We start from the raw sequence: 115,343 nt of genomic DNA, 5'->3' as shown, positions 1-115,343 counted from the left end.
CCCGACCGTGGAATAGTGTTTCAGAATTATTCATTATTGCCTTGGTTAACGGTATATCAAAATATTTTTGAGGCGGTAGATGCAGCACTAAAGAATAAAACCAAAGAAGAGAAGAAAGAAATCACTGAAAAATATATTCAGATGGTAGGGCTGGCTACGCACCGTGAGAAGTTGCCTAAGCAAATTTCCGGCGGTATGAAGCAGCGGGTAGCCATAGCGCGGGCTTTTGCCATAAACCCCGATATGTTATTGCTGGATGAGCCCTTTGGGGCCCTGGATGCACTTACCAAAGGCTCTATGCATATTGAATTGTTAAAGCTCTGGAACCTGGAAAACCGCAGCAAAACAATTATGATGGTAACGCATGATATTGAAGAGGCAATTTTTCTTTCGGATAAAATTGTGGTTATGTCGGATGGTCCGGCAGCAACTATCCGGGAAATAGAGGAGGTGCACCTGCCGCGGCCCCGGAATAAAAAAGATATTGTGGGTATGCCCGAATATAAGATTATCCGGGAAAGGCTGCTCAGTTTACTGATGGATAAAGTTTCTATTGATGAAAAAGAGTTTTATAAGGGGCCCAAAGTAGAGGTAGCCTAATGCTTTTACTCTTGTTCCCAGTGTGGATGGTGTAATGGACGTTTACTTTTAGATACTTATTAGTATTTATTTTAAGTTTAAAATAAAAGTTTAAACCTGAGTAATTCTACTTAATTATTCCAGTGCTTCAGCGTGATTTTTGAGTAGTTAGGTGGTGAATTTAATTTCTGGTTCTTGTTTTCTTTATTTAAAGGAGCTGAAAAAGTATAGTATTTAGAAAGGTGGTGATTTAGAGAGATTTATTTTAGTAAAGTCCTTTCTGTTGAAATAAAAGCTTTAGGATCTAGTAAATAGTAGAAGAGTTACCTATGGTGTATCCACTTGGGTAGTAATAGTTTGTTTTTTCTCTTTACCTGTTAGCATATTTTGGTCAAGGCAAAGGGATTGTAGGGTTATTGGCCTGTAGGGTGAAAATATTGGTTTTAATATTTTTCACCTTACAGGCTTTTTTTATAAAAAATTTTCATGGAGGCTCAAAAAATGAAAGGCTTTTTATTGAAAATATAAATTTTATGAAAAAGTGGTTTAAAATTTAGGCTTAAAACGTATAAAAGAGTAATTTTACTCAAGTAGACATAAAAAATAAGGCCTGACTTAATATTTTGTATTCGTTTTGAAGTAAAGCCCCTCCAATTTTAGGGTGTTTTTATAAAATGTGGTAAAATTAGAAAGGACCCCTTGTTTTGAGTAAATAAAGTTTCAGGTAAAATATTCAAAATTGCTAAAGCCTAAAGTTATGAGCAGCTTAGTTACACCTCCGCAAAGAATTATTGTTGTTGGCAACGGAATGGTAGGATATAAATTCTGCGAAAAATTAGTTTCTAAAAATCAGTCTGGCGCTTTTGCTATTACTGTTTTTGGAGAAGAGCCGCGACCAGCCTACGACCGGGTTCATTTAAGTGCTTACTTTTCCGGAACTACGGCCGAGGAATTGACCATGGCACCCATTTCCTGGTATGAGCAAAATAACATAACGCTACATTTAGGCGAATTGGTTACGGATGTGGATCCGGTGGCTAAAACCATAACTACCCATAAAGGTGAGATTTTTGCCTACGATAAATTAGTATTAGCAACCGGTTCAGGAGCATTTGTGCCGCCTATTAATGGCGTAGAAAAAACAGGTGTATTTGTTTACCGGACTATTGAAGACCTGGAAGCTATGCTGGCCTATGCACCAAAAGCTAAAACAGCAGCGGTTATAGGAGGTGGTCTTTTAGGCCTGGAAGCTGCCAAAGCTGCCGTGGATATGGGCTTAGAAACCCACGTAATCGAATTTGCTCCCCGGTTAATGCCGCGGCAATTAGATGAGGCTGGATCCGAAACCTTAAAGAAAAAGCTGGAGAACCTGGGTATTAGCATTCACCTGAAAAAAAGTACAACTGCTATTCTGGGAGAAGAAGCCGTTAACAAAATGACCTTTGCCGATGGTTCAGAGCTGGAGGTGGATATGATTATTGTTTCGGCTGGTATTAAGCCACGCGACGAAGTAGCCCGTAAAGCTGGTTTAGCCGTTGGACCTAGAGGCGGTATTGAAGTAAACAATCAATTGCAGACATCTGATCCTGATATTTTTGCTGTTGGGGAATCTGCTTTGCACGAAGGCATGATTTACGGCTTAATTGCGCCGGGCTACGAAATGGCCGAAGTAGTGGTAACGAACTTAATAGGCGGCGAAAAATCCTTTACCGGTTTCGATATGTCTACTAAGCTGAAACTGATTGGGGTAGACGTAGCCAGCTTTGGCGATCCGTTCTGCACCGAAACCAAAGGTCATCCAATTGTATTCGAAGATAAAGTAAAAGGTATTTACAAGCGCATTAACGTTTCGGAAGATGGTAAATACTTATTAGGTGGTATTTTGGTAGGCGATGCTTCCAGTTACAACATGTTGCTGCAAACGGCTAAAAACAAAATCATATTACCGCCAAACCCTGAAGACCTGATTCTAGGTGCCCGGGGCGGCAGTGCCGAACCAGCTGGTGCTGGCGTAATGAGTTTACCGGAAGATGCGACTATCTGTTCCTGTGAAAACGTAACCAAAGGCACTATTTGCTCCAGCATTGTAAGCGATGAATTGTCCGATGTTGCCGGCATTAAAAAATGCACCAAAGCCGGTACTTCCTGCGGTGGCTGTGTGCCCATGTTAGGCGATTTATTAACAGCTACTTTAAAAGAACAAGGCAAAGACGTTAAAAAAGTACTGTGCGAGCACTTTTCTTACTCCCGCCAGGAGATTTTAGATATTGTAAAAATTAATAACATCCGTACTTACGATGAGTTATTAGATCAGTACGGCAAAGGCGATGGCTGCGAAGTTTGTAAACCAGCTGTAGCTTCTATACTGGCCAGCACCTGGAACGAGCTTATCCTTAAACAAGCTACTATTCAGGATACGAACGACCGCTATTTAGCCAACATCCAGAAAGGTGGTACTTATTCGGTTGTGCCACGTATTCCGGGTGGTGAAATTACCCCTGAGAAATTAATTGTAATCGGTCAGGTAGCCGCTAAGTATAGCTTATATACCAAGATTACGGGTGGTCAGCGTATTGATATGTTTGGTGCCCGGATAGATCAGTTACCGGATATCTGGGAAGAACTGGTAAATGCCGGTTTCGAAAGTGGGCACGCCTATGGCAAAAGCTTGCGTACCGTTAAGAGTTGCGTGGGTTCCACCTGGTGCCGCTACGGCTTACACGATTCAGTGGGCTTTGCTATTCAGGTAGAAGAACGCTACCGGGGCATCCGTTCTCCCCATAAATTAAAAGGTGGTGTATCAGGCTGCGTGCGCGAATGTGCCGAAGCTCAATCGAAAGACTTTGGTATTATTGCTACCGAAAAAGGCTGGAACTTATTTGTGTGCGGCAACGGGGGAGCTAAACCACAACATGCCATATTGTTCGCCACGGACCTGGATACAGAGACCTGCTTAAGATACCTGGATCGGTTCCTGATGTTCTACATCAAAACTGCGGAGCCGCTAAACCGAACCTCCACCTGGTTAAATAAAATGGAGGGCGGTATCGACTACCTGCGTCAGGTTATTATAGAAGATTCTTTAGGTATCTGCGAAGACCTGGAGCGCGAAATGGCTTTTATGATTGAGACCTATGCCTGCGAGTGGAAAGAAGTTGTAAATAACCCAGAATTACGCAAACGCTTCCAGCACTTTATTAACACGCCGGAGCCAGATCCAACCATCAAATTCCGCCAGGAGCGGGGCCAGGTTGTACCAGTAGTTAAATAAGAATAATACAAGATAAATGGAATTCTGGGCAGCTAAAACAGCTGCCCCAGGCTAACCCTTTCCTAAGTTTAAAAAAATCAACACTAAAGTCATGATACAAGCACAAAATTCCGACGCCAGCTTATCAGAGGTAACAACATGGTTTAAAGCCGCTGAAGTAAGTGCTTTTCCTGAAAATGGCGGTGCCTGCGTGAAATACCAGGATCAGCAAATTGCAGTATTTTATTTTGCCCGCCGCAATGAGTGGTATGCCTGCCAAAACATGTGCCCGCATAAGCAGCAAATGATATTAGCCCGCGGCATGGTAGGCGACCAGTGTGGCGAACCCAAAGTAGCCTGTCCTTACCATAAAAAGACTTTTTCACTTATTACCGGCGAAAACCTGAATGGCGAGTGCTACGAGATTCAGACCTACCCGGTAAAAGTAGAAAATGGTTTTGTTTACATCGGTATTAAAGAATAACCCTGTTGATTCAGATACAGCTGCATAATTAATAATTCATTCCAAAATCTTCTTTTTACAGCTTAATATTTCGGCCATGCAAGTAATAAAAGATACCAAAATTGGGAAAGCCACTAAAATCAAAATTTTTAGCTTTGGCAAACCTCATATGCGAACATTTCATACCACCTGGTTCGCTTTTTTCCTTTGTTTTTTCGGTTGGTTTGGTATTGCCCCCTTAATGCCAATTATCCGCGAAGAGTTTGCTCTTACTAAAGCTCAGATAGGTAATATTGTTATCTGCTCAGTTTCCATTACCATTTTTGCCCGCCTGCTGATAGGTTGGCTCTGCGATAAGTTCGGCCCCCGCATTACCTACACGTTTATCTTGCTCATTGGTTCGTTGCCGGTAATGCTGGTGGGGCTGAGCAATAGTTACGAAACCTTTATGTTGTTCCGGTTAGCCATTGGTATCATCGGCGCTTCTTTTGTGATTACCCAATTTCACACCTCCATGATGTTCGCACCAAATGTAGTCGGAACTGCCAATGCCACTACAGCCGGGTGGGGCAACATGGGTGGTGGGGCCACTCAGATCATTATGCCAATGATATTTGCCGGATTTGTCGGCTTGGGATTTGTAGAAACATCTGCCTGGCGCTTAGCTATGGTGGTACCGGGCGTGATGTTATTCCTGATGGGTTTAGCGTATTATTTCGTAACCACCGATACGCCGGAAGGTAACGTTACTGACCTGAAAAAAAATGACCCCGAATTCCGGATGAAAGCAGCCGAAGCAAAAGGTGCTTTCTGGAAAGCCTTAAAAGATATACGGGTATGGATGTTATTCCTAATCTACGGGGCTTGCTTCGGTATTGAAATCACCATCGATAACATTGCTGCTATTTACTACTTCGATAAGTTTAAGCTGAACCTGGAAACAGCTGGTTTAATTGCTGGATTGTTTGGTATGATGAATATTTTCGCCCGTACGCTTGGTGGTTACTTCGGTGATAAGGCCGGTATCCGGTACGGCTTAAAAGGACGGGTGTTATTTTTAGCTTTTGCCTTATTTATGGAAGGTATTGCGCTGATCTTATTCTCTCAAATGACTGTGTTGCCAATTGCTATTGCCTCCATGTTGTTCTTTAGCTTGTTTGTAAAAATGTCAGAAGGGGCAACTTACTCGGTCGTGCCGTTCATCAATAAAAAAGCTATCGGTACGGTTTCGGGTATTGTGGGAGCAGGTGGTAACGTAGGCGCCGTATTAGCGGGTTTCTTGTTAAAAGAAGAAACACTTACTTATAGCGATGCCTTATTCATTATTGGTTGCGTGGTAATAGCGGTTTCCTTTACTTCCTTTCTGGTGAAATTTAGCAAAGCCCATGAAGCGGAGGCGCAATCTGAAATGGATGCTTCTTTAGGGAATATCGCTGTAGCAGAAGGAGAATTGCAACCAGTTTTAGTGTCAGTTAAATAGGAGTTTGCGGCTAATGGGCTAGGCGATTCTAACTCGTTTACTTTCGCCTCGCCGGCTGGGCCTTACTTTTTGTCTTGACACAAAAAGGAAGCAAAAAAGTCAAGACCCTTCAAACTCGCTGACCACTCGAACAGTGAAGTGTCAATTTTTCCACCCGCCACTGCTTTTTAGTTTGCAATGTTTATGCATACCCTCCTTGATTAGGAGGGATAGAGGTGGTAGAAAAGTTATTGGACCCACATTCTTGAGATAAGTAAACAAGGTTCCTCCTGAATGGCAAAAAATACGGTCATTCCGAGCTTGTCGAGGAATCTATTAGATAGCTAATAAGACGATATGATTGAGATCCTTCGCCAGGCTCAGGATGACTAAAATAGAGCAGAAAAGTTTAAGCATGGAAAGCTTAAGCTGAAAGGCTAAAACAATCACAGATTACTCCTGGGTAAAACCAGAAACAGATTACAGAAGGAAATGAAAAAGAGTAGAGATAAAAGCTTTAAAACCACCTGTTCTTACTGCGGTGTTGGTTGCGGTATAGTAGTGCAGCAGGATGCAAAAGGTAAAATCCGGGTAGAAGGCGATCCGGAGCATCCTACCAACAAAGGCATGCTTTGCTCTAAAGGGTTAAACCTGCATTACGTTGCTTCTGATTATTCCGACAGATTATTATACCCTGAGATGCGGTGGGGTAAAAACCAGCCCCGGCAACGCGTAAGCTGGGATACGGCATTAGACCGCGCCGCCGCCGTTTTTAAATCATTAATAGCTAAGTATGGTCCTGATTCTGTTGGATTTTATATTTCCGGACAGTGTTTAACCGAAGAATATTACGTTGCCAATAAATTAGCAAAAGGCTTTATAGGCACCAATAACATCGATACCAACTCCCGTTTGTGCATGAGCTCGGCGGTAGTAGGTTATAAAATGGCTTTAGGCGAAGATGCGGTGCCGGCTTGTTACGATGATATTGAATTATCTGACTGTCTTTTGATTACGGGCGCTAACCCAGCCTGGTGCCATCCCATTATTTTCCGCCGGATTGAAAAGTACAAAGAAGAAAATCCGGATTACAAAATTATAGTCATTGATCCGCGCCGCACCCAGACCTGTGCCATTGCCGATTTGCACTTACAAATAAACCCCGGTACCGATATTGTTATTTACCACGCCATTGCCAAACACCTGATTGACAAGAATTTGATTGATGAGGCCTTTATCGCGAAACATACCGATGGTTTTGAAGCTTTCCGGGAATTTGTCAGCCAAACTTCTTTGGAGGAAGCAGCCGTTATTTGTGATGTATCAGTAGAAGATATTAAAAAAGCAGCCATTTACATTGGTCAGGCCAAAGGCTTTATGTCGATGTGGGCCATGGGTTTAAACCAAAGCGTAATTGGCGTTGATAAAAACTTATCCTTATTAAACTTATCGCTTATAACTGGTCAGATTGGCAAGCCAGGTTCCGGACCTTTCTCGCTCACCGGGCAGCCCAACGCAATGGGTGGACGCGAAGTGGGAGGTATGGCCAACCTGCTATCAGCGCACCGCGACCTGAATAACCCGGTGCACCGCCAGGAAGTAGCCGATTTTTGGGGCGTACCAAGTGTGCCGGCCCAGGTAGGTTTAACGGCTACGCAAATGTTTGAGGGGCTCCGGGACGATAAATTAAAAGCAGTTTGGATTATTTGTACTAATCCGCTGGTAAGCTTACCGGATGCCGGTATGGTAGAAGAAGCTTTGAAAAAAGCCCGATTTGTGGTAGTGCAGGACATTTCTAACCGCTCAGATACCTTACAGTACGCCGACTTAGTGTTGCCGGCTGCCGGCTGGTTAGAAAAAGAAGGTACCATGACCAACTCGGAGCGTCGGATTAGTCACTTAAATGCGGTATTAACGCCTCCCGGCGAAGCATTGCCGGATGTGGATATCCTGTGCCGGTTTGCCCAGAAAATGCAATATCCGGGCTTTGACTATACCAGCGTTGATGAAATTTACGAAGAGCATGCCCAGTTAACCAAAGGTACCAATATTGATGTGAGCGGCCTGAACTACGAAAAGTTGAGGGAGAAACGCAGTATTCAATGGCCGGTTCCCACTTTCGGACACGAAGGAACACCGCGTTTATTTGAAGATAAGAAGTTCTATACACCTAACCAGCGCGCGCAAATTTCTACGCCTGCCAGCTATGCTAATCAATCAGAGCCTTTAAACTCTGCGTTTCCATTGGTTTTAACTACCGGCCGCATCCGCGACCAGTGGCATACCATGACCAAAACCGGTAAGGTAAACAAGTTAAAGCAACACCTGAGTAAACCATTCCTGGAAATTAACCCGATTGATGCGGCTATTAGAGGCATCAATGACGGCGATACCGTAGAGATTGTCAGCGCACGAGGTAAGGTAACGGTAAATGCTGTTTTAACCACCGATATTAAAACCGGGGTTGTTTTTCTGCCGATGCACTGGGGTAAAATTCTGAATCGCAACTTTGGCCGGACCAACAACCTGACCAATACGCTGGTTGATCCAAAATCCAAAGAACCGGATTTTAAATTTTCGGCCGTACAGGTACAGAAATATGAAAAGCCATTTGATAAAATTGTAGTTATTGGAGCAGGTGCAGCGGCTTACCGTTTCATTAATACGTATCGCGAGAAAAACACCCGCGATGAAATTCATGTGTTTTCGCAGGAAGAATATCCTTTCTATAACCGGGTTTTGTTACCGGAATACCTGAATGGGCATCTAAATTGGGAACAACTAGAGAAATTTAAAGCCGGTGAGTTAGCCAAGCTGGATGTTTATCTACACAAAGCTACCGGCATCAAGACCATTAACCGCGAGAACAAAACCGTTACCGATACTAACAACCAAACGCATAGCTACGACAAATTAATTATAGCCACGGGGAGCCGGGCATTTATTCCGCGGGATGTACCGATGGAGTTGCCGGGTATATTTACCATGCGTAACCGGGGCGATGCCGACCGTTTAAAGCAATTCCTGAACTACGAAGGACATGTGGTTATAATTGGTGGTGGTTTATTAGGCCTGGAACTGGCTGCTTCGCTGCGCGAAATTGATATCAACGTCACCATTATTCAGCTGAACTCCCGCCTGATGGAACGCCAGCTGGATCAGATTTCCGGTGATTTAGTGCGGGAACACGTGGAAGAATTAGGAGTGAAAGCTTATTTCAACGATCAGGTACAAACCATTTTTCCAAATAAGAATGCACCAGGTTTAGTGGCTAATTTGAAAAGCGGTAAAACGCTGCCTTGTAATGCGGTGGTTTATGCGGTAGGGACCCGCCCCAATATGGAAATTGCCCTGGAAGCAAAATTAAATTGCGGTCGCGGCATTATGGTGAATGAATATTTACAGTCCAGCGACCCGGATATTTTTGCCATGGGCGAAGTAGCTGAATTTAACGGTATTGTGAATGGTATTACCATGGCCGCTGAAGCCCAGGCCGATGTAGCCGCCCGGTTCTTAGCCGGTGACCAAAGCAGTTATTACACCGGCTCTATCTTTATGAATATCCTGAAATTATCGGACCTGAACCTATGCTCGCTGGGTATGGTAAGTGCGCCCGATAACAACTCGGAATACGAAGAAGTCATTTTTACCGACAAAGCCAAGCGCTACTACAAGAAGTGTATTATTCACCAGGACCGGCTGGTAGGAGCTATTTTAATGGGCGATAAAAGCGAATTTGCGGAGTTTAAAACGCTTATTGAAAACAAACTGGAGTTATCCGACAAGCGTATGGAGTTGCTGCGTTCGGGCAAAGCGGCTGCTCCGGTTTTAGGCAAACTAGTTTGCTCCTGCAACAACGTAGGCGAGGGCAACTTAACCAATATGATAAAAGGCGGCTGCACCGAATTCCGGCAGTTGTGCCAGCAATCGGGTGCCGGCATGGGCTGTGGCAGCTGCAAACCAGAAGTGAAAGCCATCCTGGAGCAGAATCTAGAAAAAGAAGCCGTTACAGCCTAAGAATTTAACCACCCCAGCCCCTCCTAAAATAGGAGGGATGCTTTTTTGATTCTATAATTAGAAAAACAGAAAAGCAGCGGCGGGTGGAAGAAATGACACTTCACTGTTCGAGCGGTCAGCGAGTTTGAAGGGTCTTGACTTTTTTGCTTCCTTTTTGTGTCAAGACAAAAAGGAAGGCCCAGCCGGCGAGGCGAAAACCGGCAAACAGAAAAACAAAAGCTATTACCAATTACAAAAAAGCGGTTATGGAAAAGAACGATTTAGTACGGGTATTTTTGCGGGGAGGGGTGGTATCGCCCGGCGATATGAAGCGTATTCTGGAAACCGCCGAAGATTTTGGGAACGAGTTCATCCATTTTGGATCGCGGCAGGACTTATTGTTTCCGGTAAACATCAGAAGTAAAACCATTCTGGATCATACGTTTCAGGCCATTCGCACGGAGTATGATTTTGAAGGAAACAGCTTTCAGAACATCGTAAGCTCTTATGTAGCCGCAGATATTCTGCCCAGCACTAACTGGCTCCATTCCGATACCTATTTGTATATATTAGATGATTTTGAGCAATACCGTACCCAACTTAAAATAAATATTGCTGATCCCCGCCAAACTTTAGTGCCATTATTTACCGGTAATTTAAACTTTGTGGCCTCTAAGCAGGATAACTACTGGTACCTGTACCTAAGCCTGCCGGAGTACGGCGAAGAATTGGTTTGCTGGCCGGTTCTCATTTATACATTTGATGTGGTGCGCACCGTAAAAGCCTTGGAAGAAGTTTACCTGGCCCAGCCCAACTTGCCGGTACAGGAATTATACGAACAAACCAGTGCGAAAATAAAAGCCAATAACCGGCCGGTAGACGAAGAACTGGAGTTGCCCAAAATGCCTTTCCCTTCTTATGAAGGCATGAATAAAATGGCAGGCGATAAATATTGGTTAGGCTTATACTGGCGTAACAACTGCTATACCATAAAATTCCTGAAGGCGCTGTGCAATTTATGCGTGGAAACCAATATTGGTAAAATCAGCATTACGCCCTGGAAATCTTTTATTATAAAAGGGATTCAGGAAAAAGATAAAATAAAATACGAAAAGCTGCTGGGCAAGCACGGTATAAACATGCGCCATTCATCGCTGGAGTTAAACTGGCATTTACCGGTACTCGACGAAGAAGCTTTTCAGTTGAAACGGTACCTGGTAAGAACTTTCGATCAAAACGACATTAGTACCGAAGGATTAACTTTTGCGGTTAAAACGGTACCCATGGTATTATTTACATCTATTGTAATAGAAAAAAATCCGGTATCGCGTTACGCCGATAAGTACGACCTGCTGGACACCTACAATGTAATGTATTGCAAAGATTTTAACCCGAACAAGCGCGAATATATTTCTTATGCAAAGGATGTAATGAAGGAAGATTTAGCACCTTTGTTAATGGAGCTGAGTTGCCTGTATTACGAACAACTGAACTACGAGCCCGAAGTAAGGTATGCCAAACCCGCTGTAGAAACTAAACCAGTAAAGCCCATTTACCAGTGCAGCCAATGCTTAACCGTGTACGACGAAACTTACGGCGATGCCCTGGCCGGAATTGAACCGGGTGTGCCATTTGCTAATTTGCCGGAAACGTATACCTGCTCTTTGTGCGATGCTCCTAAACAGGAATATAAACCTGTAGCTAAAGCAGTAACCACGGCGGTAGCCTAGAAAATGCCTAAATTGGGAAGCTGATACCAAATTTTAGCGTAGCAATAACCGCTTATTTTTGTAAGTTAGGGCGTTTTTTCAGGATCTATGATTACGGTAGAACAAGCCACTAACTTAATTCAGCAGAATGTATTGTCTTTGCCTGTAGCCGAGGTTGCTTTATCCGAAGCTACCGGCAAAGTATTACGCGAACCCATATTTGCTGATCGTGATTTCCCGCCTTTTAACCGGGTGGCCATGGATGGCATCGCTATTCAATACGACACCTATAAACGGGGCGAAGATTTATTTCAGATTGAAGGAATTCAGTTAGCGGGTGCCGAGCCTTTAACCCTGCAACACGCCGATAACTGCCTGGAAGTAATGACCGGGGCCCGTTTGCCCTTTGGTACCGATACCGTGATCCGGTACGAAGACCTGAAAATAGTTGACCGCGGAGGGGTAAAATATGCCCGTATTCAGGAAGCCCCTAAAGCAGCGCTGCAAAATGTACACCGGCAAGGATCGGATAGAAGCGCCCAGGATTTATTAATCACAGAAGGTACTTTTTTAATGCCCGCCGAAATTGCCATAGCCGCTACCGTAGGTAAATTAACGCTAAAAGTTTCGGCTCCGCCTAAAGTAGCTATTATTTCTACCGGCGACGAATTGGTGGATATAACCGATAACCCGCTGCCGCACCAAATCCGCCGTTCGAATGCTTATATGTTGCAATCTGCTCTGCAGGTGCAAAATATTCCGGCCCAGCTATTCCATTTAATTGACGCTAAAGCGCTTATTGAGCACGAGTTGGGAAAGCTGTTAGCCGAGTTTGATGTATTGTTATTGAGTGGGGGCGTATCGAAAGGCAAGGCCGATTTTGTGCCGGATGCCTTAACTGCGTTGGGCGTGAAAAAATTATTTCACCAGGTAGCGCAAAAGCCGGGTAAGCCGTTTTGGTTTGGCCGCAAAGAAGTGGGGCCGGTAGTTTTTGCCTTGCCCGGCAATCCGGTTTCTACGTTTGTATGTTATTACCAGTTCGTGCAGCCCTGGTTACGGGAATGTTTAGGGGCTAAACCGGTCCTGAAGCAAAAAGCCATTCTAACCGAAGAAGTAATTTTCAAACCCAATTTGACTTACTTTTTGCCGGTTCAGGTTTCGGTGGGGTTAAGCGGCATGCTGCAGGCCAAACCTTTGCCAAATGGGGGTTCCGGCGATTTAGCCGCCTTGTTAGAAGCCGATGGGTTTCTGGAATTGCCGCAACAAGCTTCCGTGTTTTCGGCTGGGCAGGTTTTTTCGTTGCTTTATTTTAGGAGTTGAGTTCTAAAGGACCTTGTCTAGTATTACTTTGGTCTTGTATATTGGGTAGATAAGACTTTCAAGAGGAGCATATATTTACATCATAATTTAGTGTAATTTTATAATTCTTTCATTTAACTTTTGAACAAAGGTTTGTTTAATTGCTTTGTTCAAATCCCTCATATTTTTGAACTTAGCTACATTAATTTTTCTAAATACTTTGAGCTTAAAATCATCATCTAAAACGTTTGCTACATTTTTATTATACTTTTTAACTACACTATTAATTCTAAATTCAACATATTTTAGTTTATCTTGATTTTTGAGAATAGAAAAATAGCATTTGTAATCAAACCTTGATCTTAGCTCAGGTGATATAACTTTTTTAAAATCTTCTTTCGATATATTAGAAGTAAATATTATGATAAAACCATTAAGGTCTATTTCATGAGTTAAAGAGCTTGTCAATTTTCCGTTTTCTAGTACATCAAGAAAATAATTAAATAAAGTAGAATTTGATTTTTCAAATTCGTCTATTAAGATTACTCCCGTGTCAGACTTTTCAACTCGGATAAATATTTCACCATCTTCACTTCCAATGTATCCTCTTGGGCTTCCAATTAGTGAGTTAAGAGAATTATCACTGCTATAATTTCCAAAATTTATTTTAGCCATTTTGTTCTGGCCCTCTAGTGCTTTATGTATAGCTCGAGCAACTTCAGTTTTTCCTATTCCGGAATCACCCATTAAAAAGAGTGATAATATTTTATGCTCTCCAAGTTTATTAAAGACTCTAAAATTATCAACTTGAACTTTGAAATCATCTTTGAATTTATCATGTCCATATAGTGATTCATTAAAAGAATAGAAGAACGATTCTAATTGATCAGTTTTAAGGTCAATTATTCTTTTATGTTTTTTTCCTATTGATTTTTTATCAGTTTTTTGAAGTTCTTCTTTTTGTTGTGAATATTCCTCAAAAATTTTAAAGTTAGAAAAGCAAAATCTTAATTGTTCTTCAAAAAAGGATTTGTAGTTCTCGTCTGCAATGAAAACGAATTGATTATCAAATAAATTAATCAATCTTTCACTATGATATTGGTTGTTAATATTTGTTAGAGATGTAATATCTATAACTGTTTCAAATCCATAAACCTCTTCAATTAAGGCTTCATTTAAAATAAACTTTGTAATACTTAAAATCTCTTTATCTTGTGATGCATAGAAAGCTTTAAGTTCCCTGAATTGTGATGGGTTATAAAGTAGAAGTTCACTTTTACTAATCATTCTTTTTCGGTGTATTTATTATCTGAATGATTGATAAAATATCTATAAAATGATATTCCTTATTATCTTTTAAACTACTTACAAATGGATTGAAGGTATTTGATGCAATAGTATTTTCGTATTGACTATCTTGAATCTCATCATCTTCATTTTGATTCATTAGCTGTTGCCCATTTCCTATTTCTTGAAAGAACTCAAGAGAATTTTTAAGATCCCCAAGTTTAATTTTCCCTTTATACAATCCCACTAAGGAAACTTTTCCAATAAATAAATCATCAACGCTGTAAGAACTTTCAAATTCACTTTCAAAAGTGAGGGGAATTTTGATGAGTATATTCTCTTCGATACTTAAAACTTTTCCTTTGAGCTTATAGGCATAATCTTTAAACATTGAGTTGAAAAGATTATTCATATCAAATTCATTAGCTCCAGGCACCGTAAGTCCTTTAAAGGCGTTATTTGTGAATAATTTGACTAATCTTAATTCGGGTTCATTCTCTAAGGAAAGTGATACATTATCTATTCTTATTAATTCGCCTTCCTTTACATTTTCAAAGGTTTCAATTGTTATGGAGTTTTCAATAACATCGTTTAATATAACAGATTTTGTTGTTTTTACTTCGAACGTTTCAAGCACTTTTTGGGCAGAGCTTCCAGCTACCCTCCCTTTTCCTTCTCCCTCAACATTGAATAATTTAAAAAACTTATTTCCTATGTCGAACTTTGCTCCTAATTCAGCTGCTCCTTCTGTGTTTTTATTACTTTCTAATTCCTTATTTAATAAAATAATATTTCCCAACATCATTTTTATTTCATAGACTTTTGGGAAGTTAATATAGTATATGTTAAATATCATACTTAAGTAATTTTCTAAGGGATGTTAAAACAGCTTAAATAAGTGGAACTGGTCAAGTTAACGTAATGTTCTGAAGTTAAGGACTTATATTGAATATATCATTAATGAAAACAATCCAAATCCTTCTCCACCAATATTTTTAAACCCCTTTCAGTACCATTATCAATAAAGCCTTCAAATCCGTTTTGCTCGGAATTTACCCATTGGGCGGCAATACTTTCGGGTACCAGCACTGTTACCTGGGCCTGTTCAAAAGTGGCGGTTACAACTGGCGTGTTGGCTGAGAAAGCCAATACATAGCGTAATACTTGATCTTCTGAAGGGCCAAACTGGATGCGTTCTTCTATTTGGCCGGTTTGTTTAAATTGGGTTACTTCGGTTTCGGAAAGGCGTAAGCGGAGGCTGTTGCTTTGCACTCGTAGTTTCATGTGCTAAAGGGAATATTCGTGAAAGTGCAGAAGTTCTGCGGTTGTATTCGTAAATTTAATCCAAAATAGCGAAACAACAGATGGAACAGGAGAAAAGCTTTTCCCATTTAGATGCGGCTGGCAATCCGGCCATGGTAGATGTAAGTGCCAAGTCGGAAACCAAGCGTACGGCCTGGGCCAGGAGCATTGTGGTACTGGGCGAAGAGATCTTGCAGCACCTAACCAACGGCGATATCCATACCAAAAAAGGACCCGTGTTTCAGACAGCTATTATTGCCGGCACCATGGGCGCTAAAAAAACTTCCGATTTAATTCCGTTGTGCCACCCGCTGGGCCTGGAAAGTTGTAAGTTTAAGATTGAAGTAAACCAGGCGCAGGAAGTGGTAATTGATTGTACGGCCGTGATTACCGGGAAAACCGGGGTGGAAATGGAAGCGTTAACTGGGGCTACCGTAGCGGCTTTAACTATTTACGACATGTGCAAAGCTTTTTCGCACGACATTGTTATTAAAGAAACTAAATTAATGTCTAAAACCGGCGGCAAAAATGACTTCGAACGAAAATAAAAAAGCGCATCAAAAGCACGCCAAAATAGAGCGCCCCAACCTGGGCTACTTTGGCCGGACCGAATTGGCAATCTTGGGTACGCCCTGCGGCACCATTAAAAAGTTGGCTTATGCTATTACTGAGCAGTTAAGTCAGCGTTTAAAAATTGCCTATGTAGACGCCGACCACAAAAGTGCGGATGCCGAAGCCCAGAATGGGGCTGATGTAAATACCGCTTTAGCTCACGGTGCAGCCATAGAATATACCGATAAAATTACTTTTCAGCGGTACGATTACCGTTCCGGGTTTAACGAGTTTGAACAGAAAGCCTTGTTCCAGAAAGCGGATCTGGTACTGGTAAATTGCAATCATTTTCTGGCCAACGCCCAGATAATTGTGATTGATCCGGCTAAGCCGCTGGAGAAAAAGCTGGATAAGCTGACGAATGTGCAGTTAATTTTATTACAGGAAGGCGTAACCGAAGTACCAGCTTATTTAAAAGCTCATTTTCCAAATATGGAAAGTATTCCGGTGTTAAGCCTTTCGGATTCCGGGAATATTACTGCCTTTGTAGAAAGCTATTATAAAAAGAATATACCGCCTTTGAATGGTTTAGTGTTGGCCGGTGGCAAAAGTACCCGCATGCATCAAGACAAAGGTTTACTAAATTACCATGGGCAAGACCAGCGGACCCATGTACATGGTTTGCTAAGTGCTATTTGCGAGAAAGCTTTTGTATCTTGTAATGCAACCCAGAAAGAAGAACTGGAAGGTAAACTGCCATACTTAGAAGATAAATTTTTAGACCTCGGACCAAAGGGGGGCATTTTAACTGCGCTGCAAAGCAACCCTAATGCCGCCTGGTTGGCAGTAGCCTGTGATCTTCCTTTACTAAGTTCGGAAACGTTAGCCTATTTGGTGCAGCATCGTGATCCTTCTAAAATGGCAACTGCCTTTTATGATTCGGATGGTAAGTTTCCGGAACCATTGCTTACTATTTGGGAACCCCGCAGTTATGCCACTTTATTGCAGTTTTTAAGTTTGGGCTATTCCTGTCCACGCAAGGCTTTAATAAATTCAGATATTCAACTATTATCCATCCCCGACACCGACGAATTACGCAATGTGAATGATCCGGAAGCTTATGAGCAGGCCATAAAAGAACTCAAAAATATGTAATAATATTTTGCTTTGGCCACGGAAATAACAGCTTATGCTGTGGCCACGAAATGAAGAGCTTATGTTAGGGACAATGCATGGTTCAGGTAACCTAGGCCTGTCTTCCTGAATAATCGATTTTAGAATGAAATGCTTTTTACCTGTATATCCGGCAGGTTGAAGCATAAAGATAGAATAGGTTAAGGTTGTAATTTTATTCAGTAACTGTTGGTCTGGCTGGTTTAGGATTAAGCAGGAAATAATAAACCATACCACCCACCGCATAGGCCAATACATCCAGGTAGTCGCGGGTATATTTATCGGATAAAGCTGGTAAAAGCCCTTCGAAAATAACAGCAAAATAAATAACAGTAAATATAACCTGGGCTCCGTTGAGCCGGCGACGGCAAGACCGCGGGAATAAATTTTGCTGCAACCATAAAGCTAAGGTTAAAACAACGGGCAGGCAAAGCATATCGTTCAGGTAGGGCACCTGGTACTGGTTTAAGTTTAGCAGGGGGAGCAAGAACTTGTTAACCACGTACAGGCTAATAGCTACTATAAAAAATGGGTTCAGTAGTAATTTCATCAGCCAGCAATAAAAGCTAAAAGCCAAACAATAAATGTTACTATAGCAATAAAAGAATATTGTAGTGCCTGGATTATGCGTTTATAAAACACAACAATAACAGAGTCGGTTGGATGAATTTCAATAATATCTAAATCCAGCGTTTTCCGATCCTTTTTGTCGGCTTCCCGGGCAGCTGCTCTTTCCAGTTGTTCATTGCTTAAAAGGGTACCACAATGCTCACACGTATCGGTAAGTTGCTGGTCCCAATCAGACCACTGGCCGCAGTTGGGGCACTTTTTAGAAGATCTAAAGGTAGATGCCATAAGCAAACTAGAGTTTAAATCTTCCTGGTTATCTCTTCTGGAAGATTATTAAAAGTTGTGTTTCTATCAATCTGTTATTAGAAAGTACGGCCATTAGAACTGGTAAGTTCAAAATGGGTACTAAATGGGGGTTTAGAAAGAGGGAGTACATTAGCCGGCGGAATGGACTAAAGGTGGAAACCCCCTATTCTCTTGAGGAGGAAATGCTAAAAGGAATGGGTAAGGTAGAGAAAAGGAGAACAGCTAAATAGAGAAATAAAAAGTTAAAATATCTTTTTAGGGATGGGCAGCTACCCAAACAGCTCCGTCTTCAAATATTTCTTTTTTCCAGATTGGAACGACTTGTTTCAGGGTGTCAATAATAAATTCGCAGGCCTCGAAAGAAGCTTTACGATGTGGCGTTGAAACCGCAATTACTACCGCCGCGTCACCGATTTGCAGCGGCCCTTTGCGGTGTACTACTGCTACTTTCTGAATTGGCCATTTGGCTTTTGCCTGATCGGCAATTTCCTGCATTTTTTTAACGGCCATGGAGTCGTAGGCTTCAAAATCCAGTTGTACCACGGGCTTCGCCTGGGTTTGGTTCCGAACAGTACCTATAAATACATTAATGGCACCAGCTCCATCGGCTTGTACGGCTGCAATCACTTCCTGGGTATTGATAGGCGCTTCGGTAATGGTAACCATTTTATAGCTTTAATTTAAAATTTAGGATCTGATTTTTTAAGTGCTCAGATAAAGTAAGGAGGTTCCGATTATTACCCGCCACAAACCGGTGGAATCAAAGCTATTTCATCCTGCTCCGACAATACCTGTTCTGCCTGTGCATATTCATCATTAATGGCTATGAGTAAAGAATTTAAGTTTTGTAAAGCTGGATAATCTGCTTTTAACCGTTCCAGTAAATTATTAACGTCAGCGTTTTCGCCTAACTCATATTTTAACTTAGAGGAGCCAATTATTTCTTTTGTAATGCCAAACAAAGCTATTTTAACCTGCATATACTTTTGTTATAATTTAAATACAAGATATCAATTTTTATTGTAAATTGTGTAACAATAACAGCAGAAGCCTGAACTTTAGTTTCGGCGGCAAAGTTAAATTAGCATGGATATACCTAACAAAATAGTAGATAACCACGGCCGTACATTAGATTATGTACGTTTGGCAGTTACTGATAGGTGTAACCTGCGTTGCTTTTATTGCATGCCGGAAGAAGGCATTGATTACCTGCCTAAAAAACAGCTCCTGACTTACGAAGAAATGGAGCGTATGCTCCGGGTGCTGGCCCAGATGGGGATCAGCAAAGTGCGTATTACCGGTGGCGAACCTTTTCTGCGAAAAGATTTAATGGGCTTCCTGCACCGGGTGCATGCCATTGAGGGAATTAATGAAATTAACATAACCACCAATGGTGTTTTGACTGCTCCCCATATATCGGAATTAAAAGAATTGGGTATTAAGTCTATTAACCTGAGTTTAGATACGTTGGACCGGGAGCGCTTTTTTCGGATTACCCGCCGCGATGAACTAGATAAGGTAATGGATACTTTTCATGCGTTGCTGGCCCACGGCATTGGGGTAAAAATAAATGCGGTGGTTATGGAAGGTCAGAATACCGAAGATATTATTCCGCTGGCCCAATTAGCCAAAGATTACCCGGTCTCTGTTCGGTTTATTGAAGAAATGCCTTTTAATGGTGGTGGTAACAACCATCCTGTCCTTAACTGGGATTTTCTTAAAATTCTGGATGAATTGCAGTCCGCTTTTCCGGATATCCAGAAGGTAGCCGATGCCCCTCACGCCACTGCTAGGCATTTTGTGGTTCCGGGCCATGCCGGTAATATTGGTATTATTGCCGCTTATACCCGTACCTTCTGTGGTACCTGTAACCGCATCCGGGTAACGGCTCAGGGAGGGTTAAAAACCTGCTTGTATGGTTCTGATGTTTTAAATATCCGGGACCTGTTAAGAAATGGCGAAACAGATGAATCTTTAGCTCTTTCTTTATTACAGGCCTTTGGCAATCGCGCCAAAAATGGTTACGAAGCAGAAGAACAAAGCCAATTACTAATGCCTTCTTTTGCCTCCATGTCTACTATTGGTGGCTAGAACTTCTGATTATTTTAAGTTATTCTTTATTAGGTTCAGGTTGTTATTCAGGTGAATACTTAGTGTTTACTTTAAGATAAGTAGCCAGTAAAGACGTCTCTTTAGAAACCAGCCTTTTATAAAATTTTAAAGCTTCAATTCCTGAATAACCTGAACCTTAACTAATAGCGTTTAAGTTTTGTTTGTATTTTAGGAGAACAATAAGCCCCCATCAATATCGTAATTAGCTCCTGTAATAAAACTTGCTTCCTCGCTAACTAAAAAGGCAACTAAATCGGCTACTTCCGATGCAGTGCCTTCTCTTTTTAAAGGAGTTGCATTTGCCACATTTGTTCTTACTTCTGGTTTGGTAAATTTATCGTGAAAGGTAGTATCAATCAAACCCGGTGTAACGGCATTTACCCGAATGTTTTTAGGGCCTAATTCTTTCGCTAAGCCACGGGTGAAAGTAGAGATAGCACCTTTAGAGGAAGCATAGGCAACAGCACCCGCTCCGCCACCATCCCGGGCAGCCTGCGAGGAGAAATTCAAAATAGCACCGCCACTCGGCATAAAGGGAATAACATTTTTACAAGCCAGGAAAACAGATTTTAAATTCAAATTAATTACCTGATCCCAGAATTCCTCATCCATTTCCAGAAAAGGCTTACGGCCCACTATACCGCCAGCCACATTAATCAGAATATGAATTTCTTCTCCATAAGCTTCCTTGGTTTTAGCCACTAGTTGGGTAACATCTTCTGATTTAGTCATATCTGCTTGGACCAAAATAGCTTCACCACCCTGGCTTTTAATTTGCTCCAAGGTTTCTTCTGCTACCTCTTTGCCGTAACAATAGTTAATTACAACTTTGGCACCTTCACGTGCTAGTTTGTAAGAAACTTCCCGGCCTATATCGCGGCCGCCTCCGGTTACAATGGCTACTTTATCTTTTAATCGCATAAAAAGGTTGTATGTTATAAGTGGAAACGTATAAAATTAAAGTTTGTAGAATACTATCCTGTTGTAAAGGGTTTTTAATATAGTAATAATGCATTGGTTGCGTATCATTTGTTACTATAACACACCTGAAATCAAAAAGCTTTAATTTTAAGTTGAAATCAAAACTGGGAAAATAAAAAAGGACAGGCAAAGTACCTGTCCTTTTTTATTTAGTCTAATGGGAGTCTTATAATAAGTTGCTCATTAATCCGGGTAAAACACCCATAACAATGGTTAATATAGCCATAAATATCAAAGCGAAAGAAGCACTGCTGCCTACAACTACTCTTTCGCCACTTGGTTCGCGCATGTACATGGCAATCACTACCCGGAAATAATAGTAAATACCAACCATTGACATAAGAATAGCTACTATAATCAGCCAAAGTAAGTTTTGTTCTAAGGCGGCACTAAAAATAAATAATTTGCCAAAGAAACCACCAGTTAAAGGAATACCTGCTAACGAACACATTGCAATGGTCATAACGGCTGCCAGTAAAGGGTTGGTCCGACCCAGGCCATTGAAGGCATTATAAGAAATATCGTCGCGTTGATCAGAAACTAGTTTCAGGATGCCGAAAGCAGCAATGGTAGCTACTGAATAAGCTAAAGAATAAAAGAAAATAGCGTTTTCGGAACGGTCGTTGAAAGCAAGTAATGCAATCATTAAATACCCAGCGTGTGAAATACTGGAGTAAGCCATCATACGCTTAAAACTGTTTTGCGCAGCGGCACCAATGTTACCGATACCTAAGGTAATTACGGTCATGGCTACTAAGGTAGGGAACCAGATGTCGTAAGCACCAGCAAATGATACCGACATTAATTTGTAAAAACCAGCAAAGCCTGCGGTTTTAACAACAGTACTCATGAAAGCTGTGAAAAGGGTGGGCGTTCCTTCGTACACATCTGGTGTCCAGAAGTGAAAAGGAGCTGCTGATACCTTAAAGGAAATACCAATTAAGGTAAACAATAGACCCATGGCTAACAGCGGAGAAGTTAGAGCATCGCCGGAACCAGCTGTTGCCGCTGCGCTAATTTCAGTTATTTGGAAAGCGCCGGTAGCACCATATATTAACACTATACCGAAAAGTAAAATACCCGTGGCAAAAGAACCCATCAGGAAGTATTTCAGACCAGCTTCGTTCGAGCGTAAATTCTTTTTATCGCTTCCTGCCAGCACATACATACTGATTGATAAAATCTCGATCCCTACAAAAAGCATAATCAGATTTTCATAAGCTACCATCATAATGGCGCCAACCAGGGAGAATAATAAGATGGAGAAAAACTCAGCTAAGCTTTCGTTCTTTTCATCCACGTAGCGTTTGGCAAACGGAATAAGCAGAATGGTGGTTAAAACCACTACACCGGTAAAAGCCACGGCATAATTATCGATGGTTAGCATCCGCTCGAAGTAGGTAGTGGTGTTGCCCCAGTCGTAGAAATTAACGGCCAGTACTATCAGCAAAAATAAGAATACCAGTGGCAGTATCAGTTTATTGGATTTACGGAACCCAACAAACAGGTTCAGAATTCCAAAAGAGGTTAAGAGTATTATTGAATTCATTTCTTTATCTGATTTTCGAATTATCTTTTATCGGTTCACGAACATCAAGTATTCGAATTATCTGTTAATAATGCCTAATATGTGACCAACAGAAGGTTCGGTTAAGCTTAAGAAAGTATTTGGGTGTAACCCAATCCAGAAAACCATTATTACCAACGGAATCAAGACTGCTTTTTCAGTGCCGGTTAAATCTGCGAAAGTAGCTGTTACAGCGTTTTGCTCACCGAACATCACGCCCTGGAACATCCGCAACATGTAAACCGCACCCAAAATAATGGTTAAACCGGCCACTGCACCCATCCAGTTGTTGTATTGGTACACGCCCGATAGTAGTAAGAATTCGCCTACGAAACCATTTGTTAATGGCAGCGCTACAGTACCTAATAACAAAATTAAAAAGAAGATAGATAAAGCTGGCGTGGTTTGGGTAATACCACCTAAACCTGATATTTCGCGGGTGTTAGTGCGGCGTTGAATGATATCGATGATGAAGAATAAACCAACTACGTTAATACCGTGGCTCAACATCTGGATAATACCACCTTGCATACCGTGTTCATTTAAAGCAAAAATACCAGCAGCAATTAAACCCACGTGCGAAATAGAAGAGAAAGCTACTAAACGTTTCATGTCGTTCTGGCGGATAGCAATAATAGCACCGTAAACAATACCTATTATCGCCAAAACTATAACTAACTCATCCCATTGGCTAACACCTTGCGGTACTACCGGCAATAACCACCTAATAACACCATAGATACCCATCTTCAGCATGATACCGGAAAGTAACATGGTAGCCTGGGTTGGCGATTCGGTATATGTATCGGGTTGCCAGGTATGGAAAGGGAACACCGGCATTTTAATGGCGAAGGCAATAAACAAAAACCAGAAAATCCAGCTTTGGTCGGTCGTGTTTAAGCTTAACTGGTAAAAGGCATTAATATCGGAAGTATGCGTGCCCGGGGTTTGGAAATAAAGATATACAAAGCCCACCAGCATAAACAACGAACCAATAATGGTGTACAAGAAAAACTTGAATGTAATTGCAATACGACGTTCGCCGCCCCAAACACCAGCAATAAAGTAAATCGGAATTAAGGCAACTTCCCAGAAGAAGTAGAATAGAAACGCATCAAAGGAAGTAAATACACCAATCAAACCGGTTTGCATGAACAGGATTAAAGCGTAAAATACGTTTGGGTTTTTATAAGAATGCGGGAACGACGAAAGAATAATTAAAGGTATCAGGAAGGCCGTTAAGAAAACCAGCACCAGACTGATGCCGTCCATCCCAATTGAAAAATTAATACCAAAGTTTTCTATCCAGGTATGGTCAAAGGTAAACTGCCGGTAAGCATTGGGCTCGTATTGCACCATCGCGTACAAAGCCAGAACAAACTCAATAATTGCGGCTCCGAGGGCTGCTCGTTTGGCATTCTGACCTTTTATAAAGAGAATCAGTAAACCAGCTAATGCGGGCCAAAGGAGTAAATAAAGGGTAAGGTTAGACATATCTCAGTTATAACTTATCTGATAAAGAAGTTCAGGATTAGAATCAGGGCGATGCTAATAACCATCGCAAAAATATAGAAGCCAATGGCGCCAGTTTGTAAATAGCGCAGGTTGCGGCCACCCGCCAGGGTAACTTTGCCAAAACCGTTTACAATTGGATCGATAATGCCTTTCTCTACAAAGTGGTGTAAACCAGTTGAAAGCCACATTATCGGGTTCACAATAAGGGCGTTGTAAAGCTCATCGATGTAATATTTGTTGTAAACCAATTTGTGGAAGCCACCAGTTTCCGTTTTGTCATTAGCCGGAACAGTATTTTTGCTCACGTACATGACATAGGCAATAACAATGGCTACCACGGCTACGGCTACCGAAACTGCCATTAACATGTATTCCGTGTTGTGGTCTAAGTGCGCTTTTTCGAAAGCACTTGGTAAGGCTAAGCGTGAGAAACCTAAAACCGGCTCTAAAAAGTTAGATAAGATATGGTTTTCGCTGAATACTGCCGGTAAGCCCATGAATCCACCAATAGTAGATAAAATTGCCAGGATAATTAGTGGTAAAGTCATGCTAACCGGCGATTCGTGTAAGTGATGACGTTGTTCTTCGGTGCCCCGGAAGGTGCCAAAGAAAGTCAGGAACAACAGGCGGAACATGTAGAAAGCTGTCATGAAGGAGGTTAATAAACCAAAGGCCCACATGATTTTACTGTGTTCGTATACTTGGGCTAATAACTCGTCTTTGGAGAAGAAACCAGCAAATGGCGGAATACCCGAAATGGCTAATGTTCCTATTAAGAAGGTTAAGAAGGTAATTGGTAATTTCTTGCGTAATCCACCCATAAACCGGATGTCCTGCTCACCACTCATAGCATGGATAACACTACCAGCACCTAAGAACAATAAAGCTTTAAAGAATGCGTGCGTTAATACGTGGAACATGGATGAGGTATAAGCCATTACTCCCAAAGCCAGGAACATATAGCCTAACTGGCTCACGGTAGAGTAAGCCAGAACTTTCTTGATATCGTTTTGGGCTAGGCCAATAGTAGCGGCAAAAACGGCCGTAGCTAAACCAATAATGGCAATAAATTCTAATGAAGTAGGGGCTAAGGTATATAATACGTTGGAGCGGATAACCATATATATACCAGCGGTAACCATGGTTGCGGCGTGGATCAAGGCTGAAACTGGGGTAGGACCAGCCATCGCGTCAGGTAGCCAGGTGTATAGCGGCAACTGGGCACTTTTACCCATGGCACCCACAAACAATAACAAGGTAATAGCGATTATTACCGGTTGGTTTACTTCGTGTAATTGCGCTGCCTGCTGGAAAATATCGGCATAGGTAACGCTGCCGAAAGTCATGAACAACAAGAAGATACCTAATAAAAAGCCTAAGTCACCGATACGGTTAATGATGAAGGCCTTTTTAGCGGCGTTGTTATAAGGGGTAACTTTGTTCCAGAAACCAATCAGTAAGTAAGAGCACAAACCTACGCCTTCCCAGCCGACGAACATCATTACGTAGTTAGAGCCCATCACCAGCAGCAACATCGAGAAGATAAACAAATTCAGGAAGGCAAAGAATTTACCGAAGTTGATATCGTGGCTCATGTAGCCAGCGGAGTAAATATGGATAACAGAACCTACTCCGGTAACCAGCAACAGCATAATTAAGGAAAGTTGATCTATCTGGAAGGAGAACGGAATACGCAGGTTACCTACACTTATCCAGTCAAATAAATTAACTACGTAAGGCTGGCCATTAAAATTGGTGAACAGGTAAAGTGCCAGCGCAAAAGAGGCTAACACGGTGCCGCAGCCAATTAAGCCAGCTAAGCCTTTTGGTAATTTGCGGTTGCCAAGGCCATTAATTATGAATCCGATTAAAGGTAAAAGCGGAATAAGTAAGCAGAACAAGGCCATATCTGAGTTGATGACCGGAAGTAAGTTTGTTTGCATCCTTTAGTTTAGTTGTCAGTTTTAGTTGTTCGTTCTTAGCGATACAACTGTATATTTTAATTGATGAAAGTCCTGATGTTTAAAATTAATTATTACCACTTCAGGTTGCTCAGGATATTAATATCCGTAGAGCGCAGGTTGCGGTAAATCATTACAATTATAGCTAAGCCCACACACACTTCAGCGGCTGCTACGGCCATAATAAAAAATACAAAGACTTGTCCGTTGGCATCGGAGCGGTATGCCGAAAATGCGGTTAATAATAAATTAACTGCATTCAGCATTAATTCGATGCACATGAAAATAACAATGGCATTGCGGCGGGTGAGTACGCCAATAATACCAATTACAAATAAGGTGCTGCTAAAAAACAGATAGTACTGTAAAGGAATGGTTCTGATTACCTCAGGAATTTCGTTCATTTTATTTTAGCTATAGTAGCTGTTTATTATTGAATTTAGCTTGCGCAAAAGCGGCGCAATTTACCGCCATTTTGCTATTTACCCAAATAATGTGGCTTAATGCAAATACAAATGGCGACACGTTCTGTCGCCATTCAATACAAATTCTAGAAATGCCGTTGCTGCGTTTCCTTCTTACCCAACATAACCGCACCCACCATCGCGGATAAGAAAAGAACCGACACTAACTCAAACGGTAATAAATATTTGGTAAACAATAACTGCCCCAGGTTTTCTACCAGGCCAATCTGAGAATTGAAGTTTGCTGTATCTACGGCACCCAATTCAGCGTCTTTTAAAACAGCAATCATAATAACTAATAACAAACCTCCTGAAATTACCCCGGCTACTTTCATCAACGTTGATTTGTGCTGTGTTTCTTCTGTTTCCTGATTCAGGTTCAGGAACATAATTACGAACAGGAATAAAACCATAATAGCACCGGCATATACAATAATATTAACTGCTGCTACAAATTGGGCGTTCAATAAAATATAATGCCCCGATAAGGTAAAGAAAGTAAGGATAAGACAAAGCACGCTGTACACTGGGTTCTTAGAGAAAACCACACCTAGTGCAGCGAACAAGGTTAAAAAAGTCAGGAAGTAAAAAAGGTTACCAGTCATTTTCGTTAGTTAATTAGTTGATGGACAACATTCCACATTTAGATTTTCTGGGGAATGTTGCCTATCAACTGTGGACTAATATCTGTATTTGATGTTTTCTTTTGAATCAGCTCTTTCCAATGGTTCTACTAGGCGATCTTTGCCGTAGATAAACTCATCGCGCTCGAAACGAGGCGGTGCCGTTTTATCATTTTGCAGGAAAACTGCTTCTTTCGGACAAGCTTCTTCGCATAAGCCGCAGAAAATACAACGCAACATATTTATTTCGTAAGTCACGGCATATTTTTCTTCCCGGTACAGATGCTCTTCGCCTTTTTTGCGTTCGCCGGCTACCATTGTAATAGCTTCGGCCGGGCAGGCTACTGCGCATAAACCACAAGCCGTACAACGCTCACGACCCTGTTCATCGCGCCGTAACACGTGTAATCCCCGAAACTCACGACCAAACTCGCGTTTTTGTTCCGGATACAGGATGGTCGGCTTTTTCTTGAAAAAGTGACGCATGGTAATGGATAGCCCATTGAAGATAGCCGGAAGATACATCTTCTCGGTTACCGTCATCGGCTTTTGCTCCAATACTTTTTTTCTATTTGATAAGGATTCCATTTTCTCCTTTATAGTTAAATTTTTTAAAACACCAGGTGCCGCTTACCATCCGAAATGTTCAGATAATAAAATAGCAGTACCCGTTAAAATAATATTTATAATGGAAAGGGGAATCAGTCCTTTCCAACCCAAATTCAATAATTGGTCATAGCGGAAACGAGGTAACGTCCAGCGAACCCACATAAAGAAAAAGATAAATGCAAAGATCTTCAGGAAGAATACGCCAATACCCATAACCGTAATGATATTATGCGCTACTTTGGGATCACTCGAAAGTAAAGCACCAATTTCATTCTGGAACGGGAAATTAAAACCGCCGAAATACAGCGTACTCATTACCGCAGATACTACAATTATATTTACATATTCCGCAAATAAATACAAACCTAATTTCATCGAGCCATACTCTGTATGGTAACCACCCACTAATTCCGCTTCCGATTCAGGTAAGTCAAAAGGTGTTCGGTTGGTTTCCGCAAAAGCACAGGTTAAAAAGATGATGAAACCTAAAGGCTGATAAAAAATATTCCAGTTCATGCCGGAAATGCCAAATAAAGGTTCCGCTTGTTGTAAGGCAATTTCGCGTAACGATAAGGTTCCGGTCATCATCAGTACCGCAATAAGCGAAAGACCTAATGCTATTTCGTAGCTGATGTTCTGGGAAGCCGCCCGGATAGCTCCTAACAACGAAAACTTATTATTGGAAGCCCAGCCACCAATCATGATACCATACACACCTAAGGAAACCACCCCGAAAATGTATAACATACCAATGTTTACCTCAATGCCCTGGATGCGGATAGCACCAAATTCATCGGATAAAATAGTGTTACCAAAAGGTACTACCGCGCTGCTCATTAAGGCTGTTAACATAGCCAGGGACGGACCAGCAATAAATAACCATTTATTAGCAGTAGCCGGGATGAATTCTTCTTTAAAAAACAACTTTACGGCGTCGGCTAATGGCTGACCTAAACCCCATGGACCTACCCGGTTTGGGCCCGGACGATCTTGCAGGAAACCGGCAATACGGCGCTCGGCCCAGGTGCAGTAGGTGGCAATTAAAAGCGTAATACCAAAAATGGCAAGTATAATTAAGGCCTGTATGGCTAATGCTGGGATCTCCATGCTTCTTTAGAAAGGTCTCGGAATAATTTGTAATTCTTTGGTCGTACTTTCGGGTAAATCAGCAATCACTTGCGGATTAATAACCGGTAATTCGTAATGATTTGCAGAAATAACGGAGGCACGCGGTATATGACGTGGGCCATCAATCGTCCAATCAGCTACTTCTTTTTTCTCAAACCGACATTCGTTGCAGATAAAATCTACTAGTTCGCCGTATTCGTTTTTGCGACCTGTAACGCGTAATACATCCGAACCACGCATCCACAATACTACTTTACCGGCACATTTCGGACAATCGCGGTGTGCATCTACCGGTTTGGTAAACCACACGCGGTTTTTGAACCGGAATGTTTTATCGGTTAAAGCTCCTACCGGGCAAACATCAATTACATTACCAGAGAAGTCATTATCAATGGCATTCTCGATGTACGTGCCAATTTCAGCAGCATCGCCCCGGCCTAGTACCCCGTGCACTCGCTTATCCGTAATCTGGTCGGCGGTATAAACGCAGCGGTAGCACAAAATACAACGGTTCATGTGCAGCTGAATTAACGGACCAATGTCTTTCCGCTCGAACGTACGGCGCTCTTCTTCGAACCGTGTACCGGAAGTACCATGGGCGTAGGAGAAGTTTTGTAAATCGCACTCACCAGCCTGGTCGCAAACCGGGCAATCCAGCGGGTGGTTGATCAATAACATTTCCACTACGCCTTTGCGGGCTTCCATTACCTGAGGCGATAAGGTGTTTTCTACCACCATTCCATCCTGAACCGGCGTCACGCAAGATGCAACCAGTTTAGGCATCGGACGAGGATCTTTTGCAGAACCAGCAGTTACTTTCACCAGACAAGCGCGGCATTTACCACCGCTGCCTTTTAAGGGCGTATAGTAACACATGGCCGGCGGCACTACATTGCCACCAATTTTGCGGGCAGCATTCAGAATGGACGTTCCATCCGGAACTTCCACCTCAATACCGTCAAAAGTTATTTTAGCCATTCTAAATATTCCTTTATTTATTTTCGTCTCTTGAGACTACTTAAGTCAAACTAATTTAATTAAGCAAAAGCTAAATCTTCAGCTCCGCTGTAAACGGCACCCGGCGCCGTAGCTTTTTCCGGATGTTTCACGTGCCATTCAAACTCATGACGGAAATGACGTACGGCACTAGCTACCGGCCAGGCTGCTGCATCACCCAACGGGCAGATGGTATTTCCTTCAATTTGTTTCGACACATTTACTAATAAATCTATATCGTGCATATGGCCATGGCCGTGCTCAATGCGGTGAAGAATTTTCTCCATCCAGCCGGTTCCTTCACGGCAAGGGCTGCACTGTCCGCACGATTCGTGGTGATAGAACCGGGAAAAGTTCCAAGTGTTACGCACAATACAAGTGGTATCATCCATCACAATAAAACCACCCGAACCTAACATGGTACCGCTCACAAATCCACCTTCAGAAAGTGATTCATAAGTCATGACCCGTGGTGTACCTTCGGCTGTTTTCAAAAACAATTCACCTGGTAAAATCGGCACCGAAGAACCACCAGCTACAATAGCTTTAAATTTCCGGCCTTTCCAGATACCACCGCAATACTCGTCGGAGAACAAGAATTCTTCTACCGGTAAGCCTAATTCAATTTCGTAAACGCCCGGGTTGTTGATATGACCAGAAGCCGAAATTAATTTAGTACCGGTACTTCTACCAACCCCAATCTTTGCATATTCTTCACCGGTATTATTTACTATCCAGGGCACAGAAGCAATTGACTCTACGTTATTCACCACAGTAGGGCAGCCGTAAAGACCCCAAACCGCCGGGAAAGGAGGCTTGTTACGCGGGTTGCCGCGTTTACCTTCCAGTGATTCCAATAAAGCCGTTTCTTCACCGCAGATATAAGCGCCACCACCCGGGTGCACGTGTAAATCTAAAGAGTAACCAGAACCCAGAATGTTTTCGCCTAATAAACCGGCAGCATAACACTCGGCAATTGCTTTTTCTAATATGCGCAGCACGAACATTAATTCGCCACGGATATAGATATAGGAAGTACGCGCACCTAAAGCATAGCTGGAGGTAATCATACCTTCAATCAAAGCGTGCGGAATTTTCTCCATCAACACCCGGTCTTTGAAAGTGCCAGGTTCTGATTCGTCGGCGTTGCATACCAGGTAACGTGGTTTGCCTTCCGGCTTTGCCAAAAAGCTCCACTTCATACCAGTTGGGAAACCGGCACCACCCCGACCACGCAAACCAGACTTCTTCACTTCCTCCACCACTTCGTCGGGCGTCATGGTTTTCAGGGCTTTCTCTACACTCCGGTAACCACCCATTTTGCGGTAGGTTTCCAGTGTATTAATGCCTGGTACGTTTATATGTTCAGTTAATATTTTTAGTCCCATTGTTGTTTAGCCTTTCGCTAGTCGAATATCTTTCTACAATATTCTTTTTATATAATCCGCTGCCTTGTTCAGGTAGCAGAAACTAAATCTATTCTTTTCTTAAATCGTCCAGCAGTTGGTCCATTTTCTGCGGGTCCAGGTTCTCGTAATACTTCTCCCGGATTTGCAACATTGGGCCCATTCCGCAGGCAGCTAGGCACTCTACTGTTTTTAAGGTAAACATGCCGTCGGCACTGTTCTCGCCTACGTGGCAACCCAAACGGTTTTCTAAGTGCTCAATTAAATGGTCAGCTCCGCGCAACATGCAAGGGCCGGTGCGGCATACTTCCAGCACGTGTTTGCCAACCGGTTTCAAGTTGAACATGGTATAAAAAGACGAAACTTCGTATACCTCAATTGGCTGGATATCTAAAATCTCAGCTACTTTATCCTGTACCTGCGGGCTTACCCATCCGCCAAATTCGGCCTGGGCAATGTGCAGGATAGGAAGAATAGCTGACTTTTTCCGGTCTTCCGGATAATGTGAAATATATCTTCTGATTTCGGCCATGGCCTTTTCAGAAAATTGTACTTCGTTTTGTGTTTGTGTTCCTTCCATTTATTCTATAAGGAATTCCAGCCAAATGCTATTTAAGAGCCCTTGGCTGAATCTATTAGTTTTAAGCGTCTAATTCTCCAGCAATTACGTTCATGCTACTTAAAATTAAGATAGCATCTGATAATTGCGAGCCTACTACCATTTCAGGGTAAGCCTGGTAATATATAAAGCAAGGGCGACGGAAGTGTAAGCGGTAGGGCGTACGGCCACCATCACTCACTAAATAAAATCCTAACTCTCCGTTTCCACCTTCTACCGAATGATAAACTTCACCCACCGGTGCTTCAATCTCACCCATAATAATTTTAAAGTGATAGATTAAAGCTTCCATGTTTTTATACACGGCCTGCTTAGGCGGTAAAAAGTATTCCGGCGCATCGGCGTGGAATGGTCCTTCGGGTAAGTTTTCTAATGCTTGCTGAATAATGCGGAAGCTTTGCCAGATTTCTTCGTTACGAACCATAAACCGATCGTAGGTATCGCCGGTTGTACCTACCGGAACTTCAAAATCAAAATCTTGGTAAGAAGAATATGGATTCATTACGCGCACATCGTAATCTACGCCAGCTGCCCGCAAATTTGGTCCGGTAAAACCGTAGTTTAAAGCACGTTCTGCGGTCATCGGGCCAACCCCTTTTATCCGGTCCACAAATATGCGGTTGCGGGTAAACATCGATTCGAACTCTTTCATTACTTTCGGGAATCCGGCAATCCACTCGCGTAGCTTATGAATAGCAACCGGCGATAAATCGCGCTCTATGCCACCAATGCGACCCATATTAGTTGTTAAACGGGCACCACTGATTTCTTCGTAAATCTCGTAAATTTTTTCCCGCTCCTGAAATACGTATAAGAAACCGGTAAAAGCACCAGAATCCACACCCAGAATAGAATTACAAATTAAGTGGTCGGCAATACGCGCCAGTTCCATTACAATTACCCGGATGTAATCGGCCCGCTTCGGTGTTTTTACACCTAATAACTTTTCTACTGTCATCCACCAGCCCATGTTGTTAATAGGGGAGGAGCAGTAGTTCATGCGGTCGGTAAGCGGGGTAATCTGGTAGAACGGACGACGTTCTGCAATTTTTTCGAAAGCCCGGTGAATATAGCCGATTGTCGGAACACCCGAAACAATCTTCTCACCGTCCATCTGTAATATATTCTGGAAAATACCGTGCGTAGCCGGGTGCGTAGGCCCCAGGTTCAGCGTGGTAAGTTCACGTTCGTTTTCGTTATATTGAGCAGGCAGTGAATCCGGAATCCTATCTAATCCCTGATTTGTTTTCACTGTTTCCTCTGTTGTAAATTCTGCCATTTGTTTATAGTTGGTAGTTTTTAGTGTTTAGTTGTTAGTTTAGATATTTTGAAATATTTAAGCTAACACCTTCAACATTCAACTATTGGTTCTTTATTTGTTCAGCTATTCTTGTTTTTTTATCAATCACTAATAGCTAGCCTCTAATTACTATCGTCCAAAGAACACGTCTACTTTGTCTTCACGGGTGCCATCTTCCAATGGATATTCTTTCCGCATTGGGTGGTAGGTCATATCTTCCACATTTAAAATACGGATAAGATTTGGGTGACCTTCGAATTGAACACCATAAAAATCGAAAGTTTCACGTTCCATCCAGTTGGCAGTGGCGTAAAGATTCGTGGCGGTTGGTACCACCGGGTCTTCAATCGGGAAGAATATTTTAATGCGTAAGCGTACATTATGCACCAGGCTGTGCACATGGTAAATCACGCCCAGTTCCTGATCTTTATTTTCCGGATAATGAATGCCGCACAAAGAAGTGAGAAAATTCATTTTTAAGGTCGCATCGTTGTATAAATGCGTTAAAAGCGGAATAATTTGGTCGCGGGTAGTCGTAATGGTTAAAAGACCATACGGCTCGTGCGCATCAAAAATGGCCTCGCCAAACTTCGCGGTAATATTTTCTAAAACTTGTTCGTTGGTTAACCCTTGCTCGGCCATTAGTTATTTAATATTGTAAGAAGCTAATAGTTCCTGATACTCCGGTGAGTTCCGGCGACGTAACGATTCGTTTTTGGCTAATTCCTGTACCTGCATTAAACCATCTAGTACCTGCTCCGGACGAGGAGGGCAACCTGGAATATACACGTCAACCGGGATAATGCGGTCAATGCCTTGTAAAACACTATAGGTATCGAAAATACCACCAGAACAAGCACAAGCCCCCATGGCTAACACCCAACGTGGCTCAGCCATTTGTTCATAAACTTGTTTTACAATAGGAGCCATTTTCTTTGCAATCGTTCCCATTACCATTAACAAATCGGCCTGACGGGGCGAAAAGCTAGGGCGCTCGGAACCAAAGCGTGCAATATCGTAATGCGAACCCATGGTCGCCATAAATTCAATACCGCAGCAGGAAGTAGCAAAAGGCAATGGCCAAAGAGAATTACTACGGGCAATACCAACTACTTTTTCCAAAGAAGTAGCAAAGAAACCAGCTCCTTCTACGCCTTCCGGCGCATCTACCATTTTTATATCACTCATGTCTGTTTCTGTTTTAGCGTTTAAAATAGGAAATATCCTAAATCCTAAACACAATTATCAGCATAAAAGTTTTCCTGGATTTATAATAATCCAGACTATTCCCAGTTCAGGATACCCTTTTTAATCACGTAGTAAAAGCCTAACATCAGCATGGCCATGAATACGATCATTTGAATAAAACCGTCCATGCCCAAGCCCCGGAAATTTACAGCCCAAGGGTATAAGAAAATTACCTCAACATCAAAAAGTACAAAAAGAATAGCCGTCATGAAGTATTTGTAAGATACCGGCGTACGGGCATTTCCTACAGATTCTACTCCACATTCCCAGGCAGCATCTTTTACTTTAGAATGGCGTTTGGGGCCAATTAAGTGCGTAACTATAATGGCAAAAAGTACAAAGCCTAAAGCGGCGGCAAATTGTATTAATATAGGTAAATAATCGGATGGTAATTGCAGTCCTTCTGTTGTTTCCATTTTGTCTGCTAAATTTTAATATTTGGGGCGAAATTAGATATTATTTGAGTATAAACAAAAGATGTAAACCCACATCTTTTGGTTTAGATTAATTTAGATAAAATTTAAATAGGCACTTATCATATAACGAAAAAAGGTAAAAATTTATTTTTGTCATACTTAAAAGACTCAAAATTCTAAATTTTGTAATTCTCATGATACTTTGCGGCTCATAACGTTTTTTATTTTAATGGGTATGAAGGCATTGTTCCTTATTACCAAATTCCTCTATCTGAATAGTAGCATGGGCAATTTTGAATTTATGGAATAAGTCATCGTGGATGCCGGGAAGTAAGTTTTTTTGCTGCTTGTCTTTCACGACCACATGTGCTGTTAAAGAAGTATCGGTTGTACTCATTGCCCAGATATGCAAATCATGTACTTCGGCTACACCATGTAAATTCTCTAAATATTGCCTTACTTCCTTCACATTTACCGATTTGGGTACGCCATCCAAACTTAGACGCAACGATTCTTTAAATAAATTCCAAGTACTGGCCACAATTACCAGAATTATCAGGATACTTGTTATGGAGTCAACCCACAGCCAACCTGTATAAAAAATAACGATACCAGCTATTACTACTCCTAAGGAAACCAACGCATCAGCCGCCATGTGTAAATAGGCACCTTTTATGTTGATGTCATGGTTCTTTTCTTTTAGGAAAAGAAGAGCAGTAAACGTATTAATCAAAATCCCTACACCAGAAACAATTGCTATAGATTTTCCATTTAAGGCTTGAGCTTCGCCAAAACGAGAAATAGCTTCCCAACCAATTGCGCCCATAGCTATTAATAATATAATAGCATTAAATAGAGAGGCTAAGGTTGTTGATTTGCTGTAACCAAAGGTGTATTGGTTGTTTGGTTTTTTTTGAGATAGCTTGATGGCTGTAAGTGCCAGAGCCAGGCTAAATACATCACTTAAATTATGGCCTGCATCCGATAGCAACGCTAACGAATTATAGTACCAACCAGCTCCGGCTTCGGTTATAACATATAGTAGATTTAAGAAAATTCCTATAATAAAAGCTCTGGTTATATGTGCCGGAGGAGCATGATGATGGCAATGATTAGGTGAATGCACCATAAAAACAAATAGCTATTACCAAGTTAGCGGGGGTAAAGTACTGAAATTTATTTAGCTACTAATCTTCTATCAATTAAGGCTGTACCACATTTAGGACAAGTGCCCGGAAGGCTACTTTCACTGCCTGCACATTTCTGCGGGCAAAAATAATTTAAAGCCGTAGCCTGATTTTTATCAAATTTAGCTATTAAGCTTTGCCCTTTAATGTTTAAGTTAATAATTATGGCTGTGGGGGTTAACCCTTGTACTGGTAATTCAAAATGAGTATTAGCAACCGGTATTAAATTCTGTGAACCTAGGGTACGATCATTATCCCGTAAAATAGCCATGCCCGAAACACCGCGTAAAGGAATACTATGCTCGTGCATATCCAGCAGGTAAACAACATACTTGCCTCTATCTTCTACCAGTTCTATATGATAATCGCCTACAGATTTTACTGTGCCACCATGATGCGCTTTATGCGAATGAACGGGAGCACTTGCATGCGTTTGTCCTTTCTGCGCCATAGTAGTGCCAGCCAGTAAAAATAAAAAAGTTACTCCAACAACCCAACTCAGCCCCTTGATATTCATTTCCTTAGTTTTTATATATCTTATTCTTTTACGGAAATATCCTTGCCACGAATAAGTCGATTCCGAAATTTATCTAAAATAGATACAAATTCTAAGCCAGCTTTATAAGTTGTCAGGTTTCATAACTTTTATAGCCATGAAAGAATTAAAAATAATTGTTAAATAAGGGCATCCAACGAATTGCGCGAAGGGGTTGCCGCATGTTTGTATTCGCTGACAGAAATACCTGTTACTTTTTTAAACTGGTTGGAAAGGTGCTGAACACTGCTGTACTTTAGGTTAAAGGCTATTTCGCTTAACGTTAATTGCCCGTAGCTAAGCAGTTCTTTTACTTTCTCTATTTTAAGTTTAATAAAATATTTCTCTATAGTAATGTTTTCCTGGCGTGAGAAAATTTTACTTAGCTGCGGGTAAGGTATTCCTGTTTTCTCGGAAAGAAAGCTGGAAGTAGTAACAGGCTCGTAATTAGTTTGATAATGTTCTAAATAGTCGATTAAAATTGTTTTTATTTTTTCAGATACCTGCTTTTCCGGGTCGGCTATTAGTTCAAACCCTTCTTGCAATAAATCAGAATTTACTTGGTTGAAATTGGCATAATCTTTCGGTAAGGCAACAGTAGCCTCTCCTAAGGTAACCTGATTTACTTCTAATCCTGCCTTTTGCAAAACACGGGTTACGGTGCTGATACACCTGGGGCAAACCATGTTTTTTATATGAAGTACTTGTGTTGTTAAAGCCATCAGCAAAAAAAGGAAATAATAAGTTACGAATCGTTATCTAGGCCATTTCTGGGTTATTTTATTTACCAACGGAATTATACCTAAAACAGTAGTAGCCGATAATATAAAAATAACTAACATACACCAGAATAACCGGCTAAAAAAACCTTCCGTCATGCCAAATAAATAAACGATAAGGGCAGTTGAAATAAAAAAGCTGAGCATAAAAAGGACTATTAGGTTTCGCTGCAGCTCTTTTTTATTAAAATAGGTTTTGGGTGCAATTCTTCGTTTACCCATGGTCATAATTGTTGAGTAGTACTTTTAATTAAACGAAAGTATTAAAAAATATATAGATAGGAACAAAGCATTTTTTGTGAAACGCCTTACTTGCGTATTTCCTGACGGTACAAATTAACTAAACTATTGGGGTGTGCGTAAACTACCGGTAAGGCTAAAGTATAGTTGCTGCTTTAATCAGCATGAACTGAAAACAACAATAAATAAGACTATGAAAATACTATCTGAAAAAATAAAAACCATTGGCTTAGCTTTCCTGATAGGTGTATCAGTAAGTATGGGAGCCTGCAGTACAGGTACCAGTGAAGGGGAGGTTAGTGTTGAAGAAAGCGATGCGAAAGACAAAGATCCAACGGAACATAATGTTAATGGGAAAAGCTCAGCGCAAATAAGCACTGATACGGTGGATATGGATAATGCCTATGAACGAACTGATGGCGATAAGGGCGTCCATGATCGGGATAATGATGGCATGGCGGATAAAAAATAAATATAGATAAGAAAACAAAACATAAAAAAGGCCGGGCCGCTAGTTAATTAGCAGGCCCGGCCTTTTTTAGTATAAAGAATTATTTAAATATAAAGCCGTTCGGACCAATGGCGGTAGCAAACGAATCAATAGCTGTACCGTTGGTATTGTAACGGATAGCTTTACTGTCGGCCGTAAAAGAACCCGCAAGTGCACCATAAATAATATTAGTATTGGGATCAACCCCTAAACCATAAAAGTTACGATTAATAAAGGCAGTGGTAGGCAAAGAGGTAGCTGTAATATCTAACTGATATACTTTACCGGCAGCTTTATAATAGAATTTGTTTTTCTCTTTGTTACTGGTTAAACTATTAGGTGAGCCTGTTTTAGTTGCAAAAGGCAAGGTGGCTTCTACTGCGTTTGTGCTGGTATTAATCCGTGATAAACTGCCGGCGGTGCTGGCGGCTACATCAACTGACCAATCACTGTTATAAGCGGTTTTACCGCCTGCCAGCACCCATATTTTATTATTGGCGTCAACGGCCAGGCTATTAGGAGAATCACCTACGGTAATGGTTGTTTCAACGACATCAGTAGCGGTATTAATAACCGAAACGGTATTACTGTTAGAATTGGTAACATATAATTTATTATTTACTACTACTAAACGCTCCGGTAAAGCACCAACTTCTATGGTTTTAGTAACCGTATTGTTTGCTAAGTTTATTACACTTACCCGACCGTTGCCCGAAAAAGCTACCCATTCGGTTACATAGCCTTTATTATTAGCTACCGTAAAATAACGAGGCAATTTTAAACCTTCTATGCTGCCAACTGATTTAAAAGTGTTAGCATCGGTTATTTCAATTTTATTGCTGTTATTAACAACCACATAAGCTTTCTCATTGAAAATGGTCATAGACTGTACCACATCGCCGAGCGGACGATTATTTACAGAATAAAAAATGTCCGTTTCTGTAGCTTTGGAAGAAGGATTATAAAAGCTAATGGCACCATTACCTTTACCAAATGCCCCTTCGTTCACTACAAATACCCCTTTTTCATAGGAGCCCTTAGGGCCTTCGGTATTTTTTTCGCAACTGGTGAAAAGGAAAGTATTGGCTAATAAGAAACCTCCTAAAAGGATTCGGGTAAGAAAAGACTGTTTTTTCATGTTGAATTTATTGTATTTAATTAAAGGTAAAGCGCACACTCAGGCTGTAATTCCGCCCAGGCATTGCATAGTATTCATAAGTTTGGTAAGCTTGGTTGGCCACATTATTTACTTTGCCAACTACTTGTAGTTGGTATTTAGAAACCTGCCAGGTTTTACCAACAGCCATATTCAATAAGGTAAATGCAGGTAACCACCGCGTATTTGCGGGAGTAGTAAAGCGGTTGCTGTTAAAAATCAGGTTTGAAGAAGCAACCCAATTTCGATGTAAAAGAGAGGCATATACTTTAGCAGTATGCTTGGGCACATAAATTAATTGTTTCTGTAACGGCTCGCCGGTATCAAAGTAGCTTTTTTGTAGTTGGGCGCTGGTGTATCCATAGGTAGTACCTAAGGTCAGCCGCGCAACTGGTAATTTATAGGAGGCTTCCGTTGAAAACTCTACTCCATTTGTTTCTACTTTTTTAAGGTTAACCGGCGACCAGGCAGTACCCATAGGTCCGGCAATCCATTGAATATAATTATCTACTACTAAATGAAATAGGGTAACTTCAGACGTTACTTGTAATTGGTTAGTCTTTAGGGTATGCTGAAAACCGCTTTCATAATTCCAACTGTTTTCCGGTTTCAGGTTCTTGTTACCGGTAGGCCAAAACCGATCATTTAAAGTGGGTACCCGGTAACCCCGGCTTATATTACCTTTAAATATTAAAGCAGAAGCAGGGTTGCTTAGCAGGTAATAATTAAAACCTGCGGTAGGCGTAAGTGGAGGGTTAAAGCCTTGTACCAAGGCTTGTCGTACATTTAAGCTAAGCTGTAATCTGGGCTTCGGGTTATACCGGAGCCATCCAAATGCGGCCCCCCTATTTTCTGAAACAGGCTTGCCATATCCCGAAACCTCTCCGGAAAAATGTTGGAATTCGCTCCCGAATTTTAACGAAAGGTTGTGCTTTATATTTACGATGTGTTCGGCTTGTGCCTGGTACTGATTTATGGCAGTCAAGGAGTTGGTGTTGTCATCCTGGTAGTGCATAAAGTCACGGAAATAAGCTATTCGGAACGTACTTATACCCAACAAAGCAGCATGGTTCCACTCAGCCATAAGCCGAAGGTTTTCGTCGCGCCGGCGAGCATTACTATTTGCCTGCACCATGTTGGGTTGGCTTTGATTATTGTTGCCGGTAAACCAGCTTCTAATAGAGAAAGTATTAGTTTTATTCAATTTCAGGTGAATATCCTGGGTAAAGCCTTTTTGCTCGGTGGCAGCATTGGCCTGTTTTTCGGTTGGTTTAGAAGCTTTGGTAAAGTTTACAAACTCAAAATCGTTACGGGCCTGTTGCTGAAATAAACTGGTTTGAATGCTGATTTTTTGATTGCTGTAACCGCCGCCAATGTTGGTGAAGGTGTGGCCAAAAGAACCTACATCCTGCTGAGCTCTTAATTTCAAACCTTTATTCCAGATTATAGGAGAGGAGAGCAATATAGCCCCACCAATTGCTCCCGTCCCATAATTTGCCCCTGCCGAACCGTGTTGTACGGTTACTTGGGAAAATGCAGTTGCTGGAATAGTTGAAAAATCTGTTTGGCCTAAGGTAGGTTGGTTTATATTAAAGCCATGCCAAAGTACAGCAGTCTGGCTAGCCGAAGTACCCCGGAAGGCAGCGGTGGCCAGCATATTGTTTCCGTAGCTTTTTAAGTAAATGGGAGTTTGATACTGCAGGACTTCTCCTAAGTTGGAAGCATTATAAACTTTTAGAAAAAGGCTATCTATTTCTTGTAAGCGACTGCCGGCGGCGTAGCGTGCTACCGGGTGTCCCACAATTTCTACGGTACGGAGTTGTTTCCCGGCCAAAGAATCGGATTGGCTCCAGGCTATGTAACTGGTAAACCATAAAAATAAAAAGATAAAAAATTTTCTCCGACCCATTTTAACTAAAAAATGCCTTATTAGGCAAAACGAATGGATAAAAGGGAGCCTGGTAGTCTGGTGAGAATACTAAATCGCACGAGAATATTTGCTGCTTTTTACCCGAAAGCTTTAAATAATATAATAAGATGGCAGGTCTCCTGGCTTTCTTCGGTTGGTTTGGCCTTCCCATTCCGTTTGTTACAGAACAGTGGCGTTTAGGATAAACCAACTTTACAAGGAAGAATACAGTTGCGGGAACAGCTCAGGCTTTAACCTGATTCCCTTTTAAGATTTACTCTGCGGAGGCAAAGCAAACCACCAATCTTGCCGCAAAGGTAAGAAAGTTGTTTTAGTAAACAAATCCTTAGGTTTCCTTACAGATCGGGTGGTAATAAAGTGGAGTTGAATTATAAGAAAATAATTATGAAAGGAGCCATTATTAAATGACCTGTCGGGATGCTGATTCAGTCCTTGTTTTTTCCTGTTGCATGTTTTTTACGAGCCAATAAATAGCGCCGGTAGTTAGTAAAGAAAGGATGCCGCTTCCCCACCAAAGCGTGGTAAAACCCCAAAAAGCAATAATATTGGTACCTAAAAAAGGGCCCAGAATAAAGGCAGAAGAGTAGGCTAGGTTGTATAAGCCAATATATGCTCCCCGGTTTTGATCAGTTGATCGTTGAACCGGAATAGTTGCCATAAAAGGCATGGCTAGAATTTCTGAAAAGCTCAATATAGCCATGGATAAAATTAAAATTCCTGTTGCTTCTATCAGGTTCAGGATCATAAAAGAAACTCCTATCAAAAAAACTCCGGAAGCTATTAATTGCCATAGTTTAAAACGATTACCAGCCACATACACCACAATCATTTCCGACAAGAAAACAATCATTCCGTTCAATGCCAGCAGAAGACCAATGTTGGCTTCAGAAAGTTTATATACCTGCCGGTAATAGAGCGGTAATGTAGAAAGTAACTGAAAAAACACTAATGCATAAATGCCGCATAGTAAAGCAAATAAAAAAAACTTTGAATCCTGGTACGGAGATGGGGCTTTTACAAGAACCGCATGCGGTTGATTTTTCTCTGGCCGGTAACCTTGTTGGTGCCGGAAGTAAAAATAAAAGAAAAGTCCGGCGGCCAGACAAGTAATGCCGTCAGCCATGAAAAGCCATTGATAAGAAATAGTGGCAAGTAAACCTGCTAAAGCCGGACCAATAGAAAATCCCAGGTTCATGGCCATTCGGTTTAAAGAATAAGCGCGGGTTAGGTTTTCTGGTTTGGCATAATAAGCCACTGATGAAGAGTTTGCTGGTCGCAGGCACTCGCTTACCGTACTCACTAATAAGATGCCGGCTGCAAAAAGGGTATAATCCGTTACCTGAGCTAATACAAAAAACAAGAAACCGCTTATTATCAAACTCCAGAGTTGCACCTTAAAATGCCCTACCCGGTCTGTAAGCCAACCGCCTAAAAAGGCTCCGCCCATAGCACCCAAACCAAATAAACTAAGAACTATACCAGCTTGCTTTAAATTTAAGTGTAAGGCCTCGGTTAAATATACGCTTAAAAAAGGTATTACCATGGCACCACTGCGGTTTATCAGCATCATGGCGGCCAGCATCCAGGTAGGCTTTGATAAACCCCCAAATGCGTTGCGGTATAATTCAAAAAGGCGAGTCATTAACGGTTGCTTGGGCTGCAAAGGTATAAGAATATGACAGATGGGAAAATTAACTTGAATGTGATACAAGTGAGGCAAAGTAGATGAAGAGATCGTAAATTAATTGCCACCTGGTAAATGTATTTATTTAGCAATCAACCATCGTTTATAGTAATGCTTGTTTAAGCCAATCGGGCTATCTAATAAATAAGTTGGATAGGAAAACTTTAAATATTACCTATTAACACCGGCTTTTCTAAAAATTTCTTTAATATCATCCTGAATGGGCAAGGGTTTTAAGGGAGGAATATTGGAACCACCAGTATTACCAACTGGTATTTTCCCGGCAAAAGATTTTATACCACCCAAAAGCAGCCTCGGAATTTGCCCAAGTGTTTCCTTTATATTTTTGGTTTTAAATCCAAATATTAACATCAGCCCATGCACCTGGCTGTGTTCAACCGGATACGCCTGGCCAATTACATGAGCTCTCTCCAGATGGTTCCAGGCCTGGTATAGGTTTCCGGTTGCGTACTGTTTTCTATAGGCTTCGAGCTCCAATTGGTAGAAAGGCCTTAGGGTAGCGGGCATGGAAGTAGGCATTATTAATAATTTAGTTAGTAGTAAAGTTACTAATATAATTTATTTAGCTTTGGTTGTTGGGCCGCTGTTGCTTCTAATTTCAAACCTTTTGTTTATTCAGAATTTTAATAAGCTTGTATTTAAAACTAGAGCCATCAGCGGGCGGGTTAGGGACATTTTCTTTTCTTACTTTCAAATCATATATAAACCCTTCTTCATAATCAAACCCTTCAATTTCATTGTAAAAAAGGTCCCAATTCTGAGTTCCTATTTTTTTTCCATCCTGTACTAAGTAGCAGTTTAATACTCCTTCTCCCTGGCAGTTTTGTCTATAACTGTTTACCCGTAAGGTAACTTCCTTTGCAAAAATCTCCGAGGTTTCTTTTTTACAAGATAATAAAGCTCCAACAAGGCAAAACAAGAACAATAAATTTTTCATGATGTTTTTTTTATAATGACCCTGCTAATGAAGTTTTAGTTGCATGAGCTAGGTAAATAAAGTAAACCACTAGTTGCCTGTAGTATCAATTTTTATTTTGCCTGAATATCGGATGCAGATTGTTGAAATAAGTCCAGAAGGATTAGTAAAGGATGCCTGTAAGTATCAGTTTGAACTTAGTAATTACTTAGAATGTTAAAGGCTGTAGTTGATTAGTAAAACATAAGGAGCTTGTTTAAGCTGGTGTTGTTTTATTTTTGCTATTGAGAGTGTCTTCTATAAGTCTGACCATTCTTTTTGCCCAAGTTGTGGATGCTTCCAACCTGGCGGTATATATGTCCTTCAGCAGGAGGTATAGAGCAGCTAAACCAGATTGATAAAGAATAATTTTCTTTCATAACTAAAAAACAAGGTTTCTGAATTTTTGCATAAGCAAAGGAAATTTGCTGCCAGATTAAAATTCGTTTTCCTGAACCTGATGATATAATCCAAAGCCGTCGGTAAGTAAGCTTTAATAAAAAAGTTGGCTTTGGGGGTGGGCTAAGTTTTTTGGATAATGGACAGATACTACAGCTAATTCCTCATAATTTTAGAATTACAGCTGGTGGGTAAACAATAATAGAAATAATATAAACTAGGTTAAACCTCTGTACTAATTCAGTATTTAAACCTAATTTTGTTCTCCTGTTTGCCTTATTTATATAAAATGGCCAACTTGGGATTATATCAAGTTCTTATTTTTCTTTTAAAACTAATGCCATGGATGTACTTAAACGTAATAATGTAACAATTAGTGGTAAAGGAAAGCAGCCCATGCTTTTTGCGCATGGCTACGGTTGCGATCAAAATATGTGGCGTCTGATTACGCCTGCCTTCGAAAATGATTACCAGATAATTTTATTTGATCACGTAGGTTTTGGCAAATCTGACATTACCGCCTATAACCAAACCAGGTATAATTCCCTGAAAGGTTATGCTGAAGATGTGCTGGAAATTTGCCAGGAGTTAGATCTTACCAATGTTATTTTTGTGGGCCACTCGGTAAGTTCCATGATTGGCGTTTTAGCAGCCATTAAAGAGCCTACCCTATTCGATAAATTAGTATTAGTTGGCCCTTCGCCTCGTTATATTAATGACGGAAATTATGAAGGAGGGTTTTCTTCAGAAGATATTGATGGTTTACTGGAATCACTGGATAGTAATTATTTAGGGTGGTCAAGTGCCATGGCTCCTGTTATTATGGGCAATCCAAACCGTCCTGAATTAGGGGAAGAGTTAACTAATAGTTTTTGCCGTACCAACCCGGAAATAGCCAAAGACTTTGCCCGGGTTACTTTTCTCTCTGACAACCGAGCCGATTTATCTAAATTAAAAACCAAGTCTTTGATCCTGCAATGCTCCGAAGATGTTATTGCACCCATGTCGGTAGGAGAGTATATGCATCAGCATTTGCCGGATAGCGAAATGATGGTTTTAGAAGCTACCGGCCACTGCCCCAACTTAAGTGCCCCAGAAGAAACCATTCAGGCTATAAAGAAATTTCTGCAGAACCAAACATTGTTCATGAGTAAAGTTGAGGAGGTTAGCTAGTTGGATTATACAGAAGTAATAGAGGAAAGCGCCGAGGACCTATACGAGCACGCACCGTGTGGTTACTTATCGCTTTTGCCAAACGGTACTATTGTAAAAATTAACCATACTTTGCTAAACTGGTTGGGGTTTGAGCGGGCGGAAGTACTTAACGTTAAAAAATTTCAGGAACTATTACCCATAGGTGGGAAGATTTTCTATGAGACACATTACGCACCCCTGCTTAAAATGCAGGGTTTTGCTAATGAAATAAACTTTGATCTGCTTTCTAAGGAGCGGATACCTTTACCGGTCCTGGTAAGTACCACCCAATTAAAAGACGAAGCCGGTAAACCAATTCTGTATCGGACTACAGTTTTTAATATAACTGACCGTAAAAAATACGAACAGGAACTTCTGCATGCTAAACGTAAAGCCGAAGAGGCTACCCAGATTAAAGCAGAATTTATTTCTACTATTAGTCACGAAATCCGGACGCCTTTAAATGCTATTATTGGCATTAGCGATTTGTTATTAAAAACGCATCCAACCTCAAGTCAGCTGGAGTATTTAAATATTCTTAAACAGTCTTCAGATAATCTGTTAAACCTCATTAATGATATTCTGGATTTAAGTAAGATAGAAGCAAATCGGGTTACGCTGGAAGAAAAAGAGTTTAATCTGCGTGATTTATTATCCGGTATTCTTTACAGTTATAACTTAAAAGCTGAAGAAAAAGGCTTAGCTCTTCAATTACAAATAGATGAGGGTATACCTGATTTTTTACTAGGAGATTCCGTTAAAATAGGGCAGGTAATAACCAACCTGTTGGGTAACGCCATTAAATTTACCGAAAAGGGTTCTGTTACAATTGCGGCACAAGTTAAGAGTACTAAACAAGATGCAGTTGCTGTTCTTTTTAAAGTAACCGATACCGGCATAGGTATTCCGGAAGAACGGCAGGAACTTATATTTGAAGAATTTACCCAGGGGACTTCTGATACACATGCCAAATATGGTGGCACTGGTTTAGGGCTTTCCATCAGCCAGAAAATAGTAAGCTTGTATGGCAGCAAGATTAAAGTAAAAAGTGAATCCGGCAAAGGTTCAGAATTTAACTTTATATTAAAGCTGAAAAAAGCTACCGGTAATAAAACCGTTTCTGATGAAATTGTTATTCAGGCAGATGAATCCATTGCCGGCGTTAAACTACTTTTAGTTGAAGATAATCCCATTAATGTATTTGTGGTAGAGCAATATTTTAAAGATTGGGGAATAGAATATGAAGTAGCAGAATCGGGCCTAAAAGCTATAGAAAAAATAAATCAGCATGATTTTGATTTGGTGCTGATGGATTTGCAAATGCCGGGCATGGATGGTTACGATACCACTCATTGGATTCGTAATTTACCTGAAATAAAGTACCAGCAATTACCTATTATAGCTTTATCGGCTTCTGCCAAATACGACCTGGTAGAAAAAATGGAATCATCTGGTCTTACCGACTTTGTGGGCAAGCCTTTTAAACCAGAAGAGTTGCACAGCAAAATTGCTTTTTACACTTCTAAAAAGCGCCGTGCTTTACGGGATAAAGAAAAACTTAAGTTGACAATTTTTGACCCCGCTACAGTTATAAATAAACAGCCTGCATTTAGTTTGAACAGGTTGCAGGAGATGAAGGATTTAAGTAACCGGGAGGCGAGAAAGCTGGCGGAAATAATTATTGATAATCTGGAAGAGTATAAAAATAAGTTTGCTGCTACTCTGAATGATAAAAGAAAAGCGGACTTCATTTTTCTCGGCCATAAAATGAGAGTTGATATTGATCTATTAGATGCTACTAATTTGCTGGAGTATATAAATATCGGGAAAAGGATATTAGATGAGCCCGAATATAGCAAGGCTGATGTGAATATACTTATTCAAGCTTTTAATCAAGAAGCTAAAAGTATTGCGGCAGCCTTACGGGAAGAACTTGCCAAATTGGAATTAAAATAACCAAAATAAAGCACTTAATGCCTGTAATTAATTACAGGCATTAATTATGTATAAATAATTGAATTTTAGCTTTTTAAAATTGCCTATGCTAAATAAAAGGGCAATAATCTTTAGTTTATTTTCTTTTTAATGCTGAAATGAGCCTGCTAAAGTTTAGCTGAGCTTTAGCATCTATTTATTATAAAAATTCATGGTACGTTCCAGGCCAATAGTACCAACCGATAAACACATTTCTGCGGCTGTTTCAATCAAGGCAGGTAATTGTTCTTGCTCCTCATTAGAAAAAGGGCTTAAAACATAATCTACCTGCCGTCCTTTCGGATAGTTTGAACCTACTCCAAACCGAAGCCTGGCGTATTCGTTGTTGCCTAACGTTTCCTCAATGTGTTTTAACCCATTATGACCACCTGCTGATCCTTTTGCCCGCATCCGAAGCTTTCCGAATGGAATTGCTAAATCATCGGTAATAACCAGCATATTGGCTACTGGTATTTTAAGCGAACTAAGGTAGTGTGCTACCGCCTTACCGCTTAAGTTCATGTAAGTAGTAGGCTTTACCAGTGTAAAGCTTTTCCCTTTATATTTTATTTCTGTTACAAAGGCATGACGGCCCACGTCAAACTGAGCTTCATGCTTTTTAGCTAAGTAATTTAACACCATAAAACCAATATTATGGCGGGTATCAGCATATTCCGGCCCTATATTACCTAAGCCAACAAGTAAGTATTTCATTTCTGAAGGTAAGTTTACAATAGCGGCAGTGGGTTTAGGCGTTGTTCCCAAACCAAATAAATTTAAAAGTTTTTGAAAAGCCGCCACCAATTAATTTTTACAGGGCAAAATTACGGGTATTTAGAAGAGGAATGTAATTTGATAGTAATATTATTTCTTAATACCTGGTTTTGCCTTTCCCAAACGGAACAGTTAGTCCCAGAAATGGAATAGCAAGGAAGGTATCAATGTCAGAACTTATTGGAGCAATCAATCCATAATCCAAGCCTACTTTTTTGATTATTCTCCGGCCACCAACAGATAATAAACCCATGGAACCATCGCCTGTACTAATAATATAATTTTCCGTGAGAAAATATCCGCGAACCCCCGTTCTTATTAAACCACTTATGGTTATAGTTGGAGCTTTTCCCCAACCGCCATCAGCATAGCCATAGCCCAGGCCTAAGCTTAGATTCTGGTCTTTGGAGCCAAATGTACTAATGCCATATACAATCCCATAACCGCCGTTGGATTCTCCAAGACCGGTGCCAATTAATGCGCCGGCTCCTAAATTAAACTTATCCTTAGTAATGGGTAAAGAAACTTTAGGTAATAACCAGACAGGAGTATAAGAAGAACCAAATAAGAAAAGTGGCAGCGTGCCAAGTCCAATAGATACTTTATCCGTTATACCATAACTAACCTGGTTTAGTATAACCAAAACGTTCTGGTAATAGCCCTCGCCTTTTTTTAACCCATATCCGTTGGGAGAAAATAAGTAGCGGGTAGCTTGCGGATTATCGAACCAGAATTGCCCGTTCCTGATTCTATCTTGGTTTATAGGGGTCAGGCTGCGAATGTCGCTTTTAGATAGCATTAAGCTACCAAGCCGGGCTGTTTTAAGCTGAATATAATCAGCTGCTTCTAACGTTATGGTACCTATATATTCATTCCCATCCGTAGTTTCTACTTTATAAAGTGATGTAGAGTCGGCTGCTGATTGACCTACAGCACCATTAAACTTTAACAGGAGTAACAGAAGAGTCGCTACACTTAAGAATATTCCTTTTAGTTTCATTATCTTATGAGGCTGAAGGTTTTAGGAAAAGAATAGCTATAAATATACCCTTTTTACAATAGATTTAAAGATGAATATCTAAAAATTTATTACGTATAGCTTAAATAAGAAAGTCCTGTTTGCTTTTGGCAAACAGGACTTTCTTTAAGAGACAATTTGTGAAAATTATCTTTCGTTTTGTTGTTGTTTCAACGCACGTGGGATAGCTACAGTAGCCACCGGTGAAGCCGGGTTAGTTAAGATAACATAATTAGCAGGCTGAATTCTGTTTACTTTTACTGAACGACCTAATTCTAAATCAGAAATATCTACATCAATAAAATCTGGTAAGTTAGCAGGTAAAGCTTTAACTTTAAGTTTACGCAGTTTTGTTACTAATTTACCACCAGCTAATACTCCTGGAGATACACCTACGAAACGAACCGGAACTTCAAATTTAACTTCTTTGTCTTCGCGTAATTCTAAGAAGTCAACGTGCAGTAATACTTCGTTTACCGGGTGGAATTGAGCTGCCTGAACAATTGCATTGTATTCAGTGCCTTCAACGTTTAATTTTACAGTAGCAACTTCTGGCGTATATAATAAATCGCGGAATAAAATCATTGGCGCGTGAAAATGTACTTGCTCTGTACCACCGTACAATACACATGGTACCATAGATTCTTCACGAAGTCTTTTAGCTTCGGTCTTACCGAGATTTGCTCTTTTAAACCCTATAATCTCTACACTTTTCATAAAATAAATTTTAAATAGTTAATTATTAATGCCGATTATCTTTGTTTACAATCCATGGTCGGCAGTCCATAGAGTTATTTTATTTAGAGTTGCTACTTGTTAATTTTAGCCAGCAACTTTATTTCTTATAAAAACAGCGAGCTAATAGAATCGTGGGTTACCACATTGCTGATTGCCCGGGCAAATAATTGCGAAAACGACAGCACCTTGATTTTAGGGGAGTTTTCTCTTAAAGGAATCGTATCCGATACAATCAGTTCTTCTAATACCGAGTCGTTTATGCGTTCGTAAGCAGGTCCGGATAAAATGGGATGCGTAATAACAGCCCTAACCGTCCGTGCTCCGCGTTCTTTCAATAAGGCGGCGGCTTTACAAATAGTTCCGGCAGTATCTACAATATCATCTACCATTACTATGTCATAACCTTCTACGTTACCAATTACCTGCATTGAAGCAATTTCATTGGCGCGGGCGCGGTGCTTATCGCAAACAACCATTTCTGCCCCAAATTTAGACGCAAAAGCACGGGTACGTACCACGCCTCCCACATCCGGAGAAGCAAAAAGTAACCGATCCAGGTTTAAGCTTTTTATATAAGGAACAAAAATAGCGGAACCATCAAGATGGTCTACCGGTATATCGAAGAACCCTTGAATCTGGCCAGCATGTAAATCACAGGTCATTAAACGATCGGCTCCTACACTTTGCATCATATTGGCAATAACCTTAGCCCCAATTGGTACCCGTGGTTTGTCTTTCCGGTCCTGACGCGCATATCCGTAATAAGGAACTACAATGCAGACTTTGTGTGCAGATGCCCGTTTGGCAGCATCCACCATCAGCATTAATTCCATTAAATTATCGGTAGGAGGAAAAGTAGATTGGATTAGGAAAACCTCACATCCACGAACAGATTCATTAAAGCTGGCGTGGATTTCTCCGTCGCTAAAACGTTGTAAAGTTACATCGCCCAGTCTGGTGCCGTATGCTGCTGCAATTTGTTCGGCTAAATACCTAGAAGTAGTGCCGGAAAATATTTTAACCTGAGGCATTTTTAAGTTGATTTCTGAAAGTAGAGAGTGGTTGTTCCGGATAAAAGCCTATAAAGATAAACTTCACTTCCCGCTTTTCAAAAGGCTTATAACAAAATTAACAATGCGCTAGTTCTGGACTTACCTTAGAATTTGCACATTGTTAATCTTTTTTTTTGTTGTCCGACCAGGTTTCGAACCTGGACTCTTCTGAACCAAAATCAGACGTGTTGCCAGTTACACCATCGGACAATTTCCCGCACTGTTATCGTTTGGTGGCACAAATATACGGCGAGATTTTTATATACAAAACTTCTGAAGAAAAATTTTGCGTCTTTGTTTATGATTTTTTCTAATTCTGTGTTGCCCAAATAGTTAATTTTAGCTGTTTCCTGATATTTTTTTCTACACCAGATGTCATTACTGCCAACCTTAATAGTTTGTAGCCTGAAAACCGCCAATCCTTAAAATAAAAAATTAAGAATTTACTTTTTTGTGCACTTGTAAGCTTGGTTAGGGCAAAATATCAGCTTTAATAGCTTTTGTTTCTCCAGATTTCGCCATCAGGTGAGCTAATCTGGTACAATAACCATCAGGTCAGAACAGGGTTTCTTCTTAAGATCTATTTCCCGAACATTTTATCAGGAGAAAATTTGGATGGGATAGAATAAGGTTTAATCTGTTATTATTTCAAATAGGAAGAGTCTCATATTGGTAAAACCATCTCTTAAATAATAAATAAGATACCCAAAGGTGGACAAAAGCCAATATTCCTATTGGAGTGGAGGCAAGTAAAAGAAGAAGTAGTCCAAGGAAAAGAAAGAAAGATTGTTTTATAAACTGGTTCAGCGAGTAGTTAGGTTGATACATCAGAACCAGGAAAACAAGCAGCAGGCTTATTCCAAAAACAACTAGTGTTAATAAGGGTAGCAAATAATAAATAGACATGTTACTCCTGAAAAGAAACAAAACTTCCGGTAAAAGCAGCAGTAGGTACTGGATCAGCTGTTGCAGCAACCTGTTGTATGTAGGATAAGGAAGTTGCCGTAGTAAATTTAATTGAGTTTCCTGAAATTGTTGCAGACGAAGAATAATGGGAATATGGGCTACTACTGCAAATAAGAAACCAACTCGGATAGCTCTTAAATCAAAACTAGGATCAGGGTATACTTGTATAAAGGCAAATAAAATAGCAAGGGAGAATAGTTTAGTTAATAGTAACAGAACTTTTTCTTTTTGAATTAGATGCCTGAGAGGCCAAAGGCTTATATGTTTAAGTTTAAAAAGTAAATCAAGGTTTAATATTCTAAGGATGGTTTCCGGAGGCGTTTTTCGTAGTATTAAATAAAAACTAACAACCGTATTGGTTAGCAGGAATAGGTTAAAAGTCAATAAAATAACAAAGGTTCCGGAGGCATTTAGCCAGAAAGCGTAGCCCATTAAGAGAATGGTGTATCCTAAGGCCGGAATAAATAAAAGTATATGGATATTACCTAAGTTGTAAAGCAAGGAAAGTTTAGAAAGCAAAGAGGCGGCAAATAAAAATTCATTTTCGGGTGCCAGCAGCGTTTTATAAATAAAATTCCAGCATTTTAAGTAGAAAAGGAAACAGCACAGGAGGGTGCCGCCTATAAAAGCAGCTGAGTGGATAGCCTTGACCAGAAAATGCGGGCTTATGAGTAAAGTAGAAGGATTTTGAATTCCAAAGGCTAAGAAAAACACCAAAAAGAAAAAGCCAATATTACGTCTGTAATACTGTTTCACAATTACTCTTTCCAAAATAGCCTGTAAGTCTTTCATTAAACCAACTCTTCCTTAATTACGGTTTGGTTTTGTACGAGCCAGGTATGATTAATGGGTAAAATTTGTGTTTTTATGTCCTGGTGTGACGAAAGCAGAAAGCTAACCCCTTGTTTTGCATATTCTGAAATTAGGGCATACAAATTTTGGATGGTAAGCTCATCCAAGGTAATTAATGGCTCATCCAGTAAAATTAACTTTGGGTCGCCCATAAAAGCTAAATGCAGGGATAACTTTTTCAGCATACCCGAAGAGTAGGTGCTCATTCGTTTACTTAAAAAGGTGTCTGTCCCTAATAGTTTACTTATTCTTTCTGCCTGACCCAAGGGAGCTTCTTTGGCCTGAGCAAATAAATTTACTAATTCCTCTCCTTTCAGGAATTCCGGGTATAAAGGTTCAGCTTCACTGTAATTAATCAATTCGCGCTGGAGTACCGCATTATTATTTAAAGGTAAATTCTCAAAAAAGATCTGCCCCTGGTAAGGTAGTAGGCCTGCTAATACCTTAAATAAGGAAGTTTTACCAGAACCATTCTGCCCTTTAAACCAATGTATTCCTGGCGGCAACTCAAGTGTAGGAATATTTAAAGCCAGGAAATCACCATAGGTTTTCCTGAAGTTCTGGAAAAGCAACATAATTAATTCGTAAGTACTTGTTAAAGTTTGCAATAAAAATATATAATCATTTTAATTATCCTATATTAGAAGAATATTAAAGCAAAATGAATGCTTAACTTCTAGTAATTCAAAACTTTTCAAATATTCCATTTGAATTAAGCGAATTATAGATTAATTTCGCGCTCTGAAATAAAAACTACAGTAGTTTATATACTCTTAATCTATACAAATGGCAAATATTGGCAGAATTACCCAGGTTATTGGTCCGGTTGTGGACGTTAGCTTTTCGGGTGAAAACTCTAAATTACCAAACATCCTGGATGCCCTGGAAGTTACCAAATTCAATGGCCAGAGAATTATCCTGGAATGTCAGCAACACTTAGGAGAAGATCGCGTGCGTACGATTGCGATGGACTCAACTGAGGGCTTGACTCGTGGGGATGCAGTTACAGACTTAGGTTCTCCTATTACTATGCCAACCGGTGATGAGGTAAGAGGTCGTCTATTCAACGTGGTAGGTGAAGCCATTGATGGTATTGTGCAGCCAAAAAGCACCGGAGGTTTACCAATTCACCGTCATGCGCCAAGATTTGAAGATTTAGCAACTTCTTCGGAAGTATTATATACTGGTATCAAAGTAATTGACTTATTAGAGCCTTATGTAAAAGGTGGTAAAATCGGTTTGTTTGGTGGTGCCGGGGTAGGTAAAACGGTATTGATCATGGAGCTGGTAAATAACATTGCCAAAGCTTACGGTGGTCTTTCTGTATTTGCCGGGGTAGGTGAGCGTACTCGTGAGGGTAACGACTTACTGCGCGAATTCTTAGAGTCAGACGTAATTAAATACGGCGAAGAATTCAAACATTCTATGGAAGAAGGCGGTTGGGATTTATCTAAAGTAGATGCCGAAGCGCTGAAAGATTCAAAAGCAACGTTAGTTTTCGGTCAGATGAATGAGCCGCCAGGGGCTCGTGCCCGTGTGGCGCTTTCTGGTTTAACCATGGCCGAAAGTTTCCGGGATGGTGATGGTACCGGTGCTGGTCGTGATATCTTATTTTTTATTGATAATATCTTCCGTTTCACGCAGGCAGGTTCTGAGGTATCGGCTCTTTTAGGTCGTATGCCATCTGCGGTAGGTTACCAGCCAACGCTGGCTACTGAAATGGGTGCTATGCAGGAGCGTATTACTTCTACTAAGCGTGGTTCTATTACTTCGGTTCAGGCGGTTTATGTACCTGCCGATGACTTAACTGACCCTGCTCCAGCAACAACTTTTGCTCACTTGGATGCTACAACTGTATTGAGCCGTAAAATTGCTGAGTTAGGTATTTACCCTGCGGTAGACCCTCTTGATTCTACTTCCCGCATATTAAGTGCTCAGGTATTGGGAGATGAGCACTATAACACAGCTCAGCGGGTAAAAGAAATTCTGCAACGTTACAAAGAATTACAAGATATCATCGCCATTCTTGGTATGGATGAATTATCAGAAGAAGATAAATTAGTTGTACACCGTGCTCGTCGGGTGCAGCGTTTCTTATCTCAGCCATTCCACGTTGCTGAACAGTTTACAGGTCTTAAAGGTGTATTAGTTGATATTAAAGATACCATTAAAGGCTTCAACATGATTATGGATGGTGAATTAGATCACTTACCAGAAGTTGCCTTCAACTTAGTTGGTAGCATTGAAGATGCTATTGAAAAAGGAGAGCGTTTAATGGCAGAAGCAAAATAAATTAGTTATCAGATAGCGGGAGATAGGTTTTACAAAAAGTAACCTAACTCCCGCTAACTATAGACCGACAACTAAAAATATGTATTTAGAGATAATTACCCCGGATAAGAGAGTTTTTGAAGGAGAAGTAAGCTCGGTATCATTTCCGGGTACACAAGGCTCGTTTGAGGTTTTAAATAACCACGCGCCTTTGATCAGTACTTTAGAAAATGGTCGTATTCGGGTTACTTCAGCAACTGGCAACCAATATTTTAATGTTGATGGTGGTGTGGTTGAAGTACTAAATAATAAAATTATTGTTTTGGCCGAAGCCATTACTGAATAACGTAAACAATATTAAGCAGGAAGCCTTCTTCAGAAATGAAGAAGGCTTTTTTGTTTTTATTCTTTATCCTATTTTCTACATTTGTCCCTAAGCTGAAACTTCTATTTCCTTATGTCAAATTCTTCTTCCCCAATCAAGCCTAAAGTTACGCCTATTTACCAAACCTCAGTTTTCACTTTTGAGGACTTAACAGAGCTGGAAGCTTATTTTGATCAGCCTTCTGAACGCTATATGTATACGCGTTACAGCAATCCAAATAGCAATGAACTGGCAGAAGAAGTAAATAAATTGGAGGGTGGCGATGGGGCTGTGGTTACCTCATCGGGTATGTCGGCTATTTTTACGGCCATAATGGTATTTTGTAAAGCTGGCGACCACCTTTTATGCGCAGAGGAAATTTACGGTGGCTCTGCTGTCTTACTAAGTCAGGAACTAAATAGGCTGGGCATAGAAGTTACCTTTGTACCTTCAGATAACATTTATGATTTATCAGCTTATTGCAAGCCCAATACTAGGGTATTGTTAGCCGAAACCATGAGTAATCCTTTGCTTCGGGTTTTTGATATTAGGCGTTTGGCCCAAACCTGCCAAAAACAAAATATAAAATTAATTATAGATAATACTTTTGCCTCGCCGGTTATTACCAAACCACTCTCCTTAGGGGCCGATGTAGTTATTCATAGTGTTACCAAATACTTAGCTGGTCATAGTGATGTAACGGCTGGCGTAGTAGTCGCCAAAGGCGAAGAACATGCTAAGCGGGCCCGGCAGGTAATGATGTATTATGGGTTGAATTTAAGCCCGTTTGACAGTTGGTTAGCTGTTCGCGGCCTGAAAACATTGCGACTACGGATAAAGCAACATGCCAGTAATGCCTTAGCCATTGCTACATTCCTGGAAAACCATCCCAAAGTTAGTCGGGTATATTATCCCGGCCTGGAGTCGCACCCAGAACATGAGTTAGCCAGCCAACAAGGAAATGGGTTATATGGGGGTATGCTTTCTTTCGTTATTCAGGACGAGGAGGCTGCTGTTAATTCCTTTATGCAGGCTTTAAAAACCATTCCATTTGCGCCGTCCTTAGCCGGAGTAACTACTTCTTTTTCGCATCCTTTGCGTACTTCGCACCGGTCGCTAAACCCGGAAAAGCGCGAACAATTAGGTATTACTATGGGGGTTATACGGTTATCAGTAGGCGTAGAAGAACCCGAGGAACTTATGGAAGAACTAAGTGCAGCGTTAGAGGCTATTTAAGCTAACCCCAAACAGATAATCTAATTTAAGTTAATTTCAGCAACGGTCTCTTTTGCTAAATAGCTTTCTTTGGCTCTATTCAAAGTTTCTATCCAGGAAGAAATGCGGTAAGCTTTATGCTGAAAGTAAGGCTGAATTTTCTGGAGAACATCTATAGCCTTCTGGTATTGATGCGCCTGTATATAAGGTTTAATACGCAGCTTTAACATAGCAATAGCTTGTTCAGTGGGAGCAGCCAAGGTTATGTAAGCTTCTGCCTGATCGGGTTTAAAACCGGCAAAATTGGTATTAAGCATTTTTGCGCCAAAGTTAGCGAGTTCTATATCGTTCTCTAACTGATAGGGCTCTATGTACTGCGGGTAACGGGCTTTAAAGGCTTCGTACGATTCAGGTGTTCCACTATCATTAAATAATACATAAAGCTTTTCCCAGGCATCACGGATATGCCGACTTTGGGGATATTTTTTAATGTATTTTTCGTATTCTTCAATAGATGGAAAGGAAGTATAGCGGGCATAAATACTATCTTCCGCCATCTTCTTGAATTTACTGTCAGGGTTATTTCTGATAAATTCCTCGTAACCCGCAATGGAATTTTCTTTTAATTGAGATTTAAATTCCAATACCTCTAATTTGGCAAGTGCTTCTTTTCGATAGGGGCTGTCAGGGTAATTCTGTACAAAATTTTTAAAAGCTTCCAATGACCCATCAGCTGTAACAGCCTGGTAAAGCAATAAGTCATATTTTTTCTTCGCTTCTGCTATCTTAACCGATTTAGGATATTTCTTCATGTAATCAGCATAAGCCTGGTAGGTGTTGCTGGTTTGAACATTCAGAAAGTCTAATTGGCTTTTTAAATTAATGGCTTTCTCCAAGTCGGGAGAAGTTTTATGAATTTTTATAAATTCATCTAAAACTTCCAGACTGTTGGCAGTTAGGGCTTTTTGAAAAGCTACCGCATCAATAACGCTTAATAAAGAACTAATAGCATTCTCATCAACTTCGTTTTTAACTAATTTGCTTTTCGATTTCTCGTCCAGCTGTTTATAACCTTCCCGGGCATTGATAATATGAACGTAAGCTTTTTCTATATCAAAGTATTTAGACTCGCGTGAGCTTAAAAGTTTGCTCATGCCAAACGAAGCCTGTACATCATCAGGTCTCTTTTGTAAGGCTTCTGCAAAAAGACTATATGCTTTATCGTATTTTTTTTCGGATAGCGCTTTAAAACCTTTGTCTGAGCTATAAGCAAAGGTTACTAAAGTAAAATAGCAAAGAAAGGTAAACGCAAGGCGCTTAAATACTATCATTGTGTAATTAAGATAAAGAAACTACTACCTTATACGTAAAAATATATCTGTAAAGATAGTTAAAATGCATTAATTAGGCCAAAATATTAACCGACACTTAAATAAACGTAAATATTTGGGCTAGAAGTATGTTAGTTGTAAAAGGAATAAAAAAGCACATCCGTAGTTACCATACATTTTAGCAAGAGCACCACTACTGATTTATTTTGAAAAGGCTTTTAAGTTGTGCATCTAATCTGTAGTACCAATAGGATTGCCTTGTAATTTTTCCTTTTAGGATAGAAACTAGGTGCTAATATGTGCCAATAATTGATTTCCTATTAATATTGGAAATTCTATAAACATTGGAAATCCTATAAACAATATAACCAATAAGATTTATGGTATCGGACTTAGCAGATTGTGTAATTTTTATGTTGTTTAAGGAAGGGAGGCTGCTAGTAGAGAAACGTAAGCTAAGCAAATTGATTGATCCTGGTTTAGTTGAAATTCCTGGAGGCCATATGGAACCCGGAGAGGACCAGGTGATGGCATTGCACCGGGAAATGCAGGAGGAATTAGCTTTACAGCCGGTATCGTGGAGTTATGTCTGTACCTTGTTGTCTCAGCGTTTCCAGAAGATGCATTATTATGTGGTTGAGAATTGGAGTGGGGAGATTCAGAATAATGAGGCAGAGGCCTTATTCTGGATTCAGTTGCATAATCTATCGGAATTGGAGTTAGAAATGGATAGAACCGCAGTAAGAGAATACATCCGGCTTTTTTTAGAAAATGAATATTTAATAAAGAAGTTTAAACTATCTCTGTTAGCTCCACATAATGACCATCCGGATCCTGAATAAATATTTGCCAGGCGCCATCCGGCCTGGTTTTGGGGCCGGTAAAAGTCGCATTTTTAGCTAGCAAGTGTTGTTCGGCCTCTTTAATGGAGGCTACCTGCATGGCAAAATGATTACTGCGTAAAGGAACAAACTCCTGCGCTTCCTGACGGCCAATTAAATGCAGTTGCTGGGTTGCTCCAATTTGGAACCAGGCACCAGGAAAATCAAAGGCTGGCCGGGGAATGGACTTCAAAGTCAGGACATCCTCGTAAAACTTACAACTAGCCGCTATATTTTTTACTAATAAGGCAACATGGTCCAAGTTCAATATTTGCATAGCGAAAAGTATTTTAAATTTTAACCCGAATACCCGGGCCCAATAAATAAAACCAGGGTTTATCTTTCCCTAAAAAGTAACCCCCACCTAAGAATAGAGGAAAAGTAAGTTTAGCATCCCGGGTAGTTGGGTAAATAGAACCTAAAACTACAAGTCCTACGTTTCTTTCCACGGTAGTACTATTGGAAAAGTTGAAAGCATTGAAAGCCAGGAAGCCAGCTCCAATTTTATACGGTCGGAAACGGGCAATTTTTTCAGGATGATAAAAGCTGAATTGAGCAATCATGGCCATGGATATACCACTAAAATCGCCATAACCAGTGCTCCCCTGACTTTTTACCAATAATCCGGTCGGGAAGGAAACATCTATATCAAACCGTATTTTTTTTCTGAGAACAATATCAATATTTTTGGTCTGACCTTCGTCGCCGTGTTTGTCTTTGTCGTGCTTAATCGTGATTTGGATCCGAGACCAGTCATCTAAGTCATAGGTCTTCCGGCCTATTATTTTATTTAAACTAAGGTTTCCCGAATAACATTGCTTATCGGTGTAAAAAGAGTAACGCGGAGAGTTTTCACCCGGGCAAATCAAAATATCCTCAATCCGCCGCTGATCTATTAATTCGTTTTTACTATTAGTAATACGAATGTCAAAATCTAAGTATTGCTTCCCGTATAATCGGGTTTCGCTATCAATCAGGTTAGGATTAAAGGTAAATATTACATCGCGGATGGTATGGTCATAGAATAAAGGACCATCAAATAAAGCCGATACTTTGTTAGGAACATCACCATAATCTAACGTAATAAAATCGAACGGGCGTGGGCGTTGAAATTCTTTAACTGCAATGGAGAAACCTGTATTTACAGCTCTATTATAGATGTTGATTTTTTTTCGTTGAATGCTAATGGGTACCTTAAACCGATAAACCGATATTTCTTCTGTGCGAAGTGAAGAATCGGAAGTAATATCTGTTAAATCATCAAACTGGAAGCGTGCTTTGTGTAAACCTTGTCCTTCAATTTTTAAATTAATTGTTTCTCCAGGATTTACACTTAAGTTATTAGTCCAGTCACCGCCTTCGTGCATAATGCTAATGCTGCTGATAGTAGTTTTAGGGGTTATATTGAAGTTGGTGATAAATTTAGGTTCGTCGCCGTCTTTAATATATAAATAACCTTCTGAGATGCGGTGATAATTATAGAGCCTTAGCCAGCATAAAACCCGGTTATTGGCTACATTGCGTCTGGTAAAGATTTCACCAACTAAGGCTCCTCCGGCTTCTTCCTGTGCTTCTATACGGTAGGTTTTTTGTAAACTTAAGGCCCAATGGTTGTCAATCATCACCTCGGTTCCTTTCTGACGGGAAACCTCATCCAGGGTAACTTCTTTCCGGTCTAGGTTCAGGAATTTTAACCGGCTACCTTTTACTTCAAACCTTTTTTCTATAACCGGTAATTGGTAAACAATCTGACCGTTAGGATTTAGAAAAGGTTTGTTTGTTTGTAAGCTTATTTTTAAGGTTTTTCGGCCAATGTCGTTCGGATGTAGGTGAAGCCGCAACACCCCATTACTTTCTGAAACGCGGTAATCAATATCATCACTTTTTACCCATTCATTTTTAACCTTTACATTTTTAATATTATTGGTAACGAGTTCAAATATTTTTTCTTCTCCTACAAACAGTTCCTCACTTTCCGGATAAAAGTTAACAGTAGTTTTGGTATAAGGAAAAAGCTTGATAGTTTCTATGTGGGCAGGGGCACTGGTGGTATCATAAACCGCAAAAGTTAAATTTAGGAACTGAGAGCTGGTCAGGTTTTTAAATCTAACTTTTACCCGGTAATAGGCATTGTTTACATTTACCACCGAATCCAGTAATTCATAATCAGCGGATCGGGCCAGGCTAATGTTTTCTATACTATTAAAAGAGAAAGGATAAAGTCTAATTTCGCTAATTTCATCTTCCTGTTTATATTGAAAGGGAAGATGATATTCATTGTTAAAGCTAATTAAATTCCTGGAAAGGGAATAGGTGGCTGTATCAACTTTTAAAGTTACTTCTCTAAATGGGCTGTTACCGTCCGAAACCTGTGCGTAACCTAAGCTTGAAAAAAGGTAAACGAAAAAAGGTAAAAGTAGGAATATCTTTCTCACAACAAATAAACTAAAGCAGGGGCAAAATTATAATTAAAAATAGAAGCAATTCTGAAGTTCAAAATTTTATTTATGCCGCAAACAAAATGATGTTTCTCTTGTTTTGGAATAAGATGCTTTAGTCGCTTATAGATGGATACTATTTCCAGAATCTAATGATTAGATTTAAAGTAAATAATTTTCTAAACCCTTGACTTTAACTATTTCTATAACGTTGAGGGGACATTTTAATTTTTTAATTATAAGCATTTAAAAGTATAAAAATGCTTTTACTTGATAAGAAGCTTGTGTTATAAATATAATAATTTAGCAGGGTTTGCGCCTGAAGTTTTGAATTACCTAACGGATGTATAAATAAAATTATAATTCCTTCATTTACTTCTGAAAATATTAAAATTATAGGAAATTGATTTTTATCTTTACCTAGAGAAGTCCAGCTTTGATAACATTTTTAATCTTTGGAAAATAAATATTCATTTGCTACCATGAGAGGTATCTGGTTTTGCTGGTTAACTTATTTATTAATCAGCTTGGGGTTTTGGAATTGTCAGGAACGAACAAAAAGGTTACAAACAGCTGAAACGCTAACCTCTACTGTAGGGGATAAAGTGTTGCAGGTGGCGTTTATACCCAAAGGTTCTTCTATTTATTGGAAAATAATTCATACCGGGGCCTTAAAAGCGGCGGAAGAGTTAGGGGTAGATTTAATTTGGCAGGATCCAATACGGGAAGATAATCATCAGTTGCAGGCCCAGGTGGTGCAAAATGTAATAGACCGGGAAATTGATGCTTTAATATTGGCACCTGTAAATGGGACTTCTTTGATTCCTAGTGCAAAAATGGTGGCCTCCAAAAACATTCCTTTAATAATTGTAGACTCTGAATTAAGCTCTCCAGATTATACCACTTACATAGGAACAGATAACTTTGAATTTGGGAAGGAGTGTGCCAAAGAAATGGCCAGAATAATGAAAGGGACTGGCGAACTAATGATGCTCCGTTACGAAAAGGGCCATTTGAGTACTTCGCAAAGGGAAGAAGGATTTATTGCGGGTATTAAACAATACGCACCTCAGATTAATATCATAAACGATACTTATGGTTCTGTATCCGTAGTGAAAGCTCAGGCAGCGGCAGAAGAATTTTTACTGAAGCATCAGGATATAAAAGGAGTTTTTGCTTCAAATGTGGTGGGGTCTGAGGCTATGTTGGATGCTTTAAAAAATACAGGCCGTTTGGGTAAGGTTAATTTTGTTGGAGTAGATACCAGTGAAAGATTACTGGCCGCTATGAAAAAAGGACAAGTGCATGCCTTGGGCATTCAGGAACCCATAAACATGGGGTATATGAGTGTTAAAATGGCCGTTGAAGCCGCTAATAACAAGCCTGGTCCTAAACGAGTAAAAACAAAAGTTTATATTGCTACGAAAGACAACATGAATAGACCTGATATGGCCAATTTGTTAAATCCTGATTTGGAGTTAGTGGCTAATCAGGAGAAAATTGAAGCAGGTTTGTAAAAATTATTACCCTTAAATAAGTAACTGTTATCTCAAAACAGGTACTTATTTAAAATCTTGCGAGGACCAGGTTTCCCTATGTTGCTTTTCCAGGTACTCAATTTCGCCAAGTTCTATATTTAAGGCAGTTACAGATATCTGTATTTCCCAGATAGATAAGGCTAATGAAACCATTAGCAGGATTAAGCTAAAAGCAAATAAATACTTTCCTATCAGGGGCTCGCCGGCAAATAACACAAACATAGACGTAACGCATAAAAGCATACTTGAAATTCCTATGGCCTGCATGTTTCGGATAAGAATAAGCCTTATTCGTAAGTTGCTAATCTGACCTTTGATAATATTTTTATGTGTTTCTATGTATTGCTGTTTCAGACTACGCACGAGAGAGGCCAGTGCAATAAACCGGTTAGTGTAGGCTAATAATAGCAAGGAAATGGCCGGAAACAAAAGTGCAGGAGTAGTAACAGTAATATCCATCTGTTTGGTCGAGATTGGGAACAAGTAAAGTAGAATAGAAAGTAATAAATTACAAATACTTACTCCAGAATATGATCAAACAATTTTAAGCTTTCAGCTATAATCTGATCTAATTCTCTTTTAGAATCGGCATTTAAAGTCCGTTCAAATAACCCCAGTAACATTTCGCCTTCATCATTTATATACAAGTCTTTGTACAAGTTATCAAAAGCTTTCATGTCTTTGTTTATGGCGGCATCTATTTGTGCAATACTAGTAGCTTGAGCGGCATTTACCAAAGCCTTTAAGACCTTGCGGCTATCGTCATCATCAGCCATATCCGAAAAAACTTGCATAATGGCTATGCCTACGCCTAACCGCACCTTCTCAAATTTAAAATGCAGATTATCACCTGCTTTAGGTTGATTAGCATTATTCCGGTGGCGCGATTCTGCCAATTCAAACTCTTTGTAAACAGCTGCTTCACTTTTATCAAATAAACCAGGTGTTTCCGTCCGAAGGGCGCGGGTTATTAATTGCTCAAAATTAGTTTCTGACATGAAAAGTCAATTTATAAGTAAGATGATTGTAAATACGAAAGTAAAAGTAATTGGATAGAGGAATACGGCTCAAACTTTTTAGACTTAATTCAATTTAAACATCTATATATAAGCCATCCGGTTGACTGATTAATGGGTATGTTTTAAGTTTTCGGCAGCGTTCTTTTGCCTCCTCTCCGGATATTAAACTAAATCGGTAGCTATGCCAGGGACAAATAACTTCATTTAAATAATTTGTAGTTCCTTTACTTAAAGATTCTCCTAAATGGGAGCAGGTATCTTCTATGGCAAATAAGCCGGCTTGCGTATGAGCCAGGCAAATAGGAACATCGTTAACAACAATTAATCTTGTTTTAGCAAGCGGAATAATTGTTTTGGCTTCTTCTAAAGAGTTTGCAATTTTGAGTAATGGCATAAAGTAAATTCTTTTTTGGAAATGGTTACTTTATAGTCTGTCTGTGGGCCCAGCTATTCAAAATCAAAAGGTAGTAAAAGCTGGTAAGAAATAAAATTTTGGCCAGCACTAATAGCTAAAAGTTGTCTAGCTTCAAATAGAAATTATTGCGTGCTTCGCAATTACCTATATTATTGTTGAATGGTAACTTGCTGTGGTTGTTCTGTTTAATTACATCGGGTCCACATCCACCACAACCCGTAGTCCTTTAAATTCTTTCCTCAGATTATTAAACTGTATTGCTTCGGCAATATGTAATTTGGCCGCTTTTAAACTGGTATGTTCCCGGTTTAGTTTTATATGGATCTCGTTCAGATATAAGTTACGAATTTTAAAAATGTAAGGTACCTCTGGCCCAAGCACGTGTTTGGCTCCTAGTCGTTCTGCAAAAGCGTGCGATAAAGCCATGGCCGCTTCTTCACTAATTTTCTCATCCAGGTGCTTTACGGTTATCCGGATAATGCGCACAAAGGGCGGGAATAGGAACTTTTGCCTTTCACTTATTTCATGTTCATACAACGCCAAATAATCGTTCTCAATTACCTTCTGAAAAATAGGTTGACTGGTATTTCCGGTTTGAATAATTACCCTACCCTTTTTACCTTTCCGGCCAGCCCGGCCGCTTACCTGCACAAACATTTGGAAAGCCCTTTCATGAGCTCTGAAATCAGGGAAATTAATAATGCTGTCGGCGTTAATAATACCTACTAAACTTACATTTTCAAAATCCAGACCCTTGGTTACCATTTGGGTACCCACCAAAACATTGGTACGGTTAGCTTCAAAATCAGCAATTATCTGAGTATAAGCATTCTTGGCTTTGGTCGTATCTAAATCCATCCGCTGAATATTAGCATCCGGCAGCAGCAGTTTTAGTTCATCTTCAATTTTTTCGGTACCAAAGCCCATTGTTTTAAGTACCGAAGAACCGCAAGCCGGGCAATCCGGTCGCATTTTTTCGTGGTAGCCGCAATAATGGCAACGCAGTTCGTGGTTAAACTTATGATAAGATAAACTTACGGCACAGTTCTTACATTTAGGAATCCAGGCGCAGTCGTGACAACTAATATAGGGCGAATAGCCACGCCGGTTCTGGAACAAAATTATCTGTTCTTTTTTGTGTAATTTTTGTTCAATAGCGGTTAACAAGTCATTTGAAAAATGGCTGTGCATGTTCTTCTTCAGACTTTCGCGCCGGGTATCTATTAGTTCTATCTCGGGCAGGCCAGCATCACCAAACCGCTTGTTCATGGTAACTAATCCCCAACGACCACTTTTGCAGTTGTAATAGGTTTCTACGGAGGGAGTAGCTGAACCCAATAAGGTTTTAGCTTTATGATAGCTGGCCAGCATCAAAGCCACTTCCCTGGCATTGTAACGGGGAGCCGGATCGTATTGCTTGTAAGACGACTCGTGTTCCTCATCTACAATAATAAGAGACAAATTATGGAAGGGTAAAAAGATAGCCGAACGTACTCCCACAACCACAGAGAAGCGCCCCGAAAGAATTCCATTCCAGACCTCCACGCGTTCGTTATCCGAAAATTTAGAATGGTAAACACCTAACCGATTACCAAAAACTTTGATTAAACGGGTTACAATTTGGGCAGTCAGCGCAATTTCCGGTAACAGATACAGAACCTGCCCGCCACCGTCTAAGGCTTTTTTAATTAAATCAATGTATACTTCTGTTTTACCGCTACCCGTAATGCCGTGCAGCAATACAATGTCCTTTTGGGCAAAAAGCGATAACACTTCCTCCCGAGCTGCTTCCTGGTGTTCAGAAAGTTTAAACGGCAATGTTTTACTATTTGACTCATCGACCGGGAACCGGGAAACAATAGCATCGAACTGAACTAATACGCCATGCTTAATTAAGCTATTGATAGCAGAAAGAGAAAGGTGCGGATTAGAAGTAAGCAGGTTCTTGTTTAATCCTTTCTCATTCAGATGCAGGTTTTGGTGTACCGGTACTTTCTGGAGGTAATTCATAATTACATCCAGTTGTTTGGGCTTGGCGGCTAATTGGTTTAATAGCTCCTCCAGTAGCTGTTCGTCGTGAATGAAGTTGGGCGAAAGCTTAAGTTTTTTTACAATTTTAGGAGTGTACTTATCGGCAATTTCTTCAAAAATAATAATGGCCTGCTTTTGAATCAGGGATTTTATTATTTTATGGAAACTGGAAATTTGCAGCAGGTTACCTACTTCGGTAAACGTTAAAACTTCCGTTTGTTGCAAAGCAAATAAGATTTTCTCTTCGTGAGCAGTGAGCGGAAAATCACATTCTTCCGGACTAAACTGGGGGTGTATTTGTATCCGGGATTCACTACTTAGCTTAAGCGCTGAAGGTAATGCGGCATTGATTACTTCGCCAATGGTACACATGTAGTATTCTGCTATCCACTGGAAAATGCGCAATTGAGATCCCGTTACAACAGGTTTTTCATCAATTACTTCTAGTAAATACTTAGCTTGATAACCTTCCGGAGGGTTTTCGTGAATAGCGGCAACAATACAACTTAGTACCTTTTTAGCTCCAAACTGCACAATCACCCGCGCTCCAACCAATACCTCATCATTCATGTCGTAAGGCACCCGGTACGTATAAAGCTTAGGCAGAGGCAAGGGTAATATTACATCGGCAAACAGGGTAATCCGGTCGGCAATGGGTAAGTCGGAAGTATTAAATTCTAATTGATGATTCAAGGAAAATAAATTTAGCTAATCAAGTGCCAGCTAAACAAAGTTCGGAAAGATGCGGCTTATTTCACAGTTAAATTTGGTAAATAGATTTAAGGCTTGGGTAACATACCCCAATGGGTTTATAAAGTGTATAAGCTATTAAGTTTTCTCTTTAGATATGGAGGAATAAGAATGGCTTTAAAATTAAAAACTGAAATTTTTAATTTATTACCCTTTAACTGTCTCTAGCCAGGCAGTGGCCATTAACCGGGCACCGGCTAGGGTTGGGTGAACACCATCTGTTGTCCAGTAGCTACCCGGAGCTAATTTTTGCGCATTGTCAAAAACAGTTTGGTAAGGTATCCAGGCCGCATTATAACTGGCAGCCATTTCTTTAGCTGCCTGGCGGTATTCATTAAAGGCTGGGTACCATTTCTCGGTTACCGCTTTCACCCCAGTTACGGCAAAAGGTTCGCCAATAATTAACTTTACATCCGGTAAACTTTGTTTAGTTCGTTCTAATAAAGCTTTATAATCTTTCCGGTATGTATCACTAGTGCCCGTATAATTGCTGGTAAGGGTATGCCAAAAGTCATTCACCCCAATCATAATACTCAATACATTTGGCTTCAGCTCCAGGCAATCTGTATCCCAGCGTTCGGCTAATTGGTAAACTTTGTTGCCGCTAATACCTTTGTTATATATTTTTAGGTTCTTGGTTGGGTGCTGCATCAGTAAATCCGAAGAAGCCATAAACGGGTAGCCATTCCCTAAAAGCCGACTTTGATTAGCACCAGTTTCCGTTTTCAGACGACCAGAATCTGTAATGGAATCACCTTGAAAAAGAATAATATCATCTTTTTTTAACATGATTTTACTAACTTTTTCCTCAGTAAATGAAGAAAGAACTATTTCGGTTAAACTTAAAGACAGAAAACTGCCTAATGAAGCTTTTTTAATAAAATTCCTACGATCAGGTTGTTGTGGTGTCATGGAAGTTTCAGGTTATAGTGCTAAAGGGTTAGAGTAATTAAGCGAAATTCTGCTAAATCCACAAACCTTAATTTAAAAGCCAAGCTGATCCTGTTCTTAAAGGTTTAAATAATTTTGATGGTTTAAAGCTTTATTCAAGTAAAATTGGTTAAGGCGTTATAGGGGTTAGTTTTGCTGGGAAAGGATGCCGGGATTGATACCAGGAAGTAAAGAGCAAAATGGTTAGAAGCAACTCAGACAAATCTCCCCAATAATACATCAGTTTAGCCGCTTCCTGAATTTGCTCAGCGGCGTGAGGAGAACTTTGGGGATACAGGTAAGCATACATAAATTTACTTAAAAAAGCATGGGATGCTATACTAATGAATAAGATGAATTTTCGGGTTGTAAAACTGGAACGATAGGGCACCGGATCAGAACCAATTATAGACCAGGTAAAAAGATATCCCGCCATCAAAAAATGGATATGCATGACAGCATGGAGGTAAGGTTTTGATAGCATTTGGTTGTAAAGCGGCGTGAGGTATAAAATATACATACCTCCCATATTCAATAGTAAGGCAATAAAGGGATGACTTAAAATCCGGAAGAGAGGTGTTTTAAAAATGGCTGTTACAGTTCTTGCTACTTTAACGGGTGCTACTTTTAAAGCCAATGTTATTGGTGCTCCTAATACCAAGAATATGGGCGCAAACATACCAATCAGGAGGTGCTGCACCATATGCCCACGTAAATCTGCATGGCCCCAGGTTGTTATGGTAGGGGTTAAAGCAATACATAACAAACTAATGCCTAAAAGGAAGCTAATACTTCTCCCCAAAGACCAATTACTGCCCTTGCTTTTCTTATTATTAAGAAGACGCGCATAAACATATACCAATGCAATACCTACAACTATTAGTATAGGAATCCAATCAAAGAAGGAAGAGCCGGTCGGATGATGGGCGTGAGGCTGCATAATAACCAAGGTGGTTACGACAAGGCCATTTGGGTTCTTTCCTGATTAACAGTTCGCCGCCACAAATAGATGCCTATTAAAAGAAGAAGGAGTGCAGCTATATTCCAGGTAAGGTCATATGGTAGTAAATTATCTACGTAGCGAATTTGGTGTACCCGTAATACTTTATGATCCACTACGCCATCAAACAACTGAAATCCTCCTAATCCTATAAAGAAGCCTGCTCTTGCCCTCGGTTTTGATAAGGATTGACTTCGTCTTAAATCTAAGAGCCAAAAGAATCCGGCAACTATAGCTAATAATTCAGCGGCATGTAATATTCCGTCTGTTAACAGGCCAATTTCAGGAGTAGAATGGTCATAGAAGTGGTGCCAGGAAAGTATTTGATGAAAAATAATTTCATCTATTCCAGCCATTATACCAATACCAATTAGTGCGGCGGCCTGCATAGACTTCTTAAGATCTGCATTGCCTGTTGTAAAGCTCATAGGCTAAAAGTTACGGAGCAAATTAACTTTCCATGTATACCTAATTTTGTCCGGTATAGTTAGCCGATTGGACCCACCCAAATTTGGATGAGCTAAAGGAAATAGTTAATTAAAGGATCAGTTCTTAACTATATGTTATTCAGTTGTTCCAAAGCTTCTACCAACGTATGCACTGGTAATTGGCAGGCTTTATTATAACATACAAAAATGGTAGTTTGCTCGTAAAGTGGTTCCCGATCCTGGAGCAATGGTAAATCACTTTCGGTAGTGGTGCCCACTACTACAGCATTTGGATAAAAGTAAGAGCCTAGTTGCTGCCGTATAGTTTCGGCTTCTTCACCCACAATGGCTATCTCGGCAGTAGACTTTAATTTAAGAAAATAAAGGGATGCCCAATTTGCTAAATGTGACGGTTCTTTTATTAACAACGGTTTTACTTTGGCTAGCATATTATCCGATAATTCCATATATTGGGGTACATCGAACAGCAAACTTAAAAAGTGCAGATTAATACCCATGACGGAATTAGAAGCAGGAATCACATTATCCATAATCTCCTTCTTCCGGGCAATTAGTTTTTCGGCAGTTTTATCGGTAAAGTAAAATAATTGCTCATCAGTATCCAGAAAGTTCTGAATTGTATATTCAGTTAAGCGTTGTGCTTCCATCAACCAGTGCTCACTGAAAGTTACTTCATACAAACTGATGTACGCTTGTATAAGTAAGGCATAATCTTCTAAAAACCCCGGAATAGAAGCTTTCCCATTCTTGTAATTATGGAAAAGGCCTTTACCGTTGCGTACTTTATTTTTTAAAAAAGTTGCATTGCTTAAAGCCAGGTTTAAAAAAGTCAGGTCACCGAAAACCTTAAATGCATCTGTCAGGCCTTTTAGCATTAATGCATTCCAGGAAGTCAGAATTTTGCCATCCAGGCCGGGGCGGACGCGTTTTTCCCGTACTTCCATGATTTTGGCTTTCCAATCAGCCACTAATTTTTGAAGCACTGGTATTTCCAGGTTCTCCTGGGCCGCAAAAGCTTCGTCGGTGATGTGGCGGTGAAGTATATTTACGCCATGCTCCCAATTGCCTTCTTCGGTAATGTTATAATAACGGGAAAATAAGGGTTCTTCGCCTCCTAATATTTCGGCTAACTCTTCTTGTCGGAAAACATAAAACTTGCCTTCCTCGCCTTCGCTATCTGCATCCAGAGAAGAATAAAAGCCACCTTCTTCATTCATAAGCTCCCGTTGTACAAATGCAACGGTTTCATAAACTACAGCTTTAAATAACGGATTTTTAGTAACGGAATATGCTTCCGCATATAGGCTTATTAATTGCCCATTATCATAAAGCATTTTCTCGAAGTGGGGTACCAGCCAATCTTCATCTACGGAATAGCGGGCAAAGCCACCACCAACCTGATCATAGATGCCGCCCAAAGCCATTTCCTGTAAGGTAAGTATTGTTTGTTCTAAAGCAGCCTGTTGGTTAGTATGGTGGTAATAGCGCAACAAAAAAAAGTAATTTACCGGCATCGGGAATTTAGGCGCTTTGCCCATGCCGCCACGAACTGTATCAAACCGTAAGCTAAACTTATGGTACAGTTGCTGAAAGTCTTTTTCAGAAAAATCAGATTCACTTTGCTTTAAGCCATATTTATGAAGATCGCTCAGGTTTATATGCTGGGCAAACTGTTCAGCAGAATTGTCAAGCTCCTCCCGGTGGTTTTGGTAAGCTTCCGCAATATTTTTTAAAACTTGTACCCAATGCTGCGGTGAAAAATAGGTGCCGCCGTAAAAAGGTTTCGCCTCGGAGTTTAGAAATACATTTAATGGCCAACCTCCCTGAATTCCCATGGCATGAATAGCATCCATATAAATCTGATCAACATCGGGACGTTCTTCCCGATCTACTTTTATGCAAATAAAATGCTCATTCATAACCTGGGCTATTTCTTCTTTTTCAAAAGATTGATGCTCCATAACGTGGCACCAATGGCAGGCAGCATAACCAATACTAACCAGAATAGGTTTTTGCTCCAGTTTAGCTTTTTGCAAAGCTTCCTCTCCCCACGGGTACCAATCTACCGGGTTATAGGCATGCTGTAATAAGTATGGGCTCGATTCGTGGAGAAGGCGATTGGCAGTTTTCATAGGATTGGGTTGTAGGGTAGTGTTAAAGGTAAATACGGAAAGAAAAGAACAAGGCTTTACCGAAGCTGACTTTTTACCTGCGCTATTTCCTGACTGCAATCTGTATGTAGATGTATCTGTTCCAGTTTGGCCAAGGTATTTCGCAAAAATTGTTGGTGCGCCGGAGCATCCGGATGAAATGGTTTATGGGCTAAGGCTAATTTAATTTTATCCCACTCTTTCGTAAATTGTTGAAACGGCTCCTCAAAGAAGGCTTGGATAAACTTTCCCCAGATATAATCTTCCGCTTCTTCGGAAGGATGAATCATATCGCGTTTGTAAAAACGATAATCCCGTAAATCATCCAGTAAAAGTTCATAAGCCGGGAAGTAAGTCACATCGGCTAATTGTCCTGCTATTTCGTGACAGGCTATTCGTAAAATAGATTTGCTGACGCTATTTAGTTCCAAGGTCTCTTTAATATGACGCACCGGGCTTACCGTTACAATTACCTGTAGCTTTGGATTTAGGTGCTTCAGTTTTAAATAAAGAGCGGAAAAAGTCGCCGTAATCTCTGCTGTAGAAATCAGTTTCTTTTCAAATTGTTGCTGGGCAATTTTATGGCAGTTAGCTACTAACTGGTTACTTTCTTTATGCAAATACCCGACCGCAGTACCTAATGTAAGAATGAGTACATCAGCTGAGGCCAGATAAGAGTATACTTCGTTCCGGGCTTTCTGAATAGAAAAAAGCAAATCTTCTTGGTTTGGGGCCGAAAAAGAAGAATGCAAATCATAAGCATACCACCGCTCGTCGCGGGCTACTAAATTTCCTGTAAACGGCTGCTCCGGAAATAAGCCAGCATCTAGCAAACTAAACAAAGAAATAGGATTGAAAATAGTACCAAAAGGGTTTACTAAAGTGTTAACCTTATAGTTTTTGATTTTTTGGCCTATTACTACGGCAAAACAAGAACCGGTGGTAAGAATAATTGATTCGGAATTAAGTCGGAAGGGGCGGGGGGAAACTTGTATTTCAGTACGAAAAGAAGTTGCCATAGTATTTAAGCGTATGGATTCGTAAGTTAGTTTACTGTGTAAAATAAAAAAAGTCCTGCCGTATTCACAGCAGGACTTTTCCTTTAAACCAAAGTATGCTTATTCTGCTACTACGTTAAAACGTACAGAATGCTTCACTTCTTTGTGTAATGCGATAGAAGCAGTGTATTCACCAGCAGATTTAACTTCCTGATCAAAAGAAATTTTCTTACGATCTACTTCAATACCTTTAGCACGTAACGCATCAGAAAGCTGCGTAGTCGTAACAGCACCAAAAATTTTGCCGCTTTCACCTACCTTAGCTTTTAATTCATATACCTGATCACCAATCTGATCAGCTATAGACTGAGCGTCTAATCTTACTTTTTCAGCTTTGTGAGCAGCCTGACGAATATTTTCAGCTACTACTTTTTTGTTTGATTTATCAGCAATTACAGCAATACCTTGTGGGATCAAGTAATTACGGCCGTATCCTGGCTTAACAGTTACGATATCGTTTTTAAAGCCTAAGCCTTTAACGTCGTCTTTTAAAATAATTTCCATCTTCTAAGTACCTCCTTATTTTAATGAATCTGTAACGTATGGCAAAATAGCCAAGTGGCGCGCACGAGCAACTGCTTGTGCTACACGACGCTGAAATTTCAGGCTGGTACCTGTAATACGACGAGGAAGAACTTTACCTTGCTCGTTTACAAATTTTAACAAGAAGTTACCGTCTTTGTAATCGATATACTGGATACCATTTTTCTTAAAACGGCAGTATTTCTTGCGGGTATCTTGCTTATGGATTTTTTCGTTAACTAAACTCATGATGCTTGTGCCTCCTTTTCTCTTTTAGCAGCTTTTTGCTGATTCATTTCACCATTTCTACGACGCTCGTTGTAAGAAACAGCGTGCTTGTCTAATACTGTGGTCAAGAAGCGAACTACTTTTTCATCACGACGATAAGCAAGTTCTAAAGTATCTACAATAGTACCTGGAGCTGTAAACTCGATCAGGTGGTAGAAACCTGTTGACTTTTTCTGAATTGGATAAGCTAACTTACGTAAACCCCAATTCTCTTCGTGAATAATGTCGGCGCCATTTTCCTTAAGCACCTGTCTGAACTTCTCGACCGTTTCTTGCATTTGGGCCTCGTTTAGTAACGGGGTCAAAATGAAGACCGTTTCATAATTTTTTAATTCCATCTAGGTTGTCGAAATTTAATTTTGTAAATGAAGGCGCAAAGATAAGAATAATTAATTTGTATAACAAACGGTTGTTTAATTTGATGAAGCGCATACTTAAATAAAGGAAGGCGAAAAGAACAGAGAATTATAAGGAGTAGGAAGGTTCAAAATACAACTTAAAAGATATAATATAATTAGTATATCTATAAAATGCTATTAAGTAATAGAAGGTTTAGCTCAAAGCTGCCTAGGAGCCTGATTTTTAAAAGTATATTCCTAATTTATATAAACATAATTTAAAATAATTCTAAATAAAGAATTTTTAAGGTATAACCATTTGGTAATTAGCAAGTTATAGCCTTTAAAGTAAATCAACAGGCTATATTGCCAAAATTAAGGGAAATGTGAGTTTGAATAATAAAATTCGCATAGTAGATTTGTGGCCGTAATGTAGTTTCACCTTACTAAAAAAGCAATCTAAGCAATGATTAGCTGTAAATCCAACAAAAAATACTCATTTCTACTAGCACTACTTTTTTCATTTTTAACAGTTTTTTCTTCTTTTGCGCAGGGCGAACAAGCCTCTGTTAGCCAAGATGGTGTGACAGCGGGTGCTGCTGGTCCCGATGTTCAGGCTGGAGGAACACTGTTTAAAAACAACTGTGCCTCTTGTCATGCTATTAATGAAAAAGTTGTAGGCCCTGCTTTGCGTGATATTCATAAAAAGCATAAACTCCCTTGGTTGATTAGCTGGATTCGTAATTCCAGCAAAATGGTGCAGTCTGGCGATAAACAAGCCGTTCAGATTTTCAACGAATACGACAAGCAGCAAATGCCTAGCTTCGCGTTTTCGGATGAAGAGATCACTTCAATTGTTAAATACATTGAAGCTGAAAGTGCTGCTCCGGTTGCAACCACTGCCCCAACAGGCGGAAACGCAAATGATCAAACTGCACAGGCTGCTACCGATGGCCCGGGTGGTGAAAGCATAGGTGATGCAGGAAAGTATTTAAACTTTATCCTGATTGCTTTAATTGTGCTCCTGATTGTGATGGTGATAACTTTATTGATTATCGCTAATCTGATGAAAGATTATCTTCGTGGTAAAAAAGACTTAGAAGGTAATGATATAGAATTAGTTGAGCAGCGCTGGGATTTTTCAAAAGTTTACAAATCTCGGGCGGTACAAGTAATTGCAGGTTTAATCTTCTTCTGTGTTTTATTAGATATTGCAATCGAAGAAACTTATGGTGTAGGTTTGTCACAAGGTTATCAGCCTCGGCAGCCAATAGCTTTCTCGCATAAGTTACACGCAGGCGAGCACCAGATAAACTGTAATTACTGCCATACCAGTGTTTATAAGAGTGCAAGTGCCAATATTCCTTCGGCAAACATCTGTATGAACTGCCATAGCCAGATCAAGAAAGATTCTCCGGAGATCCAGAAAATTTACAGTGCAATAGAAAAGAATAAGCCAATTGAGTGGGTGCGTGTACATAACCTGCCAGACTTTTCTTATTTCAACCACTCTCAACATACAAAAGTGGGTGGTATTGAGTGTCAGACTTGCCACGGTCCAATTGAATCTATGAATGTGGTGTACCAATACTCTCCATTAACTATGGGATGGTGTATTAACTGTCATCGCGAGACTCCTTTAAATACGGAAGGAAATAAATACTACGACAACTTAGTGAAATTACACGATGAGGCAAATAAAGGTGCTGCCTTTACTGTAGCTTCAAATGGTGGAGCAGAATGTTCTAAGTGTCATTATTAATAATATCATTTTCCCAAAGCATCTGAGTTTTCTATTTATAATATGCAAGAAAAGAGAAAATACTGGAAAGGGCTAGAAGAGCTCGAAAACACTCCGGAGTTTATCAATAATTCTTTAAATGAATTTGCGGAGTTTCTGCCGGTAAAAGAAAAAAATGGAGCTGCAGATAAAGAAACTGCTCCAAGACGTGATTTCTTGAAACTAATGGGCTTCGGCCTGGCTGCAGCTACATTAGCTTCTTGTGAAGCTCCTGTAAGAAAAGCTATACCATATTTACATAAACCAGAAGAAGTTGATCCAGGAATAGCTAACTGGTATGCTTCTACTTTCTTTGGCGATGGCGATTACAATGCGGTTTTAGTTAAAACCCGGGAAGGTCGTCCTATCAAAGTGGAAGGAAATCCACTTTCTGGTGTTACTCGTGGAGGTTTAAGCCCACGCGGACAAGCATCCGTATTAAGCCTTTATGATGAAGCAAGATTAAAAGGACCAGTTTCTAAAAGTGGCCAAACGCATAAAGATATTACCTGGGAAGAAGTTGATAGAGAAATTACAACTAAACTAGCCGGCGTAAGAGGCAAAGTGGTTTTGGTTTCAACTACCATCATCAGCCCAACAACAAAACAGGTTATCCGCGAATTTGGCGCTAAATATCCAGGTTTTGAGCATGTGCAGTATGATCCAATTTCTGCCTCGGCCTTGATACAAGCTAATGGCGGAGTAGTACCAGGTTATGATTTTAGTAAAGCAAAAGCTATTGTAGGTATCAACGCCGATTTTATTGGTCCTTGGTTATCACAAGTAGAATTTGCCAAGCAATATATTACCAACCGGAAGGTAACGCGCGACAACCCTAATATGTCGAAGCATTATCAGTTCGAGACCGCATTAAGCTTAACTGGTGCAAACGCTGATATTCGTGTGCCTATTAAGCCATCAGAAGAAGGTGTGTTTGTAGCTGCTTTATATAACAGAATTGCTCAGGCTACTGGAGGTCAGGTATTAAATACGCCTGCTTTTTCCCAAACAAAAGAATTAGATGCTGCTGTTAAAGATTTATTAGCAAACCGGGGGGCTGCCTTAGTTGTATCAGGTTCTAATGATTTAGCTGTTCAAACCTTAGTTCGTGAAATTAACAGAGCTTTAGGAAGCGAAGGAAGCACCATTAATCCGGCTGCCCCTATTTATACAAAACAAGGTAATGATGCGCAAATGCTGCGCATTATTGAAGAAATGAATGCGGGTACAGTTGGGGCGGTAATTTTTTACAACGCTAACCCAGTGTACAACCATCCATTAGCCGAAAAGGTAAAAAGTGGTTTAGCAAAAGTAGCGTTAAAGATTTCTTTTGCCGATAGAATTGATGAAACAGCTGCTTTAGCTGATTATATAACTCCCGATCATCACACGCTGGAATCTTGGAATGATTTTGAACCAAGAAAAGGTTTTGTAAGTTTATCTCAGCCAACCATAGCTCCATTGTTTAAAACCCGCCAGGTTCAGGATAGCTTATTGGTTTGGAGTGGGAATAACACCAACTACTACGACTACCTACGCACGTTCTGGCAGTCTAATTTCTCTTCAGGTGATTTTAATGCCTTCTGGGATAAAGCAGTACACGATGGTGTATTAAATAATGTTTCTACTCCGGGACAAACTTCCGGTGCTGGAGCTCCTCCCATGACTTTAGCCGCCGCTTCTGTAGCTGTAAATAATACGGCAAAAGCTGCTAAAGGAATAGAATTAGCAGTTTACCAAAAATCAACTATTGGTTCTGGTGAAATGGCTAACAACCCTTGGTTGCAAGAATTACACGATCCTATTTCCAAAGCTACCTGGGATAATTATGTGGCCATCCCGCAGTCGTTAGCAAAAGAAATGGATATCAAACAAAATGATGTTCTGAGAGTAAAAGCGGCTAATGGGACTACCATTGAATTACCTGCTCTTATTCAACCAGGACAGGCAAAAGGTACAGTTTCTATTGCGGTAGGATACGGACGTACGCATGCTGGTAAAGTAGCAAATGGTGTTGGAGCCAATGCTTATCCGCTTGCTACCGTTACTAACAATGGCATTCAGTACATTAATGGAGTAAGCATAGAAAAAACAGGAGCTGAAAAACCAATCGCTCAAACGCAAACGCACCATACTTTTATGGATCGTTTGGTGGTTCAGGAAGCTTCTTTAGAGGAATACAAAAAAGATCCAACAAACGTAACAGAATATATTAAAATTGCTACGCCTGATGGACCTCAATCTCCTTCTAAAGTTTCTTTGTGGTATGATTACGAATATAAGAATCACCACTGGGGTATGGTTATTGACCTTAACTCTTGTATAGGTTGTGGTTCTTGTGTTTTAGGTTGCGTATCTGAAAATAATACTCCAATAGTAGGTAAGCAAGAAGTGTTAAATCGTCGTGATATGTTCTGGTTACGTATTGACCGGTACTACAGTAGCGATACCCATAAGGAAACTTCTGAAATGGGATTAATTGATACTTACCAGGCGATGGAAGAACCATCTGAGAATCCTCAGGTTATTTTTCAGCCAATGCTGTGCCAGCACTGTAACCATGCTCCGTGTGAAACAGTATGTCCGGTATTGGCTACTACTCACAGCACCGAAGGTTTAAACCAGATGACTTATAACCGTTGTGTAGGTACACGTTATTGTGCAAACAACTGTCCATATAAAGTTCGTCGTTTCAACTGGTTCTCTTACACAGATAATGAGAAGTTCTCAGTTTCAAACCCACAAATGCAGACGGACTTAGGTAGAATGGTTCTTAACCCGGACGTAACCGTAAGAGCTCGTGGTGTTATCGAGAAATGTTCATTCTGCGTTCAACGTATTCAATTAGGAAAACTAGAAGCGAAAAAAGATGGTCGTCGTCCTAAAGATGGTGAAATTGTAACGGCTTGTGCTCAGTCTTGCCCAACCAATGCAATTATCTTCGGGGACATGAAAGATCCAAATAGCCAGGTTTCCCAAATTTTACGTCGTGAAGATGGGGAAAGAGCCTTTCACGTATTGGAAGAGTTAAATACCCAACCTAACGTAACTTATTTAACAAAAATTAGAAACAGTTCTATAGCTTAGTCTAAGCCTGGAGCTATTAATAAGGAACAAAAATTAGAGAATAGATTATGCAACATGTATCTCCGGTAAGGGAACCGTTAGTAACAGGAGGGAAGACCTACCATGACATCACTGAAGATGTGTGCCGTCAGGTAGAGGCTAAACCGAATATCCGATGGGCCATTGCTTTAGCTGTAGCTTTATTTTTCCTAGGAGTTTTTATTTATTCTGTATACCGTACCCTTTGGTACGGTATTGGGGAATGGGGTCTTAACAAGACCGTAGATTGGGCTTGGGATATTACCAATTTCGTATGGTGGGTAGGTATTGGTCACGCCGGTACACTTATTTCTGCCGTACTGTTATTATTCCGTCAGAAATGGAGAAGTTCCATTAACCGGGCAGCAGAGGCGATGACAATTTTTGCTGTTATTTGTGCTGCTATGTTCCCGGTATTACACATGGGCCGTCCTTGGTTAGCTTATTGGGTATTACCATTACCAAACACCTGGGGTTCCCTTTGGGTAAACTTTAACTCTCCACTTCTTTGGGACGTATTTGCGATCAGTACTTATTTTTCAGTTTCATTAGTATTCTGGTATTTAGGTTTAATTCCTGATTTTGCTACAATCCGTGACCGTGCAACCGGTCCTATTGCCCGAAGAGCTTATGCTTTATTAAGTTTTGGCTGGACAGGTTCTGCTAAACACTGGTCTCGTTACGAAACGGTATCGTTGATATTAGCAGGTATTTCTACACCACTGGTACTTTCAGTACACACTATCGTATCTATGGACTTTGCAACTTCTGTGATTCCAGGATGGCATACGACCATTTTCCCTCCTTACTTTGTTGCGGGTGCTATTTTCTCTGGATTTGCAATGGTATTGACCCTGATGATTATTACCAGAGATGTATTCCGCTTAAAGGATTACATTACTTTAGAGCACATTGAATCAATGAATAAAATCATCATTGTAACGGGTTCTATAGTAGGTGTGGCTTATATCACAGAGTTCTTTATTGCTTGGTATTCAGGAGTAGAATATGAACAATACGCCTTCATTAACCGGGCAACTGGTCCTTACTGGTGGGCATACTGGTCCATGATGACTTGTAACGTAATCACTCCACAGTTATTCTGGTTCCGCAAAATCAGAAGAAGTGTTGTGGCTACATTTATCATCTCCATCTTTGTAAACATTGGTATGTGGTTCGAGCGTTTCGTAATTATTGTTACGTCTTTGCACCGCGACTTCTTACCATCCAGCTGGGCTATGTTCTCTCCAACTATTATAGACGTAGGAGTTTATGTAGGTACTTTAGGTTTATTCTTTACTTTGTTTTTATTGTTTGCTAAATATTTCCCGGTAGTAAATATGTTTGAAGTAAAGACCATCTTGAAATCATCATCTGGCGTGCCTCATTCTCATAAACCAGATTCTATGCACGCTCATTCACCAAATAATCACAATCATCATGACAAATAAGAAATACATACTCGGTGTTTATGACGATGAAGATGTACTTCTTCATGCAATTGATAAAATTAGAGCTGCCGGCACAAAAATTACTACTGTTTTTTCTCCATATCCAGTTCACGGTATTGATGATGCCTTAGGTATTGAAAGAACAAAACTGCCAATAGCCGCATTCCTTTACGGATGTTGTGGCCTAGCATTTGCGTTGTGGATGCAGATTTATATGTTAGGATTTGATTGGCCAATGATTATTGGTGGTAAACCACATATTGCATTACCAGCCTTTATTCCGGTGAGCTTTGAATTAACCGTTTTATTTACGGCTCATGGTATGGTTATAACATTTTTTATTATATCAGGACTTTATCCAAGAATTAAAGTACCAGTTATGGATGTAAGGTCTACTGATGATAAATTTATTATGGCTATCGAAGTACAGGAAGGTAAAACAGATATCAAAAAATTAGATACCCTTCTACGTGACAATGGTGCTATAGAAGTAAACGAGAAGGAGGTAGCAAAATAATGAAAATAGATTTCAAAATAGGTCTCAAAGCTTCGTTAGTCGCTTTTTCCACTGCCTTAGTTTTTTCATGTTCGCCAGATGCAAATGACCCAGGGAGGGAGTATGCAAATCAAATGTATGATGATGCAGCTTACGAACCTTTAAAGCAAACGGAGAAAAACCCGGTAAACCCTTCAGGAATGACCATGCGGATTCCTGCTCAAGGTACTATTGCCAGAGGTAAATTAGGATATTATAACCACATTGATAAAAACAGCCCAGAAGAAGCGGGACAAAAATTAAAGAATCCTCTAGTAGCTAACGAAGCTACTTTACAAGAAGGTGAAGTTCTTTATGCCCGTTTTTGTACTCCTTGCCACGGAGCTGAAGGAGCAGGTGATGGTTTAGTAGGCCAAAAGTTTAAAGGGGTTGCAAACTTAACCCAAGACAGATTAAAAGCTGTTTCTACGGGTTACATTTACCACGTTATCACCCACGGAAGAGGTAGAATGATGCCTCATGGTACTCAGGTAAATCCAGAGGAGCGTTGGAAAATTGCGATGTATGTAAAAAGTGTATTACAAGGCCAGGGAGATGCTGCATCAGATGGACCAGCAAATGTTGATACTATAGATGCAAGTACAGAGCAAAATACCAACCAGGTAACTGGAACTGAAAATCCTTCTGGCGGTGCTACAGAAGCTCCAAAGCAAACAAAACAACTTTAAGGTTTACGAATAATACGAACACTAATGATAGAGGAAAGTCTAACAATTTCGAAAAGAACAAGTAACAGGTTCTTCTTTTTGATAGGGCTGGGTCTGGTATTGCTGATTGTCGGCATCTTTATTACCATGAACAGCGGAGGTGGTCACCATGGCGGTGGAGGGCATGAAGAAGCTGCCGCTGCCGGAGGGCACCATGCTATTACCTGGGTTAACCGGTTATTCGCAAACCTATGGCTAAATAATGTTTATTTTACAGGTATCGCTGTAATTGGGTTATTTTTTGGAGCCATTCAATATGTAGCCTATGCGGGTTGGTCGGTTCCATTTGTACGGATACTGCAAAGCATTACTGCCTATCTTCCATTTGGTGCTGCTGTGGCCTTAATTGTATTCTTTATTGGTCAGCACCAAATATTTCACTGGACAGATAATTCTTTATTTGATACAGCTAGTCCAAATTATGACCCAATTATAGCAGGTAAAGCTGGCTTTCTGAATAAGCCATTCTTCATCATCAGAATGGTGGTGTTTTATGGGGCCTGGATCTATTTCGCCTGGTGGTTAAGAAAACAATCACTTGAAGAAGATATCAATGGTGGTTTAAGCTATTACCACAAAAGCATTCGTATCTCAGCTATGTTTTTAGTTATATTTGGAGTAAGCTCCTCTATTTCAGCTTGGGATTGGGTAATGTCAATTGATACCCACTGGTTCAGTACGTTATTTGCCTGGTATGTTTTATCCAGTTGGTTAGTATCAGGTTTAGCCGTTACTACTTTAATCGCTATTTTCTTAAAGCAAAATGGTTATTTAAAAATGTTAAATGCGGATCACCTGCATGACTTAGGAAAATTCATTTTTGGTTTCAGTATTTTCTGGACCTACTTATGGTTCTCCCAATTTATGTTGTATTGGTATGCTAATCTTCCTGAAGAAGTAATTTACTTTAAAGAAAGATTTGGAATGTACAATGACCACTATAGCTGGATATTGCTTTTCAACCTGTTTATCAATTTTGCGCTACCTTTGTTGGTATTAATGACCCGGGATGCAAAACGCCAAGTAATCATGTTAAAGATTGTTTGTTTTGCAGTATTATTCGGCCACTGGATGGATTTCTATTTAATGATTATGCCCGGAACTTTAAGAGGAGAAAGTGGATTAGGATTTATGGAATTAGGTACTGCATTAATTTTCTTAGGTGTGTTTTTAACATTAGTTACAAGAAAATTAACCAGTGCATCTTTGATTCCTGTAAATCACCCATTCTTAGAGGAAAGTATGCATCATCATGTTTAAACGATAATATACCACTTATATAATGATTACTCTCGCTATACTATTTACCTTAGCACTCTTAGGAGTTATTCTATACCTCATATTCCGGATACAGATTTTAGGCTCTGTGTACCGGGGAACTTACAATAAGCGGGTAAGCACCAGTAATAAAGTTAATGCCACTTTATTTGTTGTTTTCCTGATTGTAGGTGGTGGCGCATTCTTTTGGTCCTTCCAGGATGCAAAACCAGAAATGACTGTACCTGTAGCATCAGTTCATGGAGCTTGGGTAAATGACATGTTTTGGTTAACTATGGCGGTAATAGGAATTGTGTTTGTAATAACACAGGTATTGTTATTCTATTACTCTTATAAATACCAGTTCAGAGAAGATAAAACAGCTTATTATTACCCACACAATAACAAGTTAGAAATTATCTGGACAATCATTCCGGCAATTGTAATGGCCATGTTAGTATTCTCTGGTTGGAAAGCATGGACAAAAATAACGAATCCTGCTCCAGCGGATGCAGTTGTGGTAGAAATAACAGGTAAACAATTTAACTGGTTGTTCCGGTACCCAGGTAAGGATAATGCTTTAGGTTTAGCTAAGCATACTTTGATAGATGCTTCTAATGAAATTGGGATTGATTTTAATGATAAAAAGGCGCATGACGATATTATTGTTAACGAAATTCATATTCCTAAAGGCCGTCCTGTATTGTTCAGAATTCGTTCCAGAGACGTAATCCACGACGTTTATCAGCCAAACTTTAGAGTACAAATGCACGCCGTACCAGGTATGCCAACTAAATTTTGGTTTGTGCCTACTAAAACAACGGCTGAAATGGCAGAAGAAACAGGTAATCCTGATTTCAAATATGAATTAGTTTGTAGCCAAATTTGTGGTCGGGGCCACTTTGCTATGAGAGGTACTCTGGTAGTGGACGAACCTGAAGATTATGAAGCTTGGTTAGCAAAAGAACAGCCATTTTTAGAAAAGAACCCTGATCTTTTAGCTAAATTTAAAAATGCTCCGGTGCAGGTTGTTACAGCCGGGAATGAAAAGGGTAAAATTGAAGAGAAAGCAGCTTTATAATTTATTAATAAGAAAAATATGGCAAGCACCGATATATCTTTAACACATGATGTGCATCATGCACACGATGATCATGACCACGATCATCATGATCAGCATTTTATTTTTAAATACATTTTTAGCCAAGACCATAAAGTAATTGCTAAACAATTCCTGATTACAGGTATAATTTGGGCATTTATTGGTGGGGCTTTATCTACAATTTTCCGTTTACAATTAGGTTGGCCTCAGGCAACTTATGATTGGTTAGAGCCAATTTTAGGAAAATGGATAGAAGGTGGAAAGTTAAGTCCTGAGTTCTTCTTGTCTCTGGTTACGATGCATGGTACCATCATGGTATTCTTTGTATTGACCGCAGGTTTAAGTGGAACATTCAGTAACTTTTTAATACCACTTCAGATTGGAGCCCGCGATATGGCTTCTGGATTCCTGAACATGCTATCTTACTGGTTTTTCTTTTTATCCAGTGTTATTATGTTCTTATCCTTATTCCTGGAAACAGGCCCGGCTTCTGCCGGTTGGACTATCTATCCGCCACTAAGTGCTCTACCGCAAGCAATTCCTGGTTCAGGTACTGGTATGACCATGTGGATTGTTTCCATGGCTTTCTTCATCGTATCTTCTTTATTAGGTAGCGTTAATTACATTACAACTGTAATCAACCTAAGAACGAAAGGTATGTCGATGACAAAATTGCCTTTAACTATATGGGCGTTTTTCTTAACGGCTGTTCTAGGGGTTCTTTCATTCCCAGTATTGTTTTCATGTGTACTGTTACTTTTATTTGACCGTAGTTTTGGAACAAGTTTTTACCTGTCTGAAATTTATGTAGCTGGTGAAGCTCTTTCTAACGTAGGTGGTAGCCCGATTTTATTCCAGCACTTATTCTGGTTCTTAGGCCACCCAGAGGTATACATTGTAATTTTACCAGGTTTTGGTATAGTTTCTGAAATTATTGCTACAAACGCACGGAAACCAATCTTTGGTTATAGAGCTATGATTGGTTCTATGTTGGGTATTTCCTTACTATCCTTCATTGTATGGGCGCACCATATGTTCGTGTCAGGTATGAACCCATTTTTAGGTTCTGTCTTCATGTTCCTAACTTTGATTATTGCTGTACCTTCTGCGGTAAAAGTATTTAACTGGTTAGCAACCTTGTGGAGAGGTAACATTGTATTTACTGTTCCAATGTTATTCTCTATTGGTTTTGTTTCTTTGTTTATTTCAGGTGGTTTAACAGGTATTATTTTAGGTAACTCTACTTTAGATATCCAATTCCATAACACTTATTTCGTTGTGGCCCACTTCCACTTAGTAATGGCCTCATCTGCTTTCTTTGGGTTGTTTGCTGGTGTTTACCATTGGTACCCCAAAATGTTTGGCCGCATGATGGATGATAAATTAGGGTACATTCATTTCTGGTTAACATTTATAGGTGTTTACATGGTATTTATGCCAATGCACTATGTAGGTATTGCTGGTTTCCCTCGTCGTTATTATTCCTGGACTTCTTTTGAGCTTTTTAGCAAGTTTGCTGACTTAAACATGTATATTTCTTTAGCAGCAGTTATTGCGTGGTTAGCACAGTTTATTTTTGCTTTCAACTTCTTTTACAGCATGTTCCGTGGAAGAAGAGCTACTCAAAATCCATGGCGTTCTACTACCTTGGAATGGACTACACCAGTAAATCCAGGTCATGGAAACTGGCCGGGTGCAATCCCTACAGTTTATCGTTGGCCATACGACTATAGCAAGCCAGGTGCAGCTGATGATTTTATTCCACAACATATTCCTTATTCCGAAACGGCGTCTTCAAACTTGCCACACGAAAAGGATCTTGCTTAAGCTTTAAATGAGTAGTAAATCTTTTAATACTAAAAGATTTAGAAATATAGGAGTAGTAACAATTGCTTCTGTTTATTTTTTGATCTTGGTTGGAGGAATCGTTCGAAGTACAGGTTCCGGTATGGGTTGCCCAGATTGGCCTAAGTGTTTTGGATCTTGGGTTCCTCCAACTAATATTAACCAATTACCTAAAGATTACCTGGAAGTTTATCGAGATAAACGAATCCAAAAAAACGTTAGATTGGCAGGTCATTTAGAAAAGATAGGTTTAGAAGAGGTTGCCAATAAAATGTTATCTAATCCTACCGCTTTTATAGAAACTTCCTTTAACCCAACAAAAACCTGGATTGAATATGTGAACAGGTTAGTTGGGGTAGTGATTGGTTTTTTAATAATTCTAACCTTATATTATTCCTTTCCCTACCTCAAAATAGATAAGGCTATTTTTTACCTGTCTTTTCTTTCTTTTTTAGTTGTTGTCTTTCAGGGTTGGTTAGGCTCCTTAGTTGTGTCTACTAACCTCCTGCCAGAGATGGTAACCATCCACATGGCTTTGGCTTTAGTACTAATTGCTTTACTTATTTATGCCATTGCACGGTCTCAAAAAGAATCGTTGCAACAAAGAACTTTCATTTTCTCTTCTGGATTATTTGGTTTGCTTTGGGTGATACTAGCTTTTTCATTTGCTCAAATTCTTTTAGGAACCCAAGTAAGGGAATCTATAGATCAGATCGCATTTGATCTCAATTATTCTTCAAGAGAAGATTGGATTGGCAAGTTAAATTTGCCGTTTTACATCCATCGGTCCTTTTCCTGGATTGTATTGCTTCTTAACGTGTTTGCTGGCTACCAAATATTTAAATTAAAGGATGCTTTATTAAATATGCTAATCACTACTGTTTTAGGACTTATATTTTTAGAGATTTTTATAGGGGTAGGGTTAGCAAATTTTGCAATACCTGCTTCCCTACAGCCTTTACATTTATTATTAGCTACATTAATTTTTGGCGCGCAATTTACGGCCATAATTGTTTATCATTATGCTACTCGTGCTAAAGGGGTAGCAAGAATATTTGCGTGAGATGGTTGGAGATGAAATAAACAGCGGAATACCTGTTATATTTGCGGGGATGATGAAAGCAAAGCAATATTTTAAATTATTAAAGTTCAGGCTTTCTTTCACAGTTGCTTTTTCCAGTGCTATCGGATACATATTAGGTGAAAGAAATTTCATCTGGAGTAATGTATTCTTGGTAATGCTGGGTGGATTATTGGTAACAGGGGCTGCTAATATTATTAACCAAATCCTGGAGAAGGATTTAGATAAGTTAATGAAAAGAACAGCCAAGAGACCAATTCCTCAAGGAAAAGTTTCTGTTAAAGAGGCGGCTATATTGGCAAGTTTTTTAGGTATAGTTGGTTTAGGATTATTAGGGTTCTATTTTAATGCACTAGCAGCGGCCTTATCTTTTGGTTCTTTAGTGATTTATGGATTCATATATACTCCTTTAAAACAGATTTCACCAATTTGTGTTTTTATAGGGGCTATTCCGGGAGGTCTTCCACCCATGATAGGATATATAGCCGCAACAGGCACTTTTGGTTGGGAGGCAGGAATTTTGTTTGGTATACAATTTATTTGGCAATTCCCACACTTTTGGGCAATAGCCTGGGTTTTGGATGATGATTATAAAAAAGCAGGATTTAAAATGTTGCCTACGGCAGGAGGTAAGAATTTAAAAACGGCTATTCAAATAATGATGTATACGTTGTTATTAATACCGATGGGGATGTTGCCTTTACAATTTGGAATGGCAGGTAAAACATCGGCTATAATTGCAGTAGTTTGCGGGGTATTGTTTTTGATGCAAACATTTTACCTCATGCAAACCTGTTCTAAGAAAGCGGCCATGAATATAATGTTTGGATCTTTCTTATATTTACCAATAGTACAAATTGCGTTTGTGTTAGATAAAGTATAAAAAAATGGTTGGAGCAATAAAACAAAATGAAACTTCATCAAAGGTGCATCCATTAAAATTTGCACTTTGGTTGATAATAGTTAGTATAATAATGATGTTCGCCGCCTGGACGAGTGCATACATTGTTAGAAAAGAAGAAGGTAACTGGTTAGATTTTTCTTTACCAGGTAATCTGATAGTGAATACAGTAATTATAGTAATAAGTAGTGTGTTCATGCAATTAGCTTATGGAGCCGCTAAAAAGGATGAATTAGCAAAACTAAAATTATATTTAATTGGTACTTTCGTGGCCGGTTTAGGTTTTTTATTAGGCCAGTGGCAAGCCTGGAGCGATTTAGTGGATCGTAAAATATTTTTTGGGGGTTCAGATTCTAACCCTTCCGGGTCATTTTTATATGTTTTAACCGGTGTTCACGGATTTCACTTGATTACAGGTTTAATATTTGTATTAATTGTATTAATTTCGAGCCACCAATTTAAAGTACATTCCCGTAATATGCTTCGGATAGAGTTATGTACTACTTATTGGCATTTTTTAGGTGCCCTATGGGTCTATTTATTTGCTTTTTTATCAATGAACCATTAAATCTAGATTAATAAACTATGTCAACTACTACAACCTTGGAGCAGGCCAATACAACAACCTGGGATGGTGGCAATGAGCCAATGAAGGCTTCGTACGGAAAACTAATGATGTGGTTCTTCCTGTTATCGGATGCCTTTACGTTTTGCGCCTTTTTAACAGCTTATGGTGCTATTCGTCACCGTCACCACGCTTACACGGGTGCACCCGAAGATTTTACTTTTTCAACTGCTTATTGGCCTATTCCGGAGAAAGTATTTAATGCCTTCCCAGGACTTCATGGGGTTGATTTACCCTTAGCATTCGTGGCTTTAATGACCATGATCCTGATTTTATCTTCTGTAACAATGGTATTAGCAGTGGAAGCTGGTCACCGGATGGACAAAGCAGATGTGCAAAAATGGTTATTATGGACAATATTATTTGGTAGTGCATTCGTTGGTTGCCAGGCTTGGGAGTGGGGTCACTTTATTACCGGGACCGAACAAGGTATGACTTTACCAGATGGTTCAGTATTTCATGGGGCCAATCTAAAGTTTAATCAATACGGTCCTGTATTATTTGCAGATTTATTCTTCTTTATTACCGGTTTCCACGGTACCCACGTATTTAGTGGTATTGTATTGTTAATTATCATGTTCATTAACACTGTAAATGGAACTTACCAACGTCGGGGCCATTACGAAATGGTAGAAAAAGTTGGTTTATATTGGCACTTTGTAGATTTAGTATGGGTATTCGTATTTACCTTCTTCTACTTAGTTTAATTAGCAGCATAAGATCAGGTGAGTTTAAACCTGATCTACTTTAACTAAATATAAAATATAAATTATATAATATTATGGCAGCTCATTCTCATCACGCCCACGATGAACACAATGTAGGTGAAATTCCACCAGCACAGACCAAAGGTATTTGGAAAGTATTTTTTATTCTTTGTGCAATAACTGCAGTTGAATTTGCTTTTGCATTTATGATGGATGCAGGTATGCTTCGGAACTCAATATTTATTGTTTTAACAATTGTTAAAGCATTCTATATTGTGGCGGAGTTTATGCACTTAAAGCATGAAACTAAAAGTTTAATATGGACAATTATGATTCCTTTAGTGCTTTTAGTTTGGTTAATTATAGCCTTAATTTCAGAAGGCGCTTATTACGGAGATTCAGTTTTTAATTATTTTAAATAACCATAATGTCACCTAGAAAGGTACTAATATTAGGTATACTACTACTAGTACCTATTTTTTTCTACTTCTTTTTACGGATTTTTGGTTCCAATCAATACCATCTCCGGACTTTTTTTCCGGTCATAGATGAAAATACCGAAGAGCCGGTAGTCCAAAATGGGGATACGTTATTTCAAAAGGTCCCTGATTTTAAGCTTACCTCCCAAACCGGAAAGTCTATTTCCCAAGCAGATTTAGATAATTCGGTTTATGTGGCTAATTTCTTTTTTGCCTCCTGCAAAGATGTTTGTAAAAAAATGTCGACCCAATTATCACGGGTGCAGGAAGCTTTCCTTCAAGATCCATCCGTTAAAATAGTTTCGTACACCGTAGATCCTGAACGGGATTCTGTTGGTACACTGCGCAAATATGCCCAAACCTATGATGCGGATTCTACAAAATGGTACTTTTTAACTGGCCCCAAACCTGCTATTTACCAATTAGCGCAACAAGGTTATAAGTTAGCAGTAATGGAAGCTCCTTCTGTTACACCAGATTTTATTCATAGTGAAAAGTTTATTTTAGTAGATAAGCAAAAGCATGTGCGGGGAATTTATGATGGTACCAAACCAGAAGATGTCGATCGATTAATTACCGAAATAAGGCTTCTTCTGAAAGAAAAGTAAAATGAAAACTAACGATTCTAAATACCTGATTTTAATTGCCATTTTATCTGTAGCGGTACCTTTGTTGGTAGCGCTTTTGCTTTTTGTGCCTCAAACAGGTAAACTGGGTGATGTAGATGTAACTTTTTTGCCAAAGCTCCATGCGCTTCTAAATTCTTTAACAGCAATAGCTTTATTAGTAGGATACAATTATATTAAGAAAGGAAATGTCCGGTTTCATAGGTTTTCTATGGTTACTGCTTTTGTATTGTCTTCCTTTTTTTTAATTTCTTATGTTACGTACCATTACCAGGCAAGTCCAACTTCGTATGGTGGTGAAGGAATAATTAAAACCATTTACTATTTTATTTTAATTACACATATTGTATTAGCAGCGGTTATCGTTCCATTCGTGTTATTGTCTGTTTATTACGGCTGGACTAATCAAATTGTGAAGCATAAGCGTATATCTAACTGGACTTTTCCGTTGTGGTTATATGTGGCGGTTACGGGAGTAATTGTTTATTTTATGATTGCCCCTTATTATACTTCTTAATTCTAATGTTTATTTCTTATGAAGTTCATAAAATTTTATTTAGCAGTTTTCACATTAGCTTTAAGTCTTAATTTTATTTCCACTGAAGCAACAGCTCAATGTGCTATGTGTCGCACATCTGTTGAAACAGCTAATGATGGTAAATTAGTTAAGTTTGGCAGTGGTTTAAATAAAGGCATCTTGTATCTAATGGCTATACCATATGTTTTAGCTGGTACTGTTGGCTTTTTCTGGTATCGCCATAACCGCAAACAATAGTAGCTTAATACTGAAGAAACGAGTTATCCTGCAAGAGATATTATTACGTTTCTAAAGAGGAGAAATGATTGCCTATACCTGGTTATTCTAAAAAGGTAAATAGATAGGTTTAGGCATTGCCGGGTACGAGGTCCTTTTTCAAAATAAAGTTTTGGTTTTAAGGGTAAGGTACCTTGGTGATAGTTTTCTGGTGCAGCGGATTCTTTGACCTGCTTACTGCTGTTTTTTTATTAGTTGATCCTTCTCTAAAATTTTATTGATTCAAAATAACTGCTCGCATTATATTAATTTCCCCATTGCCTCTTCATGACGGTCTGTTAATAAGGTAATTTTCAAAGGGGTTTAGAAAAGGCCAATATACTATGGGATTTAATTTATCCTGTTCTTCCTTCTTTTTCTGCACGATTTTTGAATATATTCGTGTAAAAGGTTTCTTCTTTGAAAGCTAAATATTCTCCGCATTACCATTTATTAGCCGCTTTAATTTGTTTTGCCGCTGCAGCGGTTTTGAATCTTTATGTCCTTTTTGTTCATCCCAAACCAGAAAGTGCCGGGAAGGAAATTAGTACCAAGGTAAATACGGCTTTAAGTAAAGCTCAACGAGACATGAACCGGGTTCAGGCTTATCTGGCTACGGATTCGGTTAGTTTTCATGATCTCCTAAAAGAGCGCACCTATTACCCAACCTTTATTTTTAAAAAAAATGCGGTTATCTTCTGGACCAACCATAGCCTGGTTCCGGAACTAAATCAGGATCTGGAACTTACGAAGCCGAGGGTTATTGAAAATAAATCAGGTAAATTTCTAGTTTCTGGTACTAAGTATAATGCCTATAACATCCAGGTATATGTGCCTCTTGAAAAACAATATGGCATAAATAACAGGTATTTACAACCCGGATTGAATAAAGAAATATTTGGTAATAAGCGGTTAAGGGTTCTACCAATTGGAGGTCCAACTCAAGGAAATATTACCTATAAAGGCCGTGTTCTTTTCTCAGTAGAAAATCTAGAGAAAGATATTAACCGACCTATCAGTAATGCGGCCATGGCGGTTGTTTCCCTGGGGCTTTTTTTCCTGATATGGGGCTTAATCCGCATCAGTAAAGGATTAGTAAAAGAAAATAAAGCATGGCAGGCCACTTTACTCCTGGTTCTGCCTTTGTTAGCCATTCGGTTAATTCTTTTGTATTATAACTTCCCTTTTGCGGTTATTGATCTCGATGCCTTTGATCCACGATTATATGCTGCCTCCTTCTGGGCACCTTCTATTGGTGATCTTATATTAAATGCACTATTGTTATTATTATTTACCATTCATGTAAACAGCCTGTTTAGAAAGAAACTTATTCAAAAGTTTATAAAAACCTTAAGTAGCAGAACACGATTGCTTATGGAGATAGGGTGTGGCATAGCCTTTTACCTGCTATTACTTGGAATGTATTTTATCTATTATACCAGCTTTAGCAATTCGTTGCTGGTAATGGATATAACTCAGAGTTTACATTTTTCATTTTATAAAATTTTATTGTATACCGCTTTCATTATACATAACCTAATCTTCCTAATATTAGCCCATTTACTGATGCAGGTATTTTACCTGATTCACCAGGAAACGAAACGGAAGTACTGGCATTTTGGGTTGGCCGGTATAGGTATTGTTTGTATAATTGTGGGAAGTGTGTTCGACAAAATTCACCTGTTACTGCTGAGCATTAGTTTATTATTTTACCTGATAGTCATTTTTATAAGGTTTAAGAAGAATATATCTGTTAATCCATTTCAAAATTATTTATTCATTTTTTGGATCATAGCAATAAGTGCGGTTACAGGTGGTGTCGCCATTTATGAGCACTATCTGCACGACTTGCTCGATTATAAGCAGAAGTTTGGTTCGGACTTGATTGTTGATCGTGACATTCAGGGAGAATACCTGATAGAGGACATCGTGCCAGAAATTCAAAAGGATAAAATAATTAAAAGTAAAATATCGGATCCGGTAAATGAGCGGGAATTTATAGAGCAAAAGATAATCCGGTATTACCTGCGGGATTATTTTGACCGGTATGAAACTACCGTTAAGTTTTTTAATGCCGGCGATAGTTTAGCTAACCAGTCCGGAGTAAGTTATTCACTAAACGATTATAAGAAAAGCTACTTACGCAATGCCATAAAAACGGAGCGGAAAAACCTTTATTTAATAAAGGATGAAAAGCAGCCGTACTCCCGGAAGTATATCCAGTTTTTTAACTTAACTGGTAATTATGGAAATATAGTTACGGTGGTGTTGGAAATGAATTTAAAGAAGCTGATGCCAAACAGTGTAATCCCGGAATTATTAGTTGATCAGAAGTTTTTGCAGCCTTTGTATAGCCGCTCTTTAAGTTATGCCATATATGTAAAACATGTAATACAATACAATGAAGGGAATTTTGAGTATGTCCATTACCTGGATAAGAAAGACCTTCAGGATCAGGCGCTTTATACAAAGGGAATTCGGGTGCAGGGATACCACCATTTAGGGGTAAGTAATGGTGGGGAAAAAGTAATTGTAATTTCTACTTCCCAATATTCACTATTGGATGTAGCTTCTAATTTTTCCTTTTTATTCCTGATCCATACGTTTATTTTTTTAGTCTATATGCTGGCTTTCCTGTTACTGCAGGGAGGACTTAAAATGGCTTTAAATACCAACTTCAGTACTAAGATTCAGTTATTCTTAAACTTTGGTATTCTTATTCCCCTGGTTATAGTTAGTATAGCTACTGCCAGCCTGGTTACGGCCTCTTATAAAAAAGATTTACAGGATACTTATGAAAAGCGGGGTAAACTGGTACAGGAAAATATTTTACATTCCTGGTCGTGGGCTACCCATGAAACAAATAAGGAAGCCTTACGGGAAGAGGTGGGGGCCATTGCAGATTTATCGGAGGCCGATATAAATGTATACAATAAGGATGGGAACTTAATAACCTCCAGTCAGCCTTTGATATTTGAAGCTGGTTTACTTTCGAGGTTAATGAACCCGGAAGCCCTGGCCGACATTAAAGAAAATAATGCCCAACGAATACTTTTGAAGGAGCATACAGGTAACATTTCGTTCAATACCCTTTATTTGCCTTTGCCTTCGGTACACCAAAATGGTGGAGTGGATGGCTTTGTTGGTATTCCCTTTTTTGATTCGGAACAAGAGCTGGATGTCAAACTTATTCAGTTGCTCACCACCATTATGAATATTTTCACAGCCATGTTTATCATATTTATGGTATTAACAAACTGGGCTGCCCGCACCCTTACCGTACCCTTGAAACTTATTACGCAAAAACTTAAACAAACAACCCTCACCGGGAAAAATGAAAAATTAGAATACCACTCTGCTGATGAAATTGGGTTGCTGGTAAATGAGTACAATCAGATGTTGTTGAAGCTGGAAGAAAGTAAAAAAGAGTTGGCCCTGAGAGAAAAGGAAGCCGCCTGGCGCGAAATGGCCCGGCAGGTAGCCCATGAAATCAAGAACCCGCTAACTCCAATGAAGTTGTCGTTGCAGTACCTGCAAAAAGCCATCGCCGAAAGACGTGATAATCTGGAAGAGTTAATCAATAAAATATCCAAAACTTTAATTACTCAGATTGAAATACTAAGCGATATCGCCACTTCGTTTTCTAATTTCACCGCTTTACCTGATTTAAAACCTGAGCGACTAAATATTATTAATGTATTGAAACAAAGTTTGGATTTGCATAAGAATCCGGCCGAAGTTGAAATCAGAACGGATTTGCCTGCGGGAACGTACGAGGTATTGGCAGATGAAAATATTTTAATGCGTTCTTTTAATAACCTGATAATTAATGCCGTACAAGCGGTTCCAAGTGGCCGGAAACCCGAACTCCAGGTAAGGTTGCAATCCATGGATTCCAAAGTATTGATTAGCTTGAAGGATAATGGAAGCGGAGTGCCGGAAGAAATTCGGCATAAAATATTTGTTCCTAATTTTAGCACTAAATTTACAGGTTCTGGTATTGGATTGGCCTTGGTAAAAAAAGGTATAGAAGCAGCAGGTGGTCGTATTTGGTTTGAAACAGAGGAAGGCGTAAGTACTACTTTTTATATTGAGTTACCATTAGTACAGGAATGAAATACCGGCTGGTACTATCTTTTCTAATATGCCTGTTTTGTTTTCCGGCCTTTTCTCAAACTGCTAGTAAAAGATGCAAATGGATTAAGCTGACCACTACTCCATTTGTATTAGATACCTTAACCATTGTGCCCGGATCTATTACCATGGCCGGGGCAGGAGCAGCTAATTTTTCATTTGATTATAACCCTGCCACCGATCAGTTTACATTATTACCTGTAAATAAGCCAATAAATAAACCAGATTCTCTGGTTACGGATTCCTTAGCTCAGGTTATACATGCTGTAGACTCTGTTTTAGTGTGTTACCGGGTCTTGCCATTAAACTTAGCTAATACCCGATATAAAAGAAAGCTAAGCCGCGCTGATTCGCTATTTATGCGCGAACCCTTCTATACCGAAACTCTGGCCACTAAAAAAGAAGAAATTTTTAGTACGCCCGGTTTAAATAAAACCGGAACCGTGACCAGGGGGATCTCAGTTGGAAACCGGCAAAATGTATTTGTAAATTCTGCCTTAAATCTGCAGTTGGAAGGTAAATTATCGGATGAAATTAATATTACAGCAGCCATTACCGATCAGAATATCCCATTTCAGCCAGAAGGCAATACCCAGCAGTTGCAGCAATTTGACAGAGTTTACCTAACTCTGCAGCACCGGCTCTGGAATATTACAGGTGGCGATGTGGTACTAAGAAATAAACAAACCCATTTTCTTAAGTTTTATAAAAATGTACAGGGAGGTGTTTTAGAAGTAAACCGGGGAAAAACACCGGGAGAGGGTTCCAGTACCACAGTGGCTGCATCAGTAGCTAAAGGTAAATTTGCTTCTATTGCAGTGCCGGCCCTCGAAGGAGTACAAGGGCCTTACCGGCTTACCGGGCCAACTGGAGAAAAATTTATAATTATAATAGCCAACTCGGAACGGGTTTACCTGGATGGACAGTTAATGACCCGGGGTTTTGATTTTGATTATATCATAGATTATAATCAAGCAGAAATTACCTTTACTGCCCGTCACTTAATTACTAAATTTTCGCGTATCCGGGTTGATTTTGAATATTCAGACCGAAATTATAACCGCTCTATATACCACGCCAGCCATTACCAGGATATTAAAAAGCTGCGCTTGAATTTTAATATTTATAATGAGGCTGATAATCCTAATAACTTACTGGGCTTAAATTTAAATAATCAGGAAAAACTGTTATTACAATCAATAGGAGATAGTTTAAACCAAGCTTTTACTTCCGGGGCCGTTGCCAGCCCTTATAACCGGGAGCTAATTCTTTACCGGCAAACTTCTGAACTGGTTAATGGGGTGCCAACGCCTGTTTATATCTATTCGCAGGATTCTTCTTTAAGCCAATATTACACCGTGCAATTTACCGATGTTGGTCCTGGCCAAGGTGATTATATACAGCAAAGCACTTCTATAAATGGCCGTATATTCAGTTATGTTGCTCCTGTAAATGGCGTAAGGCAGGGTCGGTATGTGCCGTTACGAATTATACCCGCTCCCGTTAAAAGGCAAATGGCTACTCTGGGAGGAAGTTATCAGGTAGATAAGCAAACGAGTGTTTTCTTTGAGACAGCAGCCAGCGAATATGACATAAACCGCTTTTCTACTAAAGACCGCGAGGACGACAAAGGAAAAGCTATGCGGTTGGGGTATACAATGGAAGATAAATCAGTACCGGTTTTAGGAGCATATAAATTACGAAGTAGCTTTAATTACGAATATACCGATACCAATTTTCAGCCAATAGACCGGTACCGCGATATTGATTTTAACCGGGACTGGAGTTTACCCATTAACCTGAATAGCCGGCAAAGCGATAATATTTTAAACTTTGCAGTTGGAGCAAATAAAGATGTAAATAACTTAATTGGTTACCGGTTTAGCCACCGGCACCGAAACCAGGAACTTGATGGGGTACAGCATTTTGTACATTTTAACCAACAAGTTCGGGGAGTAGCTCTGAAAAGTGATTTTTTTATCTTAAATGCCACCGCCCGCCAGGGTAAATCGGACTGGTACAGGGGGAATGTGGATGTAAACTACCCGGTACACAAACTGGTACCAGGGTATCTCTACCGTTTTGATAAGAACCGGGTGAATTCAATCCGACGTCCCGATTCACTTATTACCTCTGCTATGTATTTTGATGAACATACTGTTTATGTCCGGAGCCAGGATACAGCAGCGACTAAGTATAGTTTAAGTTATACTTACCGGCAAGATCGATTGCCAGGCGAAAGGCGCTTAACACCCTGGGAGAATTCCCAAAACTATAGAGGTACTTTACAAACCCGTCTCGGCCAAAGCCAGGATATAAATGTAATTGCAACTTACCGGCAAGTAAGTAACCGGGATAGTTTAAATCAATCAGCTATATTAGGAACTGTAAATTGGTTTGGCGATTTTCTGGATCGGCATTTACGTTCGGAACTTAGTTATTCTGTGGGTACGGGTCGGGAGCCAAAGCGGCAATATGAGTTTGTAGTAGTAGCCCCGGGGCAAGGCACGCATTTTTTACTTGAAGGGAGCGATCCTAAAAATTTAAATAATTATTTTGAAGCCCAGGTGCCGGATGCCAGGTACCGGACTCACATCAAAATATTTTTACCTACCGATGAGTACCTGGTGGCCTACACCAACTTATTTACTTACCGGCTTAACAGTACTCTGCCCCGTAACTGGCGGGGCAAAGGAGGATTAAAAGATCTTGCGTCCCGTTTTTCTGCTGTTACCTATATTAATATAAATAAAAAAACAACCGACGCTGATGTATGGCGCCGTTTTAATCCTTTTACCTTAGATATCGAGGATAATTTATTGATATCTTCTTCTAATGCGTACCGGAATACGATTTTTTATAATCGGAGTGATCCAACTTTTGGGCTGGAATATACTTTCCAAAAAAATCAGCAGAAAATATTATTAACCAACGGGACGGATGTTAGGAATATAGGATCTAGTGCGGTAATTGGCCGCTATAACTTAAGTCAGGTGCTCAGTTCCCGGGTCTCTATAAATCAGTTTAGCCGCCAAAGCCAATCGAATTATTTGACAACAAAAAATTTCCTGATTTTAGGTTATGAGGCTGCACCTGAGTTATCTTTTCAGCCTAATAACTCCCTTCGGTTTACCGGCACTTACCGTTTTACTACCAAGCACAATGCTTTAAATAAAGAAACCACAGAAGAAGCTGTTTTTCATGAATTAGCTACTGAAACCCGAATAAGTCAGGTAAGTAAACGAACTGTTTCGGGTAATTTAAGTTTTATTAAAGTAGCCTACACTGGTAATGAAAACTCGGCTATAGGTTACGAAATGTTAAATGCATTACGGCCGGGTAATAATGTTACCTGGAATTTTATTCTGCAGCAACGCCTCAGCAGCGGCTTAAATATATCTGTTAATTACGAGGGTCGGAAACCCAATAATATTCCGGTTATTCATACCGGCCGGATGCAGGTAGCCGTATTATTTTAATATTTTTAAAGCTTCGGGTAACGCAGCGTTAGCCCATTCCATGTGCATTCTGCCAGAATAATGTAAGCCGTCGTTAGCCACATAAGTAAGGTCATCTTTTGCTTTCTCTGTTAAAGGCGTAATATCAATAAAGCTAACATTGGCCTTTTTACATTCTTCTTGTATTATGGCATTGTAAGCAGCAATTTGTTTGGTCATCAGCTCTTTATTAGAACCGCTGCCAAATGGGGTCAGACTCCAGTTGGGGATAGACAGTACTATTACATTCGCCGGATTTCCTTTGCCAAACTTAATCGCAATGGCTAGTAGCTCTTTAAACTCAGAACGAAAAGGTAGTTCCGGGCTCTGCCCCCGATACTGGTTGTTTACACCTATCAAAAGAGAAACTAAATCAAAAGTACCTTGTAACTTTCTAGCCTCTATTGCCGCAAGTAATTCACCAGTAGTCCAGCCGGTACGGGCAATGGTAGTGGGGTTGGCTACACTCACCTTGTTATTCCGTAACGAGTTAGCTAATAATACGCCCCACCTTTCCGATTCCAAAACACTTTCGCCTATGGTATAAGAATCGCCTAAGGCTAAATAACTGTACTGGTAGGAGGATGGGTTGGGTGTATCCATAGCACTTAAATCGGGCGCTGGCGTATCTTGCTGACATGACAAGAATAGCAAACTTGATGCATAAACTATATTTAATAAATACCGAATCATAACAGGTAACTCTCTTTTTAAGAATATACTCTATTACTCCTGATTCGGATTGACAAAATGTTTATTTATATTAAAGTAAAAGCCTTACGCTCTAAAAATATTTATTAGGTATTAAATATTCCTGGACGTATTCTTTTATTCCTTCTTCCAGCGAATGGAACGGACGGGTGTAACCAATACTGCGAAGCTTTTGCATGTTGGCTTCTGTAAAATATTGGTAGTTATCCCGGATATCGGCAGGTGTGTCTTTAAAATCAATATTAATATCTTTGCCCATAGCAGTAAAGGTATTGAAGGCTAAGTCCAGGAAAGTGCGTGCCTTGCCGGTTCCTAAATTATAAATACCACTGTTTTGCCGGTGATGCATTAAGAAGTAACAAACTTCCAGTACATCTTTAATATAAATGAAATCTCGTTTTTGTTCACCATCGGCAAAATCCGGGTTATGCGACCGGAATAATTCTAAGCTCCCGTTTTGGGTAATTTGATTATAAGCATGTAAAACCACCGACGCCATACGGCTCTTGTGATATTCGTTAGGTCCATAAACATTAAAGAATTTAAGACCAGCCCAAAAAAATGGTTTAGCTGTTTGGGCCAGAGCCCATTTATCAAATTCATTCTTCGAATCGCCATAAGGATTTAAAGGCCTCAATAAGTGGATAATATTTTCATCATCATCATAACCAAGGGCGCCGGAACCATATGTGGCCGCAGAAGAAGCGTATACTAAAGGAATCTGGTATTCGCAGCAAGCCATCCATACCTTTTTCGAATAATCAAGGTTTAGCGAGTCCAGAATTTCCTTATTAAATTCAGTGGTATCGGTACGGGCACCTAAATGGAAAATAAACTCTACCTCTTCGTAGTTTTTATCTAACCAGTTAAAGAAGTCCATACGGTCTACGTATTCTTTAATGCGCTTACCCTGTAAATTAGGTTCTTTCTTTGAAATGGAAAAATTATCAACAACAACAATGTCGTTAAAGTTATCCGCATTTAGGCGGGTTACAAGGCAAGAACCAATAAAGCCAGCGGCACCGGTTACTACTATCATATAATGTTTATATAAATCAATCTAAATATTGCGCTAAATTTACGAAAAAATTAACACGGCACCTGCCAGGTTTCTTTTCCTTTTGCCTACGTGTTTAAGCAACTTTGTTTCGAATGTTTGTAAAAAAGCTTTTTTATTTCTTTTCTATTTTTTTAGCAAGTTTGTTTTATGCCTGCCAGAGTAAGCAACCACAGGAGAAGCAAATTAACTCTGTAACCGTAACCGACGATTTAGGAAGAAAGGTAAAAATACCGGCAAACCCCAAACGCATTATGGCTTTGGCCCCTTCGGCAACCGAAATGCTTTATGCGGTAGCCGATGAGAAAACTATTATTGGCCGGACCCAAAATTGCGACTTTCCTGAAAAAGTAAAGAAGAAGCCGGTGGTAAATAACTACCCCATGGATTACGAACAGCTGGTGCTGCTTAAACCCGATTTAATTTTTACGGTGGAAGGCATTACTCCTGCAGAGGTAGCAGCAAAGTTAGAGCGGGATTTACACATACCTGTTTACTATCAGAAGTATGAGAAAGTACAGGACATTTTTAAAGGGTTAACCAACATTGGTAAAATATTGGGTCGGGAAGAACGAGCTAAACAGGTGGTGGATTCTTTAAAAAACGAACTTGCCCAAATCCAGCCTGTAAAGACCTCTAATGCTAAACCCCAGGTGCTGGCTATTACCTGGAACGATCCAATTTACGTGTATGGGCAAAACACCCTTTTTACTGATAAACTTCGATTTTTAGGAGCCGAGAATGCCGTTAAAGAAGTATTTGCTCAATCGTACCCGGCGCTAACCAGGGAGTATATATTAAAATTAAATCCGGATATTATAATAGGAGCGGAACCAGAGAAAATGGAGACTACCTTTTTTAAGCAATATCCGGAGCTTAAGAAGGTGAAAGCCTATCAGCAAAAGAAGATATTTAAAGCTACCGACGATCTGATGGCGCGGCCCAGTCCCCGGGTTGTAGCTTCTATAAAAGAACTTAAAAACTTTATTAAGTGATCAATCGGCGAATACTTTATTTTTCATTCGCACTCCTGTTACTGGTAGGCTTAATAACACTAGGCTTAAAAGTAGGTAGTTTTAAGGCAGATTTTTACCAGCTTAAAGCAGCTCTTTTTGCTTATAATCCCGATGATCAGGTTCATTTTGCTATTGTACAGCTCCGGCTGCCCCGTTTGCTTTTAGCTTTATTGGTGGGTGGTTCTTTGGCTTTTTCTGGTTATTTAATGCAGGCTATGGTGAACAATGCGCTGGCCGATCCTTTTATTTTAGGTACAGCTTCGGGGGCTTCCTTAGGGGCGTCTCTAAGTATTTCGGGTGTGCTGGCAACTACCTGGGGAAGTTTTTACTTGCCGCCAATTTTTGCTTTAGCCGGAGCATTTGGTGTTACTTTAATTGTAATTGCCCTGGGGTATAGGAAGGGGCAGATAATTCCTGCCCAAATGTTATTAGCGGGTATTGCAGTAGGTTCATTGCTAACGGCAATGGTTAGTTTGTTTACTTTCTTATCGGATTCAGAGAGTGCCGTAAGATCTATTTTGTTCTGGTCTATGGGCGATTTTGGACGAGCAAATTGGAATTTATTGCCTTACCCAACAGTAGCCTTAGCCCTTGCATTGCTATTATTCCTGTTTTTACAAAAAGAATTAAACATTTTATTGTTGGGCGCAGAACGAGCCGGTACCCTTGGGGTGCGTGTAGCCCGGACTCGTTGGATTATACTGGCTACTGTTTCGGTTGCTACAGGATTCTCAGTTGCCTTAGCTGGTTCGGTTGGTTTTGTGGGATTAATTGTGCCCCATGTAACCCGAAGCATATTTGGCCTGACCTACAAATGGAATTTATTTTTATGTACATTAATAGGTGGTGGGTTTATGGTAGGTTGTGATATTTTGTCGAGGTTGCTTTATCCGCCGGCTGGTTTACCAATTGGTATCATAACATCGTTCTTTGGTGTGCCTTTCTTCGTATATTTGCTGTTGAAAAAGAGTTATAAGTTTAATTGATGGTTTACTTAAGCAGACTAGAACATTTTAATGCAGCGCATAAGCTGTATAATCCCAATTGGTCGGAAGAGCGGAATAAAGAAGTATTTGGGCCTTGTTCTAACCAAAACTGGCACGGGCATAATTACGAACTGATTGTTACAGTAAAAGGTCAACCAGATCCTGAAACAGGTTTTGTTATTGATTTAAAAAAACTGAGTAATCTAATCCGGGAGCAGATCATAAACAAGGTCGATCATAAAAACCTGAACCTGGATGTGCCCTTTATGCAGGGTAAATTGGCAAGTACTGAAAACCTGGTGATGGAGTTCTGGCGAATTTTAGAACCCTTGATAAGTAGTATTTCTTCGGCCAAACTACATTGCCTGAAACTTTACGAAACACCTCGCAATTTTGTAGAATATTACGGAGAATAATAATCTTTTGCTGACAAGCCCTGATACAATTAAAATTTAATTACCTGAGGTAACTATTTCTGCTCTTAAAGCAAGCACTGGCTACTGTTCAACCCATTTAACAAATAATCATCTTGAAATATTACCTCATAGCAGGAGAGCGTTCCGGAGACTTACATGCTTCCAACTTGATGCGGGAGATAAAAGCTCAGGACCCTGAAGCTAGCTTCCGTTTTTGGGGCGGCGATATGATGCAGACTGTTGGCGGGGAATTAGTGCATCATTATAAAGAGTTGGCTTTTATGGGCTTTGCCGAAGCCGCTGCCAATATCTTTAAAATTGTCAGGTTTCTGAAAGAATGTAAGGCAGATATCATGCAGTATCAGCCTGATGTGGTTATTCTGGTTGATTACGCCGGCTTTAATATGCGAATTGCTAAGTTTGGTAAGTCGCAGGGGTTAAAAGTTTTTTATTATATATCCCCTAAAATCTGGGCCTGGAACCAGGGCAGGGTTCATAATATTAAAAAGCTGGTAGACCGCATGTTTGTAATTCTGCCATTTGAAGAAGCTTTTTATAAACGTTTTGAATATAAGGTTGATTACATAGGGAATCCTATCTCAGATACAGTACGGGCGCACGTACCCAGCACAGATTTCTTAACCCGGAACAACCTTACCGACAAACCTATCATTGCCGTATTACCGGGTAGCCGCAAACAGGAGATTGAAAATATCCTCTTTATAATGCTGAGTGTTATTCCAGCCTTCCGCGAATATCAATTTGTAGTAGCAGGCGTTTCTAATTTAAGTAAGGATTATTACGAGCAGTTTAATCGGGATCCTAATATTAAAATTATCTACGATCAAACCTACGACTTATTAGCAAATGCAAAAGCGGCCCTGGTAACCTCGGGCACAGCTACGCTGGAAACAGCATTGTTTAATGTTCCTCAAATAGTTTGCTATACAACCAGTGCTATTTCTTATTGGATAGGCCGTGCGGTTATAAAAGTACCCTATATCTCGCTGGTAAATTTAATTGCTGATAAACCAGTTGTAAAAGAATTAATTCAGCGTGACCTTACCAAGAATAATATTATTGCTGAATTGAAAAATATTCTGTTGGATGAAGTTTATATCGCCGAACAGAAAGCTGGTTATAAATTTATTCAGGAAAAGTTAGGAGAAGCTAAAGCGGCTGCCAAAGCGGCTAAACTAATGGTTGGTTATTTAAAATAAGAATAAGTACTTAAAAAAGGAAAAAGGCAAGATAAAAGAAAAGGCTCTAATATTACTTAGAGCCTTTTCTTTTATCTTTTTATATAAGTGCTTTATGCTACTTTTAACTGCTTTAACGTTGACTTTTCAAATTGGGTGCGGGCGTAATCCACATCAATTACTAGTTCAGTTACTCCTTCCTGTGATGGTAGTTCAAACATCGCATCCGTCATGATACCTTCGCAAATAGACCGTAAACCACGGGCGCCTAATTTATACTCAGCTGCCTTTTCTACAATATAATCCAACGCTTCATCGTCAAAGGAAATCGAAATGTTCTCCATTTCAAATAAGCGCTTGTATTGTTTAAGAATGGAGTTCTTTGGTTCCGTTAATATAAGACGCAGGGTATTTTTATCTAATGGATTTAAGTGGGTTAAAACTGGTAAACGACCAATTAATTCTGGTATCAAACCAAAAGCTTTTAAGTCCTGAGCAGTTATATATTTCAGGAAGCTATCTGTTTCAGAAATATGATCTAATGAAGTACTGGAGAATCCAATAGGCTTAGAGTTTAAGCGGCTCTTAATTATCCGGTCAATTCCTCCAAAGGCCCCACCACAGATAAATAGAATGTTCTCTGTATTTACAGATATCATTTTTTGTTCCGGGTGCTTACGACCTCCTTGTGGTGGTACATTTACCGAAGTGCCTTCTAATAATTTAAGCAAAGCCTGCTGCACGCCTTCACCACTTACGTCCCTAGTAATGGATGGATTATCGCTCTTACGAGCTATTTTATCTATCTCATCAATGTAAACAATGCCACGTTCTGCTGCTTCCACATTATAATCGGCAGCTTGTAATAAACGGGTTAAAATACTTTCAACGTCTTCACCTACATAACCTGCCTCGGTTAATACAGTAGCATCAGCAATACAGAAAGGAACTTGTAAAATACCGGCCAGCATCCGGGCCAGGAAGGTTTTTCCGGTTCCGGTTTCGCCAACCATAATAATGTTTGATTTTTCAATCACTACATCTTCAGCCTTGGTTTTTTGCATCAGGCGTTTATAGTGATTATAAACGGCCACGCACATTACCTTTTTAGCTTCCTCCTGATCAACAACAAACTGATCCAGGTACTCCTTCATTTCCCGAGGTTTAATTAAATTAAACTTGGGGGTTTTACTGTTGGCGCGAATCTTATTCTCCTCATTCAGGATTTGTTGTGCTTGACCGATGCAGCGTTCGCAAATATGGGCATTAATGCCCGAAATCATTACTGAGACTTCTTTTTTAGTTTTTCCGCAGAAAGAGCAGGTTATATCGGCCATAAAAATTTACTATCGCAAGGGTATTTTAGTGTTATGCTAACAAAGGTACAAAATAGAAAGGTTAGGTTTTATAAATTATTTTTTTGCTTATACCTGATAATGACTGCTTTTAAGCCTAAAGTATCCACAAAATAAAAAATGTGATATTTTATATTTTATTGATATCTAGTTGTTTAGTACTCGTTTTGCTGTGGATATAATGTGGATAAATTTTTGTTAAAAGTTTATATCTATTTTAAACAGAATACGTTAAATGGAACTTCCCTTCGGCGGAAGCGTGTTTTAAGGGCGTAAAAAGCATGAAAGCATTCACTCTTTCTGGTATTACGCGGCAACATGTCCTACAGGCTATCCGCGAAATTGATCTCCGCCATCCGGAGCTAAACTCTTCTACGGTTTATGATGTAGTATACCGCGGTAAGCGCTATCCGCCGCTGGAACTAATGCGCTTGGCTTATAAAATGGCCAATGGTACGGCTGAATGGGCGTTATCCGCTGGCGTTGCCACTAATGCTTATTTAGAAAGAATGGGTTTTGCTGTAGTCCAAAAGCGGCCTTTATTTTTAAGTAAAGCTCTGGATATTCAGTTGCCCCCTATAATGGAACAGGAACAGGTTGCCCTGCAAACCCCAGAAGAAGTTTTACCTACACTACCCGTAAGAGCTGAGGAACCCATCGAGTTTTACGCTAAGCGGAAGGTAGTTGAAAGGTATACTTTAAAAAAAGCATTGGCTGAAATATTTATAAGCGAAGAGCAGCTGAGCAACATTAGGGCTACTTTGCAACAAAAGAAAAATATAATTTTACAAGGTCCACCCGGCACCGGTAAAACTTTTTTAGCTCGCCGTTTAGCTTATTTGGGATTAGGGTATGAGGATGTTGGAAAAGTACAAACTATTCAGTTTCATGCCTCCTTTGCCTATGAAGATTTTATTCAGGGATATAGGCCAGATGGTGAAGGTAAGTTTGTGCTGATGCCTGGGGTTTTTCAGCAGTTTTGTGAAAAAGCAAAGGCTAATCCTGATACCCCTTATTTTTTTATTATAGAAGAAATAAACCGGGGGAACTTAAGAAATATTTTTGGCGAACTGCTTTTATTATTAGAAGCCGATAAGCGTGGAAAAGAGTTTGCGGTAGCCTTGCCCAGCGGCGGTACTCCTTTCTATGTACCGGAGAATCTATTTGTAATCGGAACCATGAATACAGCTGATCAGGCCCTGGTACCTTTGGATTTTGCCTTGCGGCGCCGGTTTGGCTTTGCAAAAATGGAGCCTGCTTTTAATACCCATTTCCGCCGCTTTCTGGAGTACCGGAATACACCTGATGCCCTTATTGATTTAATCTTTTCAAAGTTAGTGGCTTTAAATAAAGAAATAGAGCTTGATAGCTATTTAGGTGAAGGGTTCCGGATTGGCCATAGTTACTTCTGCCATCCGCCCAAATCAGGGGGCGATATAAACTGGTATACCAATCTTGTGCAGCATGAATTAGCACCTTTACTGGAAGAATACTGGTCTGAAAAGCCGGCTAAAGCGAAAGAAGCTATTCGTATGCTTTTAGATATTTAATGTTTTGAAGGTGGCTATTCCTATTCAGAACCTTTACTATATGCTCTGTTATGCCTGGCATATTTTAGACGAAGAAGAATTTACTGATCTAAATGCTATCCCTGGAGCGGAAAGTAGTTTGTCCTTATTAATTTATTTGCTACAAAAGCAAAATCATCACTTAATAAAAAAAGGTATAGCCCAAAACTATGTGCGGGAAACACAGGTTGTAAATGGTATCAAGGGTAAGTTAGAAATCAATCTTTCTTTTCAGGGAAATTTGCTTAAACAGGGCAAGGCTGTTTGTTCCTTTGAAACCACCAGTACGGATATCCTGCTTAACCAGGTTATCAAAGCCACTTTACTTCGTCTGCTCGCTCTAACAGAAATAACGCCAGAGTGGAAGTCCCTTATTCATTATCAAATAAAAGCCTTTCCAGAGGTGAAGGTGGTAGCGGTAAAAAGTACGGATTTTGATCAGGCAAAACAGATTAAAGCTATAAATCCTTACTATAAACCCGTATTGGCCATTTGCGAATTAATCTGGAGTAACTTATTGCCAGAAGCCGAAGACGGGAAATTTTACTTTAGAAGCTTTCTGGAAGATGAACGGCAAATGGGACACTTGTTTGAAGCTTTTGTCCGGAATTTTTACCGGCAGGAACAAAAGCAATATGAAGTAAAAGCCGAGCGAATAAAATGGATCTTAGATACTTCGGATGAAACCGCTCTCGAATATTTGCCTCTGATGGTTACGGATATTTCGTTACTCTCCTCTAAACGCAATATTATTATAGATACCAAATTCTACCGCGCAGCCCTACTAAAGCGATACGAAAAACAAAAACTTATTTCAGCTCATTTATATCAATTATTTGCTTATCTAAAGAACAGGAATAGTAAATATAAAGACCAGCTTACCGAAGGTATGTTGCTTTATCCGGTGGTGCAGCAGGAAATAGATTTAACTTACCATATGCAAGGTCATCAGCTTAGTATTAAGACCATTAACCTGGCTCAGCCATGGCCGCATATAAAGCAGGATTTGTTGGCAATTATTAGGGCATAAAAAAGCCTGGTTAAACCAGGCTCCATTTATATTTAATGTATTTTGCTATTATTAGCTTGCAGTACGGGTTAAAACTTCATCAATTAAGCCGTATTCTTTTGCTTCTTCGGCACGCATCCAGTAGTCACGATCAGAGTTGTCGTGTACTTGCTGATACGTTTTTCCGCTGTGATTAGCAATAATTTCATAAAGCTCTTTTTTAAGCTTTAGAATTTCACGAGCAGTAATTTCAATATCAGAAGCCTGACCTTGAGCTCCTCCAAGCGGTTGGTGAATCATAACGCGGGAGTGAGGCAGAGCAGAACGTTTGCCTTTAGCACCACCACATAATAATACCGCACCCATAGAAGCAGCCAAACCTGTACAGATAGTAGCTACATCTGGCTTTACATATTGCATGGTGTCATAAATGCCTAAACCAGCATAAACTGAACCACCAGGGCTATTTATATATAATAAAATATCTTTCTTGGAATCAGAAGACTCTAAGAACAACAGCTGGGCTGTTATAATATTAGCAATAAAATCATCAACCTGAGTGCCCAGGAAAATAATGCGGTCCATGATTAAACGTGAAAACACGTCAATTTCACGGAAGTTAGTCGGACGTTCTTCAATAACCGAACGCGTCATGCTTTCAATGCGATGCATGTTAGTAGAAGCTTCCACGTGGTTAATATATTGATCTACGCCCAGGCCGCTTAATCCCTGGCCTTTTACAGCAAATTTTCTGAATTCTTCTTTATTAAACATCTTGTCTTTGTTTTAGATGATGGTAGATAGAATGGATTAGTAAAAGCAATGTTACATAAATCGTGCGAAAATAAAAAAAGTCCTTATTGTAAGGACTTTTTTATAAAAAGGTTTAGAAAATTGCTTATTGTTCTACAATATTTCTGAATTCTTCAGCACTAACTGACTTTTCGACTACTGTAATCTTCTCTTTTATTACATCAATAACGCGGTCTGCCAAAATGGCTTCATATTCGTTAATGTAGTTACGCCCGTCATTTTGTTTTAAGAAGTTATCTAGGTAACCGCTGATCGATTCTTCAATTTCCGGAGAAGGCTCGTTGATGCCAAATTGAGCTAACATTTTTTTCTTAGCAGAAGCTACAACTTCATCGTTGCTTACTTTAATGTTATTTTCTTCCACTACTTTATTCCGGATTAAAGACCACTTTAATTCTTCTTTGTAGCGATCTAAATTTTCTTCGATTTGCTCCTGGGTTAACTTGCCTTGGTTAGCAGTTAATAACCACTTTTTGAAGAATTCATCCGAAATCTGAATATCTGTTTCTTTAACCAGCTTCTCTACCAGGTTATTGTGTAATAATTTTTCAGCCTCAGAATTGTAATTTTCAATAATGGTTTCCTTTACTTTCGCGTCAAATTCTTCGCGGGTAGTAACATTACCTTGGCCAAATATTTTGTCAAATAACTCCTGGTCAAATTCAGCTGGTGTAGTACGGTTGATTTTTTCTACAGTAAATTCAAACGTTCCTTTTAACTCAGCAGCTTTTTGTTTGCTTAAACCAGTTACGTGGCTAATAGCAGCGGCATCGTTGTCAAAAATTTCTTGTATGTCAAAAGAAATAACATCGCCAGCTTGTTTACCTATAAACTGATCCTGCGTTTTCTTAATTTTGTTAATAGGAAGTAAAGTAGAAGTAGTGAAATCACCTTCTAATTCTTTTAATTCACCGGATAAGTAATCATTTTCTTCTGAAGTTTCCGGGTTGTCGGTTTTGCCATATTGGCGTTGCATGTGTTCATACACTTGCTCTAAGGTTTGCTCGTCAGCGTCTACTTTGTAAGCATCTACTGAAACCTTATCCAATGCTAAGCTAAAGTCAGGAATTAAACCCAACTGGAAATCAAATTCAAAAGAAGTTTGCGTATCCCAGTCTATGTTTTGCTGCTTGGTTTCGTCAGGCAATGGTTCGCCTACTAATTTAATATCATTTTCCTTGATATAATCATTTACAGATTTAGAAAGCAAGCTGTTTATTTCTTCAACCAAAATGCCTTTACCGTACATTTTTTTGATCAGACCAGCAGGAACTTTACCCGGACGGAAACCTTTGATTTGAGCCTTGCGGCTATATTCTTTGATTTTTTCGTCCACCTTTGGAGCGTAATCGGCTTCTTCCAACACTACATGTAAGTTTGCTAGAGTTGGGTCGGTTTGGTTTAATGTAATATTCAAGGCTGTAAAATTTAGTGTTTCGACTTAGAACTAGGATAAAAAAATTAACCCTCAACACGAGTACATGTTGAGGGTTTGAGTGCGGATGGAGGGACTCGAACCCCCATGCCGTGAAGCGCCAGATCCTAAGTCTGGTGCGTCTACCAATTTCGCCACATCCGCAGGCTTTCTTTATGGTGGTGCAAATGTAGTATGGTTTTATTTTAAAACAAAAACTATCGCAAAAAAAATTATAAAAATTAAATAATGCGTATCCAGACAGCTATTTTGGTTTTGAATTTGTTCTGTATATAGCGTTAGCATAACAGACCCTCTTTTATAGAATATGTTTATTGCTAACTGTTATGTAAATTTGATTATTCTTAAAAGTAGATTAAGGTAAAAGCAAGATTACAGAATAGTATAATTTGCTTTGCCTCTTCTGAATACTATGATAGATCCTGAAGTAGAGCGTAAAGAAATATTGCAGCATTACCGCCGGTTACTGCGGCATGCGAAACCTTTTTTAAAAGGGAATGATGCCAAAATAATAAAGAAAGCTTTTAATACTTCTTTAGAAGCACATAAGGATATGCGCCGGAAGTCCGGTGAACCTTATATTTTACACCCGCTAGCTGTAGCCCAAATTGCCGTAGAAGAAATAGGCTTAGGTACTACCTCCATAGTAGCAGCTCTTTTGCACGACGTTGTTGAAGATACCGAAATAGAAATTACCGAAATAGAGCGTGATTTTGGTTTGAAAGTAGCCCGGATTATTGAAGGACTTACCAAAATTTCCGGTGTTTTTGATTATGGAACTTCACAGCAGGCCGAAAACTTCCGGAAAATGCTGCTTACCCTATCGGATGATGTTCGGGTTATTCTTATAAAACTAGCAGACCGGTTGCATAATATGCGGACGCTGGGAAGTATGCCCCGGGATAAGCAGTTAAAGATTGCTTCTGAAACCATGTACCTGTATGCCCCGCTGGCGCATCGCTTGGGTTTATATGCTATTAAATCAGAGTTAGAAGACCTTTACTTAAAATATACTGATACGGATACTTATCGGGAGCTATCCTATAAAATTAGGCAAACCAAAAGTTCCCGAACAAAGTTTATCAAAGACTTTACCCACCCAATTGAAGAAGAATTAAAGAAGCAAGGCTTTAAATTTGAGATAAAAGGTCGGCCAAAATCTATCTACTCAATTCTGAAAAAGCTTAAAAAGCAGAATATTCCTTTCGAAGAAGTTTATGATTTATTTGCAATAAGGATTATTCTGGATGTTCCGCACGAAATAGAAAAGGCAGCTTGTTGGTCGGTTTATTCCATTGTTACTGATTTTTACCAGCCTAGTCCACAACGATTGCGTGATTGGATAAGTACGCCGCGGGCTAATGGGTATGAATCTCTGCATACTACAGTAATGAGTAAGACGGGACAATGGGTGGAGGTACAAATCCGGACGAAACGGATGGATGATATTGCTGAAAAAGGTTTTGCGGCCCATTGGAAATACAAAGATGGTTCTAGCCAGCACGAGTCGGCTTTGGAAATGTGGATAAGCCGCGTACGTGATATGCTGGAAACCAATGACTCCAATGCACTGGAGTTTATGGATGAATTCCGGAAGAATCTTTTTGTAGAAGAAGTTATTGTCTTTACCCCAAAAGGCGATCTGAAAATTTTGCCGGACAAAGCAACAGCCCTTGATTTGGCATTTGAAATTCATACCCATATAGGAATGCAATGTATAGGAGCAAAGGTAAACCAGAAACTGGTGCCGCTTAGTTATAAATTGCATAATGGCGATCAGGTCGAAATTTTAACATCTAAAAAGCAGCACCCTACTGCCGAGTGGCTCAAATTTGCCTCTACCTCTAAAGCCCGAACCAAAATAAAAGAATACCTGCGGGAAGATAAAAAGCAAAAATGTGAAATAGGACGCGAACTGGTAGAGAAACAATTAGAGGTATTAAAAATTGAAAAGACGCCGCAAAACTTAAATCGGCTGTGTACCTATTTTGGTATTCACAATCCACAGGAGTTTTACGCCAGGGTTGGGATAGGGAAAATTGATGTTAAAGATATTAAGGAGTTTATATTTGATCCGGCTACTGAAAAAGTAAGATCGTCAGTAGCACAACCTAATACCTTCGATCAGGAGTTGCGCAAGTTACGGGGTGTTAACTCTGACATGTTGGTAATAGGGGAAAATACAGCTAAAATCGATTATAAAATAGCCACTTGTTGTAATCCTATACCGGGCGATGAAGTGTTTGGATTCGAAACTGAAAAAGAAGCTATTCAGATACACCGTACCTCGTGCCCGAAGGCAATTGAATTAATGTCGAACTATGGCAACCGCATAGTAAAAGCCAAATGGACCGACCAATATGAATTGGTATTCTTGGCTGGTATAAGCATAAAAGGTACCGACCGGGTAGGTATGGTAAATGATTTAACCCGAATTATTTCTAACAGCTTAAGGGTTAATATGCGGTCCATCACCTTAGATTCACAGGATGGGGTTTTTGATGGAAGAATAATGGTGTATGTAAATGATACCAGCCATTTAGACAAATTAATTCAACGATTGCAAAAAGTAGAAGGGGTATTATTAGTAGAGCGTTTTGATTCTTAAATATCAAAGAGAGACTGTTAACCGTTCTTTAAGTAAAGCTAAATAATTGAAAACAATTTTTTGGTTTTAATCCTGTATAAAAGTAACATTGTATTTAATTTAGTATAATAGTGTTAGATCAAAAGAAATTTGAGGAAGTAAAAAAAATATTTACAGCTTACCTGGAAAGCAAGGGGTTGCGCAAAACACCTGAACGGTATGCTATACTGGAAGAAATTTACTCTCGAAGTGGTCATTTTGATGTAGAGTCGCTCTACATCAGTATGAAGAATAAAAATTACCAAGTTAGCCGGGCCACTGTATATAATACCTTGGATTTATTGGTAGAAAATGATTTAGTAAGTAAACATCAGTTTGGCCGTAATCTGGCACAGTACGAAAAATCGTATGGCTATCGGCAACACGACCACGTTATCTGTACAGAATGCCATAAGGTTGTTGAATTCTGTGATCCCCGGATACACAATATCCAAACAATGGTGGGCGAACTATTAAATTTTCATATCTTGCACCACTCTTTAAATCTGTACGGCATTTGTGGCGATTGCCGTTCCAAAAATAGTATTGCTACTCCATGAATCTAACACATGCTATAACAAATAATATCTTAACTGCACGATTACAGGGAGACTTAATTGGAAGCCCTGATACGCAGCAACTTTTAGAGGTAGTTAATAACAGTATTAACAAAAATATTATTTTATGTGCCGTCGACTTATCTAAGGTTCGGTTTATTAACAGTAGTGGCATTGGCGTATTGGTGTCATTGCTTACAAAGTTCCGGAACCGGGGTGGGGAAATGGTGCTAATTAATCCATCCGAACATATTCGTAAACTTCTTATAATAACTAAACTTAATGCCATCTTTACGGTGGCCGAAGATGATGCGCAAGCCGCTAATCTTTTAAAAGAATCCAAATAATAAAATGGCAGTAGATATTTTAGTAGGCCTTCAGTGGGGTGACGAAGGTAAAGGAAAAATTGTTGATGTTCTGGCTCCAACTTATGACATTGTGGCTCGCTTTCAGGGAGGTCCCAATGCAGGTCATACCTTAGAATTCGGTGGAACCAAACATGTTTTACATCAAATTCCTTCTGGTATATTTCACCCGCATATTATAAATATTATTGGCAATGGGGTTGTGCTGGACCCAGTAATATTCCGTGCCGAAATGCAGAAGTTGACTGACCGTGGCATTGATGGTTCTAAAAATTTATTTATCTCCCGTAAAGCACAGTTAATTTTACCTTCTCATAAGTTTATCGACCGTGTTCAGGAAGAAGCCTTAGGTGAAAACAAAATTGGATCTACTTTAAAAGGTATAGGACCTACTTACCAAGACAAAATAGGTCGCTTTGGTTTAAGAGTAGGCGATATATTGGCTGCAGATTTCAAAGAACGTTACAACACGGTAATTGAAAGACATCAGAAGATTGTCGGGTTTTATGGTAAATCTTTAGAAATAGAAGAAGCCGAGCGTGATTTCTTTTCAGCTATTGATTACTTGCGCACCTTGCAATTAGTAGATAGTGAGTATATGCTAAACGAAGCAATTGCAGGCGGCAAAAAAATATTAGCTGAAGGCGCTCAAGGGTCTTTATTAGATATAGATTTTGGTACTTACCCGTTTGTAACTTCTTCTAATACATTAGTAGCAGGTGCTTGTACAGGTTTAGGCGTGGCTCCTCGTCATATTGGGGAAGTGTACGGAATATTTAAGGCTTACTGTACCCGGGTGGGTAGTGGTCCTTTCCCTACCGAGCTACATGATGCAGAAGGAGAAAGAATCCGCAAAGCTGGTAATGAATTTGGCTCTACAACAGGTCGTCCGCGCCGTTGTGGTTGGATAGATTTGCCAACATTAAAATATTCCATTATGTTGAACGGGGTAACCCAGTTAAACATGATGAAGGCTGATGTATTGGATGATTTTGAGGAAATCAAAGTTTGTACGCATTATATATTGCCTTCCGGCGAGAAAACTGATAAAGTGCCGCACCAGTTAGTAGACGAAGAGTTAACTCCAGTATATGTAACCTTACCAGGATGGCAAACTAGTTCTAAAAAGGTGGGAGAATATAAGGAACTGCCTCAGGAATTCCTGTCTTACTTAAGCTTTTTAGAAAAAGAACTACAAGTAGAAATAACTATAGTGAGTGTTGGTCCAGATAGAGTAAGTACTTTAAACAAACCCACAGTAGAAGTTTTAGAATAATATAAATTTTGCCAAGAAAGATAAAGCAGCTAGAGATAAACCTTAGCTGCTTTTTTTTATTTTGCAGGTCAGAGGGTAGGGAAGGAGTATAGCAGGGAAAAAGATGACAACTGGTCCTGTAAAAGAAAAAACAAGGTGGTTTGGTAAAAAAAGTTGAGCCGTTAACACCTTCATTAGCAGATGAAGAAGAGGCTGGAACGGCATAAGAAACAGGAAAAGCAAGCAAGGGTGCTTGTTTACCGGAGGAAACCTACTACCTTTGTGCAACCAAATCAGCAGGAGGCGGAAACAGAGCGGCTGCATAACCAGCAGGAATAAAAAAAGTTTAAATTTTTTGCTAACAATGTGAAAAAGCTTTCTTATCTTTGCAACCGTTTCCAATGAAAAAGAGGTTTAGGGTTTTTAGAGCAGGAAAAGAAGAGAAAGTCTTCTGAAAAAAATAAAAAAACTTTGCATAGAAGTTTGCGGGTAGAAAAAATATTACTA

Annotated in this window: 104 protein-coding genes, 2 tRNA genes and 1 riboswitch (1 of these 107 cut by a window edge); of the genes, 47 read left to right on the top strand and 59 right to left on the bottom strand. The window is 39.7% G+C overall.

All coding sequences use genetic code 11. The features are described 5' to 3' along the window. The 7 genes from ADHAQ_RS25505 to ADHAQ_RS0112210 all read left to right on the top strand — a co-directional run. Nucleotides 1-600: the 3' portion of an ABC transporter ATP-binding protein gene (locus ADHAQ_RS25505; RefSeq protein WP_051359882.1), read on the top strand. 222 nt of this gene lie to the left of the window's left edge; only the last 600 of its 822 coding nucleotides appear in the window; the start codon falls outside the window, past its left edge; its stop codon occupies nucleotides 598-600. 736 nt (nucleotides 601-1,336) lie between these two features. Next, the gene (gene nirB, locus ADHAQ_RS0112235; RefSeq protein ID WP_034256790.1) at nucleotides 1,337-3,850 is read left to right on the top strand and encodes a nitrite reductase large subunit NirB; all 2,514 of its coding nucleotides are present in this window, start codon (nucleotides 1,337-1,339) and stop codon (nucleotides 3,848-3,850) included. Nucleotides 3,851-3,941: 91 nt separating this feature from the next. Then, nucleotides 3,942-4,313: a nitrite reductase small subunit NirD gene (gene nirD / locus ADHAQ_RS0112230; protein WP_026463182.1), complete on the top strand. Its 372-nt coding sequence runs from the start codon at nucleotides 3,942-3,944 to the stop codon at nucleotides 4,311-4,313. A 76-nt stretch (nucleotides 4,314-4,389) separates the two neighbouring features. Beyond that, nucleotides 4,390-5,772 carry a NarK family nitrate/nitrite MFS transporter gene (locus tag ADHAQ_RS0112225; RefSeq protein ID WP_051359881.1) on the top strand — a complete coding sequence of 461 codons (1,383 nt, stop codon included), beginning with the start codon at nucleotides 4,390-4,392 and terminating at the stop codon, nucleotides 5,770-5,772. A 471-nt stretch (nucleotides 5,773-6,243) separates the two neighbouring features. Continuing rightward, on the top strand, nucleotides 6,244-9,768 hold the full coding sequence (locus tag ADHAQ_RS0112220) for a nitrate reductase (protein ID WP_026463180.1): 3,525 nt from the start codon (nucleotides 6,244-6,246) through the stop codon (nucleotides 9,766-9,768). A 245-nt stretch (nucleotides 9,769-10,013) separates the two neighbouring features. Beyond that, nucleotides 10,014-11,477 carry a rubredoxin gene (locus ADHAQ_RS0112215; protein ID WP_026463179.1) on the top strand — a complete coding sequence of 488 codons (1,464 nt, stop codon included), beginning with the start codon at nucleotides 10,014-10,016 and terminating at the stop codon, nucleotides 11,475-11,477. Nucleotides 11,478-11,564: 87 nt separating this feature from the next. Continuing rightward, the gene (locus tag ADHAQ_RS0112210; protein WP_026463178.1) at nucleotides 11,565-12,776 is read left to right on the top strand and encodes a molybdopterin molybdotransferase MoeA; all 1,212 of its coding nucleotides are present in this window, start codon (nucleotides 11,565-11,567) and stop codon (nucleotides 12,774-12,776) included. Nucleotides 12,777-12,863: 87 nt separating this feature from the next. On the opposite strand, the gene ADHAQ_RS0112205 is transcribed toward ADHAQ_RS0112210, so the two are convergent. From ADHAQ_RS0112205 to ADHAQ_RS0112195, 3 genes are all read right to left on the bottom strand, one after another. Further along, on the bottom strand, nucleotides 12,864-14,042 hold the full coding sequence (locus ADHAQ_RS0112205; RefSeq protein WP_034256788.1) for an AAA family ATPase: 1,179 nt from the start codon (nucleotides 14,040-14,042) through the stop codon (nucleotides 12,864-12,866). Further along, the gene (locus ADHAQ_RS0112200; RefSeq protein WP_211240586.1) at nucleotides 14,035-14,898 is read right to left on the bottom strand and encodes a hypothetical protein; all 864 of its coding nucleotides are present in this window, start codon (nucleotides 14,896-14,898) and stop codon (nucleotides 14,035-14,037) included. Before ADHAQ_RS0112200 ends, ADHAQ_RS0112205 begins: the two co-directional genes overlap by 8 nt. Nucleotides 14,899-14,999: 101 nt before the next feature. After that, nucleotides 15,000-15,326: a DUF7009 family protein gene (locus ADHAQ_RS0112195; RefSeq protein ID WP_026463175.1), complete on the bottom strand. Its 327-nt coding sequence runs from the start codon at nucleotides 15,324-15,326 to the stop codon at nucleotides 15,000-15,002. A gap of 80 nt (nucleotides 15,327-15,406) precedes the next feature. Between ADHAQ_RS0112195 and moaC the strand changes: the two genes are divergently transcribed. Together moaC and ADHAQ_RS27845 are read left to right on the top strand one after the other, a co-directional pair. Further along, nucleotides 15,407-15,892, top strand: coding sequence for a cyclic pyranopterin monophosphate synthase MoaC (gene moaC, locus ADHAQ_RS0112190; protein WP_034256786.1), 486 nt, complete (start codon nucleotides 15,407-15,409; stop codon nucleotides 15,890-15,892). Then, the gene (locus ADHAQ_RS27845; protein WP_026463173.1) at nucleotides 15,873-17,051 is read left to right on the top strand and encodes an NTP transferase domain-containing protein; all 1,179 of its coding nucleotides are present in this window, start codon (nucleotides 15,873-15,875) and stop codon (nucleotides 17,049-17,051) included. The genes moaC and ADHAQ_RS27845 overlap by 20 nt, the downstream gene beginning before the upstream one ends. A 193-nt stretch (nucleotides 17,052-17,244) precedes the next feature. Here ADHAQ_RS27845 and ADHAQ_RS0112180 read toward each other — a convergent pair whose 3' ends face one another. The 4 genes from ADHAQ_RS0112180 to ADHAQ_RS0112160 all read right to left on the bottom strand — a co-directional run bounded on the left by ADHAQ_RS0112180 (nucleotide 17,245) and on the right by ADHAQ_RS0112160 (nucleotide 18,925). Beyond that, complete coding sequence (locus ADHAQ_RS0112180; protein WP_026463172.1) at nucleotides 17,245-17,619, bottom strand: hypothetical protein; 375 nt, start codon at nucleotides 17,617-17,619, stop codon at nucleotides 17,245-17,247. Further along, the gene (locus ADHAQ_RS0112175; protein ID WP_034256785.1) at nucleotides 17,619-17,924 is read right to left on the bottom strand and encodes a hypothetical protein; all 306 of its coding nucleotides are present in this window, start codon (nucleotides 17,922-17,924) and stop codon (nucleotides 17,619-17,621) included. The genes ADHAQ_RS0112180 and ADHAQ_RS0112175 overlap by 1 nt, the downstream gene beginning before the upstream one ends. Nucleotides 17,925-18,200: 276 nt before the next feature. Continuing rightward, nucleotides 18,201-18,611, bottom strand: coding sequence for a molybdenum cofactor biosynthesis protein MoaE (locus ADHAQ_RS0112165; protein WP_026463170.1), 411 nt, complete (start codon nucleotides 18,609-18,611; stop codon nucleotides 18,201-18,203). A 71-nt stretch (nucleotides 18,612-18,682) separates the two neighbouring features. Beyond that, entirely contained in the window at nucleotides 18,683-18,925 is a 243-nt protein-coding gene (locus ADHAQ_RS0112160) for a MoaD/ThiS family protein (RefSeq protein ID WP_026463169.1), read from the bottom strand. A 106-nt stretch (nucleotides 18,926-19,031) separates the two neighbouring features. On the opposite strand from ADHAQ_RS0112160, the gene moaA reads away from it, so the two are divergent. Beyond that, a complete protein-coding gene (gene moaA / locus ADHAQ_RS0112155) occupies nucleotides 19,032-20,036 on the top strand; it encodes a GTP 3',8-cyclase MoaA (RefSeq protein ID WP_026463168.1) in 1,005 nt (334 codons plus the stop codon). 189 nt (nucleotides 20,037-20,225) lie between these two features. Here moaA and ADHAQ_RS0112150 read toward each other — a convergent pair whose 3' ends face one another. The 19 genes from ADHAQ_RS0112150 to ADHAQ_RS0112060 form a co-directional block, all read right to left on the bottom strand. After that, nucleotides 20,226-20,978, bottom strand: a complete 753-nt coding sequence (locus ADHAQ_RS0112150; RefSeq protein WP_026463167.1) for an SDR family NAD(P)-dependent oxidoreductase — start codon at nucleotides 20,976-20,978, stop codon at nucleotides 20,226-20,228. A gap of 226 nt (nucleotides 20,979-21,204) precedes the next feature. Further along, nucleotides 21,205-22,587 carry an NADH-quinone oxidoreductase subunit N gene (locus tag ADHAQ_RS0112145; RefSeq protein ID WP_026463166.1) on the bottom strand — a complete coding sequence of 461 codons (1,383 nt, stop codon included), beginning with the start codon at nucleotides 22,585-22,587 and terminating at the stop codon, nucleotides 21,205-21,207. 57 nt (nucleotides 22,588-22,644) lie between these two features. Then, nucleotides 22,645-24,099 (bottom strand): complex I subunit 4 family protein, encoded by a 1,455-nt coding sequence (locus tag ADHAQ_RS0112140; protein WP_026463165.1) that lies wholly within the window; start codon nucleotides 24,097-24,099, stop codon nucleotides 22,645-22,647. Between the two features lie 14 nt (nucleotides 24,100-24,113). Then, nucleotides 24,114-26,063: an NADH-quinone oxidoreductase subunit L gene (gene nuoL, locus ADHAQ_RS0112135; RefSeq protein WP_084523833.1), complete on the bottom strand. Its 1,950-nt coding sequence runs from the start codon at nucleotides 26,061-26,063 to the stop codon at nucleotides 24,114-24,116. 92 nt (nucleotides 26,064-26,155) lie between these two features. Then, the gene (gene nuoK, locus ADHAQ_RS0112130; protein ID WP_026463163.1) at nucleotides 26,156-26,485 is read right to left on the bottom strand and encodes an NADH-quinone oxidoreductase subunit NuoK; all 330 of its coding nucleotides are present in this window, start codon (nucleotides 26,483-26,485) and stop codon (nucleotides 26,156-26,158) included. A 146-nt stretch (nucleotides 26,486-26,631) separates the two neighbouring features. Next, entirely contained in the window at nucleotides 26,632-27,150 is a 519-nt protein-coding gene (locus ADHAQ_RS0112125; protein WP_026463162.1) for an NADH-quinone oxidoreductase subunit J family protein, read from the bottom strand. A gap of 75 nt (nucleotides 27,151-27,225) precedes the next feature. Continuing rightward, nucleotides 27,226-27,756: a NuoI/complex I 23 kDa subunit family protein gene (locus ADHAQ_RS0112120; protein WP_026463161.1), complete on the bottom strand. Its 531-nt coding sequence runs from the start codon at nucleotides 27,754-27,756 to the stop codon at nucleotides 27,226-27,228. A gap of 42 nt (nucleotides 27,757-27,798) precedes the next feature. Continuing rightward, entirely contained in the window at nucleotides 27,799-28,884 is a 1,086-nt protein-coding gene (nuoH, locus tag ADHAQ_RS0112115) for an NADH-quinone oxidoreductase subunit NuoH (RefSeq protein WP_026463160.1), read from the bottom strand. 6 nt (nucleotides 28,885-28,890) lie between these two features. After that, on the bottom strand, nucleotides 28,891-29,883 hold the full coding sequence (locus ADHAQ_RS0112110; protein ID WP_026463159.1) for an NADH-quinone oxidoreductase subunit G: 993 nt from the start codon (nucleotides 29,881-29,883) through the stop codon (nucleotides 28,891-28,893). 59 nt (nucleotides 29,884-29,942) lie between these two features. Continuing rightward, the gene (nuoF, locus tag ADHAQ_RS0112105; RefSeq protein ID WP_026463158.1) at nucleotides 29,943-31,289 is read right to left on the bottom strand and encodes an NADH-quinone oxidoreductase subunit NuoF; all 1,347 of its coding nucleotides are present in this window, start codon (nucleotides 31,287-31,289) and stop codon (nucleotides 29,943-29,945) included. 88 nt (nucleotides 31,290-31,377) lie between these two features. Next, a complete protein-coding gene (locus ADHAQ_RS0112100) occupies nucleotides 31,378-31,887 on the bottom strand; it encodes an NADH-quinone oxidoreductase subunit NuoE family protein (protein ID WP_026463157.1) in 510 nt (169 codons plus the stop codon). 61 nt (nucleotides 31,888-31,948) lie between these two features. Next, nucleotides 31,949-33,205 (bottom strand): NADH-quinone oxidoreductase subunit D, encoded by a 1,257-nt coding sequence (locus tag ADHAQ_RS0112095; RefSeq protein ID WP_034256783.1) that lies wholly within the window; start codon nucleotides 33,203-33,205, stop codon nucleotides 31,949-31,951. Nucleotides 33,206-33,355: 150 nt separating this feature from the next. Then, complete coding sequence (locus ADHAQ_RS0112090) at nucleotides 33,356-33,868, bottom strand: NADH-quinone oxidoreductase subunit C (RefSeq protein WP_026463155.1); 513 nt, start codon at nucleotides 33,866-33,868, stop codon at nucleotides 33,356-33,358. A 3-nt stretch (nucleotides 33,869-33,871) separates the two neighbouring features. Further along, nucleotides 33,872-34,414 carry an NADH-quinone oxidoreductase subunit B gene (locus tag ADHAQ_RS0112085; RefSeq protein WP_026463154.1) on the bottom strand — a complete coding sequence of 181 codons (543 nt, stop codon included), beginning with the start codon at nucleotides 34,412-34,414 and terminating at the stop codon, nucleotides 33,872-33,874. 95 nt (nucleotides 34,415-34,509) lie between these two features. Next, nucleotides 34,510-34,890 carry an NADH-quinone oxidoreductase subunit A gene (locus ADHAQ_RS0112080; protein WP_026463153.1) on the bottom strand — a complete coding sequence of 127 codons (381 nt, stop codon included), beginning with the start codon at nucleotides 34,888-34,890 and terminating at the stop codon, nucleotides 34,510-34,512. Nucleotides 34,891-35,116: 226 nt separating this feature from the next. Continuing rightward, nucleotides 35,117-36,019 (bottom strand): cation diffusion facilitator family transporter, encoded by a 903-nt coding sequence (locus ADHAQ_RS25495; protein WP_051359880.1) that lies wholly within the window; start codon nucleotides 36,017-36,019, stop codon nucleotides 35,117-35,119. Nucleotides 36,020-36,066: 47 nt separating this feature from the next. Next, nucleotides 36,067-36,594, bottom strand: a complete 528-nt coding sequence (locus tag ADHAQ_RS27245) for a heavy metal-binding domain-containing protein (protein WP_026463152.1) — start codon at nucleotides 36,592-36,594, stop codon at nucleotides 36,067-36,069. A gap of 158 nt (nucleotides 36,595-36,752) precedes the next feature. Beyond that, the gene (locus ADHAQ_RS25485) at nucleotides 36,753-37,334 is read right to left on the bottom strand and encodes a helix-turn-helix domain-containing protein (protein WP_034256782.1); all 582 of its coding nucleotides are present in this window, start codon (nucleotides 37,332-37,334) and stop codon (nucleotides 36,753-36,755) included. Nucleotides 37,335-37,367: 33 nt separating this feature from the next. Then, entirely contained in the window at nucleotides 37,368-37,613 is a 246-nt protein-coding gene (locus tag ADHAQ_RS0112060) for a DUF2798 domain-containing protein (protein WP_157433405.1), read from the bottom strand. Between the two features lie 211 nt (nucleotides 37,614-37,824). On the opposite strand from ADHAQ_RS0112060, the gene ADHAQ_RS0112055 reads away from it, so the two are divergent. Further along, on the top strand, nucleotides 37,825-38,103 hold the full coding sequence (locus tag ADHAQ_RS0112055) for a hypothetical protein (RefSeq protein ID WP_026463150.1): 279 nt from the start codon (nucleotides 37,825-37,827) through the stop codon (nucleotides 38,101-38,103). A gap of 79 nt (nucleotides 38,104-38,182) precedes the next feature. Here the strand turns inward: ADHAQ_RS0112055 and ADHAQ_RS25480 are convergent, their stop codons facing one another. The 5 genes from ADHAQ_RS25480 to ADHAQ_RS0112030 form a co-directional block, all read right to left on the bottom strand. Continuing rightward, a complete protein-coding gene (locus tag ADHAQ_RS25480; RefSeq protein WP_051359879.1) occupies nucleotides 38,183-39,259 on the bottom strand; it encodes a YncE family protein in 1,077 nt (358 codons plus the stop codon). Nucleotides 39,260-39,275: 16 nt separating this feature from the next. Further along, nucleotides 39,276-41,186, bottom strand: coding sequence for a TonB-dependent receptor plug domain-containing protein (locus tag ADHAQ_RS0112045; protein WP_026463149.1), 1,911 nt, complete (start codon nucleotides 41,184-41,186; stop codon nucleotides 39,276-39,278). Nucleotides 41,187-41,299: 113 nt separating this feature from the next. Further along, nucleotides 41,300-41,507, bottom strand: a riboswitch (cobalamin riboswitch). 100 nt (nucleotides 41,508-41,607) lie between these two features. Next, nucleotides 41,608-42,849 (bottom strand): MDR family MFS transporter, encoded by a 1,242-nt coding sequence (locus ADHAQ_RS0112040; protein WP_026463148.1) that lies wholly within the window; start codon nucleotides 42,847-42,849, stop codon nucleotides 41,608-41,610. A gap of 213 nt (nucleotides 42,850-43,062) precedes the next feature. After that, complete coding sequence (locus ADHAQ_RS0112035) at nucleotides 43,063-43,431, bottom strand: DUF3703 domain-containing protein (protein WP_034256781.1); 369 nt, start codon at nucleotides 43,429-43,431, stop codon at nucleotides 43,063-43,065. A 79-nt stretch (nucleotides 43,432-43,510) separates the two neighbouring features. Then, the gene (locus tag ADHAQ_RS0112030; protein ID WP_026463146.1) at nucleotides 43,511-43,849 is read right to left on the bottom strand and encodes a DUF4377 domain-containing protein; all 339 of its coding nucleotides are present in this window, start codon (nucleotides 43,847-43,849) and stop codon (nucleotides 43,511-43,513) included. A 759-nt stretch (nucleotides 43,850-44,608) separates the two neighbouring features. Between ADHAQ_RS0112030 and ADHAQ_RS25475 the strand changes: the two genes are divergently transcribed. Continuing rightward, on the top strand, nucleotides 44,609-45,439 hold the full coding sequence (locus tag ADHAQ_RS25475; protein ID WP_051359878.1) for an alpha/beta fold hydrolase: 831 nt from the start codon (nucleotides 44,609-44,611) through the stop codon (nucleotides 45,437-45,439). Then, nucleotides 45,440-47,416, top strand: coding sequence for a PAS domain-containing hybrid sensor histidine kinase/response regulator (locus ADHAQ_RS0112020; RefSeq protein ID WP_026463145.1), 1,977 nt, complete (start codon nucleotides 45,440-45,442; stop codon nucleotides 47,414-47,416). A gap of 171 nt (nucleotides 47,417-47,587) precedes the next feature. Here ADHAQ_RS0112020 and pth read toward each other — a convergent pair whose 3' ends face one another. The 7 genes from pth to ADHAQ_RS0111985 all read right to left on the bottom strand — a co-directional run bounded on the left by pth (nucleotide 47,588) and on the right by ADHAQ_RS0111985 (nucleotide 53,442). Next, entirely contained in the window at nucleotides 47,588-48,148 is a 561-nt protein-coding gene (gene pth, locus ADHAQ_RS0112015) for an aminoacyl-tRNA hydrolase (protein WP_026463144.1), read from the bottom strand. Between the two features lie 157 nt (nucleotides 48,149-48,305). Then, nucleotides 48,306-49,208, bottom strand: coding sequence for a hypothetical protein (locus tag ADHAQ_RS0112010; protein WP_026463143.1), 903 nt, complete (start codon nucleotides 49,206-49,208; stop codon nucleotides 48,306-48,308). Nucleotides 49,209-49,373: 165 nt separating this feature from the next. Continuing rightward, nucleotides 49,374-49,943 (bottom strand): 50S ribosomal protein L25/general stress protein Ctc, encoded by a 570-nt coding sequence (locus ADHAQ_RS0112005; protein WP_026463142.1) that lies wholly within the window; start codon nucleotides 49,941-49,943, stop codon nucleotides 49,374-49,376. Nucleotides 49,944-50,068: 125 nt separating this feature from the next. Next, nucleotides 50,069-50,995 carry a ribose-phosphate pyrophosphokinase gene (locus ADHAQ_RS0112000; RefSeq protein ID WP_026463141.1) on the bottom strand — a complete coding sequence of 309 codons (927 nt, stop codon included), beginning with the start codon at nucleotides 50,993-50,995 and terminating at the stop codon, nucleotides 50,069-50,071. A 158-nt stretch (nucleotides 50,996-51,153) separates the two neighbouring features. Beyond that, a tRNA-Gln gene (locus ADHAQ_RS0111995) sits at nucleotides 51,154-51,226 on the bottom strand. Nucleotides 51,227-51,664: 438 nt separating this feature from the next. Beyond that, the gene (locus ADHAQ_RS0111990; RefSeq protein WP_026463140.1) at nucleotides 51,665-52,774 is read right to left on the bottom strand and encodes a hypothetical protein; all 1,110 of its coding nucleotides are present in this window, start codon (nucleotides 52,772-52,774) and stop codon (nucleotides 51,665-51,667) included. Further along, nucleotides 52,774-53,442 carry an ATP-binding cassette domain-containing protein gene (locus ADHAQ_RS0111985; RefSeq protein ID WP_245590604.1) on the bottom strand — a complete coding sequence of 223 codons (669 nt, stop codon included), beginning with the start codon at nucleotides 53,440-53,442 and terminating at the stop codon, nucleotides 52,774-52,776. The genes ADHAQ_RS0111990 and ADHAQ_RS0111985 overlap by 1 nt, the downstream gene beginning before the upstream one ends. 178 nt (nucleotides 53,443-53,620) lie before the next feature. On the opposite strand from ADHAQ_RS0111985, the gene atpD reads away from it, so the two are divergent. The 3 genes from atpD to ADHAQ_RS0111970 all read left to right on the top strand — a co-directional run bounded on the left by atpD (nucleotide 53,621) and on the right by ADHAQ_RS0111970 (nucleotide 56,705). Then, nucleotides 53,621-55,126, top strand: coding sequence for a F0F1 ATP synthase subunit beta (gene atpD / locus ADHAQ_RS0111980; RefSeq protein ID WP_026463138.1), 1,506 nt, complete (start codon nucleotides 53,621-53,623; stop codon nucleotides 55,124-55,126). A gap of 79 nt (nucleotides 55,127-55,205) precedes the next feature. Then, the gene (gene atpC, locus ADHAQ_RS0111975; RefSeq protein WP_026463137.1) at nucleotides 55,206-55,451 is read left to right on the top strand and encodes an ATP synthase F1 subunit epsilon; all 246 of its coding nucleotides are present in this window, start codon (nucleotides 55,206-55,208) and stop codon (nucleotides 55,449-55,451) included. 111 nt (nucleotides 55,452-55,562) lie between these two features. Beyond that, a complete protein-coding gene (locus tag ADHAQ_RS0111970; protein WP_026463136.1) occupies nucleotides 55,563-56,705 on the top strand; it encodes a trans-sulfuration enzyme family protein in 1,143 nt (380 codons plus the stop codon). 20 nt (nucleotides 56,706-56,725) lie between these two features. On the opposite strand, the gene ADHAQ_RS0111965 is transcribed toward ADHAQ_RS0111970, so the two are convergent. After that, a complete protein-coding gene (locus tag ADHAQ_RS0111965) occupies nucleotides 56,726-58,015 on the bottom strand; it encodes a hypothetical protein (RefSeq protein ID WP_026463135.1) in 1,290 nt (429 codons plus the stop codon). Nucleotides 58,016-58,395: 380 nt separating this feature from the next. Here ADHAQ_RS0111965 and ADHAQ_RS25470 point away from each other — a divergent pair, with 380 nt between their 5' ends. Continuing rightward, nucleotides 58,396-58,857 (top strand): NUDIX hydrolase, encoded by a 462-nt coding sequence (locus ADHAQ_RS25470; protein WP_051359877.1) that lies wholly within the window; start codon nucleotides 58,396-58,398, stop codon nucleotides 58,855-58,857. On the opposite strand, the gene ADHAQ_RS0111955 is transcribed toward ADHAQ_RS25470, so the two are convergent. Then, nucleotides 58,808-59,173, bottom strand: coding sequence for a VOC family protein (locus ADHAQ_RS0111955; RefSeq protein ID WP_026463134.1), 366 nt, complete (start codon nucleotides 59,171-59,173; stop codon nucleotides 58,808-58,810). The two genes, ADHAQ_RS25470 and ADHAQ_RS0111955, sit on opposite strands and share 50 nt — an antisense overlap. Before the next feature lie 13 nt (nucleotides 59,174-59,186). After that, on the bottom strand, nucleotides 59,187-61,331 hold the full coding sequence (locus ADHAQ_RS0111950; protein ID WP_026463133.1) for a hypothetical protein: 2,145 nt from the start codon (nucleotides 61,329-61,331) through the stop codon (nucleotides 59,187-59,189). 458 nt (nucleotides 61,332-61,789) lie between these two features. Here ADHAQ_RS0111950 and ADHAQ_RS0111945 point away from each other — a divergent pair, with 458 nt between their 5' ends. Continuing rightward, nucleotides 61,790-62,851 (top strand): substrate-binding domain-containing protein, encoded by a 1,062-nt coding sequence (locus tag ADHAQ_RS0111945; RefSeq protein WP_026463132.1) that lies wholly within the window; start codon nucleotides 61,790-61,792, stop codon nucleotides 62,849-62,851. Nucleotides 62,852-62,896: 45 nt separating this feature from the next. Here the strand turns inward: ADHAQ_RS0111945 and ADHAQ_RS0111940 are convergent, their stop codons facing one another. The 12 genes from ADHAQ_RS0111940 to rpsF all read right to left on the bottom strand — a co-directional run bounded on the left by ADHAQ_RS0111940 (nucleotide 62,897) and on the right by rpsF (nucleotide 73,822). Next, entirely contained in the window at nucleotides 62,897-63,331 is a 435-nt protein-coding gene (locus ADHAQ_RS0111940; protein WP_026463131.1) for a DUF2721 domain-containing protein, read from the bottom strand. A gap of 59 nt (nucleotides 63,332-63,390) precedes the next feature. Next, nucleotides 63,391-63,870 carry a hypothetical protein gene (locus ADHAQ_RS25465; protein ID WP_051359876.1) on the bottom strand — a complete coding sequence of 160 codons (480 nt, stop codon included), beginning with the start codon at nucleotides 63,868-63,870 and terminating at the stop codon, nucleotides 63,391-63,393. Between the two features lie 94 nt (nucleotides 63,871-63,964). Continuing rightward, nucleotides 63,965-64,285, bottom strand: a complete 321-nt coding sequence (locus tag ADHAQ_RS0111930) for a Rieske (2Fe-2S) protein (RefSeq protein WP_026463130.1) — start codon at nucleotides 64,283-64,285, stop codon at nucleotides 63,965-63,967. Nucleotides 64,286-64,495: 210 nt separating this feature from the next. Beyond that, nucleotides 64,496-67,030 (bottom strand): replication restart helicase PriA, encoded by a 2,535-nt coding sequence (priA, locus tag ADHAQ_RS0111925; RefSeq protein ID WP_026463129.1) that lies wholly within the window; start codon nucleotides 67,028-67,030, stop codon nucleotides 64,496-64,498. Between the two features lie 204 nt (nucleotides 67,031-67,234). Beyond that, the gene (locus ADHAQ_RS0111920; RefSeq protein ID WP_026463128.1) at nucleotides 67,235-67,999 is read right to left on the bottom strand and encodes an SGNH/GDSL hydrolase family protein; all 765 of its coding nucleotides are present in this window, start codon (nucleotides 67,997-67,999) and stop codon (nucleotides 67,235-67,237) included. 148 nt (nucleotides 68,000-68,147) lie between these two features. Continuing rightward, entirely contained in the window at nucleotides 68,148-68,957 is an 810-nt protein-coding gene (locus ADHAQ_RS25460; RefSeq protein WP_051359875.1) for a cytochrome c oxidase assembly protein, read from the bottom strand. A 14-nt stretch (nucleotides 68,958-68,971) separates the two neighbouring features. Beyond that, a complete protein-coding gene (locus ADHAQ_RS25455) occupies nucleotides 68,972-69,445 on the bottom strand; it encodes a DUF2243 domain-containing protein (protein WP_034256779.1) in 474 nt (157 codons plus the stop codon). A gap of 128 nt (nucleotides 69,446-69,573) precedes the next feature. Next, nucleotides 69,574-71,598: a thioredoxin domain-containing protein gene (locus ADHAQ_RS0111905; protein WP_026463127.1), complete on the bottom strand. Its 2,025-nt coding sequence runs from the start codon at nucleotides 71,596-71,598 to the stop codon at nucleotides 69,574-69,576. A gap of 56 nt (nucleotides 71,599-71,654) precedes the next feature. Next, on the bottom strand, nucleotides 71,655-72,635 hold the full coding sequence (locus tag ADHAQ_RS0111900) for a GSCFA domain-containing protein (RefSeq protein WP_026463126.1): 981 nt from the start codon (nucleotides 72,633-72,635) through the stop codon (nucleotides 71,655-71,657). Nucleotides 72,636-72,734: 99 nt separating this feature from the next. Next, on the bottom strand, nucleotides 72,735-73,178 hold the full coding sequence (gene rplI, locus ADHAQ_RS0111895; protein ID WP_026463125.1) for a 50S ribosomal protein L9: 444 nt from the start codon (nucleotides 73,176-73,178) through the stop codon (nucleotides 72,735-72,737). Nucleotides 73,179-73,193: 15 nt separating this feature from the next. Further along, complete coding sequence (gene rpsR / locus ADHAQ_RS0111890) at nucleotides 73,194-73,445, bottom strand: 30S ribosomal protein S18 (protein WP_026463124.1); 252 nt, start codon at nucleotides 73,443-73,445, stop codon at nucleotides 73,194-73,196. Continuing rightward, nucleotides 73,442-73,822: a 30S ribosomal protein S6 gene (rpsF, locus tag ADHAQ_RS0111885; RefSeq protein ID WP_026463123.1), complete on the bottom strand. Its 381-nt coding sequence runs from the start codon at nucleotides 73,820-73,822 to the stop codon at nucleotides 73,442-73,444. The genes rpsR and rpsF overlap by 4 nt, the downstream gene beginning before the upstream one ends. Nucleotides 73,823-74,288: 466 nt before the next feature. Between rpsF and ADHAQ_RS0111880 the strand changes: the two genes are divergently transcribed. The 18 genes from ADHAQ_RS0111880 to ADHAQ_RS0111795 all read left to right on the top strand — a co-directional run bounded on the left by ADHAQ_RS0111880 (nucleotide 74,289) and on the right by ADHAQ_RS0111795 (nucleotide 98,450). Further along, entirely contained in the window at nucleotides 74,289-75,584 is a 1,296-nt protein-coding gene (locus ADHAQ_RS0111880; RefSeq protein WP_034256777.1) for a c-type cytochrome, read from the top strand. 42 nt (nucleotides 75,585-75,626) lie between these two features. Then, a complete protein-coding gene (locus ADHAQ_RS0111875; RefSeq protein ID WP_026463121.1) occupies nucleotides 75,627-78,689 on the top strand; it encodes a TAT-variant-translocated molybdopterin oxidoreductase in 3,063 nt (1,020 codons plus the stop codon). A gap of 47 nt (nucleotides 78,690-78,736) precedes the next feature. Continuing rightward, nucleotides 78,737-80,158, top strand: a complete 1,422-nt coding sequence (gene nrfD / locus ADHAQ_RS0111870; protein WP_026463120.1) for an NrfD/PsrC family molybdoenzyme membrane anchor subunit — start codon at nucleotides 78,737-78,739, stop codon at nucleotides 80,156-80,158. Then, nucleotides 80,148-80,675 (top strand): DUF3341 domain-containing protein, encoded by a 528-nt coding sequence (locus ADHAQ_RS0111865; protein WP_034256774.1) that lies wholly within the window; start codon nucleotides 80,148-80,150, stop codon nucleotides 80,673-80,675. Before nrfD ends, ADHAQ_RS0111865 begins: the two co-directional genes overlap by 11 nt. After that, nucleotides 80,675-81,382, top strand: coding sequence for a c-type cytochrome (locus ADHAQ_RS0111860; protein ID WP_026463118.1), 708 nt, complete (start codon nucleotides 80,675-80,677; stop codon nucleotides 81,380-81,382). The genes ADHAQ_RS0111865 and ADHAQ_RS0111860 overlap by 1 nt, the downstream gene beginning before the upstream one ends. Nucleotides 81,383-81,406: 24 nt before the next feature. Beyond that, the gene (locus ADHAQ_RS0111855; RefSeq protein ID WP_026463117.1) at nucleotides 81,407-82,681 is read left to right on the top strand and encodes a hypothetical protein; all 1,275 of its coding nucleotides are present in this window, start codon (nucleotides 81,407-81,409) and stop codon (nucleotides 82,679-82,681) included. Between the two features lie 22 nt (nucleotides 82,682-82,703). Further along, nucleotides 82,704-83,759 (top strand): cytochrome c oxidase subunit II, encoded by a 1,056-nt coding sequence (locus ADHAQ_RS0111850; protein ID WP_026463116.1) that lies wholly within the window; start codon nucleotides 82,704-82,706, stop codon nucleotides 83,757-83,759. 18 nt (nucleotides 83,760-83,777) lie between these two features. Beyond that, nucleotides 83,778-85,607, top strand: coding sequence for a cytochrome c oxidase subunit I (locus ADHAQ_RS0111845; RefSeq protein WP_026463115.1), 1,830 nt, complete (start codon nucleotides 83,778-83,780; stop codon nucleotides 85,605-85,607). Between the two features lie 7 nt (nucleotides 85,608-85,614). After that, nucleotides 85,615-86,688, top strand: a complete 1,074-nt coding sequence (locus tag ADHAQ_RS0111840; RefSeq protein ID WP_026463114.1) for a COX15/CtaA family protein — start codon at nucleotides 85,615-85,617, stop codon at nucleotides 86,686-86,688. Nucleotide 86,689: 1 nt separating this feature from the next. After that, nucleotides 86,690-87,589, top strand: coding sequence for a heme o synthase (cyoE, locus tag ADHAQ_RS0111835; protein WP_026463113.1), 900 nt, complete (start codon nucleotides 86,690-86,692; stop codon nucleotides 87,587-87,589). 4 nt (nucleotides 87,590-87,593) lie between these two features. Further along, nucleotides 87,594-88,175, top strand: coding sequence for a cytochrome c oxidase subunit 3 (locus ADHAQ_RS0111830; RefSeq protein WP_051359874.1), 582 nt, complete (start codon nucleotides 87,594-87,596; stop codon nucleotides 88,173-88,175). Between the two features lie 17 nt (nucleotides 88,176-88,192). Beyond that, complete coding sequence (locus ADHAQ_RS0111825) at nucleotides 88,193-88,939, top strand: cytochrome c oxidase subunit 3 (RefSeq protein ID WP_026463111.1); 747 nt, start codon at nucleotides 88,193-88,195, stop codon at nucleotides 88,937-88,939. Nucleotides 88,940-89,013: 74 nt separating this feature from the next. Then, entirely contained in the window at nucleotides 89,014-89,361 is a 348-nt protein-coding gene (locus tag ADHAQ_RS0111820) for a cytochrome C oxidase subunit IV family protein (RefSeq protein ID WP_026463110.1), read from the top strand. Nucleotides 89,362-89,366: 5 nt separating this feature from the next. Continuing rightward, nucleotides 89,367-90,026: an SCO family protein gene (locus ADHAQ_RS0111815; RefSeq protein ID WP_026463109.1), complete on the top strand. Its 660-nt coding sequence runs from the start codon at nucleotides 89,367-89,369 to the stop codon at nucleotides 90,024-90,026. 1 nt (nucleotide 90,027) lies between these two features. After that, nucleotides 90,028-90,561, top strand: coding sequence for a DUF420 domain-containing protein (locus ADHAQ_RS0111810; protein WP_026463108.1), 534 nt, complete (start codon nucleotides 90,028-90,030; stop codon nucleotides 90,559-90,561). 18 nt (nucleotides 90,562-90,579) lie between these two features. Further along, on the top strand, nucleotides 90,580-90,819 hold the full coding sequence (locus ADHAQ_RS0111805) for a hypothetical protein (RefSeq protein ID WP_026463107.1): 240 nt from the start codon (nucleotides 90,580-90,582) through the stop codon (nucleotides 90,817-90,819). A gap of 438 nt (nucleotides 90,820-91,257) precedes the next feature. Beyond that, nucleotides 91,258-94,953: a sensor histidine kinase gene (locus ADHAQ_RS25450; protein ID WP_051359873.1), complete on the top strand. Its 3,696-nt coding sequence runs from the start codon at nucleotides 91,258-91,260 to the stop codon at nucleotides 94,951-94,953. Further along, nucleotides 94,950-98,450, top strand: a complete 3,501-nt coding sequence (locus ADHAQ_RS0111795) for a hypothetical protein (RefSeq protein WP_026463106.1) — start codon at nucleotides 94,950-94,952, stop codon at nucleotides 98,448-98,450. Before ADHAQ_RS25450 ends, ADHAQ_RS0111795 begins: the two co-directional genes overlap by 4 nt. On the opposite strand, the gene ADHAQ_RS0111790 is transcribed toward ADHAQ_RS0111795, so the two are convergent. Beyond that, nucleotides 98,442-99,161: an SGNH/GDSL hydrolase family protein gene (locus ADHAQ_RS0111790; protein ID WP_034256773.1), complete on the bottom strand. Its 720-nt coding sequence runs from the start codon at nucleotides 99,159-99,161 to the stop codon at nucleotides 98,442-98,444. The two genes, ADHAQ_RS0111795 and ADHAQ_RS0111790, sit on opposite strands and share 9 nt — an antisense overlap. A gap of 91 nt (nucleotides 99,162-99,252) precedes the next feature. Beyond that, entirely contained in the window at nucleotides 99,253-100,218 is a 966-nt protein-coding gene (gene rfaD / locus ADHAQ_RS0111785) for an ADP-glyceromanno-heptose 6-epimerase (protein ID WP_026463104.1), read from the bottom strand. 113 nt (nucleotides 100,219-100,331) lie between these two features. Between rfaD and ADHAQ_RS25445 the strand changes: the two genes are divergently transcribed. From ADHAQ_RS25445 to lpxB, 4 genes are all read left to right on the top strand, one after another. Further along, on the top strand, nucleotides 100,332-101,231 hold the full coding sequence (locus tag ADHAQ_RS25445; protein ID WP_051359872.1) for an ABC transporter substrate-binding protein: 900 nt from the start codon (nucleotides 100,332-100,334) through the stop codon (nucleotides 101,229-101,231). Next, nucleotides 101,228-102,238: a FecCD family ABC transporter permease gene (locus ADHAQ_RS0111775; protein ID WP_245590603.1), complete on the top strand. Its 1,011-nt coding sequence runs from the start codon at nucleotides 101,228-101,230 to the stop codon at nucleotides 102,236-102,238. The genes ADHAQ_RS25445 and ADHAQ_RS0111775 overlap by 4 nt, the downstream gene beginning before the upstream one ends. Next, entirely contained in the window at nucleotides 102,238-102,654 is a 417-nt protein-coding gene (locus tag ADHAQ_RS0111770; RefSeq protein ID WP_026463102.1) for a 6-pyruvoyl trahydropterin synthase family protein, read from the top strand. Before ADHAQ_RS0111775 ends, ADHAQ_RS0111770 begins: the two co-directional genes overlap by 1 nt. A 113-nt stretch (nucleotides 102,655-102,767) precedes the next feature. Next, entirely contained in the window at nucleotides 102,768-103,874 is a 1,107-nt protein-coding gene (gene lpxB / locus ADHAQ_RS0111765; RefSeq protein WP_026463101.1) for a lipid-A-disaccharide synthase, read from the top strand. A 92-nt stretch (nucleotides 103,875-103,966) separates the two neighbouring features. Here the strand turns inward: lpxB and clpX are convergent, their stop codons facing one another. Then, a complete protein-coding gene (clpX, locus tag ADHAQ_RS0111760) occupies nucleotides 103,967-105,190 on the bottom strand; it encodes an ATP-dependent Clp protease ATP-binding subunit ClpX (RefSeq protein WP_026463100.1) in 1,224 nt (407 codons plus the stop codon). Nucleotides 105,191-105,489: 299 nt separating this feature from the next. Here clpX and ADHAQ_RS25440 point away from each other — a divergent pair, with 299 nt between their 5' ends. After that, nucleotides 105,490-106,758: an AAA family ATPase gene (locus ADHAQ_RS25440; protein ID WP_051359871.1), complete on the top strand. Its 1,269-nt coding sequence runs from the start codon at nucleotides 105,490-105,492 to the stop codon at nucleotides 106,756-106,758. 10 nt (nucleotides 106,759-106,768) lie between these two features. Beyond that, nucleotides 106,769-107,806 (top strand): 5-methylcytosine restriction system specificity protein McrC, encoded by a 1,038-nt coding sequence (locus ADHAQ_RS0111750; RefSeq protein WP_157433404.1) that lies wholly within the window; start codon nucleotides 106,769-106,771, stop codon nucleotides 107,804-107,806. Nucleotides 107,807-107,857: 51 nt separating this feature from the next. Here ADHAQ_RS0111750 and ADHAQ_RS0111745 read toward each other — a convergent pair whose 3' ends face one another. The 3 genes from ADHAQ_RS0111745 to ADHAQ_RS0111735 all read right to left on the bottom strand — a co-directional run bounded on the left by ADHAQ_RS0111745 (nucleotide 107,858) and on the right by ADHAQ_RS0111735 (nucleotide 110,177). Further along, nucleotides 107,858-108,559, bottom strand: a complete 702-nt coding sequence (locus tag ADHAQ_RS0111745) for a ClpP family protease (protein ID WP_026463098.1) — start codon at nucleotides 108,557-108,559, stop codon at nucleotides 107,858-107,860. Nucleotides 108,560-108,683: 124 nt separating this feature from the next. Further along, nucleotides 108,684-110,015, bottom strand: coding sequence for a trigger factor (gene tig, locus ADHAQ_RS0111740; protein ID WP_026463097.1), 1,332 nt, complete (start codon nucleotides 110,013-110,015; stop codon nucleotides 108,684-108,686). An 80-nt stretch (nucleotides 110,016-110,095) separates the two neighbouring features. Then, a tRNA-Leu gene (locus ADHAQ_RS0111735) sits at nucleotides 110,096-110,177 on the bottom strand. A gap of 268 nt (nucleotides 110,178-110,445) precedes the next feature. Here ADHAQ_RS0111735 and ADHAQ_RS0111730 point away from each other — a divergent pair. The 5 genes from ADHAQ_RS0111730 (at nucleotide 110,446) to ADHAQ_RS28110 (ending at nucleotide 115,175) form a co-directional block, all read left to right on the top strand. Beyond that, nucleotides 110,446-112,641, top strand: a complete 2,196-nt coding sequence (locus ADHAQ_RS0111730; RefSeq protein WP_034256772.1) for a RelA/SpoT family protein — start codon at nucleotides 110,446-110,448, stop codon at nucleotides 112,639-112,641. 107 nt (nucleotides 112,642-112,748) lie between these two features. Further along, entirely contained in the window at nucleotides 112,749-113,219 is a 471-nt protein-coding gene (locus ADHAQ_RS0111725) for a Fur family transcriptional regulator (RefSeq protein WP_026463095.1), read from the top strand. Continuing rightward, on the top strand, nucleotides 113,216-113,563 hold the full coding sequence (locus ADHAQ_RS0111720) for an STAS domain-containing protein (protein ID WP_026463094.1): 348 nt from the start codon (nucleotides 113,216-113,218) through the stop codon (nucleotides 113,561-113,563). The genes ADHAQ_RS0111725 and ADHAQ_RS0111720 overlap by 4 nt, the downstream gene beginning before the upstream one ends. 4 nt (nucleotides 113,564-113,567) lie before the next feature. Beyond that, nucleotides 113,568-114,857 (top strand): adenylosuccinate synthase, encoded by a 1,290-nt coding sequence (locus tag ADHAQ_RS0111715; RefSeq protein WP_026463093.1) that lies wholly within the window; start codon nucleotides 113,568-113,570, stop codon nucleotides 114,855-114,857. Nucleotides 114,858-115,037: 180 nt separating this feature from the next. Beyond that, nucleotides 115,038-115,175 carry a hypothetical protein gene (locus tag ADHAQ_RS28110; RefSeq protein ID WP_157433389.1) on the top strand — a complete coding sequence of 46 codons (138 nt, stop codon included), beginning with the start codon at nucleotides 115,038-115,040 and terminating at the stop codon, nucleotides 115,173-115,175. Nucleotides 115,176-115,343: the final 168 nt, after the last annotated feature.

This window comes from Adhaeribacter aquaticus DSM 16391 (genome assembly GCF_000473365.1).
GTDB lineage: Bacteria > Bacteroidota > Bacteroidia > Cytophagales > Hymenobacteraceae > Adhaeribacter > Adhaeribacter aquaticus.
Note: the sequence above shows the minus strand (reverse complement) of the source record. Positions and strands in the feature narration are given on the sequence as shown.

Bases quoted from the DNA above. Each gene is read 5' to 3' on its own strand.
- nirB (WP_034256790.1), top strand. From the start codon at position 1,337: ATGAGCAGCTTAGTTACACCTCCGCAAAGAATTATTGTTGTTGGCAAC.
- nirD (WP_026463182.1), top strand. From the start codon at position 3,942: ATGATACAAGCACAAAATTCCGACGCCAGCTTATCAGAGGTAACAACA.
- ADHAQ_RS0112225 (WP_051359881.1), top strand. From the start codon at position 4,390: ATGCAAGTAATAAAAGATACCAAAATTGGGAAAGCCACTAAAATCAAA.
- ADHAQ_RS0112220 (WP_026463180.1), top strand. From the start codon at position 6,244: ATGAAAAAGAGTAGAGATAAAAGCTTTAAAACCACCTGTTCTTACTGC.
- ADHAQ_RS0112215 (WP_026463179.1), top strand. From the start codon at position 10,014: ATGGAAAAGAACGATTTAGTACGGGTATTTTTGCGGGGAGGGGTGGTA.
- ADHAQ_RS0112210 (WP_026463178.1), top strand. From the start codon at position 11,565: ATGATTACGGTAGAACAAGCCACTAACTTAATTCAGCAGAATGTATTG.
- ADHAQ_RS0112205 (WP_034256788.1), bottom strand. From the start codon at position 14,042: ATGATTAGTAAAAGTGAACTTCTACTTTATAACCCATCACAATTCAGG.
- ADHAQ_RS0112200 (WP_211240586.1), bottom strand. From the start codon at position 14,898: ATGATATTTAACATATACTATATTAACTTCCCAAAAGTCTATGAAATA.
- ADHAQ_RS0112195 (WP_026463175.1), bottom strand. From the start codon at position 15,326: ATGAAACTACGAGTGCAAAGCAACAGCCTCCGCTTACGCCTTTCCGAA.
- moaC (WP_034256786.1), top strand. From the start codon at position 15,407: ATGGAACAGGAGAAAAGCTTTTCCCATTTAGATGCGGCTGGCAATCCG.
- ADHAQ_RS27845 (WP_026463173.1), top strand. From the start codon at position 15,873: ATGACTTCGAACGAAAATAAAAAAGCGCATCAAAAGCACGCCAAAATA.
- ADHAQ_RS0112180 (WP_026463172.1), bottom strand. From the start codon at position 17,619: ATGAAATTACTACTGAACCCATTTTTTATAGTAGCTATTAGCCTGTAC.
- ADHAQ_RS0112175 (WP_034256785.1), bottom strand. From the start codon at position 17,924: ATGGCATCTACCTTTAGATCTTCTAAAAAGTGCCCCAACTGCGGCCAG.
- ADHAQ_RS0112165 (WP_026463170.1), bottom strand. From the start codon at position 18,611: ATGGTTACCATTACCGAAGCGCCTATCAATACCCAGGAAGTGATTGCA.
- ADHAQ_RS0112160 (WP_026463169.1), bottom strand. From the start codon at position 18,925: ATGCAGGTTAAAATAGCTTTGTTTGGCATTACAAAAGAAATAATTGGC.
- moaA (WP_026463168.1), top strand. From the start codon at position 19,032: ATGGATATACCTAACAAAATAGTAGATAACCACGGCCGTACATTAGAT.
- ADHAQ_RS0112150 (WP_026463167.1), bottom strand. From the start codon at position 20,978: ATGCGATTAAAAGATAAAGTAGCCATTGTAACCGGAGGCGGCCGCGAT.
- ADHAQ_RS0112145 (WP_026463166.1), bottom strand. From the start codon at position 22,587: ATGAATTCAATAATACTCTTAACCTCTTTTGGAATTCTGAACCTGTTT.
- ADHAQ_RS0112140 (WP_026463165.1), bottom strand. From the start codon at position 24,099: ATGTCTAACCTTACCCTTTATTTACTCCTTTGGCCCGCATTAGCTGGT.
- nuoL (WP_084523833.1), bottom strand. From the start codon at position 26,063: ATGCAAACAAACTTACTTCCGGTCATCAACTCAGATATGGCCTTGTTC.
- nuoK (WP_026463163.1), bottom strand. From the start codon at position 26,485: ATGAACGAAATTCCTGAGGTAATCAGAACCATTCCTTTACAGTACTAT.
- ADHAQ_RS0112125 (WP_026463162.1), bottom strand. From the start codon at position 27,150: ATGACTGGTAACCTTTTTTACTTCCTGACTTTTTTAACCTTGTTCGCT.
- ADHAQ_RS0112120 (WP_026463161.1), bottom strand. From the start codon at position 27,756: ATGGAATCCTTATCAAATAGAAAAAAAGTATTGGAGCAAAAGCCGATG.
- nuoH (WP_026463160.1), bottom strand. From the start codon at position 28,884: ATGGAGATCCCAGCATTAGCCATACAGGCCTTAATTATACTTGCCATT.
- ADHAQ_RS0112110 (WP_026463159.1), bottom strand. From the start codon at position 29,883: ATGGCTAAAATAACTTTTGACGGTATTGAGGTGGAAGTTCCGGATGGA.
- nuoF (WP_026463158.1), bottom strand. From the start codon at position 31,289: ATGGGACTAAAAATATTAACTGAACATATAAACGTACCAGGCATTAAT.
- ADHAQ_RS0112100 (WP_026463157.1), bottom strand. From the start codon at position 31,887: ATGGAAGGAACACAAACACAAAACGAAGTACAATTTTCTGAAAAGGCC.
- ADHAQ_RS0112095 (WP_034256783.1), bottom strand. From the start codon at position 33,205: ATGGCAGAATTTACAACAGAGGAAACAGTGAAAACAAATCAGGGATTA.
- ADHAQ_RS0112090 (WP_026463155.1), bottom strand. From the start codon at position 33,868: ATGGCCGAGCAAGGGTTAACCAACGAACAAGTTTTAGAAAATATTACC.
- ADHAQ_RS0112085 (WP_026463154.1), bottom strand. From the start codon at position 34,414: ATGAGTGATATAAAAATGGTAGATGCGCCGGAAGGCGTAGAAGGAGCT.
- ADHAQ_RS0112080 (WP_026463153.1), bottom strand. From the start codon at position 34,890: ATGGAAACAACAGAAGGACTGCAATTACCATCCGATTATTTACCTATA.
- ADHAQ_RS25495 (WP_051359880.1), bottom strand. From the start codon at position 36,019: ATGGTGCATTCACCTAATCATTGCCATCATCATGCTCCTCCGGCACAT.
- ADHAQ_RS27245 (WP_026463152.1), bottom strand. From the start codon at position 36,594: ATGAATATCAAGGGGCTGAGTTGGGTTGTTGGAGTAACTTTTTTATTT.
- ADHAQ_RS25485 (WP_034256782.1), bottom strand. From the start codon at position 37,334: ATGGCTTTAACAACACAAGTACTTCATATAAAAAACATGGTTTGCCCC.
- ADHAQ_RS0112060 (WP_157433405.1), bottom strand. From the start codon at position 37,613: ATGGGTAAACGAAGAATTGCACCCAAAACCTATTTTAATAAAAAAGAG.
- ADHAQ_RS0112055 (WP_026463150.1), top strand. From the start codon at position 37,825: ATGAAAATACTATCTGAAAAAATAAAAACCATTGGCTTAGCTTTCCTG.
- ADHAQ_RS25480 (WP_051359879.1), bottom strand. From the start codon at position 39,259: ATGAAAAAACAGTCTTTTCTTACCCGAATCCTTTTAGGAGGTTTCTTA.
- ADHAQ_RS0112045 (WP_026463149.1), bottom strand. From the start codon at position 41,186: ATGGGTCGGAGAAAATTTTTTATCTTTTTATTTTTATGGTTTACCAGT.
- ADHAQ_RS0112040 (WP_026463148.1), bottom strand. From the start codon at position 42,849: ATGACTCGCCTTTTTGAATTATACCGCAACGCATTTGGGGGTTTATCA.
- ADHAQ_RS0112035 (WP_034256781.1), bottom strand. From the start codon at position 43,431: ATGCCTACTTCCATGCCCGCTACCCTAAGGCCTTTCTACCAATTGGAG.
- ADHAQ_RS0112030 (WP_026463146.1), bottom strand. From the start codon at position 43,849: ATGAAAAATTTATTGTTCTTGTTTTGCCTTGTTGGAGCTTTATTATCT.
- ADHAQ_RS25475 (WP_051359878.1), top strand. From the start codon at position 44,609: ATGGATGTACTTAAACGTAATAATGTAACAATTAGTGGTAAAGGAAAG.
- pth (WP_026463144.1), bottom strand. From the start codon at position 48,148: ATGAAATACTTACTTGTTGGCTTAGGTAATATAGGGCCGGAATATGCT.
- ADHAQ_RS0112010 (WP_026463143.1), bottom strand. From the start codon at position 49,208: ATGAAACTAAAAGGAATATTCTTAAGTGTAGCGACTCTTCTGTTACTC.
- ADHAQ_RS0112005 (WP_026463142.1), bottom strand. From the start codon at position 49,943: ATGAAAAGTGTAGAGATTATAGGGTTTAAAAGAGCAAATCTCGGTAAG.
- ADHAQ_RS0112000 (WP_026463141.1), bottom strand. From the start codon at position 50,995: ATGCCTCAGGTTAAAATATTTTCCGGCACTACTTCTAGGTATTTAGCC.
- ADHAQ_RS0111990 (WP_026463140.1), bottom strand. From the start codon at position 52,774: ATGAAAGACTTACAGGCTATTTTGGAAAGAGTAATTGTGAAACAGTAT.
- atpD (WP_026463138.1), top strand. From the start codon at position 53,621: ATGGCAAATATTGGCAGAATTACCCAGGTTATTGGTCCGGTTGTGGAC.
- atpC (WP_026463137.1), top strand. From the start codon at position 55,206: ATGTATTTAGAGATAATTACCCCGGATAAGAGAGTTTTTGAAGGAGAA.
- ADHAQ_RS0111970 (WP_026463136.1), top strand. From the start codon at position 55,563: ATGTCAAATTCTTCTTCCCCAATCAAGCCTAAAGTTACGCCTATTTAC.
- ADHAQ_RS0111965 (WP_026463135.1), bottom strand. From the start codon at position 58,015: ATGATAGTATTTAAGCGCCTTGCGTTTACCTTTCTTTGCTATTTTACT.
- ADHAQ_RS25470 (WP_051359877.1), top strand. From the start codon at position 58,396: ATGGTATCGGACTTAGCAGATTGTGTAATTTTTATGTTGTTTAAGGAA.
- ADHAQ_RS0111955 (WP_026463134.1), bottom strand. From the start codon at position 59,173: ATGCAAATATTGAACTTGGACCATGTTGCCTTATTAGTAAAAAATATA.
- ADHAQ_RS0111940 (WP_026463131.1), bottom strand. From the start codon at position 63,331: ATGGATATTACTGTTACTACTCCTGCACTTTTGTTTCCGGCCATTTCC.
- ADHAQ_RS25465 (WP_051359876.1), bottom strand. From the start codon at position 63,870: ATGTCAGAAACTAATTTTGAGCAATTAATAACCCGCGCCCTTCGGACG.
- ADHAQ_RS0111930 (WP_026463130.1), bottom strand. From the start codon at position 64,285: ATGCCATTACTCAAAATTGCAAACTCTTTAGAAGAAGCCAAAACAATT.
- ADHAQ_RS0111920 (WP_026463128.1), bottom strand. From the start codon at position 67,999: ATGACACCACAACAACCTGATCGTAGGAATTTTATTAAAAAAGCTTCA.
- ADHAQ_RS25460 (WP_051359875.1), bottom strand. From the start codon at position 68,957: ATGCAGCCTCACGCCCATCATCCGACCGGCTCTTCCTTCTTTGATTGG.
- ADHAQ_RS25455 (WP_034256779.1), bottom strand. From the start codon at position 69,445: ATGAGCTTTACAACAGGCAATGCAGATCTTAAGAAGTCTATGCAGGCC.
- ADHAQ_RS0111905 (WP_026463127.1), bottom strand. From the start codon at position 71,598: ATGAAAACTGCCAATCGCCTTCTCCACGAATCGAGCCCATACTTATTA.
- ADHAQ_RS0111900 (WP_026463126.1), bottom strand. From the start codon at position 72,635: ATGGCAACTTCTTTTCGTACTGAAATACAAGTTTCCCCCCGCCCCTTC.
- rplI (WP_026463125.1), bottom strand. From the start codon at position 73,178: ATGGAAATTATTTTAAAAGACGACGTTAAAGGCTTAGGCTTTAAAAAC.
- rpsR (WP_026463124.1), bottom strand. From the start codon at position 73,445: ATGAGTTTAGTTAACGAAAAAATCCATAAGCAAGATACCCGCAAGAAA.
- rpsF (WP_026463123.1), bottom strand. From the start codon at position 73,822: ATGGAATTAAAAAATTATGAAACGGTCTTCATTTTGACCCCGTTACTA.
- ADHAQ_RS0111880 (WP_034256777.1), top strand. From the start codon at position 74,289: ATGATTAGCTGTAAATCCAACAAAAAATACTCATTTCTACTAGCACTA.
- ADHAQ_RS0111875 (WP_026463121.1), top strand. From the start codon at position 75,627: ATGCAAGAAAAGAGAAAATACTGGAAAGGGCTAGAAGAGCTCGAAAAC.
- nrfD (WP_026463120.1), top strand. From the start codon at position 78,737: ATGCAACATGTATCTCCGGTAAGGGAACCGTTAGTAACAGGAGGGAAG.
- ADHAQ_RS0111865 (WP_034256774.1), top strand. From the start codon at position 80,148: ATGACAAATAAGAAATACATACTCGGTGTTTATGACGATGAAGATGTA.
- ADHAQ_RS0111860 (WP_026463118.1), top strand. From the start codon at position 80,675: ATGAAAATAGATTTCAAAATAGGTCTCAAAGCTTCGTTAGTCGCTTTT.
- ADHAQ_RS0111855 (WP_026463117.1), top strand. From the start codon at position 81,407: ATGATAGAGGAAAGTCTAACAATTTCGAAAAGAACAAGTAACAGGTTC.
- ADHAQ_RS0111850 (WP_026463116.1), top strand. From the start codon at position 82,704: ATGATTACTCTCGCTATACTATTTACCTTAGCACTCTTAGGAGTTATT.
- ADHAQ_RS0111845 (WP_026463115.1), top strand. From the start codon at position 83,778: ATGGCAAGCACCGATATATCTTTAACACATGATGTGCATCATGCACAC.
- ADHAQ_RS0111840 (WP_026463114.1), top strand. From the start codon at position 85,615: ATGAGTAGTAAATCTTTTAATACTAAAAGATTTAGAAATATAGGAGTA.
- cyoE (WP_026463113.1), top strand. From the start codon at position 86,690: ATGGTTGGAGATGAAATAAACAGCGGAATACCTGTTATATTTGCGGGG.
- ADHAQ_RS0111830 (WP_051359874.1), top strand. From the start codon at position 87,594: ATGGTTGGAGCAATAAAACAAAATGAAACTTCATCAAAGGTGCATCCA.
- ADHAQ_RS0111825 (WP_026463111.1), top strand. From the start codon at position 88,193: ATGTCAACTACTACAACCTTGGAGCAGGCCAATACAACAACCTGGGAT.
- ADHAQ_RS0111820 (WP_026463110.1), top strand. From the start codon at position 89,014: ATGGCAGCTCATTCTCATCACGCCCACGATGAACACAATGTAGGTGAA.
- ADHAQ_RS0111815 (WP_026463109.1), top strand. From the start codon at position 89,367: ATGTCACCTAGAAAGGTACTAATATTAGGTATACTACTACTAGTACCT.
- ADHAQ_RS0111810 (WP_026463108.1), top strand. From the start codon at position 90,028: ATGAAAACTAACGATTCTAAATACCTGATTTTAATTGCCATTTTATCT.
- ADHAQ_RS0111805 (WP_026463107.1), top strand. From the start codon at position 90,580: ATGAAGTTCATAAAATTTTATTTAGCAGTTTTCACATTAGCTTTAAGT.
- ADHAQ_RS0111795 (WP_026463106.1), top strand. From the start codon at position 94,950: ATGAAATACCGGCTGGTACTATCTTTTCTAATATGCCTGTTTTGTTTT.
- ADHAQ_RS0111790 (WP_034256773.1), bottom strand. From the start codon at position 99,161: ATGATTCGGTATTTATTAAATATAGTTTATGCATCAAGTTTGCTATTC.
- rfaD (WP_026463104.1), bottom strand. From the start codon at position 100,218: ATGATAGTAGTAACCGGTGCCGCTGGCTTTATTGGTTCTTGCCTTGTA.
- ADHAQ_RS25445 (WP_051359872.1), top strand. From the start codon at position 100,332: ATGTTTGTAAAAAAGCTTTTTTATTTCTTTTCTATTTTTTTAGCAAGT.
- ADHAQ_RS0111770 (WP_026463102.1), top strand. From the start codon at position 102,238: ATGGTTTACTTAAGCAGACTAGAACATTTTAATGCAGCGCATAAGCTG.
- clpX (WP_026463100.1), bottom strand. From the start codon at position 105,190: ATGGCCGATATAACCTGCTCTTTCTGCGGAAAAACTAAAAAAGAAGTC.
- ADHAQ_RS25440 (WP_051359871.1), top strand. From the start codon at position 105,490: ATGAAAGCATTCACTCTTTCTGGTATTACGCGGCAACATGTCCTACAG.
- ADHAQ_RS0111745 (WP_026463098.1), bottom strand. From the start codon at position 108,559: ATGTTTAATAAAGAAGAATTCAGAAAATTTGCTGTAAAAGGCCAGGGA.
- ADHAQ_RS0111730 (WP_034256772.1), top strand. From the start codon at position 110,446: ATGATAGATCCTGAAGTAGAGCGTAAAGAAATATTGCAGCATTACCGC.
- ADHAQ_RS0111720 (WP_026463094.1), top strand. From the start codon at position 113,216: ATGAATCTAACACATGCTATAACAAATAATATCTTAACTGCACGATTA.
- ADHAQ_RS0111715 (WP_026463093.1), top strand. From the start codon at position 113,568: ATGGCAGTAGATATTTTAGTAGGCCTTCAGTGGGGTGACGAAGGTAAA.
- ADHAQ_RS28110 (WP_157433389.1), top strand. From the start codon at position 115,038: ATGAAGAAGAGGCTGGAACGGCATAAGAAACAGGAAAAGCAAGCAAGG.